This window comes from Mycoplasma sp. CSL10137, from assembly GCF_017116845.1.
In the GTDB taxonomy this organism is placed as follows: Bacteria; Bacillota_I; Bacilli_A; order Mycoplasmatales; family Metamycoplasmataceae; genus Mycoplasmopsis.
This window is the reverse complement of sequence record NZ_JAFIRE010000004.1, coordinates 1-91,571: the sequence shown is the minus strand read 5'-3', so window position 1 is coordinate 91,571 and position 91,571 is coordinate 1. Positions and strand designations below refer to the sequence as shown.

Here is a 91,571-nt window from a genome sequence, read left to right as displayed (position 1 = left end):
CTGAGCCAGGATCAAACTCTCGAAAAAATTGACTGTCATGTTTATTGTATATATCTAGTTTTCAAAGAACTTCTATTTAACTATCTTAATAATTGATAGCCAAATTATTATAACACATTTTATTAATAACAAAAAGTTATTTTTTATTTTTTTTGATTTATTTTTTTAAACATCTCAAGATTAAATGCGTTAATATAATTATAAACTATATAAAAAAATAAAAAAATGCTTTTTTGCATTTTTTTATTTTTTTATAATAAACCTTTTGATTTTAAAGTTTTTAAAGTTTTTGCTGAAACTCTCAATGACATTCTCTGTCCATCGATAGTAACTCTCACCTTTTGTAAATTAACATTAAATTTTCTCTTTGATGCATTCAAAGCATGTGAACGTTTGTTTCCTGATTGTGGACCAACACCTGATATTTGACATTTTCTTGCCATATTATTAAACCTCTTAGTTATTTTATAAACTTAAAATATAAATAATAAAAATTATTTACGAATTTTTAATAAATCAGTTACTTTGTTGTATTCGTTTAAATCAGATGCTTTTAAATGTTTTAATAAAACTTTACGTTGAGAAATTTTTGCTAAGAAACCTCTACGTGAGTGGTTATCTTTTGGATTATTTGAAAAATGTGGTTTTAATTTTTCAATATCTTCTGTTAAAATAGCGATTTGGACAGATACATTACCTGTATCTTTTGCATTTTTACCGAATTGTGAGACTAATTCAGCTTTTCTTGTTTTTGAAACCATAATTCTCCTTAAATAAATAAAATTATGTTTTAACCAAGCATAATTTTTAAAATTTAAATTAAACCTAGTTAAAATTTGTGTTTTGCATACTTTTGAAATGCTTACGAATTATAACATAAAAATTATTTTTTATAATTAGAATATTTATTTAGAAAATAATTTTTAGTTTCTAAAAGATCATCTTCAAAAACTTTATCCATATTTTTATCTGATATTTTTCTAATCTTACTTAAAACCTCAACAAAAACCTCTTTATTATAAAATAAATTCAATTCTAAGTTTTCTTTAAAGTCTAAAATAAATAATTTATATTCTTTTTTATAATCTACGTATAGACAAGTGAAAAAAACTAAATCATTTATGTGCATAAAAGACGAGTATATCCCCGATTCCATCTTCATCAAATGCAATGGTAAATCTAGTACTAAATCTTCTTTTAACGTAGCATTGAAAACATAATTAGAAACTAATAATTCATTAACCAAATCAATATCTCCAAATTTTAATGACTCTTTTATCATACTTGAACTAATTTTAGTATTTAATAATTTAAAAATTTCAACATTTTTTATTTCAACATTTTTTAAATAAAAAGGTATATCAGATAATTTATATTGTGCGTTTTGACCAAATTTAAAGTCGCTACCAGCAATAAAAGTTACCTTTTTATTTTGAACTATTTTTTTTATAAATTCAATTCCGTCCAAATTTTTTATCTCTGAAAAATTTAATTCAATGATTGAATCGAAATCTAATTCCGAAATAGAAAAATATTTAGATTTATTTGTGTAAAAAATATCACTATGAAATAAATTTTTTGTGTCTAAGTTACTAAAATTAATTAATATTTTTCTTCCTTCGTATTTTATTAATTCTTTATAAAGTTGATAATGTCCTAAATGAAAAGATTCAAAGGCCCCGATTAGAAAAGTGTCATTATCTTTTGTTTCAAAATTATTTAAGTTATAAACAAGCAAATCGCTATTTTTCAATTTTAAATCAATTTCAATTCTTTTAATTTTAAATAAACACCATCATAAACGGAATCTAACGCAATATCATTAGCAACGGCTTTAATTTTTTCTCCGGCTCTTTGCATTGCCACCCCATAATATGCATCTCTAATCATTTCAAAATCATTTGAACTATCACCAAAACTAATTAAATTATCATAACTTAATTCTAATTTATTAAGTAAAAAATTTAAAGTAGTACTTTTATTAACTGATAAAGGATTTATAAAAAAACCTTTAGATCAACGCGATGATATTTCCATATCTAAATTATTTTTAGTTATAAATTCCTTAAATTCTTCATATAATTCTCTTAAATTTTCTGTTGAAGTTATTGTAATTAAGTATAAATCTTCATCTCCTATTAAATCAGGATCGAAGGCGTGATAATTTTGAACGAACGGTTTAATAAATCAAGTATTTAAATTCATATCTTTCGAATTATAAATTTTATCAAAATCACTAACCGCAAAACCTCTAACCTTTTCCCCAAACTCATTATATAACTTAATAACTTGGTCACGTTTTAATGTATTTTTAAAAATAAATTTTTTATTTTGAACATCCCATATGAACGCACCGTTAGCACCCATAAAATAATCTACTGGGTATAATTGTTCTAAAAAATCGCCTATTGTAGCAAACTCTCTAGCAGTAGAAATGACGGTTTTAATACCTTTCTTATTTAAGTTGCTAAAAATAGATTTTGTATTTTCCGAAAACTTTGTATATCCATTTGGTAAAAGTGTTTCATCAACATCAAAAGCAGCTAATTTAATTATTTCTTCTAATTTTTTTATTTCCATAATAACCTTTCCTTAAAAACTTTTTTAGGGTAAAAAAAATTATCTTTAATTTTACCTACACAACAAACATCATTATTAATATTTTTAATAAAGAAAACATTTTCATCTTTTTTTGAAATTCTAAAACTTTGACCATTAAATACTTTTATATAAATTTCTTCTGTTAAAGAAATAGAATTTATATCAAAAAGCAAATCAAAACTTATTTTTTCATACTTTTGAATTTCTAAATTATCTAATAATATTTTACCAACTCCAATTCTTTTTAACGAAGTCATAACACTAGAGTTATTTAACTCTAAAGATATATCATATAACAAAGTTCTTATATAAGTTCCTTCAGAAACATTAAACATAATTTCGTATTCTTGTTTATCATAATCAAAACTAATTAATTCATATTCTAGTACTTTAATTTTTTGGGGTTTTAATTCAAACTCTTTTCCTTCTCTTGCTAGCTTGTAAGCATGTTGTCCATTTATTTTTTTAGAACTAAATTTAGGTGGAATTTGGGATTGTCTTTTTGATACTGTCTCAATAGCTTTTTTAAGTTCTTCTAATTTTATTTTTGGAAAATTATAGCTTCTAAGTTCTCCGTCAATATCTAAAGTATCAGAACCTAAATTAAACTTGGAATTTGCAATATAAATTTTATTTTTATGATTGATGTATTCTAACAATTTAGTATCATAATCAGTCGCAACTATTACTAATCCAGAAGCTAAAGGATCTAAAATTCCGGTATGTCCTATTTTTTTTGTTAAGAGAACTTTAGATAAACCTCTAACACTTTTATTTGTCATAGTGCCAGTTGATTTATGGTATTTATAAAACATAGAATAAAAAGTGAGCTATTCTAATCATAAAATTAAAATAGCTTACTTTTCACCAACCTTTTTTGAAACTAATTCTAGTACATCTTTTACTTTTTCAATATTTAAAATTTCCTCATCAGAAATTACAATTCCATATTTTTCCTCTAGATTAATAATTACTTCTGCTAAGTCCAAAGAATCAATATTAATATCTTTTATATACGCATCATAATTAACTTTTTTCTTAGACAAGCGTTCTATTTGACTCATAATTCATTTTTCATAATCTAAACTCATATTTTAATTATATCAATTAAATTTTAATTTCGTATACTTTGTGATATTTTTCTTTTTTATAATTAACTTCAATATAAACTTCTATTTCTTTATCACTTCTTTGTACAAAATCAAAATCCAACTGTGCATCGCTAATATTTGAATTTAGTATTAAATTATATATTAAATTTCTGACTATTTCTTGATCTATGTAATCTTCTCCAAATTCATTTTTTTTAATAAAATTAACTAATGATTTTTTATCGATATCCGGGAAAATAAATGAATTTTTTACGCTAAAATTATCATTTTCTCCTTTTGGAATATTATTTTTTAAATTGTTTTTTTGTTCTATTATTTTTAAATAACCATAATATGATAATCCTGCTACAAAACTAGCAATTATAGCAAAAGCTAATAATTTATAAATCGATTTGATATTCTTCATTTTTCTTTAAAAAATAACTAATGTCATTTTCATTTTTTAAATTATAAAAATCTCTAAATGAAACAGTATACTTTATTTTATTCAAAAAAACTCTTTGATCTGTTATGTCATTTATTTCAAATTTTTTTGCTTTTCTTTCTTCTAGATTATTATCAAAATTAATTTCTTTCAAAATTTTAAAATTACCAAAAGTCGTTTCTAATTCAAATATAAAAATCAATTTACCACTGTAATTTTTAGGTATAACTATTTTTTTATTACTATTTTCGCCTAAAGATTTAATATATCTTTTTTCATCGGGTAAATATTTAATATATTCATCTATATAAAAATCAATTAAATCAAATTTATTTTCATTATTTTGTAATATTTTACGTATACCTTTTAATTTTATTTTTTCATTTTCTAATCCTAAACCGTTAATATTTAAGTTAATTTTCCTAACATTAAAATCCAAGGAAGTTATTTTATATGATTTTAAATTTATTGAATTTGCATCGAAAGTTATAAATAAGTTTAAAACATTAAAAATTGGTATAGCACACTTTAAATTCTCAAGATTAAAGATTAAATTTCAATATTTTTTATAATTTAACACTTGGTTATTTTTTATTCTAAAAATAGAAGAATAATGTATTTTTAATAAATTAGTTTTATTCTCCATTTTAAAAATTTCAACATTATCATTTAAATATCTATTAAACTCGACACTTTCAACAATCTTGCTTGTTTTTTTAGATTTAATTATAATTTTAAAATTATTAACTTCTTCTGCTTTCGACTTATTAAGAGATGAAATGTTTGCAATAAAATTTGAATTATTCGAACTTAATTTTTTTGTTCCTTTATATCATAACTCGATAACTCATTCTTTATAAACTTTATTGCTGAAGAAATCACAAAATAAATATAAATCATTGTTATTTTTATAATTAAAAATTTCAATTTGATAATCCAAATTAATTGATTCTTTATAAACACGTCTATCAATTCTAAAGTTATTGTATTCATATACTAATTGTTTATTAATTGAATTAATGTCATTAGTTGAATATTCCTGTATAGTATGAAACAAATTCCTTTACCGCCTCACGTTTAACTTTATAAAAAGTAGTTTTGGAAAAATGTTGTTCATATCACAACGTATTATCCATTGTGTTTTTATCTAAATAACATTTTTCAAGTATTCACGAATGCTTATGTGTCATATTGTCTAAAATCATTCTTACAATGCTATTTTTCCCTTCAGCCATCTTAAGCAATCATTCTTTTTGTTTTTCATTTATTTTTTTATGATAAAACCTTTCTTTAAAAGTTTCTCCCATTAACTTTCTTTTAAATATTTCTCTAAATTTTCAATGGGTTTTAAAGATCATTTCGACAAGTTTATGCTCATAAACATAAAGTTCTTTGTCGTTTTCGACTTCCTTAATTAAATCTTGTAACCTCAATCCTTCTAAAGCTTTTGTTTCTACATCTGCATTTAATTCGTTCATTTTCAAATACCCCTCCCACTTTATTTATATAAATTTTTTTGGAAATTTGTCAAAAATGAACTAAAAAAGGAAAAAAGTCACCTCTTTCCCCTTTTATTTTTATAAAATATGAAATTTTTTTCAGTTTTAGTATGCTTTTGCAAATACAACATACCTATTAGTAGACTTATCGCAACCATCAAAAAAACACTTACTATCTTTGTTAGGTTTTTTGAACGACTTAATAGGTATACATCTCGCTGTTGCACCCGTCTCTTCTTTAATCTTACCCTCAACATAGTCGTCACAACAAAATGGAGCAACTAAAAATTTATTTTCTTTAATTTTCTCTTTAAAGTCGTCATAGTTATATACATATTCAGTATTTTCTTCTAATCTTTTTTGTGCTGAATCATACAAATTATTATGGATATTATCAAGTAATATTGGTATTAACTCTTTTAGTTTTTCTATTTCAACTAATTGTTTTTCTAAAGTATCTCTACGTACTACTAGGACTTTATTTTCTGCTAAGTCTCTAGGACCTACCTCAATCCGTATCGGAACACCTTGTATTTCACTATTCGAAGCTTTAAATCCAGGGTTTTTATCTGATGAATCTAAACGTACTCTAAATTTTCTTCCGATTTTACTCTTAATTTCTTTAGCAATTTGATGAACTTTAGGATCTTTTTTCGCAAATAATTCAAGAATATCAACTTGAATAGGTGCAACTTTAGGAGGTATTATTACACCTCTATTATCACCATGTGTCATAATTATAGCACCTAATAAACGCGTAGTCACTCCTCATGAAGTCTGATAAACATATTCTTCTTTGTTGTCTTTATTTTTAAATTTAATCCCGTATGGCTTAGAAAAGTTTTGGTTTAAGTAATGACTTGTACCAGATTGTAAAGCTTTACCATCCTTCATCATAGCCTCTATAGTATAAGTAGAACACGCACCAGCAAATTTTTCCCTTGGGGTTTTTTTACCTACTATTGTTGGGATAGCTAAATAATTTTTCAAAAATTTTGCGTATGTAGAAATCATTTCTCTTGTTAATTTACGTGCTTCTCATGCGTTATCATGGCATGTATGACCTTCTTGTCATAAAAATTCTCTTGTACGTAAAAAAGGATTTGTGGTTTTTTCTCATCTCAAAACATTTGCTCATTGATTGTAAACAATAGGTAAATCGTTATAAGAATTAATTGTTTTTTTAAACAAATCAGCAAATAAAACTTCCGAAGTAGGTCTAATAAATAATTTTTCGCTTAACTCTTTGTCTCCTACTTTTGTAACTGTAGCTAACTCAGGGTTAAAACCTTCAATATGTTCTTTTTCAAGTTGAAATAAATTTTCCGGAATCAAAAGAGGCAAATAAACATTTTGAATTCCTTTTGATTTAAATATGTCGTTTAATTCTTTTTGTATTAATTCTCAAATACCATAAGAATTTGGTTTATAAATAATAGAACCTTTAGTTGGTCCATACGCTATAAGATCTCCGTTTTTCACAACATCTGTATATCATTTTGCAAAATCCAACTCCATTGGAGTAATTTTATCTATTTGTTTTTCTTTATTCATATTAACTTAATTATATAACAAAAAAATATTTAGAAAAATGCAAATAAGTAATTTTTAGGGCAAAAAAGTATAAAAAAACACTCTTTTTAGAGTGATATGGCTGTCCCAGTTAGATTCGAACTAACGCATGTCGGAACCAAAACCCGATGCCTTACCGCTTGGCTATGGGACAATAAATGGTGGGGGGAGAGGGATTCGAACCCCCGAATCCTAAGAAAGTGGGTTACAGCCACCCGCATTTGGCCGCTTTGCTATCCCCCCATTTAATTTTGCTTATATATTATAGCATATAAAATCTTTAAATCAAAAAAAATTATTTATTTTTTAAATTTTGAACTTGCAAAATTAAACAAAAAAGTGCCTAAGCACTTTAATTTATTATATTATATATTATTTAACTTCGTGTTCTGTAAATCTTTCATTTTCAACAACTAAGTATTTATCACCTTTTTGAATTCCGTATGGTCTTAAGGCCTCTTCAGCTAATGAATTATCAGCTTTAACTTTATCGAATAGATCTAACGAATCAACTGAAACAAATACACCAGAGTATGCTCCGAATCCATTAATTAATTTATCGTTATTTAAAACACCAATTGTAATTGTATTAGGTCTAAATTTAGAAACATGTTTTAATAATTCACCTGTTCTTGATAAAACAACCGCAAATTTATAATCACCATCTTTTGCTTTTTTAGCAATTTCATAAGCTATTTTTGTTCTTTTGTCTGATTGATTTGAATTTGCTCAAACTTTTTCAAGTTGTCTTTCATAGTAATTTCTTGAGTAAAATTCTTTTTCAGCACGTTTTGAAATAGCTGTCATTGTTTTAACCGCTTCAAGAGGGAATGAACCGTTTGCACTTTCACCTGATAACATTGTAGAATCAGCACCTAATTCAACTGCATAATAAACGTCAGTTACTTCTGCACGTGTTGGATGTGGTGTATTTTCCATTGAATCTAACATTTGTGTAGCGACAATAACTGGTTTACCAGCTTCACGAGCTTTTCTAATCATATTTTTTTGGTGGTAAGGAACATCGTAGTAAGGAATTTCTAAACCTAAATCACCACGAGCTACCATAATCCCATCTGATGCTTCAATAATTTCATCGATATTTACACATCCTAAATGTGATTCAATTTTAGAAATAATTTGAATATGTGATCCACCATTTTCTTTTAATAATTGTCTTAATTCATTTACATTTCTAGCTGAGTTAACAAAAGAAGCTGCAACATAATTAATACCTTGAGTAATACCAAATTTAATATCATTAATGTCTTTTTCTGCTAAGAAAGGAAGTGAGAAATCTACACCTGGTAAGTTAACACGTTTATTTGTTTTTACTTTATGTGTGTTTTCTGCTTTAACTTTCACATACCCTTCACCAACTTCTGTAACTACTGTTGATAATTTACCATCATCAATTAAAACTTGGTTACCAACAACTAAATCTCTAGCCATGTCATATGCGACTGTAATTTCTGTTGGTGTTCCTTCAAAGTTAAGGTATTTATCTTGTGTTGTATGAATTAAAACTGTAGATCCAGCAACAATAACTTGAGCACCATCTTTCATTTTTCCTACACGAATTTCAGGTCCCTTTGTATCTAACATTAATGAAACCGGAATTCTAAGTTCTTTTGAAAGTTCTTTAGCTATTTTAAATTTATTAGCTTGTTCTTCGTGAGAACCATGACTAAAGTTAGCTCTAATTGTTGTTACACCATTTTCAATCAATGTACGTAATGTGTCAATATTATCACTTGAAGGTCCGATAGTAGCAACTAATTTAGTTCTTTTATCTGTAATTTTCATTTAATTTTCTCCTAATTATGATTTGATTATTTTATATTCATTATTTTACCAAAAAAATGTTTTTATGATAATGTTTTTAAGTCATATTTAAAAAAATTCTTGATATGTTAAGTTTATACACAATAACTTAACTATATTAAGAATTTTTTATTTTTGAGAGCATATATATTGCCGCTGTTTCTGCTCTTAATATCCTTTTACCTAAAGATACTAAATTAACATTTTTATTGTCTAAAACTAATTTATCTAATTCTAAATTTGAAAATCCACCTTCAGGACCTACAACAAAATAAACATTTTTTTCGATTTCGCTTGGAATTTGGTTATTTTCTGAGTTAATTTTTTCGTGAGCTATATATATTTTATAATCTTTTTTAAAATCAATATTAGATAGCTTTGTCAACTCCCCCAATGTTGGAATTTGATTTCTAAAAGACTGTTCAGCTGCATTTTTTAAGATTTCCTCAAAGCGTTGGCGTTTTTTTTCAAACTTATTGAATGAATATAATTCACCATTAGTATGTTCTGTTATTAAAGGGATTATTTTTTTAACTCCCAATTCTGTACTTTTTTGTAAAAGCCATTCGAAACGATCGTATTTTATTAAACTCATTAATAAAATAATATCATTTTGTAATTCATGATTTTCATTAATCTCTTTTATAATATGAGCTTTATCAAAATCAACTAAGCATTCAAAAAAATTATTTTCATAAACGCAAATAATTTTTTTGCCATCTAGTCTTAAAACTTTAATATGTTTTTGAGCTTCTTTATCTAAAATAAAGTAATTATCTTCTTTTTTATTAACAAAAAAACGATTCATTAATTATCCTGCATCATAATTTCTTCATATTCTTCTAGAGTACCTCTAAATAAAAAACTTTTTGTTGCAGATTGTAACTCTAATATAACATCAGCACATTGATTAACGAAAGCTCTATTATAGGTAGTAAAAATTGCGCCACCTTTGTAATTTTGAACACCTTCAATTACTGAATCAATACTTTCGGTATCTAAGTGATCAAGAGGTTGATCTAGTATAATAAAATTTGATTCCAAAAGCATCATTCTAGAAAACATCAAGCGCGCTTTTTCTCCACCACTAGTTACATTAACTTTTTTGAATACTGAATCTGCGCTAAATAACATTCTACCTAAAAAACCACGCATTCTAGCATCATCATTTTCTTGATTTTCTTTTATTTTATTTAATAATGGTCATTTCGAGATTCACTCTAAAATATTTTCTTCAGTATTAAAATATTTTGCATTATCATTAGGAAAATAACTAGGTGTAATTGTTTGTCCTCACTCAACGGTGCCTGAAGTAGCTTCACGCTCACCAAAAATTATTTCAAGTAATCTTGTTTTTGCGATATCATCATCACCAACAATTACCATTTTTTCACCTGGTCTTAATGTAAACGAAACATTTTCAAAAAGTGTTTGTCCCAAATCATTTTTATATGTTAAATTTTCAACATTTAAAATTTGTTTTCCGTGATCACGATTCATATCTCAACGAATATATGGATATTTACGATTGGAAGGTTTAATCTCATCTAAAGAAATTTTTTCTAAAGCTTTTTTTCTTGAGGTTGCTTGTTTTGATTTTGAAGCATTTGCACTAAAACGAGCAATGAAATCTTTAAGTTTTTCTATTTGAGCTTCTTTTTTAAGATTACTTTGCTTCATCATCTCACGCGCTAGTTCTGATGATTGTTTTCAAAAACTGTAATTACCTGTATAAATTTTTGCTTCGTTATAATCAATATCAACTATATGTGTACAAATTGAATCTAGAAAATCGCTATCGTGACTAACAACAATAACAACATTAGGATAATCGATCAAGAAGTTTTCTAATCATTTAATTGAACGTAAATCAAGATGGTTAGTTGGTTCATCCATGATCAAAATATCAGGATTTCCAAATAACGCTTTTGCTAATAAAACTTTAATTTTTTGATTAGCGGTTAATTCGCTCATATTAACATTTCACTTATCTTTAGGTATGGATAAATTACTTAGCAATTCTTGCGCATCGTTTTCAGCAGTTCATCCTCCCAACTCACCATATTTATCTTCCAATTCTCCGGCTCTTGTGTAATCTTCCATTGTTGCGTCTGGATTTGCGTAAATAGCATTTTTTTCTTGTAAAACATCATATAAATCAGTGTTACCCATAATAACTACATCGGTAACATTCATGTGATCATACGCATTATGGTCTTGAGAAAGAACAGAAATACGTTTATTTTTTTCAACTAATATCTGTCCACTTGTAGCTTCAATTTGACCTGATAATATTTTTAAAAATGTTGACTTACCAGCACCATTTGCTCCTATAATTCCATATGTATTTCCCTCTGTAAATTTTAAATTAACATTCTCAAATAATTTTTTATCACTAAAAATTTTACTAATATTTTGTACTTCAATCATGTTTTCTCCTTATTTGTTCTTGATCTAATAATATAAATTATATAGCAATTTTATTTTTGTTCTTTTACAAACTAAAAAATATTTTAAAAAAAATAAAAAAATTTTTTTGTTTTTAAATTTATAGTGTATACTATTATCAGTAGCAATAGCAAGAGGGTCCACCTGATACCATTCCGAACTCAGTAGTTAAGCCTCTTTACGCCGACGATAGCCACTTGGTGAAAATAGGGAGCTGCTTTTTTTATATCTTTTTTTGAATAAAAAATATAAAAAAACCTTTTTTCGTCATTTTTTTAATATAAAAATAAACTTTTTAACTTTATTTATTAAATGATATAATTATTAATATTTAAAAATTAAGGAGGCGATATGCTAAAAGAAGCGAATAAAGAAATAATTTCTGAAGCATTAAAAAGCGAAAAAACAAAATTAGTTGTTTTTTACGCCGATTGATGCGGTCCATGTAGAATGTATAAAGGTTCTTTAGAACAATTAGATTCTAATGATAATGTTGAAGTTTTAAGAGTTAATATTGATCACAATAGAGAATTTGCACTCGAAAACGGAGTACAAGGAATCCCATATACTAAAGTATTTAAAGGCGACAAAGAAGTGAAGGATTTCTCTGGTTATGTACCTTACGAAATTTTAAAAGAACAAGTAGCACCTTACATTAAATAACACATTAAATTAACATTGAAAATGTTAATTTTTTAATGTTTTTTGCTTAGTAATCATTTTTAATTTATTTAAAAAATATTAATTCAAAAAAATTAAAAGTAATATAATTTTTACTATTGATCAATATAAAATAAATATTTAAGGATAAAATGGATAAAGAAGAAGCAAAGAATAAAAAAACAGAAGAATTCAACGAGTATATAAGAGGGTTTGTAAATTTTTTAAAAGGTAAGTCCCTTAGATATCATCTTGATAATTTGTTCATTGAAATTGCTAGTTTTTTTAATGAAAATGCATGAGATATTAAAGCTAAAAAAGAATTATGTGATATAAAACTTTTGAATCAAAAAGATAATATCCCCATAGTCGGATGAAATGTTTTTACTGATAAAAAAGGTTATATTGTAGCTTTTAAAAACGAAAATTTGGGAACATTAAAAATTAGCTTAAATTGAATAAAAAAATTAGACGATCTTACTATAGCACAAAAAAATGAATTAATCCATTTCTTTAACGATGCTAAACAAAAATATGATGTAAACTGAGGTTATAGATATGATGCAGATGAAGAAGAACTGATCTTAGATAATCTTATGGTTGTATCTAACGTAGATGAAGCAATAAATAAAGCAAAAGATTTTGGCGGATATCAAATCTATGATTTAGAAAATGAAAAAGTTATTTCAGTTTCTGATTACGAAAAAGAGAATAATAAAAAGCAGAAAACTTAAATTTTCTGCTTTTTACTTATTTAAACCATGTCATACATACTAAAATAAGTATATTTATCCATCAAAAAGTGCATAAAAAAATGGTGCCGACAACTGGACTCGAACCAGCGACCCCTTCCTTACCATGGAAGTGCTCTACCTGCTGAGCTATGACGGCACATCTAAATATATTTTAACATAAAAACAAGATTTTTGATGTTCATACTTTTATTTTAATGAACTAAAAACTAAGGTCATTCAATACCTTAGTTTTTCTTTCTTGTTTGTCTTGTTTGTTATAAAGGTTAATAAAAATGTTTAAAAAATAATACTTTTTTTAAGTATTAATGTTCTAATGGTGCGCGAAGAGGGACTTGAACCCTCATGCCGTAAGGCACTAGAGCCTAAATCTAGCGTGTCTGCCAATTTCACCATCCGCGCATTGTGACTTAAAATACACAAATAATAAATAAAAAAAGCACACTATGGTGCCGTCTATAGGACTCGAACCTACGACCTACTGATTACAAGTCAGTTGCTCTACCAACTGAGCTAAGACGGCGCAATAATGGTGGAAGATAAGGGACTCGAACCCATGACATTCGCCTTGTAAGGGCGACGCTCTCCCAACTGAGCTAATCTTCCAAAATGGCAGTCTGTACGGGGATCGAACCCGTGTATGCATGGATGAAAACCATGTGTGTTAACCGCTTCACCAACAGACCTTATAAAATGGCGCCGATTGCGGGGATCGAACCTGCGACCAACTGGTTAACAGCCAGCTGCTCTACCGCTGAGCTAAATCGGCATTTGTATTTGCGTAATATATTATAGCATATAAATATTTTTAACAATAAAAATAATATATTTTTTTGATTTAGTTTCCTAATTTGTTTTTAGGTAAAATTATTATACATACTTTTTTAAAAAATAAAAAAAATTTTTTAAATTTTAAAAGTGTTTAATAGATAAAGATTGCTCTAATGAAATTTAAATATAAAAAATATACTAAAAAATGTTTTAATTATATTATGGAATTATTAGAACTTAGAAAAGGTTTAACAAAACAAAATATAGAATTAATATACAAAACATTAAATCAACCTTTATTCAGTAAAAAGCAAATGGAACATTTCTTTTTACTGAATGTAATATTATTTTCAGAATATCAAAATAATACAAATTCAAAAGAAGCTCGCTTTAATTTTAATAAATTAGCGATTGGAGCTTGATATTTATACCAAAATGTCGTCGCACCTTGAAACGAAGATGAATTTAGAATTTATAGCAAAGAACAGTTAATTGAACTAATTCAAACAATGATTGATGTTTATGCGACATTCATAAGTCAAAATGATATTAAAATATTTTTTAGCGAAAAATATTTGGAATTTTATAACGTTTATTTTTCTGATATTAAAACATTGAAAGATTACTTAAACAAAATAGAAATATCAACAAAACAAGAATACAAATTGAATTACAACGGAAGTTTTGAAATTTAAAAAAGTTTAACATTTTGTGTGTTAAACTTTTTCTTCACTAATAAATTGTGCGGTTAGATCTAAATGAACAGGGCAAGTTAAAAATTGTTGGTCAGGGGTAAATTGAACATAAGCCACGTTATTACTATATTGGCGAACATATTCTTCTCCTGATAAAAATTTAATTTTCATTATCGGAACCGAAACTATAGATCTCTCTGTTTCGGTTAAATTAGTATTAATAATAGGAAAAACTTCTATGGTATGACCCATAACAATATTTTTTTTAATTATTTCTATTTCTTCCGGGAAGAAGAAATTTATTACTTTTTCATAATTATTATTTAGAAGTTCTAATTGATTTTCTTCAGAAAAATTTTTAAATTCTTGAATGTTATTAAGAAAAATAGGTTTAAAGTGATTGATAAATTTTTCTCTATCAAATAATTCGATTTGTGATTTTTTGTATTCATCTAAAAAAATATTAAATAATATGAGTTCATCACTTTCTCCAAATAAATATGTGTAATTAATATTACATTTAGCACAATGTGCAGTAACTTTTGAAGCCATTTTTACCTCTTTTCTATAATATAAATTATTATATCATTTTAGATAAAAAATCATATAAACAGCTAAATAAAAACACAAATATAACAATTGTGTTCATATTATTAATTATTTTTGGTTTTAAAATTATTTTCTAATGCAAATAGAATGCTTTTATAAATGATATTATATATTTTTTCGTAATCTTTTTCATTAGAGTGGGTATTATCGCTTAATACCCAATAATTTGAACTACTAGTATCAACTTCATATATAAACTCTTTTATAGGTTTATTAGTTTTTTCGTAAATATTATTTCCTCCTAAAATAGACACTCTCTCAAATGAATTAATTTCAAAACTATTATTTAATTTACTTCCTAATAAAATACCCGAAACATAAATTCTATTTTTCGAATTATTTGTAGTATATGTGGAATTAGTGTTATTTAACAATCATTTATTGAATTTAAATTTAAGAAGCTTCGAAACACCAACATTTTGTTTTTGATTTAAATTTTCAGAATTTCCTTTTTGTATTGAACCTTCTATAATTCTATCTGTTAAAAAATCTAACCACTTTTCTCTTAAGGTTAAAAATTTATCTTTAAACTGCCAATCATTCATTTCTGTTATATGAAGATTATTTTCTTTAAAATTTGTATTATATATATTTCATTTGTTTTAGAAACTTTAAAACTTAAATAATAGAATAATTCAGAAAAAATAGAAATATTATTAAAACCACTTGTAAAAGAAAAAACTGCAGGATCTTTTTCTTTATAAACCAACAAAAACGAAGCATTAGCGTTTAGGGATTGTATTATTCTAGACTTTGATTTATAACTCCATTTTAGAAAAATAGATTCATTTAAATTCATTTTTATTAATTCGTGTTTTTTGAAGAATTAAAAAGATAACTACTTACAATATGATTATTTTTTACATAATTATCATATTTAGAAAAATAAGTAAATTTAACAATATATTTATTTATATCTATGAAATTAAAGGATATTTCACTAATTTGCTAATTATATCCAACTTGCAAATCGTTTTAACTAATTTGAATTGTTATACCTTGCAAATCTATAAATTTTTCTAATTCTTTTTTGGTTCAATAATTTCTTTTTTATTGTTTAAACCATTAACTTTATTTTTAACACTTTCTTTTCTTGAATTTGGTCATTTTCTAAATTATTAATTTCCTTATCAATTTCGTATAATTTTTTTATATTATTTTCTATGTCTACCTTTTTATTTGAATTATCTTTAACATCAACATATAAATCAGAATCTAAAATTTTTTGTCTTAATTTTTCTTTTTTTAGTCTCTATTAACTTACTAATATCATCATTTTCTATTAAATAATTCTCTAATTCTTTTTCTAATTCATTCATTTTAAAAGAAACTTATTTTTTTCTTTAACAATTGAGTCTAATTTTTTCTCGCGCCTTAATACGTTATTAAATTCAAAATGTTTTTCATCATCTAATATTTTAAAAATATCTTCAATGATTTTTGGTATATCGCTAATTTCGCTCGAAACTATTTTTTCAATAATTTCACTTTTAGTATTAGAATTTTTAATTATTTTAAATTCATCGGATACTTTTTTATATTTTATTAATTCACTTTCCAAATCTTTTAATTTATCAAAATTATTTAATATTTTGTCTTGTTTTTAATAAATTTATCTTTTAACAAATCAACTAGTGAATCAATTGTAACTTGATTTGTTTTTCTTTGTTCTCTGTTTTATTATTTTACTTTTTTATCTACCATATCAAAATCACTTATAATGATATTCTTTAATTCATTTTAAAATGATTCTTGCTATTTAACTCTTTAATTTCTTCAATCTTTTTATCAATTAATAAAATTGTATCTAAGGAATTTTTATAATTTAATAAATCTAACCCATTTTTTGCATTCAAAATCTCATTTTTTCTTGAAAAATTATCAATGTCATCTACTTCAATATTTACGTTTTTTAATATTGATTCTTTTTCTAAAATAGATAAAATTAAAGAATTAAATATTTTATCCTCCATATTTTTAAGATCTAATATTTGATTTTTATTTTTGTAAATTAGTTTTAATTTATTGAATTCAACCAAAATATTCTTGGTACATCATTTCATTTATTTATTATTTTTTTAACTTTTTTATAACTATTTTCATAAATCAAATTATTGTAATTTCAATTTAACATTATAGCTACGGAACTCGTAATAGACAGTGTTGTTGTATACTCGATACAATAAATAAAAAAATCCTCTTTTTGCTTTTAAACATTCTCTATCCTTAAAAAGCTAAAAGTCAAAAGAAAAATGTATACATAAATAAGTTTTGTAATAAATTTTATTACAAAACATAATAATGATATTTTAATATATTTAAAACAATTTAACTCTCTCTACATCTCTCTTTTAAACCGCTTAATATATTTTTATAATTATCAAACTACTAAAAAGTAGTGTTTTTTAGTTTTTCATATTTAGTAAACATTTATTTACCTTTTTAAAAAATTAGAAATAAATTATAAAAAAGTTGAAGAAAAAACTTGCGTTTTCAAAATTAGCAAGTTTTATTTTAATTTTGAAGGTGTCACTTGAGTTCATTCATTACTATTATTAGATTTTCTAAAAATTATATAATGATAATATCCTTCCTGTTTTGAACCGTTCTTTACTTGATAAGTATAGTCTCCGTCTGATCATGTATTATAGTCAGCTTTGTTTTCGTTTGATTTTCTATGACTAGGAATTACGTTTTCATAACTATTATCACGTTTTATGGATGAAGGCATAATATGTTCTTCAGTTCAATCGCCATCTTTTGTAATTTTTCTTCCGGCAAAATCAACTCCTTCATTTTTTGTACCAAAATAATTTTTTCATATTTTATTTCTTTGTTCTTGAGAAGTCATGTTACCTCCTTTCTTTTTTTAAATTATATATATATATATATATATATATTCAAAGCAAAAAGATAAAAAATATAAGGTGGTAAAATATTGTTATGTTAGATTACGAAAAAAAATACGATAAAAATATTTTAATTGCTGGGTGTGACGAGGCTGGTAGAGGTTCATGGGCAGGACCATTAGTTGCCGCTTGTGTAATAATGAAAAGAAATTATAAGAATTCAGAAATAAATGATTCTAAAAAATTGAGCGACAAAAAAAGAAATAGGTTGTATCAAGAAATAATCGAAAATTCAATAGAATATCAAATAATAGTTAGATCAGTTGAAAATATAAACAATAGTAACCCAAAAAAAGAATCACAAATTGCAATGGAGTTAGCTATTAAAAATATGAAAACAAAGCCTGACGTAGTATTAACAGATTTTGAAAAAATAAACATTGATATTCCACAAGAAAACTTGGTTAAAGGAGATTCTGTTTCTTTTAATGTAGCAGCAGCATCTATACTTGCTAAAGTTTTCAGGGATAACTATATGATAAAACTTGATAGTGAATATCCTCAATATGATTTAAAAAATAATAAAGGTTATGGAACTAAATCACACTCAAAAGCTTTAATAATAAATGGAGTAGAACCAAAAATTCATAGAATTAAATATAAACCTATAGCTAAATTAATTAAAAATATTTAGAAAGAAAAAATATGAAAATAAAAAATAAAATATGAATAAAAACAATTTTTTTACCAATAGCATGTATTAGTTTAAACGCTTCTACTAATTTCGCTACGGAAGTGAAAAAAGATCAAGAGGAAGAAATAGTTAAACAACCAATCTTTGATTGAAGAAAAAATAAAAATAATTTCATTTTATCTCCTGTTAGATACCAAATTTGAAATATTTGTTGAGCATATTCTGTAATAGGAGTAGCAGAAACTAATATTTTAAAAAATGGATTGTACGCTTCACCAAATACTTTAGATTTATCTGAAAATAATTTAGCATATATAACAAAAAATAGAGATAAATTTTCAGATCCTTTAAATAATACAAAATTTGACAACTATAGTACTAATTTTTGAAATAGTGGCGGTTCCACAAAAGATGCAGCTTATACTTTAATGCAATGACGCGGACTCGCAAAAGAAACAAATGAATTTCAAAAAAATAATTTTAATTTGCCTTTTTTTCCTGAGGAGTTTATACAAATAAATAATAATGATAGTAATTCAATAAAAAAATATGTGGTTAAAAATGGTGCAGTAGGTTTTAGTTTTATTGCTGGTGATGCAACAAAATATTATAACGCTAACGAAACGTATAATAACGTCAAGAGATATTGACACGCCGCTACAATAATTGGTTGAGATGATACTATACCAAGAGAAAAATTCGGTCCAAAAACCAAACAAAACGGGGCTTGAATTGTTAAAAATAGTTGAGGCACAAACTATATGGATAATGGATATATGTATTTATCTTATGATTCAAAAATTAACAATACATTTACATTAAATTTTGCATCACCTGATAAATATAAAAATAACTATTATTTCGATGGATACTTAAAAAATATTTACAAGCCGGGTCAAAAAAGTGCAGCAGTTACATTTAAAGCAAAAAAAACATCTAACGAAAATATTGAACAATTAAAATCAATAAATGTTGGTTTTGAAGGAAAAAATGTCGATGTTAACGTAAAAGTATTTTTAAATAATGATGATTCTGAAATAAATCCGAATACTCTTAATTTAAATAAATCAAAACTAATAGCATCCAAAACAAGACATTTCGAGGATGGCGGACTTAGAATTATAGAATTAGATAAACCTATAGAGCTTGACAAAGGACAATATTTTTCAATAGTAGCAACAGTTAAAAATAATGATAATACTGCAGAAATTTTATTTTCTGATGAAGAATTTTCGAGTTTAGATTTTACATATATTAAAAAACAAAACAAGTGAATAAATAGCCAAAATATTTTTAATGGAGTAGCAAGAATAAAGGCTTTTACATCAGAATTGTATGATAAAAATAGTAATAGAATAAATGACAAAGACTTAAAGTATGTAGATGTAACCTTAGACAATGACTTTTATAAATATGGTCTAAATGATCCGAAAAATAAAATAAATATAAATGTTAAAATGGGTTCTAAAATTCTAAAAGAAAATCATGATTATAAAGTTAACTATGAGTTTGTGCCAAACGATAACGATCACTATTATAAAGACTATTCAAAAATTGGGTACGGAAAAATTAAAATAACTGGTTTAAATGAATTTTTAGGTAGTAGAACAAAAGTTTTCTACACGCCCCTAGTAGGACTATATCCTAAAATTCAAAATAAAGATTACCAAAATAACCCAAACGAATTTATTATAGAAGCAAACAACAAAATACAAAAAGCTTCTGAGATAAATTATGGGCAAGGGTGAGAAGTAGAAAGTGATTTTAAATTATCTAACGGAAATAATTTGGTTAATTTAGTCTATACTGCTAAAGACGCGAAATTTTATAGAAAAAATAACGCAATTGTCACAGTAAGAAAAAATATTAACACAGAAGAAAATAAATCGATTACAAATAATGAAGAAAATAAAAAAATAATTAAAGATAAATCTATTAACAAAAGTAATGTAAAACAAAAAATAGATAATATAAAAAATAATAGTCACTATGATAAAAAAGATGATAAAACTAATACAAAAATGATTTTAATTATTTTTATCCCAATATTAATATTTGTACTTTTTGTTTTTTGCGCATTGAGAATATTTATAAAAAAATTCAAAATAAAAAAATAGATATTTTTGAAAAAGATTACATAAGTAAAAATAAATTAAATATCTTTTTTATATATTTTAAGTATAAAATAAACTAAATAAAATTACAAAAAATAAGGTTTTTTAATAAAATATATATTATGATAGATGTAAAAAATATAGTTTTTAGTTATAAGCCAGGTATTTTAAAACCCGCATTAAATAATGTTTCATTTAGTATTAAAAAAGGTGAATATATAGCTATTTTAGGGCACAACGGTAGTGGTAAGAGTACACTTTCAAAAGTGCTAGTGGCATTATTGAAACCACAAGAAGGTTCAATTTATATTGACGGAATAAAATATCACAGAAAAAACTTAAATGAAATTAGAAAAAAAATTGGAATTATTTTTCAGAACCCAGATAATCAATTTATTGGTTCTTCTGTGGAAGATGATATTGCATTTGGTTTGGAAAATAGACAAATCCCTAATAAAAATATGAAAGAAATAATTCATCATTATGCCGAAAAAGTTGGTATGATAGAACATTTGGAACGTGAACCAGAAAATTTGTCTGGTGGGCAAAAACAAAGAGTGGCTATAGCTTCAATTTTAGCACTCAATCCGGATGTTATTATTTTTGATGAAGTTACATCTATGTTAGATCCAAAAGGGAAAGATCAGGTTTTAGAAATAATTAAAGAAATAAGAGATAAAAAAGATAAAACTCTTATTTCAATAACACATAATATGGACGAAGCTATTTTAGCAGATCGTTGCTTAGTTTTTGCGAATGGAAAATTAATTGCTAATGGTGATCCAAAATCAATTTTAAAAGATAAAAAAATAATGGATATAGCAAAAATTGAATCTCCATTTATTTATCAAGTTAGTGAACAAATCAAAGAAATAGAACCTACATATAATGAAGAGGAGTTAATAGAAGAAATATGAAAATTGAAATCAAAAAAATAAGTCATATATTTGCTAAAAAAACTCCATGAGAATTTCAAGCATTAGATGATATAAGCGCAAAAATAGAGCAAGGTGAATATGTGGGTATAATTGGCTCTACCGGCTCAGGAAAAACCACTTTAATAGAACATTTAAATTTACTTTTAGAACCTACAGAAGGCGAAATAGAATGATTATTTGAAGATGATGTTCTAGACAAAAAAACAAAAGAAATTAATAAAACTTTGTCTACAATAAAATTTCCGAAAAATAAAAGGAATGAAAGTAAATTTAAAAAAATAATTCGTAGATTAAAACGCGAAAATAAAATAAAAAATATTAACAATTTGAGAAAGAAAATTGGAATAGTTTTTCAATTTGCTGAATATCAACTTTTTAAAAATACAATTGAAGAAGATATTGCGTTTGGACCAATTGCGTTTGGAGTTCCTAAGGAAGAAGCGCTCAAGAGAGCTGCAAAATGTTTAGAAATTGTTGGGTTACACAAAGAATACCTTAAAAGAAGTCCGTTTGAGTTATCAGGAGGTCAAAAAAGACGTGTTGCGATTGCCGGAATTTTAGCAATTAATCCCGATTTTATGATTTTTGATGAACCAACTGCAGGTTTGGACCCTGTAGGAGTAAAAGATATTTTAGAAATAATTGAAGAAATTAATAAAAAGGGGCAAACAATTATAAATGTAACTCATGATCTTGATCATGTATTACAATATGCAAAAAGAGTTTTTTTATTAAATAAGGGTAAATTAATTAAAGATGGCGAACCATATAAAATATTAAGCGATATAAAATTACTAGAAGAAAATAATTTAAGACCTCCAAAACTTTTAAATTTTATTTTTAAATTAAAAGAAAGAGGTATTGATGTACCTGAAGTAAAATCCGTTAACGAATTAGTTGATTTTATTAATAACGGAGGTAGATAATGAAAAGTGTTTTTGGAAGATACATACCTGGCAATTCATTTTTATATAAGTTGGACCCGAGAATTAAATTATTAATAGCTCTTTTGTACATTATACTAGCATTCTTAATAAGTAATTTTATAGATATGTTTATCATTTTGGCACCTGCAATTATAGCTTATATTTATTCAACAAAAAAAATAAGACCATTAATTAAACTAATGAAATTACCTTTTTTCATATGTATAATAATTTTCTTTGTAAACATTTATACTATTAATTCTGAAATAGTAATTAAAGATGATTATTTTAAAGAATATTTTAAAGTTTTAGTTCAGACCAATAAGACTATCAATGGTGTTGATACAATAGTAAAATATGGATTGTCATTAAATAATTTAAATCGTGTTTTTGCACTATTTTTAAGAATTTATACAATGATTTTAATTACCACACTTTTAACAAATACCACTAGACCTATTTTGTTAAATAAATCAATTGAAGATTTAATGTGACCATTAAAGTTCTTATTCGTTCCAACTCACATTATAGCCACAATAATTTCTATTGCCCTTAGATTCATTCCTACACTTGTTGACGAAGCAGGGAGAATCATAAAGGCACAATCTTCACGGGGAGTAGACTTCAAAAGAGGTAAATTTAAAGAAAAAATAATTGCCTTTACAACTTTAATAATCCCTTTATTTGTTTCTTCATTCCAAAAGGCAGATGATTTATCCAATTCAATGGAAACAAGAGGTTATGATCCATACGAAAAAAGAACAAAATATAGACAAATAAAACCCAGAGTTATTGATATTATACTATTTATAGTAATATTGCTAGTTTTCTCCTTTTTAATTCTTAATTACTTAAACCTAAGCAAAGGTATTGACATAAATATCTATGATTTAAGAAATGTTAATATATATAAATATATAAGAATAGTGGGTTAAAATATGCGTTCTAAAATGCATATTTTTTTATTATTTTAATAAAAAACGAAATAATTTTAAATAACATTATAGTATAATTTATAAAGAAATTGAGGTTATATGTTAGACTTAAAGTTTATTCAAAAAAATACAGAAATGGTTCGTAAAGGACTTAAAAATAGAGGTTTTGATATTGAAATTTTTGACAAGTTAATTTCCATATCAGAAGATCGTGGTTCAAAAATGTTTATTGCACAAAATAAGAAAGCAGAGCTAGCTAAATTATCTAAAGAATTTGGCACACTTAAAAATAATCCTGAAGCAATAAGACAGTTAAAAGAAAAAATTTCACAAGTTAAAAAAGAAGAAGAAGAGTTAAGTAAAATTGCTGATCAATTAAATACTGAAATTAATGACTTATTATCAAAAATTCCTAATTTACCTTTAGAATCGGTTCCTGTCGGTTTAGATGAAAATGACAATGTTGTATTAGAAGTTAAAGACAAAATTGGGAGAGGATTGGTTAAAGGTGTTCTACCTCACTATGAAATTGCTAAAAATCTTGATATTATAGATATTGAAAGAGCAGTTAAATTATCCGGTTCAAGATATGTTATTTATAAAAACGCAGGTTCAAGATTAACTAGAGCTCTTATCTCATTTATGTTAAATTTACATGCAACAAAAGGATACAATGAATTTAGTACCCCGGTAATAGTTAAAGACAATATTTTATTTGGTACAGGACAATTACCAAAATTTAAAGAAGATTTATATAAATTAGAAGGTTCAAACGATTATTTAATTCCTACTGCTGAAGTAACATTAACAAACATTTATAATAACGAAGTTATAGACTTAGAAAACCCTTTTAAAGCAACAGCATATACAGAATGTTTCAGATCGGAAGCTGGTAGTTCCGGAAAAGATACAAAAGGTATTTTAAGACAGCATCAATTTAAAAAAGTGGAATTAGTAAAAGTTACTAATTCAAAAACTGCATATGATGAATATTTAAATATGGTTGAAGATGCTAAAGACGTACTTGAAAAACTAGAAATCCCATATAGGGTTTTACAATTATGTACAGGTGATATGGGATTTTCAGCAAGAACAACAATTGACCTAGAATTATGATTACCTTCTGAAGAAAAATTTAGAGAAGTTTCGAGTGTAAGTTATATGGGTGATTTTCAAGCACGTAGAGCAATGATTAGATTCAGAAATAAAGAAGGTAAAACAGAGTATGCTCATACAATGAATGGGTCTGGCTTAGCAATTGATAGAGTTGTTGCTGCAATTTTAGAAATATATCAAAACAATGATGGTACAGTTACTGTTCCAAAAGTTTTAGTTCCATTTATGGGTATAGATTTAATTAAATAAAAAAACTAGAAAACAGTTCTAGTTTTTTATTCTTCAAATTTTTCAAGTTTTTTTATCGCTTTAGTTACCGAATCATAAGCGGCGGAACGCGTTGTCGCTAATATTTGAGCAACTTCTGCATAAGATAAATCATTATAAAAATACAATTCAAAAGCTTGTTGTTGATTTTGTGTTAATGCACCTTTATATTTTTCATATAAAATAGTATATTTTTGTAAATTTTCTATAGATTTCTTACTCATTTTTCTCAACAATTAAATCTTTTGTCATTTGATAAATAAATAATTCTAAATCAAATTCTTGTAAATCATCTAGCTTTTCACCTAAACCAACGTACTTAACATCAAGATTGAATTCATCCTTAATTGATAGCACAATACCACCTTTTGAAGTGCCGTCCATTTTGGTTAAAATAATACCCGTTAAATTGGCGATATCTTTAAAGTTTTTTGCTTGTGATAAGGCATTTTGACCCGTTGTAGCATCTAAAACTAATAATGATTCGTGCGGCGCACTAGGCTCAAAACGTTGAATAATATTTACCATTTTACCTAATTCATTCATCAAATTAACTTTGTTTTGTAATCTTCCTGCGGTATCGATGATCAATAAATCATAACTACCTTCTTTAGCTTTTTCTAAGGCTTTATAAACAACAGAAGTAGGATCAGCACCTTCTTTATCAGGCTTAACAATATCAATACCAATTTTTTCGGCTCAAATTCCTAATTGATTAACAGCACCTGCCCTAAATGTATCACCAGCAGCTATTAGAACTTTTTTACCTTCATTTTTATATTTATTCGCAAGTTTAGCAATCGACGTAGTTTTACCTGAACCATTAACACCTACAAAAATAAAAACATTTAATCTATCATCTTCAAAATTTAAGTTTGTATTTGTAACGGAGTTATTTGTATAAATAACAAACATTTGATCAGCCACAATTTCACCAATTAATTTTGGGTCAGTAATTTGATTAATCTTAATTTCTTGTTTTATTTTTTGAATCATAATATCGACCAAAGGTAAACTAATATCAGACATAATTAAAAGTTCTTCTAATTCCTCTAAAAAATCTTCATCGACTTTTACATATCTATTTTGTATTTCTAACAGCTTTTTACCAAAAGTTGAACTATTATTTAAACCAGTTTCATATTTTTGAAATTTATTACTATTGATTATTTCTTTTTCTTTTTTATCTTCCAGTTCCTTTTCAATTAAACTAGCATCTTTTTTATCTTCTTTTTTGAAAATTTTATTAACTATATTTTTAAAAAATCCCATAATAGTATTTTACTAAATTATTAATATAATAATATATAATTTAATTATTTAAGGAGTTAATAATGACACAAAATACTTTTTTAGTGTTAATAGCACTTACCGTAATAATATCAATTAAATTTTTATTTGATGTCTTTAAAATTAAGAAATATTATGATAATGGCATAATTTACAAATTTGTAAAAAAATGATTTTTAAATAACTTTTTAATTTTAGCTACTGTAACATCATTTGCGATAATTATGTTTTCTTTCGTCATGACCGGAAATTTATCTATAATTAAAAATGACAATAATCAAAAAAATACTTTATTAATTTGAGAACCATATAATCTTGCTTTAATTACGTTTATAGTGTTATATTTGCCTACTTCTTTATTAAATTTGTATTATGTGATAATAACAAAAGTAAATACTAATATAACTAAAGATGAAGTTGAAAATTTTGACATAAAAAAACTTCAAGATTATAGTGTTGATAGATCATATATATTGATAAAATCAAGAAGAAAAAAAATTTCAGACCAAGAAATTAGGTTTAAAGATGTGATATATCAGACTTTTATTTGGAGAAGAATAAGCAAACATATGTTAATTAAAAGTTTGATAAAAAAATCAATTAACTTTGCACTTAGGGGACCTAAAAAAATTAAAACAAATCCTCAAAATGATGATGACATAAACCAACTTTCGATAGCTTTGATGTTAAGCGCAATAGATATTGTGAATAATATTTACCCAAAATTAATAAATAGAAAAGATATAGAAAAAACTATTGAAAAAGTTGCATAAAACAAAATTAGGAATAAGTATTTATAAAAAAATAATACTTATTTTTTAATTTAATAAACACTAAAGAACGTTAATATTATTTGTTAAATAAATAATTATAATATTATATAATTTAATTATTTAAAGAGTACAGTTAAAAAATAACTAAAAACTACTATAAAAAATAATGCTTAAAGCATAATGTAGTCATATATTTAAGGAGTCTTAAAATGGAAAAATTAACAGAACAAGAACAAATTAGAAGAAATAAACTGGATGAATACAAAAAAATAAATGTTAACGCATTCGAAAATGCTGATAAATTAGAAAAAATAACTTATTCAGATGAAATAGAAAATAAATTTAACTCATTTTCGAAAGTAGAACTAGAAGAACAAAATAATGAAGTAAATGTCGCAGGTAGAATAGTCGCTATGAGAGGACCTTTTATAGTCTTGAAAGATTATCACTCAAAAATTCAACTATACTTTAATTCTAAGACAGCAGAAGAAGAGTATAAAAAAGTAGTTGAACTAGCAGATTTAGGTGACATAATGTATGCAAATGGTACAGTTATTAAAACCAACACTGGTGCAGTTTCAATTAAAGTTAAAACAATTAAATTACTAACAAAATCATTAAAACAATTACCAGATAAATATCACGGTCTAACCGATATTGAAGAAAGATATAGAAAAAGATATGTTGATTTAATAGTTAACGATGAAGTTAAAGATGTATTTTGAAAAAGAACTAAAATAATTTCAGAAATTAGAAAGTTTTTTGATGAGTTAGAATACATGGAAGTTGAAACTCCATTTTTACATGATTATCTTTCTGGTGCATCAGCCAAACCATTTAAGACTCACCATAACGCTTTAGACCAAGAGTTTGTCTTAAGAATTGCCACTGAAATTCCATTAAAAAAATTATTAGTTGGTGGGATTGACAGAGTTTATGAAATTGGTAGAATTTTTAGAAACGAAGGAATAGATACAACACACAATCCTGAATTTACTTCTATTGAATTTTATGAAGCATATTCTAATTTAGAAGGAATGATGGACAGAACTGAAACGTTAATCAAGAGATTAGCAACTAAATTGGATGTACAAAAAGTAAATAACAAAGGTGTAGAAATAGATTTAACAAAACCTTTTAATAGAATCAACATGGTAGATGCAGTTTCAAATGCAACAAATGTAAACTTTAGAGAAATTACTATTGACGAAGCAATTGAAGTAGCTAAAAAACATGGAATAAAAGTTCAAAAATACTTTAAATTAGGTCATATTATTAACGAATTATTCGAAGAACTAATTGAAAAAACTTTAATACAACCTACTTTTGTTTTTGGTCACCCAATTGAAATTTCTCCACTTACTGCAAAGAGCAAAGATCCAAGATTTACTGAACGTGCTGAACTTTTTATTAACACTAAAGAGTATGCAAATATGTACACCGAACTTTCTGACCCAATTGATCAACTCCAACGTTTCAAAGATCAATTAGACGAAAAAAATAATGGTAACGACGAAGCTAGTGACATAGATTGAGATTTTGTTGATTCATTGCTATATGGTATGCCACCTGCTGGTGGTTGCGGAATTGGGATTGACCGTTTAACCATGTTATTAACCGAAAAAGAATCTATTAGAGATGTTTTATTATTCCCAACAATGAAAAGTAGAAAATAAAAATGAGAAGTAAATCATTTTATGGCGAAAATAATATATATGTATCTGAATGAAAAGTAGAGAATCCGAAAGGAATAATTCAATTTGTACATGGATTGGGAGATCAAATTGATAGATATGAAGATTTTGCAGAGTTTTTTAATTCAAAAGGCTATATAGTAGTTGGAAACGATAATTACGGACACGGAAATACTATAGATGTTGATGCTCAATTAGGTATTATACCCGAAGATATTAACGAATTAATAAATAGTGTAAAAACACTAAATATATTAATTAAAAAGAAATATCCAGAACTGCCAATTTATCTTTTCGGACACTCAATGGGTTCCTTAATCTCACTATTGTTTGCCACAAAAAACAGTGAGAATATCAATGGATTATTTTTAATTGGTTTTCCGTATTATAACAACATACAAGGTTTAGTAGGAATAAGAATAATTAAATATCTTGAAAAAAAATATGGAAAAGATTTTAAATACACAGGATTTAAAAAATTTATAGAAAAAAGATTAAATAGAAAAATAAAAAATCCATCAAATGAATTTGAATGACTTTCAAGTGATAAAACATACTATGAAAACTATATTTTGAATAGTAAGTTTAAAAAAATGAATTTTCCTTCTTTGCATTTAACATATGCACTAATTCAATTTTCAAAAAATGCGTATGATTTAAAAATATTAAAAAATATTAATAAAAGTATTCCTGTTTCAATTTTAGCTGGTAAAAATGATTCAATTGGATTATTCGGTAAAGCTCCTAAAAAACTATATTTAAACCTTGTTAAACTAGGTTTACAAAATTTAAATTATAAAATTTATAAAAATTCAAGACACAATATTATTCATGATGTTGAAAAAGAAATTGTTTTTAATGACATATATAAAATAATTAAAGAAATAAATAAACATGACTAAAATTATAAAAAGAATATTATCATCGATTTTTACAACAACTTCAATAACAGCAGTAACAAGCTGTTCTTTTTATGTTTCCCCTATTGACAAAAAATATAATTTTAACGTTTACGAAAAAATAGAAATAAACAACAATACATATTTTGGTCATCAAGTTAAATTTAAAAATTTTAAAGAAGGTCAATTTAAAATAATTGATAACACTAAAATAAGTATTATTAATATTGAAGATATAGAATATGCTAACATAGAAGATTTTTTAAAATTAATTAATGGGTTAATTTATACTGATGTATATTTATCAAATTTGGAAAAAACGGACGATTACTGACTTTTTACTCCGTACGGAAAATCGGCAAAAGATTATCCTTTCGTTAAATTTAATTTCAAAGATGGTTTTATTGAATTTAATGATAACTCCGTTTTTACCGCTTCAATTAACGGCGTAGACAGTGGAACTAAATATAATAAAAATATAAAATTTGTTAAGTCTGAAATCGTTAAAAAAGGCAATAAAATAATGAAAATTAAATTAAGGGATTATGGTTTCAACTTATTTAAATATAAAAACGATTTATTGGTTCCTTTTGATATTTTAAATTTACTTTTTGGATCTAACAACTACTATAATTTATATCTTGGGAAAGAATTATTGGTAGGAAACTTTTTACCTAATAGCTTAAATGATAACCAAACTCCTAATACTTTATTAAATAATGAGAATAGATATTTAGAAGAGACCAAAAAAACTAGAACAATTAATTACAATTTTATGGCCTTAGTTTTTGACTATTTTTACGGATTTAAAGATTTAAAAATGCCAAATGGATTTAAAACATACACAAAAAATAACTTAAATAATTTAACTAGTACAAACCCTAATGATTACTTAAGCGAATATGCTAAATTGTTTACTATTGACTTAAATGATCCGCATGCACAAATTTTTTCAACTATTAAAGACTTAAAACCTTCTATTGATTTTAACGCTTTAAGCGAAAAAGAAAAAAACAATAATAAAACCTACAATATTTATAAATATTACAAGATATTAGATCGAAAACTCCAAAATCTAGATAATGACATTTATCAAAAAGACAAGAGAAATGAAATTAATATAATTCATAGTAACGACTTAGCTATAATTAAGGTCAATAATTTTGTTGTCGCAAGCGAAGAGATGATTAAGAATAATAAAGAAAAAGCATATGAATATGATACTTTTTATAGAGTTTTAAATAGCATCAAAAAAATACAAAAAGATTATAAAGACGTTAAAAATATCGTATTAGATTTATCTACTAATACCGGTGGACATGTTGTCCAAGCTGAAAAACTTTTAGGTATGATGACTAATGAAAATATTAGACAATATCAATTTGATACAATTACCAATAATTTTTCATATAGTGAATTTAAAATTGATGCTGATGATGATGGTGATTATAATGATGATGATGCATTCACAGAATATAATTGATATATAATGACCAGTCCAATTACATTTAGCGCCGCCAATTTTATGGCTACTTACGCAAAAGATAATAATATCGCTAAAATAATTGGGAATAGAAGTTCTGGAGGCACATTCTCAGTATTTCCATTTGTCTTACCTGATGGTACAACGTTAGGAATTAGCTCAAATGATGGATTTACATTTAAAGACCAAACTTTTGTTGAAGACGGCGCAGAAGTTGATTTAAGAATAAATTATGAAGATTATTATAATCCAGAAAAAATTGATAAAATAATACATAATCAAAAAAGAAGGTAAAATGAAAACAAATTTAAAAAAAATATTTTTAGGATTAGGAAGTTTAACTGCTTTAGTTCCACTTTCTATAGCATGTAGTAGTAACGAAAATAAAAACACTGATAAAATAAACGATCAAAGTAAAAATAACAACTCTAGTGTTGTAAATTCAAATGATAGTACAAGCAGTAGTGAAGCTATAGTAACTAAACCAACAATAAAAGAACCTGAACAATATAATGAACGTCAAGTTACATTCGAGAGTTTAATACCAAAACAATCATTATCTTTCAAAGAAAATATATCTTTAAAAGTTTTAACAAGTCAGGCTGTTGACTATTTAGAAATTAATGAATTTATTAATATGATTGACGGTTTGGTTGATAAAACCAAATATATAGCAACTAAAAATCCCGAAAGTTTTGAATGAACTTTTAAGCCATACAATGAAGAAACAAAAGATGGTGTAAATCCTTATTTAAAGTTTAATTACAAAGACAATACAATCGAATATAATTCAGAATGAGTTTTTAACGCTTTTAAAGAAACAACAGAATCTCAAGATTCAACATATAGTAAACACTTTAAAAACCTAGAAGACGAAATAATTAAACAAGGCAATCCAATAATAAAACTTAATTTATCAAATTACGGAATGAAATTACATTACGATAATGATAAACTTTATATTCCTTTTGATGTTTTAAACTTATTATTTGGTTCTAAAAATAGAATTCTTTTCTATATTACAGGTACTAAAATCTTCGCATCAACACCTTTTCTTCCTGTATATACTCCTGAAAGCAGAAAATTATTTCAAGAAACAAGAAGATCTGGAGAAACAAAAAAAGATAGAGAATATAACTTAAACTTTTTTGCATTTGTAATGGATAATTTTTATGGATTTAAAAATAAAGTTAAAGGCGGTTTTAAAAACCTATCCACAATAAATAAAGAAAAATTATTAAGTTTGGCGCCCAACCAATATTTAGAAGAATATATTAATATTTTTTCAAATGTATTAAATGATCCTCACTCACAATTTGTAGATTTTTCATATTATATAACACAAAATACCCCTGAGTTAAATCGTACAAGCACAGAAGGAACTAAAATAAATGATATTAATACAAATATGCAAAAATTAAGAGCTATATTACTTAAAAACCATCCACAAGAAGGCCAAAATCCGACATTAGATGAATTAGATTCGTTTAGCGTTCCTTACGCATTAACACACAATGACTTAGCCATAATTAAAATAAATGATTTTGTTATTGGCGATGAAAATCCACAAGCAATACCACAAACAAGCTATAGCAGGATTATAGATACTTTCGCGCGTATTAAATATATTATTAATAATACAATTAAGAAAAACAGAGAAATTAAAAAAATAGTTTTAGACCTTTCTTCAAATAGAGGTGGAGAAATAATTCAAGCAGAAAAAATTCTTGGACTAATGACAAATGAAGATATAAAACACAGAAAAGAAAACAGCCAGACCGGGAAACAATATGTCCAAAAAATAAAAGTTGATGCAAATACAAACGGTAATTTCGATGACCAAGATGCAGAAACTAGTTATAAATGATATGTAATGACAAGTCCCGTTACATTTAGTGCGGCAAACTACTTAGCACAATATGCTAAAGATCATAAATTAGCAACAATAATTGGTCAAAAGAGCAGCGGTGGTACATATTCAATTATGCCGTTTGTTTTACCTGATGGTACAACATTAACAATAAGTTCTCCAGACGGAAGCGTTGATAAAAATGGTTTATCAATAGAAGATGGAGTTACTCCTGATATAGAAATATCTTATGATGATTTCTATAATGAAACTAAAATTCAAGAAATTTTATCCAAAGAAACAGAAAAAAATAGCAATTAAGTTGCTATTTTTTATACTTATTAACTTTTTCCCTCTTGACTTTAGGGATATTTAAAACTAAAGTAAATTCACCCTTTATGCTATCTAGTTCTTGATATTTAGATAATAATTCACTTGCTGTTCCGAAATCTCAAGTCTCATATATTTTTGTTAATTCTTTAGTTAAGCATAATTGCTCTAAGCCTTTAAAAACACTATCAATATCTTCAAGTGTTTTTAATAGTTTATGAGGAGATACAAAATAAATATAAGTACCCACAGTCAATTTTTCTAATTCATGAACTCTTTGAATAGTTTTATCTTTTATAAAGCCATAAAAAGTAAAATTATTTGAAAAAGATGAACCTGCAAAGGCAGTTATTACAGCGCTAACTCCGGGAATAATTTCCAAATCTATATTCTTTTCTCTAGCTAATTTTATTAAGTCAAAACCAGGGTCTGAAACGACAGGCATACCTGCATCAGATACTAACGCAACATTTTGGCCACCTTCAACTAATTTAATAATACCTTTAGCTGAATTAGATTCTGTATGTGAATTATAAGTTATTAATTTTTTTCCTAATATATTTAACTTGCTTAATAGTTTAAATGTAACCCTGGTATCTTCGCAAGCAATAATATCAACATTTTGTAACGTTTCTATTGCTCTTAAAGTTATATCTTTAAGATTTCCTATTGGTGTTCCTACAATGTATATTTTACTCATACAACCCTTCTAATTTAATTAAAAATATCGTTTTTTGCAAATTAAAATCTGAAATTGGTAAATTTTCTAAAAAACTAGATATTTCTTCTATAAATTTCAATAAATTTCTATTTTTTTCAAGAACAAGAATATTTGAATCTTTAATCTTTTTCATATATTTATTATCTGAATCGATAAAAGAAGAAGTTGACATAATTAAATTTAATAATAAATTAATAACAAAAATATTTTGTTCTGATTCCGTTTTTATTAGCAACTCATCTAGTAATATAAATAATTTATAGAAATAGCTTATATTTGTCGTTAAACTCTTATTAAACAACGTAACAATATCGTTATAAATTTTTATATACTTTTCCTTTGATTCCATTACTTTAGTAAGCATATGATAATTATTTTTGAATAAAGTAATAAAAATAGGATTAAAATCGTTATTACCATATATTTTATTAATTCAATCTAAAGTAATGATGTCGGATGTATGAAAATTTAATATTTGAGATCTAGACTTTATTGTTGGTAAAACTAAGTTTAAATTTTTTGTTGTTAAAATAATAAAAATATCATCTACAGGTTCTTCTATAAATTTTAATATTGAATTTAGTGCATTAATTGAACTATTATCAACATTTTTAACTACAAGTATTTTTTTCTTTTCTACACTTGCAAAAGTCATATTATAAAAAGTATTTTGATACTCTTCTTTAGTTATGCTTTTTGAACTTCCGTCCAAATAAAAAACGTTAGAATATAAATTATTAAAATCAATATCATTTGTAAATTCATTATTATTTTCACTCAAAATATTGATAATATTAAAAATAACAAAATCATCATTAAATTGATTTTGCAAATTTAATAAATATAAATGTGATGTTTGATTATTTTTTACAGCTTCTTTAAGGTAATCAAAATTTTTATCATTCATTTTAATTGCCTTTCTTTAAATAATTAATAAATTTTTCATTTTTAATTAAGAGATTAAATATTTCATTAGTAACATCTTCTAATGTTCCGGAAGCGTCAACAACTATAAAACGTTTAGGGTCTTCATTAATAATTTGTTTATAACCTAGATATACTTTTTTATGAAAATCTATATTTTCTAATTCTAAACGGTCTTCTACAAGTCTTGTTTTAGATCTTCTTTCTTTACTTTTTTCAGGAGTAATATCTAAAAAAATTGTTAAATCCGGAATAGCATTATCAATAATTAAATTTGTAAGATCTTTAACAAATTTATAACCTAATTCTCTTGCAAAACCTTGATATGCGTAAAAACTATCTATGTATCTATCACAAAAAACAAGTCTTTTATTTTTTAATGCAGGTCAAATAACTTTTTCTAAATGTATTCTTCTACTTGTAGAATATAACATAGCTTCCGCTACAGGTGATAAATCACTTGAACTATCTAATATTATTTCTCTAATTCTTTCTGCTTCTTTTAAATCCTTCCCCCCAGGTTCTCTTGTTACTAAAAAATCAATATTTGGAAATCTATCCTTTATTAATGTGATTAGTTTTGATAAAATTGTAGTTTTTCCGCTACCGTCAAGTCCTTCAAAAGTTATAAACATATTTAATTCTCTTTTCTATTTTATTATTTACGATTTTTAAGTGAAAAATTAAGAGTGCCTTGATCAATATAATCAACCGATGCACCAATTGGTATTCCTATTGCTATTTGTGTAACATTGATGTTGTTGGATTCTAAAAAACCCTTTAAGACAGTGCTAACTATTTCTCCTTCTAAATTTGGGGAAATACCTAAAATCACTTCGTTAAAGTTTTTAGAATGATTAATTAATTTAGCTATAAGATCGCTATTTTCATTTATTTCATTTTGAGTATTTAATTTTTTATTGAAAACAAAATATTTTCCTTTGTAAAATTCACCTTTTTCAATTTTGTCCAATATTTGCAAATTTTCAATAACCAAAAGAGTATTTTCTCTATTTGGATCATTACAAATGATACATTCTGCTTCCTCTTTTGGTCTAGAACAAAATTCGCATAAAATAATTTTTTCTTTTATTATCTTAAAAGAATTTGCAAGTAAACCTACAGTTTGATAATCTTGTTCAAAAATTCAATATACTATTTTTTCTGCAGTTTTTTTACTTATATTTGGTAATTTTGTAATTTTCTTAATAAATTCTTCGATAATTTCGGAATCAAACATTAAAATGGAAGCCCACCAGGTAGTGAAGGAGCGTTTTTTTCTTCTTCTGTTTGAATATTTTCGAACAATTCATTAATTGCTACAAGTAATAAGTCTTCTAATAATTCTTTGTCATCTGGATCGATTAGTGCTTCATTAATATTTATTTTTTTTAGTTCATAATCACCTGTTGCTACTAATTCAATACCTTGTTTTTCAAGTGTAAATTCTTTTTCTTTAAATTTCTTTTGAGTATCTTCGAAATCTTTTTGTATTTTTTTTAGTCTTTTGATCATTTCTGGATTCATTTTATATACCTCTTATTTTTATTTTTTTGGTTCTATTAAAGTTACTTTTGGTAAATCGTCATTGTTTTTTAATTCATTAATTTTAAATTTATATTCTTTCATAAACATTTCCTTAACTTTCTCCATACCTTCTGAATCTATGAAAAATAAATGTTTATATCCCTCTTTAAAAACAAAATCTATAAATGTTTGAAAAGAATAACTAAGTTTTTGCTTATTTAAACCAACAACTTTATTTGAAGGTGCTGAAAAAACAATTGCATTAGGTGTGCCTAAAATAATTTTAAGATTTTCTAATTGCTTTACTACATCGAAAAAATCATCTTTATAATTTTGATTTTCAATGTAGTCTTTTATTTTGTATTGGTATTCTTTAGTTTTATTTAAATGTATTTTTTGTTTTTTAACTAAAAGTACTAATTTTGTTATTTTTATTAAATCATCTTCATCGTTATTTTCTTTGTCTAAATTAATTTGATGAGTATCAATAAACATATTCTCAGAAGTATTTGATAAATTATTATTTAACAAATTATTTTGCATGTCATTATAATTCGTAACATTATCATCTAATTTATTTATAGACCTCTCGGTATTCAACATAATTTCCCTTGTTTTTTGCTCTAAATCTGAAACTACTGATTCGATTTCTTCTGACTTAATTATGTTTTTATTTGCTTTAGATTTGAAAATATTAGGATTATAATAATCTGAATTATCGTTTGCAAATATAGTTTGACTATTTTTCTTAAAAACTTCTTTTGGAGCAATATGTTTCTTTTGTTCTTCTTTTTCTTCGGTTTTTATTTTAGCCACATTAATTGGATTTATTGCAACATTTGCATTTTCATTTAAATCGATCGCATTTATCAATCCAAGTTGCAATATTTCAAATGGAATTTCACTTTTAGCAACTTTGGTAAAAATATCATAAAAAGCTTTAGTCAATCGTAAAGCTGAACGTACATTTAGATTTAATTCATGAACTTCTTCAATGCTCAAATAAGATAATAATGAAGCATTATTTGTTTGAGAAATTAAAAGTCATTCTTTAGTTATATTTAAAAGTCTAATAACTAATTGATTAATATTAATCCCGGATTTATTAAGTTCATTTAAAAAACTAATCAATTCGTGGATACTTTTAGAACTAATTAAATTAATTATTTTAATACCTGTTTTATTTGAAATAATTCCGTAATTATTAAAAATATCCTTTTCATAAATTGTTTTATTATTAAATGAACTACATTGATCCGCAATAGAAAGAGCATCTCTCATGCCGCCTGTAGCTAAAGAAGCAATTGTTCTTAAAGCGCTCATTTCATATGTAACCAGTTCTTTATCCAAAATTAATTGTAAATGTTTTACGATATCATTTTCTGTCATTCTTCTAAAATTAAATCTCTGAACTCTAGAAAGTATTGTTAAAGGTATTTTTTGCGGGTCTGTTGTAGCTAAAATAAAAATAACGTGCTTCGGAGGCTCTTCAAGAGTTTTTAATAATGCATTAAATGCAGTATTAGATAACATATGAACCTCGTCTATTATATATACTTTAAAAGGGCTATTAATAGGGCTTTGCTCAACTTTTTGTTTTAACTCTCTAATCGAATCAACACCATTATTAGAAGCGGCATCCATTTCAATTATATCTAAGTTGTTTTGAGAATTTTCTAGACATATTTCACAAGCTTTAGTTAAATCATTACTATGAGAACAATTTAGAATAGACGCAAATATTTTCGCAACAGATGTCTTACCTGTGCCTTTGGGTCCTGAAAACAAATAGGCATGACTTACTTTACGACTCTGTAAAATATTTTTTAATGTTTCAACCACAAAATCTTGTCCAACAACTTCATCAAATTTTGTTGGTCTATATTTTCTATAAAGTGCTTTGTAACTCATATACCTCCATTAATTAAAATTAATATTTTAATAATATTAATTATATAATAATATGTTTTATTAAATAAAAATTGAATATAAAAATAAGGTAATCACCTTATCTATAATATTATTAAAATGATTTAAAGGACTATGCAGCTTGTGATTTTTCTTGTCTTCTTAAATCTCTTGCACGCTCTTTTGATAATTTTTTAGCTCTTTTTTCAGCACGAAGTTTGTTTTTTAATCTAACAACTTTTCTCATAATTCAATCCTTTCATCGGGTTTTATTTTACTTTTTGTGTAATATAAAAATTTTACATTAAAAATTATTTTTTTAAAACAAAAATTAATAGGTGCCTTTACTATCGTTTCTAATCTAAGTAAGTCGACTGTCACCTTTGAAGAATCTGATAGAACATGTTTTAAGAAATTACCAAAAAAGTATTAATAAAAGTATTAAAGATTAATTATTTTAAAACTAGAAATCACAAAGATAACAACTGAAAGCATTTTAATATCTGAGATTAAATTACAAAATCTTCACTAAATATTTTACGAAATTAAGATTTAGTATTTTTATTTTCGTCCAAATAACTAATATCTTCATAAATATCATCATATAAGTCTGGATATAGATATGCTAATTTCTTAGTTTCCGCAACAAAAGAATTAGGATTATTTAAATTTCTAACATCGCCAAAAAAGGAAATTTTTTGAGTATCAAACATTAAAAATGTTATAAATCTATCGTTAACACTTAATCCTGGTTCCAAACTAGAACCAGAATTTATTACACCAACCAAATCACCTTTTACATCAAAAACTCCAGTTCCGGATGAACCGGCTTCTAGGTCAACAGAGTTTTGTTTTAAATTAAATACACGTGCAAAATAATTTCCTCAAGTAACAGGAGAACTATAATGAGTAGCTTCCGGTATATTTGTAATTAAGTACTCTCTATAACGACGTGTTCTACCATACGATGCGCTATTGGCTGAATTCTCCATTGGAAATGATCCTAAATATCAATTTAATGATGAATAATCGTTATAATGATATACTTCATTACTTATTTTTAAAGGTTTTAAGTTATCTAAATTTAAAATAAAATCAACTACTGCTTTTTCATTTTTTTTGAGTGTATAACCATCAAATATATAATTTTCTTTTCCTTTTTGATTTTCAAAATGGTTGAAAAAGAAACTAAAGTCTATTTCTGCAATACTAAAATCCATATTATTATTTTCATCGTTATTTAGTAAAATGTTTCCTTCATCATCAAGTTGCTCGCCGTGTAAATAGTATAATTTCTCATTTATTTTTTTACCATTACGTCCTTTTTCATCTTTTATTCTATAATCCTTTATCATTTTAAAAGAAATTTGTTCATCTGCAGGAATTTTAACCCTGCCTAAAATTTCATCATAAAATCTTGCTTGCTCTTTATTCTTGTGAAAAACATATAAATTTTCAATATTAGAAGCACCTAAATAATCATCTCTTTTAAACTTTTGATTACTAAACCACAGTCTATTTAATCCGTTTTTTTCGTCCAATCCATAAATTGCTTCTTGAGTAAAATAAGGTTTTTGAGGATTTTGTTCAATTTCACTTTTCGATAAAATAGTCGGTACTAATATACTATCAAATCCTCGATTTCTATAATAAGAGAATTTAAATAAATTATTAATAAAATTATTCATTTCATCGGCTATAATAGGTGCCGTAACATGTGAATTAGTCATCACATAATAACGATGATCCTTATTATTAGTCTTTCCGATAACACTTCAACTACCACCTCCGTCACTCCCTAACGCAAAGGCTCGCGAACGAATATTATTTGCTCCAATAGAATTATCTTCTTTAGTTAATCTAGTGGCGAATTTTTCTGGATTTGTATTTTTGATTTTAAAATCAATATTCGGATAATAACTATTATTTAAATTTGCTTTTGTTATAGTGTTGTTTGATAATTTATCAATTTTTTTAGGAGTATAACTTATGTAATTGCTTATATTATCATTTTGTCTTTGAAAACGGTGTATAAAAAAATAATTATTACCAATAAAAGCCGACTCTTTTGGATCGTCATTATGTTGTGAAGCTATTTCATATATCTTTGCTTGATAGTTAAAATTATTTTTTGAAGATATTGTTAATTTTAAATTTAGGTTGTTAGTGGTATTGCTTGTATTTATTTTTCTATTAATATCAAGCGTAAAATTAAAGTTTTTATGAATATAATTTAAAACACTTTTAGATACATCTTTATTTTCATTAATATAAGTTATATCTAAGTGTGGATTTGTTATTTTTGTATAATTAGTCAATTTAGACAAAGGATATGATATTTTAATGATCGACCTTGCCTTTTGAACTTCTGAAAAATGTCTCGGATTAGTTTGATAAGGATCAAATTCAAATGCAAAGGTAACAATAATTTTACTAGGATCCAATTCTTTAAATTCATATAAGGATAAATCTTTTTCCAAAATTGCTTTTGTATTATTTTCACTTATTTTAAAATAATTATTTCTTATATAATCTTTGCCTAAAAAAGGAACCAGTTTATAAATTTCATTATTTTTTATAATATTTAAATTTTGCCTTTCGTAGTTATAATCGTATCTATCAAAACTATTTTCGAATGTAAAATTAAAATATGTATCTAATTGAGAATCTACCAATTTAGACAATTCTTCATCATTTTTATATGTATAATCAACTTTATTTTTACTAATTAAATTAATTCTTTCTACAAAATAATTATCATTATAATTAGCTATTTTAGAATTATCCGAAAAACTATTGTCCTTTATTTTATCGATATTTATCTTTATAAAACTTTCTACTTTAGAATCACCTTCTAATATTTTAATGTTGTCTAGTTTATATTCAACGTTTTTAAACAACTTATTCAACTCAAACTTATCTAATTCAGAAATTCTTATATAAATAGTTCTCGACGGAAATAGTTTTTTTCTTTTGAATGTTTCATTACTATTTTTTAAAATTGGTGAAAAACTTAAGGCAAAAGTCTTTTGAGCAAAGTATTCTTTATTTGATTCATTTAAATTTATTTTTAATGAACCATAAAGTTTATTATTTTCTTTAAAGACTTTAAAGTCTTCTGCTTTTATATTGTCTACTTTATTGTTATTTGTAAATATATATTTTGGATAAAAATTTAATGAATATGAGTCTGTTGATGTAGAATATGAAGTTACTATAAAATTATTAATGTGTTTAGGTAATGTTTTTAAATTAAATTTAAAAACATTTTTAGAATCTGATTTTTCAGATTTAAAAACTTTAGCAAATGGCATTAAATAATTTGTAGATTTAATCATAATATCAATTTCATCCACTGATATTTCGTTTTCAAAATTTAAAGTCAATTGTTTATTAGAATCATTAAATTCCATCGAAAATTCACCAATATTTTTTATTGTTTTTTCTTGTTGTGTAAATTGCCCTTTTAATTGTTTTTCGTGTGATTTTAAGTTATCAAATTCAACATCTTTAGTAACTGCATAAGATTTATAAAAATTTATAATATTTCTTAGTTCTCCAGAGTAAAAATTAGGGTTTGTTTGTTCTATATTTATATCATTGTTTGAGTTAGAAAATTTAATAATATTTGAATTTAAATTCTGAACGTCAACATCATAAATATTAGGAATAGATTTACCATCATCAATTACTTTGGGAGTTTCCTTGACGCTCTCTTCATTTTCAATAATTAAGTTATCGTTAATTGTTTGTGTTTTATTAGTGTCTTGGATTTTTAATAAAGTGTTGTTAGTATCATTTTTATTTGAATTATCTATATTTTTATCTTTCGATTTAGAAATAGAATTACTTTGATTCGAATTTTTTGAATCGTTTATAGAATCATTAATTTTATTTTTTTCTAATTTGTTGTCTTGCGGAACTAATACATTATTTTTATTATTAATCTTGATTTCATTATTTTTGTCTTTTTCTTTAATTTTAGAATTCGAATGTTTAACATATTTATTTTCAGAACAAGATACTAAAGTAGATGATACACCAACAGATAACATTAGTGTTCCTAAAATAAATCATTTTTTTGTTTTTTTCATATTTTCCTTTCTCGAATTATTATTTTTCTCTTAGTTTTTGTTTGAAGGAATTATAAATATTTTTTTATAAAATAAAAACTAAATAACTATTTAAAAATAGTAAACTAATACAAGACTTTGAAAACACTTATTTAGACAAAATTAAATAAACTATTATAATATAGTTGAGGTATTTATGAAAAATAAGCAGATTGTTGAAAATATAATTGAAGAATCATTAGATAAGATAATGTCTGATAGATTTAAAAAATATTCTAAATATGTAATTCAAGACAGAGCTATACCGGATGTAAAAGACGGATTAAAACCTGTACAAAGAAGAATTCTATATTCTATGTTTGTTTTAGGTTTAGATGCAGACAAACCATATAAAAAATCAGCCAGAATTGTCGGAGATGTAATTGGTAAATATCACCCTCACGGTGATAGTTCTGTCTATGAAGCAATGGTAAATTTAAGTCAATGATGAAAATCAAATGTACCACTTTTAGATATGCATGGTAACATTGGTTCGATCGATAATGATCCCGCTGCTGCTATGCGTTATACTGAAGTTAGATTATCTAAAGTTGGTCGTTATATTTTAAACGATTTAAAAAAGAATACGGTTGCTTTTGTTCCTAATTTTGATGATAGTGAGATAGAACCAAGTATTCTACCTTCTATTTTTCCAACACTTCTTGTAAATGGAACAAAAGGTATTGCTATAGGTATGGCAACAGAAATGCCACCACATAATTTATCTGAAATCATAGACGGTACAATTGCATTAATAAAAAACCCACAAATTACAACAAAAATACTTATGGCTTATGTTAAAGGACCGGATTTTCCTACCGGAGGAATAATTAAAGGTACTAGCGGAATTGTTGAGGCTTTTGAATATGGACAAAACAAAAACGAAAGAATTTACTTATATTGCAACTACAAAACTTATAGCGAAAAAAATAATCAATTTATAGAAATTACTGAAATTCCATTCGGAATTAATAAGTCAGAATTAGTCTATAAAATTGACTTAATAATATCTAACGGAGACATTGATGGCGTTTTAGATATTAAAGATAGATCTGATCGTAATGGTATTAATATTTTGATAACTTTAGATAAAGATATTAATATAGATAGTGTATTATCATATTTATTTAGTAAAACGGATTTAAGGGTTAGTTATTCATACAACAACACTGCTATAGACAATGACCAACCTAAAACACTAAATTTAAAACAACTTCTAAATTCATATGTTACACATGTTAAAGATATAAAAACAAAAACATTAACATATGATTTAGAAAAAAGTAAATTAAGACACGAAATAGTTTTAGGTTTTATTAAGGTTGCCGAAATTCCGGATGAGGTAATTAAAGTAATTAGAAATTCCGAAGGGTCAAAAGCAGGAGTAATTGAAAACTTAATTAAGCATTTTAAATTTACAAATTTACAAGCTACTGCAATTGCAGAGCTTAAACTTTATCGTCTAAGTAAAACCGACAAGATTGCGTACTTAAACGAAAAAGAAGAATTAGAAAAAACAATTAAAAGAATTCAATCACTTTTAAACAATTCTGACATTTTTGATGAATACATTATTGATAAACTTCAAGAAATTAAAAACGAGTTTGGTACAAAAAGAAAAACTAAAATTGAAAAAGATGAATTTGATGTTTCTTATAAACAAACTGATTTAATAAAAGAAGAAGAAGTTTACTTCGGAATTTCTAAATTAGGATATATTAAGAGATTTTCTGATAAAACTTACGAATCAAATAACATTAGCACATACTACTTAAAAGAAGATGATAATTTAATTTACTTCGAAAAAGCTAATACAATGCATAATTTTTTAATTTTTACAAATTACGGAAATTATGCAATTGTCCCTATTTATAAAATAAACGAGAATAAATGAAAAGATTATGGAACCTCCTTGAGAGATTTAGTTAATTTAGGTCCTACCGAAGAGGTTATTAGTATTTTTGAAATTAAGAATTGAAATAGTAAATTAAATGTTGTTTTAGGTACAAAAAATGGATATTTCAAACGCACTAAATTAATAGATTTTGAAGTAAAAAAACTAAATAAAATGTATACAGCAATTAATCTTTTAAACAGCGATGTTTTATTAAATGCCTATTTAAGTAATGACCAAAATACCATTTCTATCATCACTGAAAAAGGGCTTGTGTCTTCTTATTCAGAACTAGATATTAGTATTCAAGGTATAAAAGCAAAAGGTGTTAAAGGTGTTTATTTATCATTGAATGATAAAGTGGCAAATTTCACAATAAATAACGATCATGATATTTTGATTTTAATTTCTAAAGATGGAAAAATTTTAAAAATTAACGCTAATCAAATTCCACAAATTTCGAAGACAAACAAAGGTAAAAAAATAGTTGATGTAAAAACATTTGGGGAAATAATTGATTTAAACATTTTAAATAATGATAAATGTTTAATAGTTAAAACAAATGACAATAGAACATACTTTGATGATTTAATATCTTATAAAACAAATAGTAAACCTCAAAATATAAATATTGAAAATTTTGATATTGCAATATATAAAAGAAATATGCAAGATTACAATTTTAAAAACTATTCTGACTTTAGTGCAGAAACAATTAAGGCAGTTGATAATAAAGTGCAAAAAATAGAAAAAACAATAAAACAAAGCGAAAAAAATCTTGACGATCTCCTTTCGAGAGTTGAAAAACTACTCAAAAATGATAAATAAGAAAAGAATAAAAAGTTAAAAGAATGAATATTTTACTTTTTATTCTTTTTTATATGTCTTTTAAAAAAATGCATTTTTGGTGTATGCTATAATATTTATATTAAATAAGGAGATTTATGTCGTTAAATAAAAAGAAAAAAAATATAATTATCGGTAGCGTGATCGCATCAGTAATTTCGGTAGGAACAGTAGTCGGGGTTACCGTTCCTGTTTTAAACAAAAAAAGCAATTCTACTCGCAAACAAATACCTCAAAGAGAAAATCAAAATGCAATTATAAGTTTAGAAGGAGTTTCTTACTTAAATAATAATGCAAATAAACAATTAAAAATTGGTGATTTGATTGAACTAAAACTAGATATCCCTAATGGAAAAAAAGTTTCAGAAATAAAAATAAATAATAAAAAACAATCAATTCAATTATCTGAACAAAATACATTTAATTGAGTTATAAATCAACAAAATACGAATATAGAAGTTATTTATGAAGACATACAAAACTTTAAAGTGTCGTTTTCTAATAATATTACATTAATAACACCAAACGTTAACTTAAACAGCGTTAAAGAAGGGACTTCACTGCAATTTTCATTTAAAATACCAAAAGATAAAGAAATTAATTCATTAATAATTAATAATGAAGAATATAAAGAGACCATTTCTAACAATTCATTTACTTATAAAATAAATTCAAATACAACAATAAACCTTATGTTCAAAGATAAGGAATCTAGTGTAGATTCAAACGTATCGGATGAACAAGATAATAACAATAAAGACGGAGAATCAGATAATAATGATCAGGGAGTTTCGAATGAGGTTCCAGAAAATTCGAATAATGATCAAACCGGTTCTGGAGAACCAAAAAACCCAGAAAATAGTAATGAAAAAAATGAAATTGTAAAAGAAATACCTGAAGAAAAAGAAAAAAACTCTACCTTGAATTTACAAGGTTTTTTAGAAGAAAACAAAATAGTAGAACAAGGTAAAGTTGTAACATTAAATCTTAAAATCCCAGCAAATAATCATCTAGTTTCTTTAACTGTAGATGGAGTTGATAAAAAAGATCGAGTTATTAACGGACAATTTAGTTTTACACCAAAAAAAGATACATATCAAGTAAATGCAACATATTCTTTAAATACATATTCTTTAACCTTAGAAGGATCAGAATTATCTATCGAAAATAACGTAAATAAAGCAAGTATAGATTATAACAGAGAAGTTGTTGTAAATATAAATGTTCCTGACGGTAAAAAAATTCAAGAATTAATTGTAAATGGTTCTAACAAAAGAAGAGAAGTAGATTCAAATAATAAATTTAGATTTAATATTAAAAACAATACAACAATTAGTGTTAAGTTTAAAGAAACAGTACATAAAGTTAAAAATTATGCACTTACTTTAGGAAGTAATTTAGTAACATCAAGCGATATAAATCCTAAAAGTATACCTGAAAATTCAATTATTAGAGTTTTCTTTGACATACCTTCCGGGAAAGAAGTTTCAACTTTAACCGTTAATAACCAAAATAAATTATCAAGTATGGATAAATCAGGAGCTTTTATTGATTTAACAATGAACGAAGCGAAAAATGTTCTAGTTACTTTTAAAAATAGAGATAATGTAAATGGAACAGTTTATTTTTCAACTAATAACGCTAGTTACAACGACTACGGAGTTTATATTTATAGAAATGGTCAAACATACCCTAAAAACGGTAACATTGCTCAAGCAAAAGTTGGCGATATTGTTCTTTTAAAAATTAAACCAGAAAATGATCAGAAAGTACCACTAGAACTAAGTCTTTCAACACTTCAACACGGAAAGTTTGATTTAACAAATAATATAAGTGGAGAATTTGCTTTTGCTAAAGTAATTCAAGATTATATGAATGATATTAGCATTACTTTCAAAGATAAACCCAAAATTGTTATAAATAAAACTCATTTAACCGAAACAATTAGGTTAGCTGAGGAAAAGAAAAAATCATCTGCTTATATTTATGAAAATAACCAAACAATTAAAAATAATTTTGACGAAGAGCTAAAAAAAGCTAAAGATTTTAACAATAGCGATTCAACCACTCAAGAAGAAGTAAACTTTATAAATGATAGTTTAATAAGCGCAATTGAAGATTTAAATGGTAAATATAATAAAAAATCATTTGATTTTAAAGATATTGATAATGTGGAGTTATTTAATATTAATAATGGTCTTGTGACAAAAGTTGCAGGTTTAACTTCAACTATTTCTAATTTGGAAAATTATTTTGTAAAAATTACTGACAATGATAGTGTTTATAATTTAGAAATTAATAATGTAATCGATCATGATGATAAATTTGAAATAAGAGTAAAAAATGATAAATTATCTTATTTTAATTTCGATGGAGATGCAATAGATCATTTTTCATTTTATATAGATAAATTAAATTCTAACGATGGTTCTATAACAGATTTTAATGATTTAATCAACAAAATAAAAAATGACTTGAGCGGTACTTTTACTATCGGGTCTGATTTATATGCTAATAATACAACTGACGAAACATATATCTCAGGCAAATTTACTGGAACATTAAAAAGTGCTAACGGAAAAAGTTTTACAATTTTAGGATTAAATAAACCTCTATTTAGTGAAATTGAAAATGCTAACTTGGAAAACTTTAAAATAGAAAATGCTAATATAACAACATCAAAAAGCTCTGGTATTTTAGCGATAACTTCAAAAAATTCACATATAAATCATTTAAATATAAAAGGTACAGTAAATTATAATAGATCGCAATTAGATACTACTTATATAGGTGGGGTAATCGGTCAAATTTCAGATACCGATATAAAAAATAATATTTTTAATATTAATTTAAATATAACTAATGGTCAATCAGATACTCAATACTACGGATTAATATCATCAACCGTTTCTAGATCGCGTATTGAAAAAAATTATATTGTAGGTAACATAAAATCAAATACAAACTTGAATAATCACGTAGGAAAAATATTAGGTAGAAATTATTATGAAACTACATTAAAACAAAATATTTTAGATGTTAACACAAATTTAACAAATGATTTATACGCTAATACCTCATTAGGTCAACCTTCAATCGAAAATAATTGAATCCTTACCGAATCAACAACTGACGAAACACACATTTCAAAAAGTGAATTAAATCAAAAATTATTAAACCTTGAAATAATTAAAAACGAAGCCAAATTAAACGTTTTTGACAAAGTTAATTATGCAAGTATTAACAATTATGATTCGACAAGAATTATCGCATATAAGAACATGTCTAAATTAGTTCCACTATACGATAGAAACACAATAGTAGAATTAGGTAATTTAGTTAGTACTTCTGATATTCTTTACACAAAAGAAATCAACTCTATAATTCCATTGACCGAAAATGATACTTTTGCAACAAATTTATATAATAAAGATTTAATAAAAAAAGTATTAGTTAAATTTAACGATAACACAATACAAGTTTATAACTTGAGTTCTCCTGTTCAATTCGAAAACACAAATATCTATGAGTACACACTTAATGGTGACCTCAAATTTACACCAAGACAATTTTTAAATAAAAATCAACAATTGATTGATGAATTAGCCCATGAATTCAATTCATTAACACTTAATTCAACCGAATTCCAAAACTTAGTAGGTTTGAATGAATATAATGACAAATTTAGATCAAATATTCGTGATCAAGAAATGAGAGAAAATTGACCTGGTGAAACAATGGATGCATTATATCTAAATAAAACTTTTGACTACGTTAAAGAGCATATTAAGTATTATTTGGAATCTATTATTGCTAATTATAATATCGCGGATTATTCAAACAACACAATTAAAAATTTAATTAAAAAAGAAATTTTAGATAACAAATTCAAAATAATGTTGGCTTTAACCTATCTAGAAAGATTATATAAAGTTCAATTTGGCAAATATAATATTAAAAACATAGTATTATTTAGACCTGATTTTTATAATTCAAAAATTAAAAACATCGATTTACTAAAAGAAATTGGTTCACTAAAATTTGAAGATTTATTATTACAAAATAATGATAAAGTTTTCAAAGAACACTTGAGCAAATTAATTTTAGAAAATGATAAAAATAGTATTTTTGATTTCCTTGAAATGAATAATAAAATTTTTAACAACAACCAAGTGATGGATATTTGATTGAAAGAATCATCAAAAGCTTACATATATGAATTGAAATCAACAAAATATCCTGATATCGATGTTTCGCTATATACAAAACTTAAAAATAAAACAAATGCAAATAAATACATTCTTCCTTTACTAAATCTAACTGAAGATAATGTTTATGTTATTTCAACAATAGCTACAATGTATTTTGGTGGATATGGAAGAACTATTGATGAAGCAATTTGAAATAATAAAGAAGCATATTCATCCGAATTAGAAAAGGCTAAAAATAAAGTTAGAGTAAGCGCGGAAAAATTCATGCACTTCCTTGAACTTATGTATACAATAGCAAACAAGCAAGGAAAAGAAGAAATGAAAAGTAATGTAACCGAAATATTTGAAGGTTACTGATTATTATCAAGTCAGAGTGGAGAACCAATTTACAAAGGTGCGGATGAAAAACGTAGATGAGCAACCGCTCATGATCAAACTTACACAGCAATAAACGACTTTTTTGGTCCGATTGGTAAATATTACAGTCAGTCCGCACGTAAAGAATCGGCATACGCTAATCAAAACACAAAAGTTGTTAGGTTCGATAGTGTCAACTTATTAGATCCGGAAGGTGCTTCAACAATAACTCATGAATTAACACATATTTACGATAGAAAGACTTGACTACAAGGAAACGAATATAGACCAGGACAAGGACCTGAGGGGTATGCTCTCGGATTATTCCAATCAGTTTCTACAGCTAATGCATATTTTTACGGTTTTAACTTAACTGAAGAATTAAGTGGAGATGTAACAACAAACAACAGTATTAGTAGATTCTCAAGTAAAGATGATTTCAAAACATATATGCACAATCTTTTTGATGTAACCTACTTAGTTGATGCATTAGAATCAGAAATTATGTTGAATAGAAGTAATAATGAAAAATCTAAATTCTATGCTAAATTAGAACTAACAAAAGATAAAGAAAACGAAAGAAATGATAGAAACTTCTATAGACCAGCCGATGAACATAAAAAAGTAAAAAGTGATGTTGAAAAAGGTTACATTCATGGAATTGATAAATATAGAGAGTTAACATCAGATGAAATTTCTTCTCTTCACACATTAGATGACTTAGTTGATAAGAACATAATATTCAGAGGAAATAAATTTAATTTACAAAGAGCAAATGATTTTAGCGGACAACGTAATAACGACTACAATTATTACTGAATTTCAATGTTTGATCCTATTTTTGCAGGATATCAAAACGATACCGGTGTTGCTGGTGGTTTAATTTTCAGAAGAAATTCATTCGAATTACTAGCAGAATATGGATGGGATGACGGTTTAGTTAAATACACATCAAATGCATTAGAAAAAAATGCACCCGAAAATCAAATTCTATCAGACACATATGTATATAGTCAAATTTTTGGCAATAAATATAAAACATATGCCGACTTTAGAAAAGCGATGTACAAAGAAAGATTAGCTAAAAAAGACAACTTCAAACAAATCACAGTAAAATATAAAAACGAAAGTTATACTCTAAATAATTCAACAGATATTAAAAACTTATTAACTAAAGCTATAAATGATGATTTAAAAGAGATGCAACTTCATCCTCGTAAAGGATTCTTTAATAGAGATGCAGTTAAAACAGAAATATTAAGAAAATTTAATACATTAACAAAGAATTTTAGAACAAGTATTTTTAAATAATTTTAAAATAATGGTTGCAAACAACGTAAATGCAAGCATTATTTTTTTAACTTTCATATTCAAATAATAAAAATAATATTTAATAAAATATGTTAAAATATAAAAATAAATAAAAGATAATTAAAAATAAATTTAATTTACTTATTTTTGGTAAAATATTTTTGCTAACAACATAATAATTTAAGGACAGGTTCTAGTTGCAAGGCTAGACTTTGGTGGTTTTAGCGCTAAAACAAATTTTACAAATAAAAATAATTAAATTACAAATTAAATTTTAGAAAGGATTTAAAAATATGGCAAAATTAGATTTTGATCGTAGTAAAGAACACGTTAACGTTGGAACAATCGGTCACGTTGACCACGGTAAAACAACATTAACAGCTGCTATTGCTACAGTATTAGCTAAAAAAGGATTATCAGAAGCTCGTGATTACGCTTCAATCGATAATGCACCTGAAGAAAGAGCTCGTGGTATTACAATTAATACATCACATATCGAATATCAAACAATGACACGTCACTACGCACACGTTGACTGTCCTGGTCACGCTGACTACGTTAAAAACATGATTACAGGAGCTGCACAAATGGACGGTGCTATCTTAGTTGTTGCTGCAACAGATGGACCTATGCCTCAAACACGTGAACACATTCTTTTATCTAAACAAGTTGGTGTTCCTCGTATCGTTGTTTTCTTAAACAAATGTGATATGTTAGAAGGTGAAGAAGAAATGATCGAATTAGTTGAAATGGAAATTCGTGGTCTTCTTTCAGAATACGGATTCGACGGAGATAACGCTCCAATCATCCGTGGATCAGCTTTAAAAGCATTAGAAGGTGATGAACACTACGAAGGTAAAATTATGGAATTAATGGATGCTGTTGATTCATACATCGAAACACCAGTTAAAGAATTCGATAAACCTTTCTTAATGGCTGTTGAAGACGTTTTCACAATTACAGGACGTGGAACAGTTGCAACAGGACGTGTAGAACGTGGAACACTTAACTTAAACGAAGAAGTTGAAATCGTTGGATTACACGCTACTAAAAAAACTGTTGTTACAGGAATCGAAATGTTCCGTAAAAACTTAAAACAAGCACTTGCAGGAGATAACGCTGGATTATTACTTCGTGGAGTTAACCGTGAAGACATCGAACGTGGACAAGTTTTAGCTAAACCAGGTTCAATCGTTCCTCACACAAAATTTGAAGCTGCAATTTACGTACTTAAAAAAGAAGAAGGTGGACGTCACACTCCATTCTTCAAAAACTACAAACCACAATTCTACTTCCGTACAACAGACGTAACAGGTGGTGTTGTGTTTGAAGCTGGACGTGAAATGGTTATGCCAGGGGAAAACGTTAACTTAACTGTAGAATTAATCGCTCCAATCGCTGTTGAAGAAGGAACAAAATTCTCAATCCGTGAAGGTGGACGTACAGTTGGTGCTGGTTCAGTAACAAAAATCGTTAAATAATTTTTTTGAAAAATATATAAAAATAAAAGGCAAAATGGTATTTCATTCTGTCTTTTATTTTTATATATTTTGAAATAAACTTGTTTTATTTTCATAATTTATGACCACATTTCAACATTGTCTATAAAGTTATATAATTAATAATTATATTAAAGATTACAAGGAGATAGAATGAAAAAGCGTAATAAATGGTTGATTTTGGGATCACTTACAATTTCTTTCGGTTCGTTACCGGTTTTGATAGCTTGCTCAAATAATGTAAAAACTAGAAAACCAATACCGAAAAATAATTCTAAAATTGATGAACAAAACATATCAAACAATAATAAAACCAACGAAAAAGCAAAAAAAGATAATATTGTAGTTAGCCAAACACAAAACAACAAAAACAAAGAATCTAACATTATAAATAAACCGAATAATGTTGAAAACAACGACCAAACCGACGTCAAAAACGAGAACGATATTGAAAAAAATAAAAAAATAGATAATGTTGACTCAAACAAAAAACAAGATAATGAAAATAAAGAAAACGAAAGTCAAAACAATAAAGAAAAAGATAACTCTTCAATTAATAAAAATAATACAATTACAATTGATAATGACGAAAATATTGATAATCAAGCTGAAACATCAGAACATAAAAATCAAGAACAAAATGTTAGTTCTAATGCAAAACCTGCAAACAAAAATATAGATTCAACAAATAACACGCATATCTTTAACAATAATTTTAGTTTAAGAGAAGAATATATATTAAAAGAGAAAGTAAATGTAAAAGATATATCGAATTACCATGAAAATGATCAATATTTCGACGTTTACAATAATTGATTAAAAACAAAGACAAGCAATAATAATACCAATATAGTTTTTGACGACTCACATTTTATAGAATTTTCGTTACTATCTTATGTTTACGCAAATAATTCATTGACAATTAAGATAAAATCAAATTTTGACTTAGATGAAATTAATAATTACAAGTTAATTTATAGATCTGATGTTGCTAATGAAAATATTGAAGTATCATTATCTCCTTTTGAAAACTCAAAAAGAACATTACTTGCTAATATTTCTAATATAACTCAAAATTATAAAATAAAACTAGTGGATATTAAGAAAAATAATGAATCTTTAAACTTTTTATCAAAAGGTGAAATTATGTTAGGTAACGAATCATGAGAGGAGTCTAGAAACTTTATAATTTCAAATGATAATGAGTGAAAAACATGACCTGCAGTCGGAAATAGACACAGCTTTAAAATTGTTTTTAGATCTAAGTATAATGGAGCCACACCGTATGTTCCTAATAATTTAAGATTTATTTGATTAACAAAAGATAAAAGAATAGAATACGCTAGATTTTCATATAAAAAGGTTGACGATTGAAATAATATAAAAACAAGCGGGTATACTAAATTAATTGCAGAGTCTGAGACATTCGATATTTCTAATATTGATAAGATTTTAGGAATAGAAATAAACCCCAAAACTGGAAACCAAGATAAATGGTTGAAAATTAATGGAATACCCGAAATAAAAATTACAGGTAAAGAAGATGAAAACTCCTCACAAATTTCTAATGCGCCAATCATCAATTCTACTACTTTACAAAATAATAGTGTAATTATTGACTTTAGACATTTAGACCAATCATTAGTCGATACTTCAAAAGTTCAATTTGAAGTAAAAAGTATGGATCCTTTTAATAAATTTTCAAACGTTTTTTTAGGTTATAAAAGCAACGATAATCAATACACAATTCAAGATGTTAATCTCCCTAAAGATATTTCGCAATTCATGATTACAAGAGTTAATTTTGGAAATCAATTATATGATTACAACATAAACAGTCGAGAATCTATCATTAAAAATCATCCCATTACAAAAAATTTTAAAGTAGAAAGATTAAATTTTTATACTGATAACGAGACTAAAAATATATATGGTTCAATTGGAATTAATTTTTCAAAAGAAGATTTAGAGTTGTTTAAAAATAAGAATTTAGAACTAACTTTCCAAAGAAAAGATAGAGTTCCCGGAGAAGATTCGTATGGAGGAATTTACTATAACTTATTTTTAAAGGAAGAAAAAATTGTAGTTCCTTTTGATAAATTACAAAAATTTAATTTGAATGGATTTTACGAAAACACTAAATATGAACTTGAAAAAATTGGAATAGTAGATAAGTATTCTTTAATAGAATTTGTAGGTAATCAACACTTCGCTTTTAGTTTAGATTTAGAAAATAATAAATCATTTTTATATAATTTTGAATATAGTAATTTTGATAATAATTATATAGCTGGTTCTAATTCAGGTGAAACTAAAAATAGTCTTATGAAAAAAGTTAGCAACACAGATTTGAATATTGATTACTCAATACAAAATCACTACTCGCTAAATAATTACAATAGAGAATTATGATACAAACAGAGAGCATCATTGTTTGAAGATGAAATTTCTCCTGAATTAAGTACAAAAAAAGAATATTTAAAAAATCATGCTTCTAAAATTCATTTAACACAACACAATAAAGAAATTAAAACTCATTTTATTTCACCGCGTGAAGTTATAAATGATTTATCTTGAAAAATAAACGATAATTTTACCCTAGCATCAATAACAAAAGATTTATCTAATTTTGATGGAATTGATAACCATCAAAAAGATGCATACTTTGAAATAGGATTTGAATTTGATCCAAAACAAAGACAACTTATAGATTTAATTGAACCAGAACCATTTGTTAGATACGGAAGTTGAACTTACAATTCCTCTCATTCAACAAAAAATATGTCTAAATCATTTGTTTATATCTCTGTTCCATATAGTCAAATTTTAGAAAATAATGAAATTTCTGATTTAGGTTTTGAATATTTAGCAATAAGAAATTCAAAAGAAGAAGAACTAAAATTAAAACAGCTAATAGCAAATAGGTATAAATTTAATGTTAAATATAATAAGAACACAAAAGAATTAACTTATATAATAGAATCAAGAGATAAATCAAATAAAATAGTTGATAGATTAGGTGATCACTATTTCTCATTACACAATTCCGCTTTTTTAGGAAACTCTCTTTTCTTTGTCCATTGAGCCGATCTAGATGAAAATAATATAACAAATATTACTTACATGCCAAAAAGTAAAAAAGGTATTCTTTCAATTGGGTTAGATCAATTAAATTTTGAAGATAGTTATGATTATGTATCAACAACCATTTGAGGTTCCTCAAAACGTGTTTATTTCAATAATACAGAAGAAAATGTCTTAAACGCAAGAGATAGAGTGTTTAATTTCGCTCCAAGACCAAAAGGTGCCGAAGGTACTTGAGATGTAATCGGTAAAGTAAATCCAAATGATCCGAATGATTATAGATTTTTTGTAACTACTAATCAACATGTTTGAGGTTCTGCATATAGTAGAGAATTTAAAAATAATAATTTTAATTTACCAATTAAATTATTCGAACCAAAGGGAGGTTGAACACCCGATTCAAGAGATACTAGAGGTCGCATCGAAAACGAAAAAGAATGATCGGAAGCGACAGTAAAAGTTGAATTAATAGCTAATTTTCATAATGATATTACATTCCCTAATACTGCCACAGAATTTAAAAATAACTATGCTGATATAAATGAAAATAGTACTTGACATATATTTGGAGAAAATAAAACTGAACATTCACTTTCTAATGCCGACTTAGTTGTTGGTATTGCTGATTTTAAAGATTTTTATTCTATTTTTAATGAAAAAGATGGAAAAATGTTTTATAACGGACAAGAATTTAATGAAAATAATGAAGCAATTTACAGAACATATATGTTCTTTAAAAAATTACCAACACTAAAAACAATAAAGCCAAGTAAACATAATTTACATTTATCTAAACTGGTTAATTTAAATTGAAGTATAGCTTCATTTCCAATAAAAGAACAAACATATAATAAAGATTCTTTAAATAATAAAAGATACCGTGAATACATAATAGGAAGTATGGGAGACTACTTCATAGAAGGACTAGCATATGGTGGCGCTAGATCAAAATTACCTGCTATACCACTTGATTCAACAATTTTTGACTTACAAGGTGGTTCATCAGGAAGTATGGCATTTGATTCCGAAGGAAATGCAACAGGACTTTTAACAGAATCAACATTTTCTCGTTCAAATGTAATGTTAATCGACACAAACGGTAACGCCTTTTTAGGTGATGGTAAAACAACGCAAAACCCTGCTTCTTTCTATGAACGCATGAGACTTTTGAGTTATTTATTCCCAAACAAATATAACCACAATCAATTTAACGAAAAACCGAATTGAGAAAAAATAAATAATGAATAATTTATAAAAATCGCAAACATACAACTTGCGATTTTTATAATTCTGATATTTTTATATAAATTTAAAAAGTATATAATTGTTCATATTTTAAGGAGAAAAAATGAGAAAGAGAAAAATTATTTTAGGAATATCATTATTTTTGACAAGCGTTCCCTTAATTGAAATATCTTGTTCAAAAACATATTCAACATTGCATCAAAGAAATAATTCTAATGATGGTGTTAAAGATAATAATAAGATAAATAATGATAAACTAGATAAAGAAAAAAACAAGAATAAAATTTTAGATAAAGATTCTAATATTACTTTAAATAAAAATACAGATTTAGAGAAAAATGAAAAAGAAGTTAAAGACAAAATTGATAAGAATAATTCTACAAACAATACAGATTTAGAGAGAAATAAACCAAATAAATTACAAAACAATAAAACTATTTCTAACAATACTCAAAAAGAAATTATGCTTTCATACAATTATGATCTAACTGAACCTTATATTTATAAAACTCCAATAAATATTAAAAATTTAAGTGAGTTTGACGAAAATAACGAATTATTTAAAACATATAATAATTGATTGATATCTAAATCAAAAACTAATTATAAAAACTCAACAATTGATAAAAGAAAATATCTTAGATTCGAGTTAAAAGATAGTAAATTTAGCAACAATTCATTAGAATTAATTTTTAAAATAAATTACCAAGTAGATAATTTAAATAGATTTAAACTAATATATACTTATGGAGAAAATAACATTAGAGAAGAAATAAATTTAGACAATATTAAAATTAAAAATAAAATATTTTCAGTAAAAATATCCAACTTAGAAAAAAACAAATATGTAAAGTTAATTGATATTAAAAACGAAAACAAATCATTTAATTTTATTTCAGAAAATGAAATTATATTATTTAATAAATCTAGCGAGTTATCTGATGATATAATAATCACAAATAACACACGTTGAGAAACATGAGAATTATCTCAAAACTTACACACATTTTCTTTATTTTTTTCAACTAAAAACGGACAAAAACCAGAGTTTAGGAAAGAAATGAGATTAGTTACTTTAAAAAACAACGGAGAAATTAAATATTTTAATTTTAATTTTGACGAAAAAATCTATAGTAATCCGAAAAATAGCAATATAAAAATAACAAAGATTAAAGCTAACACTGAAGAATTTGATCCAAGAAATATAGATAGAATTCTTGGCATAGAAATAAAGAATAATGAAAATGTTTGGTCGAGACTAGATAAAATACCAAAAATTAACATTAAAGGTAAGGTGAATTTTATTAATAACAAACCCATTATTAATAAAATTAATTACAATAATAGTAAATTAGAAATTAATTTTAGTGACACAAATATAAAAAACATAGAAATAGAAGTTAAAAGTTTAGATCCATTTACGAATTTTTCTAATATTTATAAATTAGATATAAATAATAATAACTGACTAGAGATTCAAGATATTTCATTACCCGAAGATATAACTAAATTTATAATAACCAAAATCGGATATAAAGACCAATTATGAAATTATGAAATCGATGAAAATAATGTTTTTAATAATTTAAAAAATATTAAGAATTTTGAAATTAGTAAATTTGATATATTTTTATCTAACAAAAATATATATGGTTCAATTATGTTTGATTTTAAAAAAGAAGAATTAGAATTATTTAAAAACAAAAATTTAGAACTAATATTTGAACGTAAAACAAAAATAATGAATGAAACAAATAATCAAAGCATATATCATAATTTATTTCTAGATAAGAATAAAGTTATCGTCCCGTTTACAAAACTTAAAAAATTCACTTTAAACGGATTTTATGAAAATACAGAATATGAATTAAAAGAAATTAAAATAGTCGACAAATATACCTTAAATGAATTTTTAGGAAGTGAAAATTTTAAAAATTCTTTATCAAAATTAAAAAATAAATCATTTTTGTTTAATTTTGAATATGATAATACGGATAATAATTTTATTTACGGAGAAATAGAGGGAGAAACAAAAAATAATTTATTTAAAAAAGAGTCTTCAAACGATAAAAATATCGAGTACAAAATACAAAATCATTATGCTATAGTTAATTATAATAAAGAAAAATGATACAAGCGCCAAGCTTCACTTTATGAAAATTCAATTTCAAAAGAACTAAAAGAAAAACTTTCACAAAAAACAAATTCTTTTAATTTAGTTAAAAATGGTCAAAAAGTAGAAACACACTTTATATCACCAAGAGAAATAATTAATGATCTAGATTGAAAAATTAATGATGAATTTACTAAAGCATCAATAACAAAAGATTTATCACAATTTCATAATTTAGATAAGCATATTGAAGACTCTTTTTTAGAAATAGGGTTTGAATTTGATCCGAAACAAAGACAAATAATTGATTTAATCGAACCAGAACCTTACGTTAGGTATTTAGACCAAGCAGAAAGTTATAATACTTCACAAAGAAATATGTCCAAATCATTTGTTTATATTTCAGTGCCATATAAAGAAATACTCAAGAAGCCATTAATTTCAAATCTAAGTTTTGAATATTTAGCCATAAGAAATAGTAAGGAAGAAGAATTCAAGTTAAAACAATTGATAAACGATAAATATAAATTTAGCGTTGAATTCAATAAAGAAAATAATAAATTAACATATAATATAGAATCTAAAGATCCTTCAACGAAAATATTTGACAGATTAGGTGATCATTATTTATCAAGTTATAATTCTTCTTTTATAGGTAGTTCACTATTTTTTGTTCACTGAGCAGATTTGGATATAAACAATAAAAGTGAAATAAAATACGTTCCAAAAGGCAAAAGCAATATATTATCTGTAAATCTCGAGCAATTAAATTTCAAAGATAATTATATTCACCTTAATAATGATGCGACCAAATCATCAAAACGGACATATTTTAATAACGCAGAAACTAATATTTTGAATGCAAGAAATAGAGTTTTTAATTTTGCTCCTTGGGCTCAATCTGGACAAGGAACATGAGATATTATAGGTAAAGTTAACCCCAACGACCCGCATGATTATAAATTTTTTATAACAACAAATCAACATGTTTGAGGCGAATCTTTAAGCAAAGAATTTAAAAATAATGTTTTGAACTTACCAATAGAGGTTTTCGAACCTGATGGAGGTTGAAACATTAAAAGCACTGATAAAAGAGGATCTGTTTTTGATGATAAAAAATGATTAAACGAAACTATTAAAGTAGATATTATTGCTAATTTTCATAATGATAAAGCATTTCCGAATAGTGAGCATGAATTTAAAAATAATTATGGAAATATAAATTTTAATAGTACTTGAAACATTTATGCGTACAACACAAATAATTCTCTTTCAAACGCTGATTTAATCGTTGGTATTGCAGATTTTAAAGATTTTTACTTAAATTTCAGTGAAAAAAATGAAAAACTATTTTATACTTCTAATAGATTCGATAAAACTGATAAAAAAACTTACAACACCTTCAAATTCTTTAAAAAACTAAAGAAATTGAAGAATATAAAACCAAGTAAACACAACTTGCATATATCAAGACTTGTAAACTTTAATTGATCGCTTGCTGCATTTCCTATTTCTGAACAAAAAATAAATGCAGACACAATAAATAGAAAAAGATATAGAGAATACATTATAGGAAATATAAGTAACGATGATATTTTAAGATTAGGATATGGTGGCGCCAAATCAAAACTTCCAGTTATACCTTTAAATTCCTTAATCTTTGATTTACAATCAGGTTCATCGGGTAGTATGGTTTTTGATTTAGACGGTAACGCTACCGGTTTAGTAACCGAAGCATCATTTACACACTCCAATATTATGATAATAGATACAAACGCTAATGCCTTTTTAGGTGATGGTTATACAACTCAAAATCCCGGTTCATTCTATGAAAGAATGAGGTTGTTGAGTTATTTATACCCGGATAAATACGATAATTCAGAATTTAAAACTTTACCAAACTGAGAAAAATTAAATGATGAATAAGATTAAAATCACAGAAATGAATCTGTGATTTTAAAACTTTATTTTTATAAAATATTTTGTTTTATGAAAATATAATATATAATAAATTTACTATTTACTGTCAAGCACTTTTGCTTGACACTTATTAGGAGGTGATATGGTAAAATTAAGATTAAAAAGAATGGGGAGCAAATTTAGACCAGTATACAAAATAGTTGCTGCTGACGCTAGAGCTCCACGTGATGGTAAATTTATTGAAGCACTTGGACACTACAACCCTTCAACAAAAGAATTAGTTCTAAATAAAGAAGCTACAGATAAATGAATTAAACAAGGTGCAAAACCTACTTTAACAGTTGCTAACTTATTAAAATCTTCTAAATAATATAATATGAAATTTAATTTTTTAACTCTATTTCCAAAATACTTTGAACCTTTTATTAATGAGAGTATTATTAATAAAGCTATTCAAAACAAATTACTAGAAATAAATGTAGTAGATTTTAGAACTTTTAGTACTAACAAACATCGCAAAGTTGATGATGAAATTTATGGTGGCGGACACGGACTATTATTACAAATAGAACCAATTGATTTAGCGCTTGATTCACTACCAAATAGAGGTGGTTATAAAATATTAGTTTCGCCCCAAGGTAAAAAATTTACTCAAGAAATAGCGAATGACTTAGCTAAAAAATATGATCAAATTACATTTATTTCAGGCAGATACGAAGGTTTTGACGAAAGAATTGTTGATTTAGTTGATATTGAATTATCTATAGGTGATTATGTTTTAACAGGAGGAGAACTTCCTTCTATGGTTATGGCAGATTCTGTAGCACGTTTGGTTCCAAACGTAATCAAAGCGGAGTCACATATTTATGATTCTTTTCAAGGGGACGGATTATTAGACTACCCCCAATACACTAGACCAAGAGAATACAAGGGATTAAAAGTTCCTGAAGTATTATTTAGCGGAAACCACAAAGAAATAGAAGCTTGAAAAAAAGAATTTCAATTTAAAAAGACATTAAAAAATAGACCAGATATTATTGAAAGGATTAAAAATGAGAAATAAATTAATTGAAGCTGTTGAGAAAACACAATTACGTACAGATATTCCTGCATTTACAACAGGAGATAACGTTAAAGTTTCTGTACGTATTCGTGAAGGTGAAAAAGAACGTATTCAAATTTTTGAAGGATTAGTAATTTCTAAAAAAGAATCAGGAACAAGAGAAACATTTACAGTAAGAAAAATTTCTTACGGTGTTGGGGTTGAAAGAACTTTTCCAGTTCACTCACCGCTAATTGCCCACATTGAAGTTGTTCGTTCAAATAAAGTTCGTAGAAAAAGATTATTCTTTATGAGAGATCGTAAAGGTAAAAGTGCACGTCTTAAAGAAATTAAAAGAAAATAATAAATATCATCTTAAACACCATTTCGATGGTGTTTTTAAATAAAATAATATAATTAGATTAAAGAAGGAAAAATGAATAAAAAATTAGAAATTTATATCGATTTTGAAGCTATTACCTCCAATTTCCTAAAAAGATTCTTCAAAGATACACCACATAATATGGATTTTCCTTACATATACACTGTGGGTTTTTATAAAGACGGGAATCTAGTTTTAGAAACTGACCATATTGAGCTAAATAAAATTTGAAATTTAGAAAATTTAATTTATCAAACAAAAACAATAATAAAGAAAAAATTAACTAATTCTATCAGAAGAATAACAGGAATTAAAAATTTAGAAATTTCCTCAAACAATATAGAATTCTTAGTTTGAGGAAATTCACTTGAAGATAATATTATTGAACCTATGTTTGGTTTCAAGACTAAAAATATACAAAAAGGCAACGGAGTATCGATAGATAGAGTCGTTCCGTCAAAACTATTTAATGAAAAATATTTTGAAAAAATGACTAGCATAAAAAATCAAGACGCATTATATAAAGGGTCAATCATTAAAATAAAACCCGAATTTTCAAACGGAGCATTATGTTCGGTTTTAGGCGCTATTTTAATATTAAATAATTTTAAAAATTCACATCAACACAAAAATTACAAAGTTATATTAACAAAAAATGAAAGATCAATAATAATGAATTGTATCGCTAAATATAATAAAGATGATGTAAACAAAATAGCTTTTATACACAAGAATATCGAAAAGAAAGAAATAATAGAAAAACAAATACATAAATATATTAAAATAATAAATAGTTTAAGAAACCAAGAAGTAAAACTAAATAAGATGAATGACATATTTAAGTTATTAGATAAGAATATTAATTTGAATAAGGAAACAAAAATTGGTGATGCAATAGATAAAATTATAAAAATATTTGAACAAAAAAATCAAATTAATACAAAGGTCGCAATAAAATTCTATGATTTTTTACCAACATTTAAAGAATACAACAAAGATAATAGCTTCGTTTTAAAAAACATAAAATTAAATCGTCGTAAAATAAAAGAAGTAAAAGAACAAATTAAAATAATAAAAGAAGATATATTACCTTCTATTGCAGACACCATTTTTTATGGTTAAAAATAAAAAACATTAAAAAACCCCTTTTTTTAGCAAAAAAATAACTCTTTTGCTAAAAAGTGATATAATTAATACGTTAAGTTAAGAGTAATAGGTTTTGGTAATCTTTTTTTGAGCGCAAAAGTTACTTTTTTAATTAACGTTCAATTTATAGTAAACAAAAACTAAAATGCGACACATTTTATTATTTGAGCTTCAAATTACTTAAATTAATTTAATATTAAGGAGAAAAATGAAATCACTAACAAGAAAAGTAACTTTAGAAAAAGAATTTTGAATTAACGTTCAAAACCAAGCTTTACGTTATTTACAATCAAAAAATCAAAAAGATATAAACCAAACAAAAATTTTAGATGAATCAACTAAAACAATAGTGTTTTTTGAAAAAATGAAATTACACGAAGAATTATTATCTAAATACGAAGATGCAAATGTCTATTTACAACCAATTTTAGTTAATAAAAACATTACTATTGAAAAAGCTGAACTTGAATTTAAAGTTTTTTATATAACAGAAGATGAATATAAAGACTTTACTTCAGACTTAACCGACAGACCAGATTTTAAATTACCGGACAATTATGATGCACAAATTAATACTTTTGTTGAAAATTATATAAAAAACTTCAGTTTTAAAAATGATATTAAGGGTGAAATAAAAATCAACAACGAAGTAGGTTTAGAGATTTTTAAAGCCAACATAAATAGAAAAGATAAAATAGTATTAATAGCAAATAATAATGATCAAAAAAGTCTTGAATATGCTTTAATTGGTAAAAAAGTAGGCGATAAGTTTACATATAAATTTACCGATGATGAAACATATGAAATACAAATATTAAACGCAAAAGAAGTTGTTAAAACTCCTTTGAGTGATGATAATGTAAATCAACTTCAAATACCAGAAATAAAAAATTTAGATGATGCAAAAAAATATGTATATCAAACTATTAAAAGCGGAATGGTTGATGAAAGCTTAGTAACATACGGATTTCAAATTGTTGATAAGATAAGCAAATTGAACCCAAACAAATTTAATTTTCCAACTGAGCTTCTCGAAGATAAAATATTGGAAATCGACCCGCAAAAAATTGCTAATTTAAAACCTGAAGAAATAGCAAACACTATTTTTGATAGATTTGTAACACAATGAATTTTAATTAAAAAATTTAAACTAAATGCATCACAATCTGATATGAATGAAGAAATAAATAAGATAAATGCTTCTATGACACCAGCTGAAGCAAGTCGAATTAGTATCAGAAAGGTAATAGATATAATCTTAATTAAAAAAATAGGTTTAGTATATTTACAAAAATATCAACCTAATGCTTATAAGCAAAATTTTGAAACTAAATAAAACATTTTTAGAGGAGTAATTATGAAAATTGAATTAGGTATTTCTACATTTGGTGAGACAACTAAATTAGAATCAACAGGAAAAATCGAATCTCACCACAAAAGAATCAAAGATTTAATCGAAGAAATGGTACTAGCTGACGAAGTTGGTCTTGATGTTTTTGCTGTAGGGGAACACCATAGAGATGATTTCGCAATTTCTAGCCCTGAGATGATTTTAGCTGCTGGAGCAGTTAAAACAAAAAATATTATTTTAACAAGTGCTGTTACTGTTCTTTCTTCAAACGATCCTATTAGGGTATACCAAAACTTTGCACATGTAGATTTAATGTCAGATGGTAGAGCTGAAATTATGGTTGGTAGAGGTTCATTTACAGAATCATTCCCACTATTTGGTTACCAATTAAGAGACTACGACGGATTATTTGATGAAAAATTAGATATGCTACTTGAAATAAAACGTGATATTAACTTAAATTGAAAAGGAACATATACTCAAACTGTTGAAAATAAACCTGTTTATCCAAGAGCATTAAATATGCCAATTTGAGTTGCGACAGGTGGAAACCCTAACTCAACAATTGATATTGCAACACGTAAATTACCAATTGTATATGCAATTATTGGCGGAAACCCACATGATTTCAAACCACTTGTACAAGCATATCGTGCAATCTACAAGGAAGCATCAAAGGCTGATAAAAATCCATCATTCGAAAACATGAAAGTTGGTTCTCACTCATGAGGTTATATTGATGAAACTGATGAAATAGCAGCACAAAAATATTGACATCCAGTTAAATTATTCGTTGACCGTATAGCAAGCGAAAGACCACATTGAACTGAACTTACAAAAGAAAGATACGAAAGAATGATAGGTCCTGATGGAGCTGTATTTGTTGGAAGTCCTGAAACTGTAGCCAAAAAAATTATTAGCGTAATTGAAACAGTTGAATTAAATAGATTCTTAATTCACCTACCAGTTGGTTCAATGGACCACAAAGATATTATGAACTCAATTAGATTATTTGGCGAAAAAGTTGCACCTATTGTTAGAAAATATTTTGAAGATAAAGAAGACTTTGCAACTAAATACATGAAATAATTTTTAAACGAACATTATTTAAAGATGTTCGTTTTTTATTAAATTTTTTTAGGTTATAAAAAAGTATTTGTCCATAAGTTTTTAACATAAAATTTACTATATATAAAAAAATAATGTATAATATTAACACTTATATTGTTAGGGGTATAGTTCAACGGTAGAACAACAGGCTTCAACCCTGTGTGTTGTGGGTTCGAATCCTGCTACCCCTGCCATTTTTTTATACCTTTTTTTAGATTATTAGAATATAATATATATTATGAAATACAAATATGACTTTGGCTTTATAGGAACAGGAGCTTACGGTAGTGCGCTAGCTAATGTTTTATCTTATAATAATAAAAAAATATCTATGTATGGCATTGATGAAAAAGAAATTCAGGACATAAATAACGGACATAATCAAAAGTACTTTGGATCAAATAATTTCTTTAATAAAGATAATATTTTTGCTACAAATGATTTATCTGAAGTTGTTTTAAATTCCAATTTTGTGGTTCTTGCAATTCCTTCGAATGCTATAAAATCTGTTTTAAAACAAATAAGCAAATTAATTAAATTTAAAAAGATAAATTTAATTAATTTATCAAAAGGTATTGAACCTTCTACTGAGCTTTTTTTTAGTCAATTTATTAAAAGAAAATTTAATAAAAACTTAAAAAATTTAGCTACACTTTTAGGGCCTTCTTTTGCTATCGAAATTTTTAATAAAGAATTAACAGTTATAAATATTGTTGGTGAAAACAAAGAATACAACGAAGAATTAATTCAAAATTTTAATAATAATTATTTTAAATTAGTTGAAAATAATAACGAAATAGGTTTAGAATTATTTGCTTCTCTAAAAAATGTTTTAGCAATAGGTTTAGGTATAGCTTCCATCACAACAGAAAGTAAAAATACAAATGCAGCTTTAATTACAATTGGTATTCAAGAAATGATAACAATATATCGTAAACTCACAAATGATTCAGACAATAATTTTGTTTACCAATTTGCGGGTATAGGTGATACTTTTTTAACTTGCACATCGGTTAAAAGTAGAAATTATACATTCGGTACAATGATTGGTGAATTTGGGATAAAAGAAGCTTTAAAAAAAACAAATGGAACTGTAGAAGGTTTTACAACTGCTAAATCATTAGAAAAGATTATTAAAAACAATCAAATAAATGTTCCGTTTTTTGAAAATATTATAGAAATACTTTCTAACAAAAAAGAACACATGAAAATATGTGATTTTATAACTAAAAATAGTTAAAAAATAATGTAAAATTATATTATATTTATAATATAAAATAAGGAGTAAAATGATTAAACATACACAAGATGTTAAAAATTCTCAAGTTGTTGTTTCATACACAATTAAATCAGATGAATTTCAAAAATTATTTAATGAATCAATAGATAAAAAAGCACAAAAAGTTAAAGTTCCTGGTTATAGACCTGGTAAAGCTCCAATTGAGAAACTAAGATCATACGTTAACAAAGAAGATGTTTTTACAACACTTATTAATAACTTAGCTAGAAATAAATTCTCTGAAATTGCTAGATATATCTCAGAAAATAAATTAGCAGTAGTTTTACAATTTCATGAATTAGATATTAAAAACGAAGAAAACGGTGACTTAGTAATTAATTACAATTTCCCTATGATGCCTGATCTAAAAAAACTTACTTTAAAAGGAATCGATACTAAATTTAACTTTAAAAAAGTAGGTAAAAAAGAAGTTGAAGATGCAAAATTAGAAATTTCAGAAAAATTCAATGGTCTTGAAGAAATTAATGACAAAAATGAAAAAACAGTTTTAGGTGACACAGTTAACATCGACTTTAAAGGATTTATTGATGACGTTGCTTTCGAAGGTGGTGAAGCTCAAGGACATGATTTATTATTAGGTTCTAAAACTTTTATTCCTGGATTTGAAGATCAATTAGTTGGTAAAAAAACAGGATATAAAGGTGATGTAGTTGTTAAATTCCCAACAGATTATTTTGTTAAAGAATATAGAGACAAAGAAGCAACATTCCAAGTTACAATAAACGCAATTAAAAGACCTTCAAAATTTGACTTTAACGATGATTTTGTAAAAGGATTCAAAATTGAAGGAGTTGAAACTTTAAAAGAATTTGAAAAATTATTAAAAAACAAAAAAGAAGTTGAGTTCTTTTTAGAATCAATTAGACAATTTGAATTAGAAACTATTGAAGAAATTATTAGCAAGTCAAAACTAGAAATTAATCGTCAATTATTACAAGATAGAATAAAAAAATTGGAAGATGATTTTAACAATTCATTAAAACAATACGGATTAAAGAGAAAAGAATATCTTTCATTTGTTAAAACAACAGAAGAAGAATTAAACGAAGAATTCAACAAAATAGCAAGTTCTGAACTTAAAAAATCATTAGTTCACGAATATTTATTTGGTGAACTTAAAATAAATGAAGAAGATAAAGACTTCAAAGAATTTAAAGAAAAACTACAATTAAGCGGAGAAAAAGGTATACCTGGTAACTCGGCTCAAGAGATTGAAAAAACTAAATCAGAACTTGTTAAGACAATTACATTTAACTACAAATTGCTTGTATTATTGAAAAAAGATAAAGATGCAGAAGAATATAAAAAATTAGCATTAAAATTAAAATTCACATTCTAATAATATTTAAAAATCAGGAGAATATCCTGATTTTTTTGAAACATTCTTTCATTTTGAAAATATTTTTTGAAAGTTATATAATAAGAAATATATAGGAGGGAATGTGAATTCAAATGAAGAAAACAAAACAAATAGTGAAGTTATTGTAATAAATAACTTAGAAAAAAGTTTCAAAAAATATAAAGCTTTAAAAGGGATTTCTTTTAGCGTGAATAAGGGTGAATTGTTTGGCTTTTTAGGACTAAACGGAGCTGGTAAAACAACCACATTGAATATTATTTTAGGCTTATTAAAACGTGATGCGGGAGAAGTTTTGATAAATGGTCAAAATATTGATGAAGACATAGTTTCAATTAGAAATCAAATAGGTATTGTGTTTCAAGAATCTATTTTAGACCCCGGATTAAATGTATATCAAAATTTACTAGTTAGAGCTAGTCTTTATAAGTCTTTTTTTAAAGATAAAACTCCAAAAGAAATCGTTGACGAAATTATTGATGAATTTCAACTAAATGATTTTGCTAATAGAAATTACTCTCAACTTAGTGGAGGACAAAAAAGAAGAGTGGACATAGCTAGAGCACTTGTTCATAAGCCGTCGATTTTATTTTTAGATGAACCTACAACCGGTCTAGATCCAAATTCTAGAAAACTTGTTTGAGAAATACTTGGTAAAATACAAAAAGATAGAAATCTAACTATTTTACTCACAACTCATTATATGGAAGAAGCAAACAATTGTAATAGAGCAATAATAATTCAAAAAGGTGAAAAATTAGTTGAAGGGTCCCCTTCAGAACTGAAATCAAAATATTCAAGTTCTAACATTAAAATATATAAGATGTCAAACACATTAAGTGACTCTATTTCAAAGTCAAATTTAAATTTTAAAATTGACAATAATGTTTATACAATTAAATTTAAGGATTTTAATGAAGGTTCAAAATGAATTAAAGAACACATTAAGGATATTGAAGATTACGAATTTTTCAAAGGTTCAATGGACGAAGTCTTTTTAAATGTAACCGAACAATTTGGAGGTAAAAATGTTTAGTCAGTTAAGCAATTTATTTAAAAGACATTTCTTAATCTTTGCAAAAGATAAAAAAAGAATTTTCTTTACCTTTATGAGTCCTATGATTGTACTTTTATGTTTCGCGTTATTTGCAAGAAATATTTACATTGGCCAAATGCCAAAACAAACGCCTGAAATTATTAAAAACCAATATGCCGATATAAGTTTAATGATTGGGCTTTTATCGGTAACCACATTTACAAATGCAATTAGTTTATCAAGTGTTATGGTAACTGACTCAGAGAGAAAAATATTAAATGATTTGTATATGACACCCGTTAAAACTAGTGTCATACGTTTGAGCTACCTACTATTCAATATATTTTTAAATATTTTAATTACGACAATAATGTATCTAATAAGTATTTTTTGAATGTTGGGAAACAAAACTTTTATTGTGAACAACCAAACTACTATTCCGTTTGCAAAAGGAATGTATATTTGATTTAGCGTTATTGTTGGATGCATCTTAAATAGTGCTATATTTGTGTTCATTTTTAGCTATGTTTCAAATAGTGCTGCATTTAGTGCCTTAAGCGCTTCTTTAAGCGGAATCGCCGGTTTTCTTATTGGTGCATTTGTTCCGCTAATCACATTTCCAAGAGCACTTGCTGAGATATCAAGTTTAATTCCTGCTACGCAAATTAGTAATTTAATTAAATATTTTGCACTAAAAGACTTGTCGTTTGTGAATCAAAGTAACGCAAGTTTTGAATTCTATATTCTATTAGGACAAAATATAAAATGATGAGGATCATTCCTATATGCAACAAGTTGAATTACATTAATGTTTACACTTAATTTTGTGATTAAAGTACCTAAAATTAAGTAAAAAAATAACATTTAATTAAAACTCCAAATTTAATTTAGATTTGGAGTTTTAATTTTTTACAATACTATCTTTATTATTTTTTTTAAGATAATTATTTCATACTTTAGAAAAATTTCTGCATCTTTTTTTCTATCTCTAGTTAGGTTGAAAAAGTGTTTCTATCCATATCGTCAAAATTTAAAATATTCCCCATTTCCATTTTTATACCTAGACTTTTTCATCTTGATGAGCGATTACTTTATCTTTAATTCTTTAAGTATTAAAATCTTGTTCGATTATTACCTCATTTATAAACGATATTTTGTTTGTTAAATCATAAAAATAAAGTGCTGTTTGATAAGAAAAAAATAATTGCATTATTTGTTGTTAAAAAAATAGTTTCATCATAATTATAATAATTAAAACTAATGTAAACTCACTCGAATCTTTCGGAGTCACCTTTTTAAACATTTTTATTAAATATCATGAATGGATATTATTTTAAATAGCTATTTCGATATTATTACGTTGTTAGATTTCATAATTTTAGGATGTTTTAATTTCTTTTGTGCTCTGTTATACTACACATATACAAGTTATAAATTAAATATTTAATAATTATTTTAATACTTTAGGTTTTTAAAATAAAAATTAACATTTACGTAAAATGTTAATTAATAATATTAGATTTATATATTTTTTCACATATTTATGTGATATTTTATTACATTTTAATGTTTCCTGGTGTTCTTGGGTAAGGAATAGTATCTCTAATATTTTCCATACCTGCAACGTACATTACAAGCCTTTCAAACCCTACTCCAAAACCAGATGATTGCATGTGTCCAAAACGTCTTAAATCAAGGTATCATTGTAGATCTTCTTGGTCAATACCTAATTCGTTTACACGTTGTACTAATTTTTCGTAATTTGTTTCTCTTTGGCTACCACCAATTAATTCACCAACACCCGGTACTAAAAGGTCGAAGGCGGCGACTGTTTTACCATCTTCATTTTGATACATGTAGAAAGCTTTAAAGTCTTTAGGGAAATTGATTACAGCAACAGGAGCTTTGTATAATTCATCTGTTAAATATTTCTCGTGTTCGCTGCCTAAGTCTAAACCAAATTTAATATCTTGGTTTTCGAATCTATCTTTAACTTTCAATAATTCTTCAATTGCATCTTTGTAATCAACAATTTTAAGAGGTGTATTAATATAATTTTCTAAACGTGAAATTAAATTGTTGTCAATATGTTCGTTTAAATATTCTATCTCTAATTTATTAATTGATAAAGTGTTTCTAATAACGACTTTAAGCATATCATCTGCTAATAAAATAGTTTTATTTAAGTCATAAAAAGCCATTTCTGGTTCTATCATTCAAAACTCAGCTAAATGTCTTTTGGTATTTGAGTTTTCTGCTCTAAAAGTTGGTGCAAAAGTATAAATCTTGTTCATACCTAGGGCATAACTTTCTCCATGTAATTGACCTGTAACACCCAAACTTGCCTTATTGCCTTTACCAAAAAAGTTTCCTTCTTTTGATGAATCATCAACTAAAAATGTTTCACCTGCCCCTTCTCCATCATTGCTTGTAATAATAGGGCTATTCATATAATAAAATCCTTTATTATCAAAGTATTTATGTACTTCTTTCGCAAGAGTTGAACGTATTAACATAACAGATCTAAATAAATTAGTTCTATGTCTTTGATGTGGTATTTCTCTCAATGTTTCAATTTTCATTTCTTGTTTTTGAATAGGAAAATCTTCATCAACGTTTTTATAACCAATTAATTCTATCGCCTTCATTTCAATTGGTTGTGGAGAATTAGGTGTCGCATTTAATGAACCTTTAATTTCGATAGCTGCACCGTTTCTTAATTGATCTAATAAATCAAAATCAAATTGTTCACCCTTAAAAACTACTTGTAAGTTTTTAACAGTTGAACCATCATTCATTTCAATGAAACGAATTTTCTTGCTACCCCTATTAGAAACAACTCAACCTTTAACTGTAACATCAGTTCAGCCATCGTAAAAGTTTGGTTTTAAAATCATTTTTTTAATAGTATGCATATTATTCCTCTATATTAATTTTTATTATTATTTTAGTTATTTCCCGCTTTGTTTTATCAGTGATTAGCGGACAATGCAATTCACCGGGTAAAAATAAAGCAAAATATCCTTTAGTCAAACGCAAATAATTATTTTTATTATTGTAATTCACAAAAACAACATCGTTTTCGGGTTTATGTAATAAAACATTTTGTTCGTTATATTCAGGATTTAAATCATATCCAAATATTTCATCACATTCACCTGCGTAAATATGTATATCCACATTTTTAGCATGAATTTCGCCAAAAGTTTCCTTCGGAAATAATTCTTTATACTTCATTTTGACAATTTTAATTTTGTCATCAATTTGTGTGATACCAAAATCTAGAGTGCTAAAATCAAATTCTTTAAGTAATTTTAAAGCACGATTTAGTGACGAATATTTGGTTTGATAAACATCAGCATTAATAATTTTATCGTATATCATTATTTATTATTTTCCTCGTTTTTTATTTTCAATAAAACTTGGTCAATTCTGCTACCAATTGTAGATACATCATCAAAGTAAAATTTAATCGAAGGAACTTTTCTTCAATTTAATCTCTTAGATAAAATTCTTTTCACCATGCCCGCAGAATTATTAAGTGCAATTAAACCTTTTTCTTTATTAGAAAATAAGTTTACATAAACCTTTAGATAACTCAAATCTGATGATAACTCCACATCCATAACAACTGGATCTATGATATTTTTATTTGTTATTTCATTAAACAAAATATCTGCTATCATATTTCTAATTAATGCTTCTTTTCTTTTTAAATTTATATTGTTCATAAGTATTTAAATTATATATTATTTTATCCAAAATTTATACAAAAATAAGCCTAGTATATATTAAGTTTTGATTTTTTTTAATAAAATTATCGTTTTATATTCGTTAGATATATTAAACAAAAAATATTAAAAAACATCAAGAATATAAAAATTATACTTGATGTTTTTTGTAATAATTATTTGTTTGCGTTTGATTTTTGTAAACGTTTGTTAAATCTATCAATTCTACCTGTAGCTTTGATTTGAGTTTTGTTTCCTGTGAAGACTGCGTGACAGTTTGAACATACGTCAACTGTAAAGTTTTTTCTTGTTGATTTAAAAGTAAATTCTTTTTGACATGTTGAACAAGCAACTTGAACTTCGTAATAAGCAGGATGTAAATCTTTTTTCATTTTTTTCGATCCTTTCGACTATTTTGAGTAGAACTCAACAACTAAAGCATCTTTGATTTCTGAATGAATTTCTGTTCTTTCTGGCAATCTATCTAATTTAGCTGTAAAGTCTTTTCTTGTCATTCAAGCTGAAGCTTGTTTTACTTCTAATGCTTCTAAAATTTGTTTATTTGTTCTTGATTTTTCTTTTAATTCAACAACGTCCCCTAATGAAACTACCATTGAAGGAATATTTGCTTTTTTACCGTTTAATGTAAAGTGTCCGTGATTAACAAGTTGACGAGCTTGTCTTCTTGTTGTAGCAAATCCAGCTCTATAAACTACGTTATCTAAACGTGTTTCAAGTAATTGTAATAAATTTGTACCTGTAACACCTTTAGCTTTAACAGCTTTTTCAAAAGCTTTACGTAATTGTTTTTCGTTTACACCAAATAAGTGTTTAACTTTTTGTTTTTCGTATAAGTGTAAACCGTAATCTGATAATTTAACTCTTTTGTTTCCGTGTTGCCCTGGTGCATAAGTTCTTTTTCTACCTTTTGAAAATTCTTTACCTGTTTCTAAGATAGAAAAACCTAAACGACGAGCTTTTTTGAAAACTGGTCCTGTGTATCTTGACATTTTTTCCTCTTTCTGCATAGGATGAGGGTTTATTTCTAACTATTAAAGTTTAACTTAATGTTTTCAACTAAACAGCTTAATCTACTAACAAAGTTTGACATGTTAAATTTTTCTTAGCTATAATAAACTGCTGTGCTCAATTTATGCTTTATTATTTTATCATTTTTATGCATTTTTATAAATAATATTTACAAGTTTATTTACCTTAAATTAAGTCACATTTTTCAATATGCTAAAAACACATTGCAAAAATATCTAATTATTTAAAAAATATTTTAAGCATTAAATTATATGTTGTATAATTTGTTTATATTACTGGTCGGTAATATAAAATTAAAAATTTAATTTCATATACTAAGTCATATTAATTTAAATGACAATTACATAATAAAAAATAAATAAACGAGGAAATAATGAAAAAAATAAAATTATTAAAAAAAATACTTCTCCCACTATTGGGATCAAGTGTTATTGTTGTTGCGTCATGTTCAAATCAAGCAGAATCTAATATTTCAAAAGAAAAAGAAAGTAAAGAAACTACAAAAGAAAATAACGAAAAAGAAACAGAAACACTTAATTTAATTACAAATTCGGATGATAATTCCGAAAAAGATGAATCAAAAGAAACTAAAACAACCGACGAAGTAAATTCAGATTCTGACGATGAAGAAGGTGACGATGATGAAGAAAACGGAATTTTCGGTTCTTCAAAATTATCAAATTTAGTTGGATTACTTAAAGGTGATTCTAACAGTTCAGATTCAGTATGATCAGGTGGCTCAAGCGGCTCAGATGAAGACGAAAATTCTTTAAAACAACAAGCAAGCAAAAAATTAAACGAAGCTTGAGAATACTACGATTTCCTTACAGAGGATGAAGATGGAAAATATTCAGATCTATCAGATAAGTTAAATTTAGGAATAAATAATATACAAAAGGAAACCGGTTATTTTAAAGGAAATTTAACAAATGAAAAAGCTCAAAATTTCATTAATCGCATTAATGAACTTTTAGAAGATACAAAAGCTAAAAAAGAAGCTATTGATTCTGAAAATTCAAGCAATGATGACACAACTAAAGAAACCGAAAAACAACAAAAAGAAGGTGAAGAATCAAATTCTAACACTGCAAAAGAAGAAAAACAAGAAAATCCTGAAGATGAAAAAATAAAAAAAATATATAGCGAAATAGAAGACATAATTTTAGAAGCTTATGATTATGATACAGATGAACTAACTGATGAAAAATATAAATCACTTTCAACTGAATTAATGGAAAATCTTGAGAATTTTAAGCAAAAACTTAAAGAAGCTAAAGAAACACTTTCAGAAGACAATGCTAATAATTTTAAGGCTGAAATAAGAAAAATTGTAGATGATATAAAAGTTAAAAAAGAAGCTATTGATAACGAAAATACAAACGGAGAAACTACATCAAAAGACTCTGATGAAACAGAAACAAGCGAAGAAGCGCAACCGGATGAAGAAACTTCTACAACATCAACAATTCAAGAATAATTATTAATAATAGATCCTAGCGATCTATTTTATTTTGCAAGAAAAAACCATTTATTTTAAAAAAACATAATTATTCGATTGTATATTATAATTAAAGTAAGTTTTTAAACTTAAAGTTTGTATAAGGAAGTAAAATGAAAAAAAATAAAATACTTAAAAGTCTACTTATCCCTATATTAGGAACAAGTTTTGTGACTTTAATTTCATGTTCTCCAACAAAAGAACAACAAAGCAAAGTTATAACTAATGATTCTTCAAATAAAAATCATTCTGAAGAAAAACAAAATAATTCAGAAAATCAAGATATTTCAAATTTAAATAACGATAAGATAATAAACAATAATTCTAGAGGAGCAGAAGAAAAAAATAGTAACAAAGCAAGCTCTAGTGACACTCAAAATAATAACAGTCAGAAAAATAATCGTGGTAATTCAAGTGAAGGTTATTCAAACTCAGATGATGAAACTAATAATGAATCTAAAGAAGATGATCAAAACGTTAAAAAAAGCGTACTAGAAGCATACGAAAATATAATTAATGAACACAAAAACTTTATAAATTTGTATAATGAAGCTAAATTAGAAAAAAACATAATGTATAAATACGAAATGTTATTTGATTCAATAGATAAAATTAATGAAGATTTTGATCGATTAGAAACTCCGCTTAAATTTGATAAACAAGAATTAGAAAAATACAATAAAACTCTAAACGATTTAAAAGATAAGTTCGATGAAATTACTAAATTAAAAAATACTTTAAGTACTCACCAGGACACTAGGCCTGAATACTATGCAGGAAATTTTGACAAAAATAATATTAAAAAAGAGGAATCTTCACCTAAAAATGATTACAGTAACTACCCTGAACTTGAAGCTATAAAAAAATCTACCAAAGATGGAAATACAAATGTAGATCCTGTTAGATCTTTAGTAAATAAAAAAGCTTTAGAATTCATCGATCTTGCAAAAGGAAATATAACTGATTTCAATCAAAATAACTATACCTTACATCAAAAGGAAGAATTGAGACAATTTCTTAATGAAACTATTATAAAAGGTGAAACAAACAAAAAAAATCAAGTAAGACTTGTGTTTAATTGAATTACAAAAAACGTACAATATGCCAGACAAGCTAATCAAGCCAAATTAAACCCATATGAAGTTAAACAATATTTATATGCCGTTTGTGGTGGGTATAGTATATTATATAAGGCATTTTTAGATTTGTTAGGCATTAAAACAGTTATGGTTATTGGTTGATCTTCTGCGGGAGCTCACCAATGAAATGCAATACAAGATCCTGAAACTAATGAATGATTCTTTTCGGACACAACTTGAGGGGTTATTGACCAAAGATATTTTAGACTATCACCTAAAGAAATTTCAAATGATCATATGGTGGAACGTGTTTTAGATTTAGATTTTAGTAATGAAAATGTAATATATGAATACTGAAACGGATTATCAGTTAAAAATGCACTAGTAGATAACCCTAATATACCAGATAAATTAGATGAAATTGTTGTAGAAAATATTTCGGACACTATTTTAAATAATGACAAAGTAAGAACATTACATATACCACAATTTGTAAAACACATTGAATACCCCGGAACTAAAGGCACATACGCTTTTGATGTTTCAAAGGATAATAATTTTTTTGCTTCACAAGATGGTATTCTATATAGTAAAAACTTTGAAAAAATATTGATGACTCCTAATAATTTAAATGTTAAAAATGTCGTAATACCAAAAGAAACATCAACATTAAATGATGGAAAAGAATTATTTGAGTCAAGCGTTGTTGAAAGCATTGAAGTTGAGGCAGGTAATTATTCTTTCGCTTCATTTAAAGGAGTTTTATACAACAACGACTTTTCACAAATAATATCAATACCAAATGGACTGACAAATTTAGTTGTGCATCCAAATGTTAAATTCCAAGGACAAGAAATATCTTTCAAAGATAATATTAAAACAGTTAAATTAAACGAGGGAATCACAAATATTGTAGATTATACATTTAACACACTTAAAAAATTAGAATATGTTATTTTACCATCTACAATTGAAAATATTAGTGAATATGCCTTTTGACAAGTTAAAAATATAACTCTTAAGACTTACAAACATAACAAATACGTAGAGGACTTCGCAAAAAAACATTCATTTAAATATGAAGTTATTGAAAATAATTAAAAATTACTTCCTTTTATATAAAGGAAGTTTTTGTTTAATTTAAAAAAATAATATAATTTAAAATATGGAAAACATTAAAAAAATCTTTACTGAAAGCAAAACATACACCGGTGCTAGAAAAGTTATTTTTATAACAACTTTTATTTATGCATTTTTATTTATTTTAACAATATTATTATCCATTTTAGGAAGTTCTATATTAGAAAAAATGTTATATAGCTCTAAATATAGTGGACGAGTATTTTTTATAGCATTAGGTTTAATATTATTTGGTGTTGTTTCTAATTTTATAATTTCGTTTTTTATTAGAAACAATAATATGAGTTTACTAAAATCATCGTTACTCGCTATTTTTAATTTAATAATATGAACATCGATAATAACTGGATTTTTATTTATTTTCAAAACAAACGAAAGAGTTTCATCAATAAATGCAACCAATAACACTTTTAGTTATACAAACTTTCTTTTAATATCCTGTTTACCATTATTAATTTTAATGGTTTGTGCTACGATAGGTTATTTCGAACTAATTAATAAGCATATACTTAAAATAACAATGACATTACTCGGAATTGCCTTAATGATATTATTTTTTGTTTCTTTCTTTGTCTTAAAAGTTCAATGATATTATTCATTATTAAGTGTCATTTTTATATCAGGAGCAACAATATTTGAGTTTTACTATGTAAAAAAAGAAATTCAAAACTTTGCTTATGTATCTTCAAATTCTCAAATATATAGCTACGCAATTAATTTGGCAACTAGATTATTTGTTAACACGTCATCAATGTTAATACATATTTTAAGACTTTTATCTTTTTCAAGAGATAATTAAGAGATATATTACTTTTATAAAAAGTACTTAAAAATAATATTAAAACATTTAATATTAGCAAAAACAAAGCAACAAGCACCAACACTTATTAATGCTTGTTGCTTTTTTATTAGACATAAATATTTTTTGCTTTTAAAAACACTACTATTTATATAAAAAAGTAAGTAATCACTTACTTTATTTATGATATGTAATTCCATTTTTAATTGTAAATGCTCTATATATTTGCTCAATGAGCATCACTCTAAAAAGTTGATGTGGAAAAGTCATTTTAGAAAAATTTAACTTATTACTAAAATATGTTTCTATAACTCCATTTGATCCTCCGATTACAAAAGTTATATTATCTGTATTAGTAATACGTTCACTAAATTCTTCTGATGTAACTTGCTTAGCTTGGGTAGATAAGTAAATGACTTGTGAATTTTTTGGTATTTTTTCTAATATTAATTCTGTTTCTTTTTGTTTCTTCAATTCTATATTTTGTATTTTTTGTTCTTTAATTTCTATTAAGTTAACTTTAGCAAAAAAGTTAACTTTTTTTAAATAATCATTAAAAAGGACTTGATATTCTTTAGATAAACTGCCTACTGCAACAATATTTAATTTCATTATTTTTGAGAAGCTATATGAAACATTAACATTTGAATATCTGCAGGGTTAATTCCCGAGATACGCGAAGCCTGACCGACAGTCTTAGGTCTAATTTGTTCAAGTTTTTGCATTGCTTCTGTAGCTAAATTAGCTACTTGACGATAATTAATATTATCAGGTATTTTAAAGTTATCTAATTTAGACATACGATTTGCCAATGATTCTTGTTTTCTAATATAACCATCTAAACGAACCATTGTTGTTAATTCATTTTTAAATTCAAAATCACCTAAAATATCTTTAGCATCAACGTCTGGTCTAGCTAAAGCTTTTAACATTGAAACACCATTTTCAATTTTATATTTAATTCCAATTTCGCTCTTAGATGAAACAAATTGTTTTGATAATTCATCTATTTTTTTATTGATTAAATCATATTTATCAATAACTTTTTTATAATCATTATCATTAACTAAACCAACATTATGACCGTGTTTTGATAATCTAATATCAGGATTATCATTTCTAAGTAATAAACGATATTCTGCTCTACTTGTAAGCATTCTATAAGGTTCTTTAGTCCCTTTTGTTACTAAATCATCAATTAAAACGCCAATGTAAGCATCACTTCTTCTTAAAATAAGAGGTTCTTTATTTTCTAATTTTTGACCCGCATTTATACCCGCTATTAAACCTTGGGCGGCAGCTTCCTCATATCCACTTGTTCCATTAATTTGACCTGCAGTAAACAAATTACCAATAACCTTTGACTCTAATGAACTTGAAATTTGTAAAGGGTTTAATGCATCATATTCAATTGCATACCCTCATTTTTGAATTCTTGCATTTTTAAGTCCTGGTATAGTTCTTAACATTTTATCTTGAACATCTATTGGCATAGATGTAGACATACCATTAACATAAATAATACTTCCGTCAGCTGTTTCTGGTTCAAAGAAAATTTGATGGCGTTCTTTATCCCTAAAACGCATTACTTTGTCTTCGACACTTGGGCAATATCTAGGTCCAATTCCTTTAATTAAACCTGAATACATTGCAGATTTAGAAATATTATCTTCAATTATTTTATGTGTTTCTTCGTTTGTATATGTTAAGTAACATGAAATTTGTTCTGCTAATTTAACACCTGAACGTGAAGAGAATGTTAGTGCAGTATCGTTTAAAACTTCTTTCTCAACCTCTGAAAAATCAATGGAGTCAGCGTAAACTCTTGCAGGAGTACCTGTTTTTAATCTTTGTAGTTCTAAACCTAGTTTTTCGAGTGATTTACTTAATTTAGGTGTAGTTTTTTGGTTGTCGGGTCCACTTATCGTAATTTCATCTCCACGTAAAATTCTAGAATTCATATAAGTACCTGTTGTAATAACGGCAACTCCTGCTTCTATTAGACCAATCCCTTCAACTTGAAAACCTTTAAATGTATTGTTTTGATCTGTTATAACTTCTTCGACAACAGCTTCAATTAAGGTAATATTAGGATGTTTTTCGAGTGCTTCGTAAATAATCTTTGAATATTTATCTTTATCAATTTGTGCTCTTAGTGCTCTAACTGCAGGTCCTTTTGATTCATTTAGCATTTTTATTTGAATCATTGCTAAATCAGAAAAATAACCTTGAACTCCACCTAAAGCATCTATTTCTCTTGTAATTATACCTTTAGCCGGTCCTCCAATAGAAGGATTACATGGCATCATAGCTAATCGATTTAAATCGAAAGAAATTAACGCTACTTTATGACCTTTGTTCGCTAAAGCAAATGTGGCTTCGACACCTGCGTGACCACCACCAACTACAATTGCGTCATATTTTTTTTCTATCTTAAACATAATTTAATATTTTACCAAATTTAATATTTTATTGTAAAAAGAGGTAAAAAAAGTTAAAAATAACGTAAAAAAGGACGTTGTTTTTAACTTTTATATTTTTAAATCTTAGAAAGAGGATTTAACTTTTAAGAATTTTCTTATTTTAGTTATATTTTGGTTCGTTATAAATTTAATAGATAAAAAGTAAATTATCACAAATACAATTACAACAGGTATAACATCACCTGTATATCAAACTCATTGAAAACTTTTATCATCATTAACAAATGGAATTCACATAAGTGTATTAGTAATTCCTACAACCAAAATAACTCATGACAAATTTTTAAATTTGTAATAATAATATGTTGCTAATAAAAATCCGCCAATAATAAAAATAATGCTAAATAATGTCGAAAGAATAATTCTTACTCAATAGTTTAAATTCAAACTTTTTGTTTGTTCGATTAAATGCCAAGGTATTATTCTTCCAGAAATTAAAACTAATGCAATTACACTTAAAGTAAATAAAATATTAAAAATTCATGATATTTTCTTATTCACGTGTTTCTTTAAGTCTTTCTAATAAATTAATAAAGTCATCAAGTGAAACCGTAGTTGTTTCGGTTTCGCCATATTTACGATACGAAATAGTGTTCGAAGTTCTTTCTTGTTCTCCTAAAATAACTTGGAATTTAGATTTTGATATTTGTGCTTCACGCACTTTTTTTCCTAATCTTTCTTCAGAAGAATTTAGTTTTGATCTAAATCCAAATGAAAAAAGTTTATCATTAACTAATTTTGAATAATTAAAATCTTCTTCTGAATTTGTTGCAGGAATAACAGTTATTTGTTTTGGGGCAAGTCAAAACGGTAAAACACCTTTAGTTTGTTCAATTAATATCGCAACAAATCTTTCGTATGTACCGATTAATCCACGGTGAATCATAACCGGAGTTTCATCTTGACCTTGCGAATTTGTAAATGTTATTCCAAATTTTCTTGGTAATAAAAAGTCTAACTGTAATGTTGAAACGGTTATTTCATGACCTAAAGCGGTGAAAATTTGAATGTCCATTTTCGGACCATAAAAAGCAGCTTCTCCAACTTTTTCTTCGTATTTAACACCTAGATCATTTAGAACATTGCGTAATTCATTTTCTGCTTCATTTCACATATTATCATCATCAAAATATTTTTCTTTGTTATTTTGATCTCTCAACGATAACGAAACATAATCAATCTTTATTTTAAATGCTTCAAGTGTTTCTTTAATTAATTGATACATTGATTTGAATTCTTGTGCTATTTGATCTTTACGCACAAATAAATGACCCTCTGTTAATAGCATTCCACGAACACGTTCAAGACCTGTAAGAGCTCCAGATTTCTCATAACGATATAATTGTGATTGTTCGCTATATCTAATCGGTAAGTCTCTATATGAACGTTTTTCTGTGTTATAACAAATTATGTGATGCGGACACGTCATTGGACGTGCAATTAATCTTTCATTTTCTACAACAATTGGTTTAAACATATCATCTTTATAGTGAGATAAGTGACCTGAAATTTTATATAATTCCTCTTCACCAAAATGTGGTGTTAAAACCTCGGTAAACCCATATTTACGGTCATTTTTTAAAACTAAATTACGAATTTCATTATGAATAGCCATACCATCTTCTAATCAAAAAGGTAAACCTTGCCCACCCAATTTATTAAAAGTAAAAAGTTTCATTTCTTTACCTATTTTACGATGATCTCTTTCTTTTCTGTCTTTTAAAATTGCTAAATACTCATCTAATTCTTGTTTTGTTTCTCAAGAAGTACCGTATATTCTTGTTAATTGAATATTATCAGAATTACCTCTTCAATATGCACCGGCAAGACTTAAAAGTTTAAAATGTTTGATGTTTTTAGTATCTTCAACATGGTTTCCTGCACATAAATCAGTAAAAATAACTTCCTTATTTAGTGGGTCAACTAACGAATAAAATGTTATTGTTTTTCCCGCTGCTTTTAACTCATTATACAATTCTTGTTTATAAGGTTTATTTGTTAAATCATATTCTTCTTCTGATACTTGTTTCATTACTAAATTTCTAGAAGCAAGTTTTTTCATTAAACGTTCTATTTTATTTAATTCTGAATCAGACAATGGATCTAAAAACTCAAAATCATAATAAAAACCTTCATCAGTTGCAGGACCAAATCCTAGTTTCACATTAGGAAAAAGTTTCTCAACCGCAGCACCTAAGAGGTGGCTTGTAGTATGATTCAATTGCTTATTTGCTTTCATTTATTTCTCCTTCAAAACCAATATTTTTCATTATTTTTGATAAAGTTTTGTTTGCTATAATATTAGCTTTTTTCGCACCATTTTTTGCTATTTGGTCAACAATTTCAAGAGCTTTGTAATATTTAGATTGAATATCAATTAATAAATCTTTAACAGCATTTCCGACTGCTGATTTAAAGTCTTTATAATTATAGTCAGCAAATATTTTTTCCGCTTCTTCTAAACTAATTTCTTTAATTGAAGCATAAATATTTAATAAATTCAACACGCCAGGTTTTTGTTCTGAAACATAAACTTTATTTTCTGAGTCAGTAACTGCTTTCATAATTTTAGAATACGCCTTATCAGGATCATCAAGTAAATATATTATAGATTTTTCACTTTTAGAATCTGACTTAGACATTTTAAAATTTGGATCTGTTAAAGATCTAATTCTTGCTCCAACTTTTGGAACGTAACCGGTTGGTATTTTTAAATCTAAATTATATTTTGAATTGAATCTCTCAGCTATATTTCTAGTCAATTCTAAATGTTGAATTTGATCTTCTCCAATCGGTACAACATCTGTATTATAAAGCAAAATGTCTGCAGCCATTAAAGGAGGATACATCAAAAGACCGGTTGGTATTTTCTCAGTTCCGTTACCTTGTTTCATTTTACTAGATTTATCTTTAAATTGAGTCATTCTTGATAATTCACCAATAGTTGTTAAAGATGTACAAAGTCATTGTAAAACACCAGTTGCCATAATATCAGATTGATAAAATAAAGTCGTTTTTTCATAATCTAGTCCACATGCAATGTACATTGCTATAATGCTTTTACGTGCTTTATTAAATTCAACAGGATCAACTACGCCTGTACTCAATGCGTGTAAATCAGCAACAAAAACGTATGAATCATATTCCTTTTGCATTAAAACAAAATTTTTAATAGCACCTATATAATTACCTAATGTCAAGCTACCTGTGGGTTTTATACCACTTAGTAATGTTTTTTTCATATTTTTCTCCAATAATTTAATTATTAATTAAATTATAATACAATTTGAAATTATATATTGTATTTAACATTAAATTTAAAAAACCAAAGACCTATACTCTTTGATTTTTCATTTTTGAATTAATATCAGATAAAATATCATTTATTTTTTCAAATTCTTCTTTTGTTAACTTTCCTTTTAATTCTATTGTTTTAGAAACAATGCTATAAATTTTTTTCATTTCTTCACTATATTTTTTGTTTTTTTCATCTTTTCCATAGTGAGTTAATTGATATTCGATTTCGAATAAGTAAGTATAATCTATATTACTTTCAATTATTTGCTCTAATATTTTGAAAATTATCATTATTATAATTGCTCTAAATTCCTTTTGATTGTAATCAAAATTTTTAAGCAAATTATTCAATTCATTATCAAGTAATTTGAAAAAATTAGAATAATCAGCATGTCCATGACCGACATTTGAACTTTCCAAAATTTGATCAACAAAATTCATGTCAATTTTATTATTTTCTATAATCTCTTTATATTTCTTTAATAAAGAAAATCCTTGTTCTATTTCATTTTTATGTGTATCTAGATTAAGTGCAACTATTTTACTTAAAATACTCTCAGCCTCTCTAACGTATTTATATTTTAGAAAATCATTTTCATTAGAATAAGAAGTAAAAACAGATGAAGTGATTGTTCTCAAATTTAAAAACAAAATTGAACTTATCAATCGATCGTTGTTTTTTTCGTTATCTTTTGAACCATCATTTTGCATATGTCTATCTTCGTTTATTGACTCAATTTCATTTTCTTTGGTTTGCGACGCATCATTTTGCATATGTCTATCTTCGTTTATTGACTCAATTTCATTTTCTTTGGTTTGCGACGCATCATTTTGCATATATGTCTATCTTCGTTTATCGATTCAATTTCATTTTCTTTGGTTTGCGACGCATCATTTTGCATATGTCTATCTTCGTTTATTGATTCAATTTCGTTTTCTTTAGTTTGCGACGCATCATTTTGCATATGTCTATCTTCGTTTATCGATTCAATTTCATTTTCTTTACTTTGTGAACCATCATTTTGCATATGTCTATCTTCGTTTATTGATTCAATTTCGTTTTCTTTAGTTTGCGACTTATCATTTTCTATTTTATCTTTAGAAGGCTTGTTATTTTTCATTTCATTTTTGTCATTTAAGTTTTTGTCTGGCATGTCACTTTTTAGTTCTTCTTTTTTTGTGATATTTGATGTACAACTTGCAAGTGTTGCAAAAGAACTCATAAAACCTAAAAATAATAATGATTTTGTATATTTATTCATATTTACCTCTCTCTATTTTTGATAACTATTTTACCATAGATTTTAAATTACAAAATTTTAATACTATGATATAGCGTTAAAGGAAAAGATGAAAAGTAAAAAACACAAAAAACTATAAAAATAATATAGTTTTTTGTGTTGAATATTTTTATTTAATTACATCGATCAATGTGTATCTAAAAGTTTCACCTCCGTATTCTTCAACAAATAATGTACGTTTTGCATCACTAGGTTTTATTTTAGAACTTTCTCAAGGCGCGACAGTATCAATGTATTTTTTTAGATCAAAATCATTTAATTTATCATTACTTAAAATCAATTTAGGAAATGAATAAAGATATTGGTTTAAATAAACTCTATCAACATTTTTCCTTTCAATTACTTCGTTATTATTGTATTTTGTTACTTTTTTTGTTCCAAAAACTCTTATAAAATATATATATCCTTCTTCTGATAAAAAGTATATTCTATCTTCATATTTATAAATCGTCTCTTTTATTTTGTAAGTTGAAGAATTTGGATTTTTTTCAAAGTTTTTAACTGAAAATTCTCTTAAATCATATTCTTGTATCGCTGCGTCAATAATTTGTAATTTTTTTGGATTGTAGAAATCATTAAATATTTTTTTATTAGTTTCTAAATCTTCTATAAAATCTTCTTTAAAAGCTTTATCGGGTTCAATATCTGAAAAGTGAAAGAAATTAAAGCGATTTATATTAAAAAGAAAGAATAATCAATTTTTTGAATATAATTGTTCTTTTATATCGGCGGACTTTTCAGTAATAAAATTTTTTCCGTTGCTAAAAAAACTGGTTTCATCATCGAAATCAGAGATTATATTATTGCCAAATCTTGAAGCAATTTTAATATCATCAAAATATTTTTCCTCAATACTTTGTTGATTTTGAATATATTTTCGAATTTCATCTTTAGAATTAAAAGATCTTTCTAAAATTAATTTTATATATTTTTGATTAATAAAATTTTCTCATTCTTTATTTTCATCATTTTTTTTAATAAAACTTTGAGCGGATTGCAATTTCTCCACATTAGTAGATGTATTTGAACACGAAAGGGACATTAGTAAGGGTAGGCTAAAAATAAAAGAACTAAAAACTATTTTTAAAATTTTACTTTTTTTCATTTTCGGCTCCTTTAAATAAAATGGTTGGAAATACAAAAATAGGGCTTCCGTATCTTTGTTCTTTAACCATTACTTCTTCAAATTCAGAAAATGCAGACGGATAGTTATGTATAAACAATGTATGAACAATAGAAGAAACTAATGCCAATGAAATAGACTTAGCTTTTGATTCAGGAAAATATCAAATCATAGGCAAAATATTTATTGTCGGTTGATCTTGATCTAGATCGTTTACACTTAATCTAAATACCATTTTTTCTTTTAAAATATAATAAATGTTAGTGTTTGATATCTCGATGGATTCATCCCCTACTCTTATCTTTTCTAAAAAAATATTTTGAAACGAAAAAGTATCAACATTTTTTTTATTTTGAATAATTTTTTTATATTCTTCGCTTGCGGTATTTCCGTTTTGCAATCCATCAAATACATATTCTAGAAAATTAAATTCAAATTGATTAATATGAGTTAAGAAAAAATATCAGTTTTTAGAAAAGAATTCTCTTTGTTTTTTTGCAAACTCAATCCTTGAATTGTTATCATCTAAATTACTAAATTCCTTTTGGTTCTGGATAAATTTTTCCAAAATTATTTTTTCGTTTATTTTTTGTGAATTCAAAAAATCTAATATTTTAATTTTATTACCTTTAAAAAGTTGATTCAGTATTCTATTTAAAATATCTTCAGTTTTAGTTTTATTTTTATCTATCGTTTTTTCGCTAACTTCGTCTAATAATAATATTTTTTGACTTAGTTTATTTCTGGAAGATTGAGAAAAGTCGGCACATGATACAGAACTTAAAGGCATTAATATTGATATTAAAAAACCAGTTAAATATTTATTTATTTTCATTAAAACCTCATGTATATCTTTTAACTTTGATACTCTTATTTAATCTATTAAATTCAAATATTTCTTTAAAAAATAATTCAGAATAATTTTCGCTATTAAAAATTTGGAATAAAGATACATCATTATATTTTTTATAACTAATATTCTCATCATAGTTGTTGGATTTAATTTTTTTAAAATATTTAATATCCTCTTCTATTCTTTGATTTCTAAGTTTAATAAACAATTCAAACATTTGCGAAATATTTTTATCGCTCAAATCACTATCAAAAACAAATAAATCTGGTGTTATTTGTAAAATATTTTCATCTTTTTTATTATATGCAAAAAAAGGAATTAAAGCATTATTTGAAATTTGTACAAAGCCTATTTTCTTATTAGTATATATATCTTCTTGTAAGTTTGGTAAGTCAAAAAATTTAAAACCTTTAATATCCTTAGAATGAATTTTATAAAATAATTTATTTTGTTTTAATAATGACTTAAATTCATTGACATTTGTTTTATCAGTTTTTCCTTTATCATTAACATTATCTTTATATTTATTGTCAAAAGGATTGAATTGAAATAACATCGAATCTAAATTATTTAAATATCAGAATCAATTATTTGTTAATAAATTATTTAATATTTCTATTGATTGTCTAGCATACTTTATTTTAATTTCTTTTGCTTTATCTAAAATGTTAACAATAGAAAAAGGTGAATAAGTCAAAGAAACATTTAGTTCGTCAAAATAATCATTATTAATATTATTTTGATTTAAAAAATATTCATTTTTAAAAGTTTCGCCCAAGTCTTTGCTAAAAAAGAAAGTATTAGCTAAATTTTTAAGGTATATATTTTCATCTTTTTTATTATATAAATAATTTTTGTAATTATTCTTATCTTCATTATTTGTTTTAGATGAAATAATAAGTGCGGCGGTTAATATAGAAATAGCAACTGTTGAAGAAATAGTCCCTAATAAAATTTTTTTAATTTTTAATAACTTTTTCATAAAATACTTTTTCTAAATTTGTAGTTTTAGGCCCGTTAAATAATATTTTTCCTTTGTGAATAAGAGTAAACGAATCAACATATTTATCAATTTCACTTAATATATGTGAACTAATGAAAATTGTCGTCCCTTTTGAATGCAACTCTTTTAAAAGATTAAATAATTGATATCTAGCCGTTGGATCTAAATTTGCCGCTGGTTCATCTAAGATTATTAATTCAGGATTATTAAGTAACATTTGGATTAATAAAACTTTTTTCTTTTGTCCTGAAGAGAAATCATATGGTTTCTTGTATTGTAAACTTTTAATCTCAAATTTTTCTAATAAATAATCTATTTTTTGTTGAACTACTTTTTTAGACAAAGAACCTAAACAACCTAAGTAAAGTAAATATTCGTTAGTGTTTAATTCTTTTGGAAAAATAGCACTTTCTGGCACATAACCGATTTTAGATTTAATAGTTGGATTATTTTTAACATTAGAATTATCTATTAATATTTCACCAGTATAATTTACATATGAACTTATTATTGACTTAATAGTTGTTGTTTTACCAGAACCATTTTCTCCTATAAAAGCGTGAAATGACCCTTTTTTAACAACAAAATTTAGTGAAAAAACTCCAGTTTTTTCTTTATTCGCACTCTTATAAATTTTCGTTAAATTCTTAACCTCTAAAATATTATCATTCATTATTTATAATCCTTTTTATAATATAAAACACTATTAATTGTAATAAGTACACTAATAATTGCTATTCATATTAATCAATATATATTTTTATCAACTACTTTATTAGTCCTTGATAATTCAAAAACTTCATTACTTGTTTGAAATAAATAGTTATCTGATTTAGTTAATTCGTATCTAATAATAATTTTATTATTATCCCCTATTTCTTGTTTAGGTGTGTATTGACTATAACCACCAATATTATATTTAAAATCACCAACTTGTAATGTTAATTGTGTTGGAGTATATTCTAACTCATCTACTGGATTAATTAAAATTGAATCTACTATTTGTTGATTTTCAGTGTTCATAAAATTAAAATAAGCATAATATAAAATAGCTATACCTAAATAAATTTTCTTTTCTGTAATATTCTTGATTTCTTTAGTTTGAAGAGATTTCGGATTTAAAACTATTGAATTAGTTTCTAATCTATTTAAATCACTTGATTCATCATTAATAATTTGTTCGATTTTTGAAAGTAAAGTTACTTTAATATCTCTTTGATCAACTAAATTACTATTTGTGTTTATAAATTCATCATAAAATTTAGTTACGTAATCAATAAAAACCTTATCACTTAATAATTCTCTTAAATAATTCCATTGAATTTCACCTACTAAATTATCAGCCGAAGAGTAAACATATTGATCTTCAGGGAATAAAAATTTAAACGAATCTGCTTTTTCTCTTGCGTAAATTATGTTTCTATTTTCTAATCCTGGTATATTAGATTGATTTTTTAATAATCCAGGCACTAAATAAACACTATTAGAAACTCCTTTAAGAGTTCCGTCTTCATTAAATTCTTCCACTTTATATTTTTCTAAATCAGAATTTTGTTTTAAAGAGTAGTTATATATAAAACTTTCATTATTATTATAATTGAAATATTTTTCTAAATTATTGATTTTTGTTCCACTAAAAAGATTAAATACATTTACATCATCATAATTAAATGTATCTAACATTTGATACGGGGTTGCTAACAATGAGTATATTTGTCAGCTTTTTGGAGCATTTTTAGCAATTTTGTATGCTTCGTTTAAGAAAACTTTTTGATCATTTCTAAATTCTTTATTATTCATACCATTTGGAACAATATAAAAATTATCAGAGTAGTTATTTAAATAAAATATTTCGGCATTAACTAAGTTTCCGGAAGGGTTTTTTTTATGCTCAGTATTTAAGTAAAAAGCAAAATTATCACTCACCGAGGTTGTATTACCTGATATAAGAGTTCCGCCAAAGGCTAAGGGGCTAAATAAAACAACAGGTAACGTTAAGGCTATTTTAGAATTGAATCAATACGCTATTAATAAACTTACATTTCCGAAAAGAATATAACTTAAATAAATAGTTAAAAAAGTTGTATATAATGTCTTTATAATTCACATATGATTTAAAACACTTGCTAATAAAATATTTAAAAGAGTGATCATTGTTGTTCAGTATAACCCAATAATAATATTTACTATTGTTTTTCCAAAAATGATATTTTTTCTTGATAATGGTTTTGAAAAAGTTAATAATTCTAGTCCATCTTCACTTAAATCTTTAAAAATATTTATAGATTTAAGTGAAGAAAAAAATATTGTAAAAATCAATTGTATAGCAATAGTTATATAAAAAATAATGTTAATTTTGTTATTATCTAAATTAATTTGAGAAAAAACTATTGTAATAATCAGCATTAATAAAATTATAATAATCGGTATTATGATTGAGTTTTTCTTTTTTAGAATAACCTTATGCAAAAATTGAATATAATTTCTTGTATTTTTCATATTTCCTTTCGTTTATCATATTACTAGTTAGTAATATATAATAATATTATATATTAAGCACTAAATAACAAAATATTTTTATATTTTTTTATTAATTAACATCTCTGACAAAAAAGAAATAAAAAAATGCCCTTCTGGGCTTATTCTTTGAAAACTGAATAGTAATTAATAATTCATTAAAATGTCTTAAATACA

76 protein-coding genes, 9 tRNA genes and 1 rRNA gene are annotated in these 91,571 nt (G+C 25.5%); 34 read left to right on the top strand and 52 right to left on the bottom strand.

The window, feature by feature from the left end; translation table 4 throughout:
* Nucleotides 1-251: 251 nt before the first annotated feature.
* The 15 genes from rpmB to JXZ92_RS02800 form a co-directional block, all read right to left on the bottom strand.
* Nucleotides 252-443 (bottom strand): 50S ribosomal protein L28, encoded by a 192-nt coding sequence (gene rpmB, locus JXZ92_RS02870; protein WP_205852270.1) that lies wholly within the window; start codon nucleotides 441-443, stop codon nucleotides 252-254.
* A gap of 51 nt (nucleotides 444-494) precedes the next feature.
* A complete protein-coding gene (gene rpsO / locus JXZ92_RS02865) occupies nucleotides 495-761 on the bottom strand; it encodes a 30S ribosomal protein S15 (RefSeq protein WP_205852269.1) in 267 nt (88 codons plus the stop codon).
* 122 nt (nucleotides 762-883) lie between these two features.
* Nucleotides 884-1,753, bottom strand: a complete 870-nt coding sequence (locus JXZ92_RS02860; RefSeq protein ID WP_205852268.1) for an FAD synthase — start codon at nucleotides 1,751-1,753, stop codon at nucleotides 884-886.
* 2 nt (nucleotides 1,754-1,755) lie between these two features.
* Nucleotides 1,756-2,580 carry a YcsE-related riboflavin metabolism phosphatase gene (locus tag JXZ92_RS02855; protein WP_241006976.1) on the bottom strand — a complete coding sequence of 275 codons (825 nt, stop codon included), beginning with the start codon at nucleotides 2,578-2,580 and terminating at the stop codon, nucleotides 1,756-1,758.
* The gene (locus JXZ92_RS02850; RefSeq protein WP_205852267.1) at nucleotides 2,571-3,416 is read right to left on the bottom strand and encodes a tRNA pseudouridine(55) synthase TruB; all 846 of its coding nucleotides are present in this window, start codon (nucleotides 3,414-3,416) and stop codon (nucleotides 2,571-2,573) included. Before JXZ92_RS02850 ends, JXZ92_RS02855 begins: the two co-directional genes overlap by 10 nt.
* 42 nt (nucleotides 3,417-3,458) lie before the next feature.
* Nucleotides 3,459-3,665 carry a phosphopantetheine-binding protein gene (locus tag JXZ92_RS02845; RefSeq protein WP_205852266.1) on the bottom strand — a complete coding sequence of 69 codons (207 nt, stop codon included), beginning with the start codon at nucleotides 3,663-3,665 and terminating at the stop codon, nucleotides 3,459-3,461.
* Between the two features lie 43 nt (nucleotides 3,666-3,708).
* The gene (locus tag JXZ92_RS02840; RefSeq protein WP_205852265.1) at nucleotides 3,709-4,119 is read right to left on the bottom strand and encodes an MHO_1590 family protein; all 411 of its coding nucleotides are present in this window, start codon (nucleotides 4,117-4,119) and stop codon (nucleotides 3,709-3,711) included.
* On the bottom strand, nucleotides 4,094-5,194 hold the full coding sequence (locus JXZ92_RS02835) for a hypothetical protein (protein WP_205852264.1): 1,101 nt from the start codon (nucleotides 5,192-5,194) through the stop codon (nucleotides 4,094-4,096). The genes JXZ92_RS02840 and JXZ92_RS02835 overlap by 26 nt, the downstream gene beginning before the upstream one ends.
* The gene (locus JXZ92_RS02830; protein WP_205852263.1) at nucleotides 5,163-5,615 is read right to left on the bottom strand and encodes an MG284/MPN403 family protein; all 453 of its coding nucleotides are present in this window, start codon (nucleotides 5,613-5,615) and stop codon (nucleotides 5,163-5,165) included. Before JXZ92_RS02830 ends, JXZ92_RS02835 begins: the two co-directional genes overlap by 32 nt.
* Nucleotides 5,616-5,741: 126 nt before the next feature.
* Entirely contained in the window at nucleotides 5,742-7,190 is a 1,449-nt protein-coding gene (gene proS / locus JXZ92_RS02825) for a proline--tRNA ligase (protein WP_205852262.1), read from the bottom strand.
* 97 nt (nucleotides 7,191-7,287) lie between these two features.
* Nucleotides 7,288-7,362: transfer RNA gene (locus JXZ92_RS02820), tRNA-Gln, on the bottom strand.
* A gap of 5 nt (nucleotides 7,363-7,367) precedes the next feature.
* Nucleotides 7,368-7,451: transfer RNA gene (locus JXZ92_RS02815), tRNA-Tyr, on the bottom strand.
* A 129-nt stretch (nucleotides 7,452-7,580) separates the two neighbouring features.
* Nucleotides 7,581-9,014 (bottom strand): pyruvate kinase, encoded by a 1,434-nt coding sequence (pyk, locus tag JXZ92_RS02810; RefSeq protein ID WP_205852261.1) that lies wholly within the window; start codon nucleotides 9,012-9,014, stop codon nucleotides 7,581-7,583.
* 136 nt (nucleotides 9,015-9,150) lie between these two features.
* A complete protein-coding gene (locus tag JXZ92_RS02805; RefSeq protein WP_205852260.1) occupies nucleotides 9,151-9,840 on the bottom strand; it encodes a 16S rRNA (uracil(1498)-N(3))-methyltransferase in 690 nt (229 codons plus the stop codon).
* Nucleotides 9,840-11,462: an ABC-F family ATP-binding cassette domain-containing protein gene (locus JXZ92_RS02800; protein WP_205852259.1), complete on the bottom strand. Its 1,623-nt coding sequence runs from the start codon at nucleotides 11,460-11,462 to the stop codon at nucleotides 9,840-9,842. Before JXZ92_RS02800 ends, JXZ92_RS02805 begins: the two co-directional genes overlap by 1 nt.
* A 135-nt stretch (nucleotides 11,463-11,597) precedes the next feature.
* On the opposite strand from JXZ92_RS02800, the gene rrf reads away from it, so the two are divergent.
* The 3 genes from rrf to JXZ92_RS02785 all read left to right on the top strand — a co-directional run bounded on the left by rrf (nucleotide 11,598) and on the right by JXZ92_RS02785 (nucleotide 12,874).
* Nucleotides 11,598-11,703, top strand: a 5S ribosomal RNA gene (gene rrf, locus JXZ92_RS02795).
* A gap of 128 nt (nucleotides 11,704-11,831) precedes the next feature.
* The gene (locus JXZ92_RS02790) at nucleotides 11,832-12,143 is read left to right on the top strand and encodes a co-chaperone YbbN (protein ID WP_205852258.1); all 312 of its coding nucleotides are present in this window, start codon (nucleotides 11,832-11,834) and stop codon (nucleotides 12,141-12,143) included.
* Between the two features lie 149 nt (nucleotides 12,144-12,292).
* Nucleotides 12,293-12,874 carry a hypothetical protein gene (locus JXZ92_RS02785; RefSeq protein WP_205852257.1) on the top strand — a complete coding sequence of 194 codons (582 nt, stop codon included), beginning with the start codon at nucleotides 12,293-12,295 and terminating at the stop codon, nucleotides 12,872-12,874.
* Nucleotides 12,875-12,955: 81 nt separating this feature from the next.
* Here the strand turns inward: JXZ92_RS02785 and JXZ92_RS02780 are convergent.
* The 6 genes from JXZ92_RS02780 to JXZ92_RS02755 form a co-directional block, all read right to left on the bottom strand.
* Nucleotides 12,956-13,031, bottom strand: a tRNA-Thr gene (locus JXZ92_RS02780).
* 178 nt (nucleotides 13,032-13,209) lie between these two features.
* A tRNA-Leu gene (locus tag JXZ92_RS02775) sits at nucleotides 13,210-13,294 on the bottom strand.
* A gap of 45 nt (nucleotides 13,295-13,339) precedes the next feature.
* Nucleotides 13,340-13,415: transfer RNA gene (locus JXZ92_RS02770), tRNA-Thr, on the bottom strand.
* A 7-nt stretch (nucleotides 13,416-13,422) separates the two neighbouring features.
* A tRNA-Val gene (locus tag JXZ92_RS02765) sits at nucleotides 13,423-13,498 on the bottom strand.
* Between the two features lie 4 nt (nucleotides 13,499-13,502).
* A tRNA-Glu gene (locus JXZ92_RS02760) sits at nucleotides 13,503-13,578 on the bottom strand.
* Between the two features lie 8 nt (nucleotides 13,579-13,586).
* Nucleotides 13,587-13,661, bottom strand: a tRNA-Asn gene (locus tag JXZ92_RS02755).
* Nucleotides 13,662-13,836: 175 nt separating this feature from the next.
* On the opposite strand from JXZ92_RS02755, the gene JXZ92_RS02750 reads away from it, so the two are divergent.
* A complete protein-coding gene (locus JXZ92_RS02750; protein ID WP_205852256.1) occupies nucleotides 13,837-14,358 on the top strand; it encodes a hypothetical protein in 522 nt (173 codons plus the stop codon).
* A 21-nt stretch (nucleotides 14,359-14,379) separates the two neighbouring features.
* Here the strand turns inward: JXZ92_RS02750 and JXZ92_RS02745 are convergent, their stop codons facing one another.
* The 5 genes from JXZ92_RS02745 to JXZ92_RS02725 all read right to left on the bottom strand — a co-directional run bounded on the left by JXZ92_RS02745 (nucleotide 14,380) and on the right by JXZ92_RS02725 (nucleotide 17,818).
* The gene (locus JXZ92_RS02745) at nucleotides 14,380-14,910 is read right to left on the bottom strand and encodes a hypothetical protein (RefSeq protein WP_205852255.1); all 531 of its coding nucleotides are present in this window, start codon (nucleotides 14,908-14,910) and stop codon (nucleotides 14,380-14,382) included.
* 101 nt (nucleotides 14,911-15,011) lie between these two features.
* A complete protein-coding gene (locus JXZ92_RS02740) occupies nucleotides 15,012-15,512 on the bottom strand; it encodes a hypothetical protein (protein ID WP_205852254.1) in 501 nt (166 codons plus the stop codon).
* 761 nt (nucleotides 15,513-16,273) lie between these two features.
* Nucleotides 16,274-16,528: a hypothetical protein gene (locus tag JXZ92_RS02735; protein WP_205852253.1), complete on the bottom strand. Its 255-nt coding sequence runs from the start codon at nucleotides 16,526-16,528 to the stop codon at nucleotides 16,274-16,276.
* A gap of 169 nt (nucleotides 16,529-16,697) precedes the next feature.
* On the bottom strand, nucleotides 16,698-17,030 hold the full coding sequence (locus tag JXZ92_RS02730) for a hypothetical protein (RefSeq protein ID WP_205852252.1): 333 nt from the start codon (nucleotides 17,028-17,030) through the stop codon (nucleotides 16,698-16,700).
* A gap of 446 nt (nucleotides 17,031-17,476) precedes the next feature.
* A complete protein-coding gene (locus JXZ92_RS02725) occupies nucleotides 17,477-17,818 on the bottom strand; it encodes an HNH endonuclease domain-containing protein (protein ID WP_205852251.1) in 342 nt (113 codons plus the stop codon).
* A 92-nt stretch (nucleotides 17,819-17,910) separates the two neighbouring features.
* Between JXZ92_RS02725 and JXZ92_RS02720 the strand changes: the two genes are divergently transcribed.
* From JXZ92_RS02720 to serS, 6 genes are all read left to right on the top strand, one after another.
* A complete protein-coding gene (locus JXZ92_RS02720) occupies nucleotides 17,911-18,510 on the top strand; it encodes a ribonuclease HII (RefSeq protein WP_205852250.1) in 600 nt (199 codons plus the stop codon).
* Between the two features lie 11 nt (nucleotides 18,511-18,521).
* Entirely contained in the window at nucleotides 18,522-20,627 is a 2,106-nt protein-coding gene (locus JXZ92_RS02715; protein ID WP_205852249.1) for a C1 family peptidase, read from the top strand.
* Between the two features lie 119 nt (nucleotides 20,628-20,746).
* Nucleotides 20,747-21,562: an energy-coupling factor transporter ATPase gene (locus JXZ92_RS02710; protein ID WP_205852248.1), complete on the top strand. Its 816-nt coding sequence runs from the start codon at nucleotides 20,747-20,749 to the stop codon at nucleotides 21,560-21,562.
* Nucleotides 21,538-22,488 (top strand): energy-coupling factor transporter ATPase, encoded by a 951-nt coding sequence (locus JXZ92_RS02705; protein WP_205852247.1) that lies wholly within the window; start codon nucleotides 21,538-21,540, stop codon nucleotides 22,486-22,488. The genes JXZ92_RS02710 and JXZ92_RS02705 overlap by 25 nt, the downstream gene beginning before the upstream one ends.
* The gene (locus JXZ92_RS02700; RefSeq protein ID WP_205852246.1) at nucleotides 22,488-23,423 is read left to right on the top strand and encodes an energy-coupling factor transporter transmembrane protein EcfT; all 936 of its coding nucleotides are present in this window, start codon (nucleotides 22,488-22,490) and stop codon (nucleotides 23,421-23,423) included. Before JXZ92_RS02705 ends, JXZ92_RS02700 begins: the two co-directional genes overlap by 1 nt.
* A 99-nt stretch (nucleotides 23,424-23,522) precedes the next feature.
* Nucleotides 23,523-24,788 carry a serine--tRNA ligase gene (gene serS / locus JXZ92_RS02695; protein ID WP_205852245.1) on the top strand — a complete coding sequence of 422 codons (1,266 nt, stop codon included), beginning with the start codon at nucleotides 23,523-23,525 and terminating at the stop codon, nucleotides 24,786-24,788.
* Between the two features lie 26 nt (nucleotides 24,789-24,814).
* Here the strand turns inward: serS and JXZ92_RS02690 are convergent, their stop codons facing one another.
* On the bottom strand, nucleotides 24,815-25,030 hold the full coding sequence (locus JXZ92_RS02690; protein WP_205852244.1) for a sigma factor-like helix-turn-helix DNA-binding protein: 216 nt from the start codon (nucleotides 25,028-25,030) through the stop codon (nucleotides 24,815-24,817).
* Entirely contained in the window at nucleotides 25,023-26,078 is a 1,056-nt protein-coding gene (gene ftsY / locus JXZ92_RS02685) for a signal recognition particle-docking protein FtsY (RefSeq protein WP_205852243.1), read from the bottom strand. Before ftsY ends, JXZ92_RS02690 begins: the two co-directional genes overlap by 8 nt.
* A 62-nt stretch (nucleotides 26,079-26,140) precedes the next feature.
* Between ftsY and JXZ92_RS02680 the strand changes: the two genes are divergently transcribed.
* The 5 genes from JXZ92_RS02680 (at nucleotide 26,141) to JXZ92_RS04250 (ending at nucleotide 33,115) form a co-directional block, all read left to right on the top strand.
* Nucleotides 26,141-26,869 (top strand): hypothetical protein, encoded by a 729-nt coding sequence (locus JXZ92_RS02680; protein WP_205852242.1) that lies wholly within the window; start codon nucleotides 26,141-26,143, stop codon nucleotides 26,867-26,869.
* Between the two features lie 209 nt (nucleotides 26,870-27,078).
* Nucleotides 27,079-28,545, top strand: a complete 1,467-nt coding sequence (lysS, locus tag JXZ92_RS02675) for a lysine--tRNA ligase (RefSeq protein WP_205852241.1) — start codon at nucleotides 27,079-27,081, stop codon at nucleotides 28,543-28,545.
* A 2-nt stretch (nucleotides 28,546-28,547) separates the two neighbouring features.
* Nucleotides 28,548-29,465, top strand: a complete 918-nt coding sequence (locus tag JXZ92_RS02670; RefSeq protein WP_205852240.1) for an alpha/beta fold hydrolase — start codon at nucleotides 28,548-28,550, stop codon at nucleotides 29,463-29,465.
* The gene (locus tag JXZ92_RS04255; RefSeq protein WP_205852239.1) at nucleotides 29,458-31,239 is read left to right on the top strand and encodes a S41 family peptidase; all 1,782 of its coding nucleotides are present in this window, start codon (nucleotides 29,458-29,460) and stop codon (nucleotides 31,237-31,239) included. Before JXZ92_RS02670 ends, JXZ92_RS04255 begins: the two co-directional genes overlap by 8 nt.
* Before the next feature lies 1 nt (nucleotide 31,240).
* Nucleotides 31,241-33,115, top strand: coding sequence for a S41 family peptidase (locus JXZ92_RS04250; RefSeq protein WP_205852238.1), 1,875 nt, complete (start codon nucleotides 31,241-31,243; stop codon nucleotides 33,113-33,115).
* A gap of 4 nt (nucleotides 33,116-33,119) precedes the next feature.
* Here JXZ92_RS04250 and rsmI read toward each other — a convergent pair whose 3' ends face one another.
* The 7 genes from rsmI to JXZ92_RS02625 form a co-directional block, all read right to left on the bottom strand.
* Nucleotides 33,120-33,824 carry a 16S rRNA (cytidine(1402)-2'-O)-methyltransferase gene (gene rsmI / locus JXZ92_RS02655; protein ID WP_205852237.1) on the bottom strand — a complete coding sequence of 235 codons (705 nt, stop codon included), beginning with the start codon at nucleotides 33,822-33,824 and terminating at the stop codon, nucleotides 33,120-33,122.
* Nucleotides 33,817-34,752, bottom strand: coding sequence for a hypothetical protein (locus JXZ92_RS02650; RefSeq protein ID WP_205852236.1), 936 nt, complete (start codon nucleotides 34,750-34,752; stop codon nucleotides 33,817-33,819). The genes rsmI and JXZ92_RS02650 overlap by 8 nt, the downstream gene beginning before the upstream one ends.
* 1 nt (nucleotide 34,753) lies before the next feature.
* Nucleotides 34,754-35,404: a dTMP kinase gene (gene tmk, locus JXZ92_RS02645; RefSeq protein WP_205852235.1), complete on the bottom strand. Its 651-nt coding sequence runs from the start codon at nucleotides 35,402-35,404 to the stop codon at nucleotides 34,754-34,756.
* Nucleotides 35,405-35,427: 23 nt separating this feature from the next.
* On the bottom strand, nucleotides 35,428-36,009 hold the full coding sequence (locus JXZ92_RS02640; protein WP_205852234.1) for a recombination protein RecR: 582 nt from the start codon (nucleotides 36,007-36,009) through the stop codon (nucleotides 35,428-35,430).
* A complete protein-coding gene (locus JXZ92_RS02635) occupies nucleotides 36,009-36,296 on the bottom strand; it encodes a YbaB/EbfC family nucleoid-associated protein (protein ID WP_205852233.1) in 288 nt (95 codons plus the stop codon). The genes JXZ92_RS02640 and JXZ92_RS02635 overlap by 1 nt, the downstream gene beginning before the upstream one ends.
* Nucleotides 36,297-36,314: 18 nt before the next feature.
* Nucleotides 36,315-38,207, bottom strand: coding sequence for a DNA polymerase III subunit gamma/tau (dnaX, locus tag JXZ92_RS02630; protein ID WP_205852232.1), 1,893 nt, complete (start codon nucleotides 38,205-38,207; stop codon nucleotides 36,315-36,317).
* A gap of 542 nt (nucleotides 38,208-38,749) precedes the next feature.
* Complete coding sequence (locus JXZ92_RS02625; protein ID WP_205852231.1) at nucleotides 38,750-42,298, bottom strand: hypothetical protein; 3,549 nt, start codon at nucleotides 42,296-42,298, stop codon at nucleotides 38,750-38,752.
* A gap of 175 nt (nucleotides 42,299-42,473) precedes the next feature.
* Here JXZ92_RS02625 and JXZ92_RS02620 point away from each other — a divergent pair, with 175 nt between their 5' ends.
* The 16 genes from JXZ92_RS02620 (at nucleotide 42,474) to JXZ92_RS02545 (ending at nucleotide 70,373) form a co-directional block, all read left to right on the top strand.
* Entirely contained in the window at nucleotides 42,474-45,038 is a 2,565-nt protein-coding gene (locus JXZ92_RS02620) for a DNA topoisomerase (ATP-hydrolyzing) (protein WP_205852230.1), read from the top strand.
* A 116-nt stretch (nucleotides 45,039-45,154) separates the two neighbouring features.
* Nucleotides 45,155-50,935 carry a ZmpA/ZmpB/ZmpC family metallo-endopeptidase gene (locus tag JXZ92_RS04245; RefSeq protein WP_205852229.1) on the top strand — a complete coding sequence of 1,927 codons (5,781 nt, stop codon included), beginning with the start codon at nucleotides 45,155-45,157 and terminating at the stop codon, nucleotides 50,933-50,935.
* 293 nt (nucleotides 50,936-51,228) lie between these two features.
* Nucleotides 51,229-52,416, top strand: coding sequence for an elongation factor Tu (gene tuf / locus JXZ92_RS02610; protein WP_205852228.1), 1,188 nt, complete (start codon nucleotides 51,229-51,231; stop codon nucleotides 52,414-52,416).
* Between the two features lie 171 nt (nucleotides 52,417-52,587).
* Nucleotides 52,588-56,766: a hypothetical protein gene (locus JXZ92_RS02605; protein WP_205852227.1), complete on the top strand. Its 4,179-nt coding sequence runs from the start codon at nucleotides 52,588-52,590 to the stop codon at nucleotides 56,764-56,766.
* 100 nt (nucleotides 56,767-56,866) lie between these two features.
* A complete protein-coding gene (locus JXZ92_RS02600) occupies nucleotides 56,867-60,802 on the top strand; it encodes a hypothetical protein (protein ID WP_205852226.1) in 3,936 nt (1,311 codons plus the stop codon).
* 136 nt (nucleotides 60,803-60,938) lie between these two features.
* Nucleotides 60,939-61,166 carry a 30S ribosomal protein S16 gene (gene rpsP / locus JXZ92_RS02595; protein ID WP_205852225.1) on the top strand — a complete coding sequence of 76 codons (228 nt, stop codon included), beginning with the start codon at nucleotides 60,939-60,941 and terminating at the stop codon, nucleotides 61,164-61,166.
* Nucleotides 61,167-61,172: 6 nt separating this feature from the next.
* Entirely contained in the window at nucleotides 61,173-61,859 is a 687-nt protein-coding gene (gene trmD / locus JXZ92_RS02590; RefSeq protein ID WP_205852224.1) for a tRNA (guanosine(37)-N1)-methyltransferase TrmD, read from the top strand.
* The gene (gene rplS, locus JXZ92_RS02585) at nucleotides 61,849-62,202 is read left to right on the top strand and encodes a 50S ribosomal protein L19 (RefSeq protein ID WP_205852223.1); all 354 of its coding nucleotides are present in this window, start codon (nucleotides 61,849-61,851) and stop codon (nucleotides 62,200-62,202) included. The genes trmD and rplS overlap by 11 nt, the downstream gene beginning before the upstream one ends.
* A 72-nt stretch (nucleotides 62,203-62,274) precedes the next feature.
* The gene (locus JXZ92_RS02580; RefSeq protein ID WP_205852222.1) at nucleotides 62,275-63,342 is read left to right on the top strand and encodes a hypothetical protein; all 1,068 of its coding nucleotides are present in this window, start codon (nucleotides 62,275-62,277) and stop codon (nucleotides 63,340-63,342) included.
* A 232-nt stretch (nucleotides 63,343-63,574) separates the two neighbouring features.
* Nucleotides 63,575-64,702 (top strand): trigger factor-related chaperone, encoded by a 1,128-nt coding sequence (locus JXZ92_RS02575; RefSeq protein WP_205852221.1) that lies wholly within the window; start codon nucleotides 63,575-63,577, stop codon nucleotides 64,700-64,702.
* Nucleotides 64,703-64,723: 21 nt separating this feature from the next.
* Complete coding sequence (locus JXZ92_RS03845; protein WP_205852220.1) at nucleotides 64,724-65,806, top strand: LLM class flavin-dependent oxidoreductase; 1,083 nt, start codon at nucleotides 64,724-64,726, stop codon at nucleotides 65,804-65,806.
* 140 nt (nucleotides 65,807-65,946) lie between these two features.
* Nucleotides 65,947-66,021: transfer RNA gene (locus tag JXZ92_RS02565), tRNA-Trp, on the top strand.
* 44 nt (nucleotides 66,022-66,065) lie between these two features.
* Nucleotides 66,066-67,067, top strand: a complete 1,002-nt coding sequence (locus JXZ92_RS02560) for an NAD(P)H-dependent glycerol-3-phosphate dehydrogenase (RefSeq protein WP_205852219.1) — start codon at nucleotides 66,066-66,068, stop codon at nucleotides 67,065-67,067.
* 49 nt (nucleotides 67,068-67,116) lie between these two features.
* The gene (gene tig / locus JXZ92_RS02555; protein ID WP_205852218.1) at nucleotides 67,117-68,466 is read left to right on the top strand and encodes a trigger factor; all 1,350 of its coding nucleotides are present in this window, start codon (nucleotides 67,117-67,119) and stop codon (nucleotides 68,464-68,466) included.
* A 103-nt stretch (nucleotides 68,467-68,569) separates the two neighbouring features.
* Nucleotides 68,570-69,520 (top strand): ABC transporter ATP-binding protein, encoded by a 951-nt coding sequence (locus JXZ92_RS04240; protein ID WP_205852217.1) that lies wholly within the window; start codon nucleotides 68,570-68,572, stop codon nucleotides 69,518-69,520.
* On the top strand, nucleotides 69,513-70,373 hold the full coding sequence (locus JXZ92_RS02545) for an ABC transporter permease (protein WP_205852216.1): 861 nt from the start codon (nucleotides 69,513-69,515) through the stop codon (nucleotides 70,371-70,373). The genes JXZ92_RS04240 and JXZ92_RS02545 overlap by 8 nt, the downstream gene beginning before the upstream one ends.
* Before the next feature lie 703 nt (nucleotides 70,374-71,076).
* Here the strand turns inward: JXZ92_RS02545 and asnS are convergent.
* From asnS to rpsD, 5 genes are all read right to left on the bottom strand, one after another.
* The gene (gene asnS, locus JXZ92_RS02540; RefSeq protein ID WP_205852215.1) at nucleotides 71,077-72,435 is read right to left on the bottom strand and encodes an asparagine--tRNA ligase; all 1,359 of its coding nucleotides are present in this window, start codon (nucleotides 72,433-72,435) and stop codon (nucleotides 71,077-71,079) included.
* 1 nt (nucleotide 72,436) lies between these two features.
* Entirely contained in the window at nucleotides 72,437-72,904 is a 468-nt protein-coding gene (locus tag JXZ92_RS02535) for a YhcH/YjgK/YiaL family protein (RefSeq protein ID WP_205852214.1), read from the bottom strand.
* Nucleotides 72,904-73,251, bottom strand: a complete 348-nt coding sequence (gene rbfA, locus JXZ92_RS02530) for a 30S ribosome-binding factor RbfA (protein WP_205852213.1) — start codon at nucleotides 73,249-73,251, stop codon at nucleotides 72,904-72,906. Before rbfA ends, JXZ92_RS02535 begins: the two co-directional genes overlap by 1 nt.
* A gap of 176 nt (nucleotides 73,252-73,427) precedes the next feature.
* Entirely contained in the window at nucleotides 73,428-73,643 is a 216-nt protein-coding gene (gene rpmE / locus JXZ92_RS02525; protein WP_205852212.1) for a 50S ribosomal protein L31, read from the bottom strand.
* 18 nt (nucleotides 73,644-73,661) lie between these two features.
* On the bottom strand, nucleotides 73,662-74,261 hold the full coding sequence (rpsD, locus tag JXZ92_RS02520; RefSeq protein WP_205852211.1) for a 30S ribosomal protein S4: 600 nt from the start codon (nucleotides 74,259-74,261) through the stop codon (nucleotides 73,662-73,664).
* 413 nt (nucleotides 74,262-74,674) lie between these two features.
* Here rpsD and JXZ92_RS02515 point away from each other — a divergent pair, with 413 nt between their 5' ends.
* The 3 genes from JXZ92_RS02515 to JXZ92_RS02505 all read left to right on the top strand — a co-directional run bounded on the left by JXZ92_RS02515 (nucleotide 74,675) and on the right by JXZ92_RS02505 (nucleotide 78,817).
* Nucleotides 74,675-75,778 carry a hypothetical protein gene (locus tag JXZ92_RS02515; RefSeq protein ID WP_205852210.1) on the top strand — a complete coding sequence of 368 codons (1,104 nt, stop codon included), beginning with the start codon at nucleotides 74,675-74,677 and terminating at the stop codon, nucleotides 75,776-75,778.
* A gap of 134 nt (nucleotides 75,779-75,912) precedes the next feature.
* On the top strand, nucleotides 75,913-77,979 hold the full coding sequence (locus JXZ92_RS02510) for a transglutaminase domain-containing protein (protein WP_205852209.1): 2,067 nt from the start codon (nucleotides 75,913-75,915) through the stop codon (nucleotides 77,977-77,979).
* A 64-nt stretch (nucleotides 77,980-78,043) separates the two neighbouring features.
* A complete protein-coding gene (locus JXZ92_RS02505; protein WP_205852208.1) occupies nucleotides 78,044-78,817 on the top strand; it encodes an MAG0110 family membrane protein in 774 nt (257 codons plus the stop codon).
* Between the two features lie 177 nt (nucleotides 78,818-78,994).
* Here the strand turns inward: JXZ92_RS02505 and JXZ92_RS02500 are convergent, their stop codons facing one another.
* From JXZ92_RS02500 to JXZ92_RS02445, 12 genes are all read right to left on the bottom strand, one after another.
* The gene (locus JXZ92_RS02500) at nucleotides 78,995-79,429 is read right to left on the bottom strand and encodes a 23S rRNA (pseudouridine(1915)-N(3))-methyltransferase RlmH (RefSeq protein WP_205852207.1); all 435 of its coding nucleotides are present in this window, start codon (nucleotides 79,427-79,429) and stop codon (nucleotides 78,995-78,997) included.
* Entirely contained in the window at nucleotides 79,429-81,249 is a 1,821-nt protein-coding gene (gene mnmG, locus JXZ92_RS02495; protein ID WP_374962898.1) for a tRNA uridine-5-carboxymethylaminomethyl(34) synthesis enzyme MnmG, read from the bottom strand. The genes JXZ92_RS02500 and mnmG overlap by 1 nt, the downstream gene beginning before the upstream one ends.
* A 114-nt stretch (nucleotides 81,250-81,363) precedes the next feature.
* Nucleotides 81,364-81,801 carry a hypothetical protein gene (locus JXZ92_RS02490; RefSeq protein WP_205852205.1) on the bottom strand — a complete coding sequence of 146 codons (438 nt, stop codon included), beginning with the start codon at nucleotides 81,799-81,801 and terminating at the stop codon, nucleotides 81,364-81,366.
* Nucleotides 81,794-83,539, bottom strand: a complete 1,746-nt coding sequence (gene thrS, locus JXZ92_RS02485; RefSeq protein WP_205852204.1) for a threonine--tRNA ligase — start codon at nucleotides 83,537-83,539, stop codon at nucleotides 81,794-81,796. Before thrS ends, JXZ92_RS02490 begins: the two co-directional genes overlap by 8 nt.
* The gene (gene trpS, locus JXZ92_RS02480; protein WP_205852203.1) at nucleotides 83,526-84,542 is read right to left on the bottom strand and encodes a tryptophan--tRNA ligase; all 1,017 of its coding nucleotides are present in this window, start codon (nucleotides 84,540-84,542) and stop codon (nucleotides 83,526-83,528) included. The genes thrS and trpS overlap by 14 nt, the downstream gene beginning before the upstream one ends.
* A 91-nt stretch (nucleotides 84,543-84,633) precedes the next feature.
* Entirely contained in the window at nucleotides 84,634-85,434 is an 801-nt protein-coding gene (locus JXZ92_RS02475; protein WP_205852202.1) for a hypothetical protein, read from the bottom strand.
* Nucleotides 85,386-85,859 carry a hypothetical protein gene (locus JXZ92_RS02470; RefSeq protein WP_205852201.1) on the bottom strand — a complete coding sequence of 158 codons (474 nt, stop codon included), beginning with the start codon at nucleotides 85,857-85,859 and terminating at the stop codon, nucleotides 85,386-85,388. The genes JXZ92_RS02475 and JXZ92_RS02470 overlap by 49 nt, the downstream gene beginning before the upstream one ends.
* Before the next feature lie 148 nt (nucleotides 85,860-86,007).
* On the bottom strand, nucleotides 86,008-87,003 hold the full coding sequence (locus JXZ92_RS02465) for an aromatic motif membrane protein (RefSeq protein ID WP_205852200.1): 996 nt from the start codon (nucleotides 87,001-87,003) through the stop codon (nucleotides 86,008-86,010).
* Nucleotides 86,990-87,856, bottom strand: coding sequence for an aromatic motif membrane protein (locus JXZ92_RS02460; RefSeq protein ID WP_205852199.1), 867 nt, complete (start codon nucleotides 87,854-87,856; stop codon nucleotides 86,990-86,992). The genes JXZ92_RS02465 and JXZ92_RS02460 overlap by 14 nt, the downstream gene beginning before the upstream one ends.
* Complete coding sequence (locus JXZ92_RS02455; RefSeq protein WP_205852198.1) at nucleotides 87,843-88,856, bottom strand: hypothetical protein; 1,014 nt, start codon at nucleotides 88,854-88,856, stop codon at nucleotides 87,843-87,845. The genes JXZ92_RS02460 and JXZ92_RS02455 overlap by 14 nt, the downstream gene beginning before the upstream one ends.
* Nucleotides 88,834-89,550 carry an ABC transporter ATP-binding protein gene (locus JXZ92_RS02450; RefSeq protein WP_205852197.1) on the bottom strand — a complete coding sequence of 239 codons (717 nt, stop codon included), beginning with the start codon at nucleotides 89,548-89,550 and terminating at the stop codon, nucleotides 88,834-88,836. The genes JXZ92_RS02455 and JXZ92_RS02450 overlap by 23 nt, the downstream gene beginning before the upstream one ends.
* Complete coding sequence (locus JXZ92_RS02445; protein ID WP_205852196.1) at nucleotides 89,550-91,376, bottom strand: ABC transporter permease; 1,827 nt, start codon at nucleotides 91,374-91,376, stop codon at nucleotides 89,550-89,552. The genes JXZ92_RS02450 and JXZ92_RS02445 overlap by 1 nt, the downstream gene beginning before the upstream one ends.
* Between the last annotated feature and the right edge of the window lie 195 nt (nucleotides 91,377-91,571).